Here is a 115,343-nt window from a genome sequence, read left to right as displayed (position 1 = left end):
CCGATTCGGTTATCCCATGCTTTTGCAAGTAACATTTTTTCATTCTTCATCACTTGGAATTCAAAGTAAGGTACAACTTGATCTCCTGGTCGTACGCCCCACTCCATCGCTTCTTCTTGGCTAGAAGCACCGATATCGATGAACATGTCTTTAATTTCAACTGGCTTTTTACGAGCTTCTGGAGGTAAAATGTGCGGTGGTTTTGAACCAATTACACCTGTTACATCTCCTTTACGCGTTACAATCGTCACGCGTTGCGCAAGCATAACTTGTGACCACCAGCCACCAACCGTTTGGAAGCGAAGGAAACCTTTGTCATCGATTTGTGTAATCATAAATCCAACTTCATCTAAATGACCTGCAACCATAATTTTCGGGCCGTTTTCTTCCCCTACTTTTTTCGCAACTAAACTCCCTAAATTATCAGTAGAAAGTTCGTCCGCAAACGGCTCAATATATTTCTTCATTACTTCACGTGGTTCACGCTCATTACCAGCAATACCACGTGCATCTGTTAATTCTTTTAGCATTGTCAATGTCGCGTCTAATTTTGTCATTGCCAACACCCTCCTTTTTCTTCAGTCAATTCATTATACAATAATTAAATTGAAATATTCAAAAATTAAATTAGTATCCTTGTGTTTGACGCTGATGATTTACTTCATTTTTATCTAAATATGCTTTTTCAATCTCTTCTTGTTCAAATTCAAGTGCTTGTCCAAGTCGAAGATAGCTCGTAAATAATTCAATATAGTTTGTAATAGATGGTTGATCTGTAAAACGAATTACTTTCGCATATGTGTCTAAGAAAATTTCCACTTGTGTTTTATTCGTCTGTGCACATTTATAGAATAGGAAGTTTTTATCAATACCTAAATCAATTCCGATTGATAAAATAAAATGCAAACCATCTACGTATTCTTCTAATATTACTTCACGTTCTGATGCTGGTTTGTTGCTCCAATATTTAAAACAACGTGTTTCATTTGCAAGTTCTCCAATTTCTACAAGAAGAGCTAACATTTTTTCTTTTAACAATTTTTTCGGTTGTAAGTCATGTTCTTTTGCAATACGGTCATCTAATTCTTTTTGTAATTTAAATAGTTGTAGTAAGTCCATTCTATTGTCCTCCTCCAACATCGCATTTTACGCAACAATGTTGTTTCATCTCAAAGTTCATTATTATGTTTCAGTTCTTATGAATAAGTCAGCTATCTAACTCTTTATAAAATAGCTTGTCCTTAATTTACAAATACGTTTCAGTCATCGCTCTTAAATTGTTCATCTGATGAAAGTTCCATATCATCTTTCCATTATAGCAGTGTCGTTTCAGCTAGGAAAGATACTCTTCTTTCCAAACGAGCAGAATTGAAAAAAGCCAGGAGTATTCTCCTGACTTCATATGTATATTCTTCTATACTGCTATAACTTTTATATTGATTTTGTCATATTGATAACAACATAGCCGTTAATCTTTAGAATTTCTTTCACTTCTAACTTCTATTTGAATACAAATAAAAAAACCTTAGAAGAAAATTCTTCTAAGGTTTCAACTAATTAATTAGTTAATGTTGTTTTTTGCAACTGTTGCTAATTCAGCGAAAGCTTTTTCATCATGAACAGCTAAGTCAGCAAGCATCTTGCGGTTAACTTCGATGCCAGCATTTTTAAGACCGTGCATTAAGCGGCTGTAAGAAAGACCATTCATACGAGCTGCTGCGTTGATACGTGTAATCCATAATTTACGGAAGTCACGTTTCTTTTGACGGCGGTCACGGAATGCATACATTAGAGATTTCATAACCTGTTGGTTAGCAACCTTGAATAATGTATTTTTTGAACCGTAGTAACCTTTTGCTAATTTAATTACTTTTTTACGACGTTGACGAGTAACTGTACCACCTTTTACTCTTGGCATAATATTACCTCCTAATTGTTCTATATATCAGCCGAACTTATTTTAAGTTGTCAAGCATTTGACGAATGCGTTTGAAGTCACCAGCGCTTACTACACCAGCTTTACGTAGTTTACGTTTAGCTTTTGTAGATTTGTTAGCGAATAAATGGCTTGTGTAAGCGTGAGAACGTTTCAGTTTACCTGATCCAGTCTTTTTGAAACGCTTTGCAGCGCCGCGATGAGTTTTTTGTTTAGGCATAGGTATTTCCTCCTCTATCTATTACTTATCGTTTTTCGGTGCTAAAACTAAGAACATACTGCGTCCTTCCATTTTAGGCTTAGATTCAACTGTGCTAACTTCAGCACAAGCTTCTGAGAAGCGATCTAAAACACGTTGACCGATTTCTTTATGAGTAATGGCACGTCCTTTAAAGCGAATTGATGCTTTAACCTTGTCGCCTTTCTCTAAAAACTTGATAGCATTACGAAGTTTTGTGTTAAAGTCGTGTTCATCAATTGTTGGACTTAAACGAACTTCTTTCATGCTAATTACTTTTTGATTTTTGCGCTGCTCTTTTTCTTTCTTCTGTTGCTCAAAGCGGAATTTACCGTAGTCCATAATGCGGCATACTGGCGGTTTCGCATTTGGAGCAACTAATACTAAATCAAGATTAAGATTTGCAGCTAAGTCTAAAGCGTCATTACGAGACTTGATTCCAAGTTGATCGCCATTTGCGCCAACTAAACGTACTTCACGTGCACGAATTTGCTCGTTAATCATCATATCCTTGCTAATAGTAAGCCACCTCCAAGGTTTTCTCAGAACATATTTTGTAGTCATAGAACCCGAACAAAAAAAGTGCGGGCATACGACACCCACACTTGTAAAATCTTAAGTAAGAAATACATTTACCTGTTAACTGCGAATGCGTCCATCAGGTGAGAAGCGGGTGCTTCTACTTGTTCCACAAAACAATATTCTATTATCCTTGATGAGTTTATCATAGGACATGACGTCTGTCAAGAAGACGCGATGTGTTTTACTAACAACAAGAAATATTGTAACAAACAACTAACATACTTGCAATACTTTTTTATGATAAGTGTTACATGGTTATTTTTTCTAATTTCCCTCAAGTATATTACATAAAAAAGCCGCGGTATACCGCGGCTTTTTCTTATCGTTTTCCTTCTACTTTAATCATGTCAACAAAAGCATCTAATGCGATTGTTTCTGATTTTTGTTCACCATATTTACGTACGTTTACGCCGTTTTCAGTTACTTCATTGTCACCTACTACAAGCATGTACGGAATTTTTTGCATTTGTGCTTCACGGATTTTGTAACCGATCTTCTCTTCACGAGTGTCTAATTCAACACGGATACCAGCACGACGCAATTCGTCTTGTACTTTCTTCGCATAGTCTAAATGTACTTGCGGAGAAACTGGAATTACTTGTACTTGAACTGGAGCTAACCATGTTGGGAATGCACCTTTGTATTCTTCAATTAAGAAGGCTACAAAACGTTCCATAGTTGATACAACACCACGGTGAATTACAACTGGACGATGTTGTTTACCGTCTTCACCAACGTATGATAATTCAAAGCGTTCTGGAAGCAAGAAGTCTAATTGTACAGTTGAAAGTGTTTCGTCTTTTCCAAGAGCAGTACGAACTTGAACGTCAAGTTTTGGACCGTAGAATGCCGCTTCACCTTCAGCTTCATAGTAATCAAGACCCATTTCATCCATAGCTTCTTTTAACATACCTTGTGCTTTTTCCCACATCTCATCATCCGCATAATACTTTTTAGTATCTGCTGGGTCGCGGTAAGATAGACGGAATGAGTAGTTCTCTAAACCGAAATCTTTGTACACTTCTAGAGTTAAGTTTACAACACGTTTTAACTCTTCTTTAATTTGATCTGGACGAACGAAAATATGCGCATCGTTTAAAGTCATTCCGCGTACACGTTGTAATCCAGATAACGCACCTGACATTTCATAACGGTGCATTGTTCCAAGTTCCGCAATACGGATTGGTAATTCACGGTAGCTGTGAATATCATTTTTATAAACCATCATATGATGAGGACAGTTCATTGGACGAAGAACTAATTCTTCGTTATCCATTTCCATTGATGGGAACATGCCATCACGATAGTGGTTCCAGTGACCAGAAGTTTCATAAAGCTCTCTGCTTCCTAGTACTGGAGTATATACGTGATCATAGCCTAAGCTTGCTTCTTTATCAACGATATAACGCTCGATAATACGACGAATTGTTGCACCCTTTGGTAACCAAAGTGGTAAACCTTGTCCTACTTTTTGGCTATTAGTAAATAGTTTTAATTCTTTACCTAATTTACGGTGATCGCGCTCTTTCGCTTCTTCAAGCATACGTAAGTGCTCATCTAATTCCGCTTTTTTAACGAATGCAGTACCGTAAATACGTTGTAGCATTTTATTATTGCTATCGCCGCGCCAGTAAGCACCTGCAACGCTTAATAATTTAAACACTTTAATTTTCCCTGTAGATGGAAGGTGAACACCACGACAAAGGTCGAAGAATTCGCCTTGCTCATAGATTGAAATAACTGCATCTTCTGGAAGATCGTTAATTAAATCTAATTTTAACTCATCGCCGATTTCTTCAAAGCGACGAATTGCTTCTGCACGTGGTACTTCATGACGAACGATTTCCAAGTTCTCGTTCACGATTTTTTGCATTTCTTTTTCGATTTTCTTGAAGTCTTCAACTGTAATTGCTTCTTCCATATCAATATCGTAGTAGAAGCCATTTTCAATTACTGGACCAATGCCGAGCTCAACCTTAACATCTTTATATAAACGTTTTAACGCTTGTGCTAAAAGGTGGGCTGTTGAATGGCGTAAAATATATAGGCCATCTTCAGAATCTAATGTAATGATAGAAACTGCACCATCTTCTTCGATTGGTGTAACAAGATCGATCATCTCATCGTTTAATTTTCCAGCTACAGCTTTTTTCTTTAAGCCTGGGCTAATAGAAGCTGCGATTTCTTCAGTTGTTACGCCTTTTGGAAACTCCTTCACAGCTCCATCAGGGAAAGTAATTTTAACTACATCTGCCATCACTGGTCACTCCTCTTTTTCTCAAAATAAAAAACACTCATCCCGTAAAAAGGGACGAGTGTTGAATTCGTGGTTCCACCCTTGTTCCAATTAACATAATTGTTAATTGCTCAAGTTCAACATAACGGTGTTGTCCGTTAGCAATTACTAGAAAAACCGTTCACTGCTAAAGTTTAGAGGTGGTAAGTAATAATCCCGTACTAGGAAGCTCACACCCTAAGGCTTCCCTCTCTGAAAATCGTAGAAAACTACTCATGTCCTCATCATGACATTTCAATATATTTCATTTATGTAGGTAATTATATGCTCAAAAACTTAGAAAATCAAGGGCGTTACCTTTATTTTTTAAATTTTTCACATTGCGCTCAAAATCATGTAATCCATGTAATTGGACCCGTTCTTGGAACACATTTCGCAAAGTAATTATCATATTATGGTCTTGTTCTTTCGTATATAAATAAATCTTTTTGGGCGAAATAGAAAGAAGCGGCGCAATTACTTTCGTATCAATATATACATCATTTTGCTTTAATAATTCCTCATCTATATATTGGACCAACTTCTCCTGTTTTAAACGTCTACCTTTATCATCATAAAAGATAAAGCTTTCATCAAAAATAAGATGCATGCAAGACAAACGTGATTTACGGCTACTTACTTGTTGCCGAAGCGTCTCAATGAACATTTGGTATTCTTGCTCCATCTTATATTCATCAATTGCCACTTCCGCAAGTTTAGCCACCATTTCCCTATATGTACGAAGACGAAAACGGATATATGATGAAAACGAGAATGAGAGCGGATCACAAAGCCAATTATTTAAAGAAGACTTAATATATGACTCAAATGCGTTACGCGTTAAATCCTGAGCTACACCTTTTCTTCTTCCCTTTAAAATCTCATGTGCCATATGCAATATTTGATGACACTCTTCTTGTTCTTCATAAAAAAACTTTTCTTTTAAAATCGTATAAATCCACTCATTTTGTTTCACATTCACAATGAAATACACCATTACTGGCAATAAGATCTTTTCAATATAATTCGATTCACGTACTGGTATGTGAATCACCACTTTTTGTTCCTGTAAATACACACTCGTTTCCTTATATAATACTTCCGCTCTTTTCAGCAATTGTCTATATACGTGCATAGCATCATTTTTTTCTTCGAAGCAAATTTCAATCACTTTTGTCCCCCCTTTTATCCCCGCTCTAAAGGACTGTATCTATACGTTACAAATCCTATAAGAGTCCGTTCCGCGTGAAGTTCACTCTTAGTAGAATTACATTTCCTATCGTTAGAAAATCCACTCAATATGGCTTGCTAATTTTATATATATTAAGGGAGGGAGAAAAAAATGATACAAGCTACTATGAATTTTTATTGTATACTTTACTTATCAATAAAATGAGGTATCAGAATGTTTGAATATAAATTCGTAAAAGTCGAATTACATTGGGGGTTCACTCGCTCAAAACCAGCTGAAGACTACCAAGAAATTATTCAAGAACATGCTAGAAATGGCTGGAGGTTCGTACAGATTGTTGCCCCTACGATTGGCAGTTCTGGACAACCTGAATATTTCGACCTCATATTTGAAAAGAAAATATCACTATAATACAAAAGAGCAAGCTTCTCAGCTTGCTCTTTTACTTATGACGACGGTTTTTCCCACCAATCGGAATTGGTTTCGCTAAATATTTAATTCGTTCCATAATACGTGCTGCCTTCATTTCTTCAGCCTCGCCACGCTGCGTATACGTTAAATGGTGTTCCAGTTGTTTAAAATCAAAATTAGACGTAAAGAACGTCGGTAAGTTTTCTAACATACGGAATTGTAAGATTGCACCGAGTACATCGTCACGGACAAAGCTTGACATCGCTTCTGCCCCGATATCATCTAACATTAAAACTTGTACGCGTTTAACCGCATCAATCTTCTCACCAATCGAATTATCTTGAATTGAACTTTTAATTTCACGTAAAAATTCCGGGAAGTATACGAGCATCGAACTTATTTTCTTTCGAGCAAGCTCGTTCGCTATTGCTCCTAACAAATACGTTTTTCCTACACCAAATTTACCGTACAAATATAAACCTTGTGCTTTTTTACCTGGTTCATATGTACTTAAAAATTCATTCGCTGCACCAATCGCATCGATACGTGCATTTAAATCAGAAGGATCTAAGTTTTCCATAGTTGCCTGTAAAATATCCGTTGGCATATATACACTTTGAACAAGTTTTTCATATTTCTTTCTCTCGTCATGCGCTACTTTTCTAACGCAGCGATCGTATTGAATATCAATCATCTTCCCTTGAATAACAAGCTTTGGCTCGTACCCTTGTAGCATATTTTTACATGAGCCTAAATCCGGACAATCCACGCAACCTACACTTTGTCCAATATATTCATATAACTTCACAAGACTGCGCTCAATCATAGAAGTCGTTACTTCACCCTTATGTTCATCTATAAATTCTTTCACACGCGGATGCGCCATTACTTCTGCCTTTAATACTTCATATCTATTTTTAAAGTTTTCATTTTCCATTAATTTTGCAAATGAATTTTGAATATGCTCCATTTTCTCACCTCAAAGAGCGTTCATTCTCTTCTATTAATCACGCTTATATTTTTTTAACACTTCTTCTAGTCGTTTTCGTTCATCTTCTAGCATACTTGCATCTTTTTCTACACTTACATCTTTCTTCACTGTTTCTTTCTCTTGTTCTTTCGGCTCTTCTTCCTTAAGCCAATCTGGCACCATTTCTTTCCGCACCGTTTTCTTCGCCGTACGGCCTTTTTTCTTCGTCTCAGCCCACTCTTGATATTGACGGTTCTCTTCTTTCGCTAACGCCATCGCGTCCGCTACTGTACCGACCTTTTTACGTGCCCAATGCCCAGCAATCTTCTCGACATACGTTTTCGCAAGTTTCATATCTGAGCGTAGCATAACGTAATAAATAAGTACATTCACAACTCCTGGTGTCAATTTTTGATTAATCATGACATCTTCAACGATCTGCAAGTCCGCTTTCGTTGCCTCTGCACCACCAGAAATCTCTTTCAATAGTTGTTTTGGTGAGATTTCCTCTAGCTGCTTTATTAGCATCTCCTCTTGCGATGAAGGCTCTTTCTCTTTCATCGTACGTGCAGCATGAGGCTGTACTCTTTCACTTAATACCGGTAATGCTTGACCATTTTCAAATTGATACCAATCGCGCGCTCCTTTTCTAAGCCTTTCCATATCAATTGTTTGCATCTCTGTCACTGCACCAAGAACGATATTTTGCATCGATAACACATCTACACCATACACGTAAGCAAGTGTTATAACGCAGTCTCTCACTTGATCTGTAATCGCCTTTTTAGGAACAAGAGCGGACAATCCATCTACAAATAAAGAGAAATCAAAGAAATCATTCCAAACTTTCGGAGCGTCTCCCTTCTCGTTACTTGGCATAGTTGTCGTTTTTGGAATACGAAGGTCTTCTTGCGCATGCTCAAGCTGTCCTGGATTAAACGAACCAAACACATCATTGAAAGAACGCGTAACATTTTCATAAGAAGCAAAATCAAATTCTTCTTCTAAGAAATATTGCTTTACTTGATTATATTTTGTCCTGCTCAATCGATTGTATAAAAAGATACTTAAAACAATATCATCAAAAAACTGCTTCGGAGATAAAGGTGGTTGCAACTCATATATGAACATTCGAATATCTTTTTCTTTCTTAATATATACCTTCAAAAGCCCAATTGCCTCTAACTTTACTCGTTCCTCATATACTTCAGGAAGTTGCATTTGCATAGTCACCATAAGGGAATGATGCGTATTCTCTTTTCCAAATACACGATCTTGCTCAAGCTCTCCCCATAGTGTCATGTATAAGCTAAAAGCTCTACTACCTATTAACGGCTGATACAACATCGTTAACACTTTTCGGTCGTAATTGTGCAGTAGTCCTTTCGCACTTACTTTATAACGATCAATCGGCAATAGCTCCATCCATGACTGTTTTTCCATTCTTGCTTTTCCTTTCTCTCATCCAATCTATCCTCTACTTCATTCGTTCTATCTTCATTATATAAATTCTTAGTGAAAAAGAGCTATTAGCTTGCGCTTCTAGCTCTCTTATCCTATTACTTACGGTATGTAAAGAGAATAAAATACAACTTCTACTCTCTTTCTTTTTGCAGTATATCTTTTAATTCTTCAATAAATACATTTAAATCTTTAAATTGACGATATACAGAAGCAAAACGTACGTAAGCAACATCATCAATATCGCGAAGTTCTTCCATAACAATTTCACCAATCATATCACTTTTCACTTCTGATATACCTAAATTACGCAGTTCACGTTCCACGCTTTGTGTTACTTCTTCTAATTGTCTTAAAGATACTGGTCTTTTTTCACACGCTTTAATTAAACCGCGTAAAATCTTTTCTTTATTAAACTCTTCTCGTGTGCCTTCTTTTTTTACAACGATAAGAGGTGACTCTTCTACCCTTTCAAAGGTCGTAAAGCGACTTAAGCAGCTTTCACACTCTCTCCTTCTTCGAATAGAGCGCCCCTCGTCTACCGGACGCGAATCTAACACTCTTGTACCATTATGAGAACAGGATGGACAACGCAATTCATTCACTCCTTTACACTATACTCTTTATTTTTCTCTACTCACTTCACCTAAAATATATATACAATATTATATAACTCATTCTAACTCTCTTACCACTTTAAGTTCCAGCGCATAACTTTATCATCTCATCCTTAAAAATAAGATGGTATATAGGGCACTACCTCATTTGCAAGAGTCCAATTTATTCAACTAACGAGTACGTTATATTTTCTCTTTTTTATAAACTAAAAAAGAGGTGCATTATACACCTCTTTACATTTTAAATCAATTATGTTCTTTTTTAAAGAGCTTTTGTTTCTCTCTGCTTAATTTCGAAGCTACCAGTGCCTCGAGGAAGCTCGATGCTCTCACGCGTTTTCGCGTTTAAACCTTCTGCAATATATTCTGCAGCAACATTTGGATCAATACGATCCCCACAAGTATAAACATCAATACTCGCGTAACCGTGCTCCGGAAAGCTATGAATTGTTAAATGTGATTCCGAGATAATTACTACTCCACTTACACCTTGTGGTGCAAATTTATGGAAAGCAACCTCACGCACTTCAGCACCAGCTCTTAGTGCTGCATCCACAAATAATTGTTCAATATACGGCATGTCATTAAGCTTGTCGAAATCGCAATCCCAAAGTTCAGCGATCACGTGACGACCCATCGTATCCATAGTATCCATTCTACAGTTCCCCCTTGTAAATTTATTCTAACTGTTCGAATTGAAAACTAATTTGCAATTTGGCTTGCTCCACTACCACGGGGGAAAGTTAGTCCAGAGAGGTCCTAACCCTTTAAGTAGTGACTACGTACCTCAGCTCTTAAGTTTACGAGTGTTAGTATACTTTGTTTATTTTCATTTTGCAACAACAGTTTTTTCGATTTTCTGTCATATTTTCCTCTTTACTTTTCCCTAAAAAAAAGAAATGATTCACAAATACAGTAACCCCAACGTTTCGTGGTATGTCCACTTTCAAAAATATACTCCTATAATTTTTTTCCTTTTCAGAAAAAAATAAAAAAAAGAGGGCAAATATTCCACTTGCCCTCTCCCTTATTCACTTAAATATGTTGCACATTTTCTTGCTTCGCTAATTCGTCAACAACTAACGTTACAAGATCTACAACACGACGAGAGTAGCCCCACTCGTTATCATACCAAGCAAGCACTTTCACTTTACGATCACCCATTACCATTGTAGATAAACCATCAATGATAGCTGAGTGTGTATTTGTATTAAAGTCAATAGATACTAAAGGCTCTTCGCTGAATTCTACAATACCTTTTAACGCACCGTTTGCAACAGTTTTGAATGCATCGTTAATAGCTTCAACTGTCACATCGCGTTTTACATCTACTACTAAATCAACAAGAGACACGTTTGGTGTTGGTACACGAAGTGCCATACCATGAAGTTTTCCGTTTAAATGTGGAAGAACTTTTGCTAGCGCTTTCGCAGCACCTGTCGTTGTCGGAATGATTGATTGTCCGCAAGCACGTGCTCTTCTTAAATCTTTATGTGGGTTATCAATATTTTTTTGGTCATTTGTATAAGCGTGAACTGTCGTCATTAAACCGTTTTCAATTCCAAACTGCTCATCTAACACCTTCACAACAGGCGCTAAACAATTTGTTGTACAAGATGCATTTGAAATAACAGTATGTTTTGTAATATCTAATTGGTCTTCGTTCACACCAACTACAATTGTTACATCTTCATTTTTACCAGGCGCTGTTAAAATAACTTTTTTCGCTCCAGCTTCAACGTGAAGAATTGCTTTTTCTTTTGAATTAAATTTACCAGTTGCTTCAATTACAACTTCAACACCTAAATCTGTCCAAGGCAATTCCTTTGGATCGCGGTTGTTTAAAAGGCGAATCATTTTTCCATCAACTAATAAGTGATCTTCAAATGCTTCTACTGTTCCGTCAAACTTGCCATGAACTGTATCATATTTAATTAAGTGTGCTAACGTTTCAGATGGATAGCTTGCATTGATTGCTACAATTTCGAATGCGCTTTCTTTTATTGCTTGACGAAATACCATTCTCCCAATACGTCCAAATCCATTAATTGCCACACGAGTCATAATATGTTATCCCCCTTGAATGCGTTATACTATTTATCTCCAATCCCAATAATAGTATAACACAAAAAGGAGATATGTCACTAAGCATTTTCATTAATTTCACAATTTTTTAGTCAATAATGTTCCACTTCTTTAAAATTACCTGCAATTGTGTTTTCGTTTCCATAATTGTGCCATCATTATTTATCACTTCATCTGCATTTTTCACTTTTTCTTCTAACGACATTTGAGATTGAATACGAGCTGTTGCTTCTTCTTCTGAAAAGTTATTTCGTTTCATTAAACGCTCTAATTGCGTATGCGGCTTAACCGCTACAACTAAAACGCGGTCAACGAGACTTGTTAATTTGCTTTCAAATAAGAGAGGAATATCTAACACAACCGCTTGCATACCTTCTTTTATGTACATTTCCTTTTGCCTATTCATTTCCTCACGCACTGCAGGATGAACAATTTTATTTAACTGCAATCGTTTTTCTTCATTATAGAAAACGACACTTCCTAGTTTTGGACGATCTAGTTCTCCATCTTCTTGTAATACTTCCGTTCCAAATACTTCTATTATTTTGTTATATGCTGGTTTTCCTCGCTCTACAACTTCTCGTGCAATAATATCTGCATCAATAACTGGTATGCTCAGTTCACGAAACATTTGAGATACTGTACTTTTTCCGCTTGCAATGCCTCCTGTTAATCCAATTACTACTGTCATCATATAATCCTCCTCATAATAAAAGGCGCGAAACTAATGTTCCACGCCCATACTTACATTTTCCAAATTCCAATAATAATGAGTAATACTCCAGGCAGGAATGTAAATTTTTGTAACCACTTCATATTCGATAAAACCGTTCCAAGTTTCATTCCAATAAATAAAAACAAGGAACTCATAATTGCAACTAATATCGCCATCATAGCAGGTGCATACCCTAATAAAGACGCACCAATTCCAGCACCGAATGAATCTACAGAAAGAGCGATACCAAGAAGCAATGCTTCTCCTGCAGAAATGGTGCCTGATTTATCGAAATCTGCTACAGTCGGTTTCCGTAAAATTTGAATTACTAACCCAAGCGAGGCAATCTCTAATTTCCAGACCTTCTCCTCTTGCTTCGGTTCTTCTTTTTTCTCACTTCGAAAAAATTGATATAATACCCAAATCCCTATTCCAATAAGAACAAGCCCACCGATACGCGTTGCGATAACAGGTGAAAATACTTTCGCGATCATATGTCCAATTCCCATTGAAACAAGCATAACAGCCGCTGAACACATTCCGATAATTATAATTGATCTTAGTGGAATTCTTACGCTTCTTAAACCATATGTTAGCCCTACACTACAGCTATCTAAGCTTAATGTAAAAGCTAATAAAATAAGAGATAAATAAAGGTACATCGGTAAGCTCCTCCCTTATACATAGCTCTGCTGTATGTATATGACAAATGCCTATCCGATGTTATCTCTTTTCTATATTCTAGGCTGACAAATTGGGCAGTAATGCGTTCCTCGCCCGCCAACAACTGTTTTTTCTAATATCGTGCCACAAGTTACGCACGGCTCTCCTTTTTTCCCATATACATTTAGGAGTTCTTGGAACGAACCAATTTGCCCTTGTGAGTTGATATACGTCCGAATTGTACTTCCGCCACGCTTTACTGCTTCGCCTAGCGTTGTAACGGTAGCCTCATAAATTCGCTCAATTTCTTCTACTGTTAAAGACGAAGCTTCTCGTTCTGGATGAATTTGAGAACGGAATAAAACTTCATCTACATATATATTTCCAAGCCCTACTAAAAGACGCTGGTCCAGTAGCACAACTTTTATTTTACGATTTGTCTTTTGTAACCTTTCTTGTAAATACTGCGGTGTCATTTCAGCATCAAATGGCTCCGGACCTAAGTCAGCAAGAGGCATTTGGTTCATTTCTTCACCTTTCTTAAAGAGATGCATCGTACCAAACTTTCTCACATCTTTATAATGTAATTCCGTTCCATCTGTAAATAAGAAACGGACGTGCGTATGTTTATCAATCGGCTCATCCTCTTGATGTAATAAAAACTTACCTTCCATACGCAAATGTGAAACAATGACATAATTCGTTACATATAAAAGCAAAAACTTTCCTCTTCGCTTTATATTTTCAATCTTCTCGCCTTTTAGCATTTCTTTAAAGATTTCTGCATCATCCGGTCGTTTCACTATTTTTGGATAAGTAACAATAACATCTTCAATCGTTTTTCCTGTTACAAGATTTTCAAGTGTCCGTCTGACGTTTTCAACCTCTGGTAATTCAGGCATTTCATCACTTCCTTATTTTGCGTCGTACCAAGTTGGACCGTAAGAATAATCAACTTTCAGCGGAACTGCAAGTTCAATTGCATGCTCCATTACTTCTGGTACAAGCTGCTCTAATTTTTCAATTTCTTCTTTTGGTGCCTCAAATATTAATTCATCGTGTACTTGCAATAGAAGACGAGCTTGTAATCCTTCTTCTTCTAAACGATCTGCCATAATAATCATCGCTTTTTTTATAATATCTGCTGCAGTACCTTGAATTGGTGTATTCATAGCTGTACGCTCAGCAAAGCTACGCAAGTTAAAATTACGACTCGTAATTTCCGGAATGTAACGGCGACGATTTAATAAGGTAGCCACATATCCTTTTTGCTTCGCATCTTTTACGATGTCATCCATGTATTCTTGTACACCAGGGAAACTTTCTAAATACTTTTCAATAAATTCCGCTGCTGCTTTTCTTGTAATTCCTAAGTTTTGTGAAAGACCATAATCACTAATACCATACACAATTCCGAAGTTAACAGCTTTCGCTTGTCGTCTCATATTTGAAGTTACTTCATCTTTTTCAACGCCAAATACATCCATAGCTGTTTTCGTATGAATATCCATGTCATGTTGGAACGCTTCAACTAGCCCTTTATCATTTGCAATATGAGCTAATACACGTAGTTCGATTTGTGAATAATCAGCCGCATACATAATCCATCCTTCTTCTGATGGAACGAATGCCTGACGAATCTTTCTTCCTTCTTCTAATCGAATCGGGATATTTTGCAAGTTTGGATCCGTTGAACTTAATCGACCTGTTTGCGTTAATACTTGATTGAAGCGAGTATGAATTTTAGATGAATCTTCATGTACAACTTTTAATAAACCTTCAATATAAGTTGAATTGAGTTTCCCTAATTGACGGTAATGTAAAATGTTTGGAATAATTTCATGGTGATTCATAAGCTTGTCTAGTACATCAGCTGACGTAGAATAACCTGTTTTCGTCTTCTTAATAACCGGTAAGTTTAAATTCTCAAACAGAATCACACCAAGCTGCTTCGGTGAATTAATATTAAACTCTGTTCCCGCAAGCTTATAGATTTCCTGTTCCATTTCCTTTAATCTACCCGCAAGTTCTTCTCCCATATTACGAAGACGCTCTGTATCAACTTTTACACCCTTTACTTCCATATCAGCTAATACACGTGCAAGCGGCAATTCTAACTCTGTAAACAGTTCATATTGCTCATTCTTCTTTAACTCTTCAACGAATGTTTGCTTTACATCATATAATACATGCACTTTACGAGCCACATGCTCCGCGACTACCTTTAACTCTGGAACAGCACGTTTCGCACCTTTTCCGTAAACTTCTTCATCTGATTTCACAGCATGCGTTTCTTTCATTTTCGCTACAGTACGGAAATCTTTATCTGTATCAGCCGGGTCAAGTAAATAAGCAGCGATTAATAGATCAAAGTCAATCCCTTGCATATCTATCCCATTCCATTTCAGTGCAACGATTGCACGCTTCGCATCAAATGTATGCTTTCTCATCTCTCCATCTGCAAGCCACTCTTTAAAAGCATCTGACTTAAGAGCAATGTCTGTCTGAATAAAGTAACATCCATTTTCATTTTGAATACCGAAACCTTGAATGTCTGCTTTATGATAGTTATCTTCTTGTACTTCAACGATAAGCGCACTATCTTGCTGAAGCATTTCTTCTGTAACTTCTTCCACAATATCAAATGTAATATCATCTAATTCAGCTGGAGCTGTTTCTTCTGGCGTAACGCCTAATTTATTTAAAAGAGATGTAAATCCTAAACTCTCGAACATTGGAATGACATCACTTGCTTCATATCCTTTATACGCCATATCATCCACATGAACTGTAATCGGCGCATCTGTAATAATAGTTGCAAGATCCTTACTCATAAGAGCTTGTTCTTTATTTTCTTCCAGTTTTTCTTTTAATTTCTTCCCACTTACTTGATCTATATTTTCATACACCGCTTCAACCGTTCCAAACTGTGTTAACAATTTAATTGCCGTTTTTTCACCAACTCCTGGTACACCCGGTATATTATCTGACTGGTCTCCCATTAAACCTTTCATATCGATAATTTGCTTTGGTGATAAGCTGTATTTTTCAAATAAAGCTTCTTTCGTATATTCATCCACTTCTGTAATCCCTTTTCGCGGAATACATACAAGCGTGTTATCAGAAACAAGTTGAAGTAAATCTTTATCTCCTGAAATAACTTTTACACTTGCCCCTTGCTCACTCGCTTCTTTCGCTAACGTTCCCATGATGTCATCCGCTTCATAATTTTCTAATTCATAACGCGGTACATTGAACGCATCCAGCATCTCACGAATAAACGGGAACTGCTCTGATAATTCAGGTGGAGTCTTTTGACGTCCTCCTTTATACTCACTATACGTTTTATGACGGAACGTTGTTTTGCCTGCATCAAACGCCACTAACATATGAGTTGGCTTTTCTTCCTCTAATATTCTCATTAACATCATTGTAAAACCGTAAATTGCGTTCGTATGTATACCTTTGTCGTTATTTAAAAGCGGTAGTGCAAAGAAAGCACGATACGCGATATTATTACCATCTACTAATACGACCTTTTTTTCCAAAATTGAAACCTCCCCATACAAATTTGAAATGATTTTTTTCACAGAAAAAAACCGTTCCTTTCCTCTCTCTATATTAACATGACTAATAGAGAGAAGAAAAATAACGGCTATTTTCTTTCATATATAAAACAGACTTATATTGGCATAAAGGGAAGTGACGAGAACAGCTTAACTATTCTCGTCCAAAATTACTCCTTGGATGAAGGGGTTTTCATGTATTATATTAACAGAGCTTTATTAATATTTAATTAAGCCATTGTTAATATATTGTAAACATCCTTCATCCTATTTTTCAGTTGCTGATTTCGGTAAAACAACTGTAAACGTTGTCCCTTCTCCAACTTCACTATCTACTGTAATCGTACCTTGATGCGCCTCAACTAAATGCTTTACGATCGACAATCCAAGGCCGGTACCACCAGTATTTCTACTTCTTGCTTTATCCACCCGGTAGAAACGTTCAAAAATACGCGGAATTTCCTCTTTACTAATACCAATTCCAGTATCCGATACTTTTATATAAGCATTATATTTATCTTCCGCTAACTCTACTGAAACAACGCCTCCAGCCGGTGTATATACGATTGCGTTATTAATTAAATTAATAAAGATTTGTTTCAAACGACTTGGATCTCCAATAACAGAGGCACGTTTTAATACATTAACTTGTAAAGAGATTTCTTTTTCTCCTGCTTTATTATCAAGTACCATATGAATATCTTCAAGCAGCCCCTTCATATCAACGGTTCCCATATTTAATTTAAATCCTTGTTGTTCGATCTTCGACAAATCTAATAAATCTTCAATTAATCCTTGCATGCGCTCACTTTCTTTTAAAATAATGTGCAAGAAATGTTCGCAGAATTTTTTATTATCCATCGCTCCGTCTAAGAGTGTTTCTGAAAAACCTTTAATAGAAGTAATCGGTGTCTTTAATTCATGAGAAACATTCGCTAAAAAGTCTTTTCTCATTTGTTCTAATTTCTTTAACTCTGTTATGTCATGGAATACGAGAACAATCCCTTTCCATTCATGGTTTGTCCCGATAATCGGCGCTCCATATACTTCGAAATGCTTCCGTTCAATTCCAAGTGGCAATAACATTTGTTTACGCACTTTCACTTCTGTCATAAAGATTTCTTCTACAAGCTCAATAATTTCTGTATGATGAAACGATTCATAATATAAGCGATCTAAATATTCTTCATCTGTTACGTGGAAAGTTTCCTTATAAGAGCGGTTTACAAGGTTTATATATCCTCGGCTATCAATTAAAATCATTCCGCTTCCCATATTTTCAATTAACGTATGCAGACGATCTTGCTGCATTTCTTGTTCAAGTGTCATCTCTTGTAAATTTCGAGCTAAAATATTAATCGCTTTACTCAGCATCCCTGTTTCATCCGAATGACTTTCGTATGCACGTGCTTTATAATTGCCCTTTGCCAATTCAATTGCAACTTTCGTAACCGATTCAATTGGCCTAATATATTGCCCTGTAATTTTCATACCTAAAAATACAACTACGAGACAAGCAATGACAAATCCGATAATTAATAATCCCCACGTTTTTTGATGTACGTCTCTTAAAGGATCAATTATACTTTTCACCAAAATGTATCCTTGTTTTCCTTCTACATCTTGAACGAACACCGCATGATAAAATTCATTCTTTCGATCCGTTTCTTTCGTAATCACTTTACTTCGTTGTTTTGCCACTTCCGAAGAAAGTTCTTTAATCGTCTCTGGACTAAATGCCAATTCTTGTCCTTTTCTATATTGAACTTTCTTTTTTTCATCCAAAAATACGATAGAAGCTGGTATTTTTTCTTCTAACTTTTCAAATACGTATGGGTTTTTTAAGACATTATCAAAACCTTGCTCTTCTGCTAACGTCGCAACATACTCTGTCTCTTTTACCATTCTCTCTTTAGCATGATCTATATAGTAGTTTTCAAACACAGTTTCTAGTAATAAACCTAGTCCAACTAAAATAAATACAATAAGAGAAACAAATGTAAAAAGAAGCCTGGAACGAAATTTATTCATTCCCTTTTGGCTCCTCTAATTTATATCCTAAACCACGTATCGTTTTAATGTACGTCGGTTTTTTCGTATTTTGTTCAATTTTATCGCGCAAATGGCTAATATGAACATCAACAATTCGTGTATCACCAGCAAAATCGTAATTCCATACAGCACTTAGTAATTGATCACGTGTCAACACGCGACTTTTATTTTTCGCAAGATACACAAGTAGTTCAAATTCTTTTGGTGTTAATTCAAGCTTTCTTCCTTGGAAATAAGCCTCATAAAATTCCGGTAAAATTTTAAGTTCTGCAATTGTGATGCTATCTTCATCTGGCGCTTCTGCAACTTGTTCTTCTTGTTGTAATTTCGTACGACGCAAAATCGCCTTCACACGAGCAACAACTTCTCTTGGACTAAATGGCTTTGTCATATAATCATCCGCCCCAAGTTCAAGGCCTAGCACCTTATCAAACTCATCATCTTTTGCCGTTAACATTAAAATCGGCGTCATAACGCGCTGCAATCGTAATTCTTTACACACTTCCATACCATCCATTTTCGGAAGCATTAAATCTAATATAATTAAATCTGGGCGTTCTGTTGTCGCTTTTTGAAGCGCCATTTCTCCATCCATCGCTGTTATAACTTCAAACCCAGCTTGTTGTAAATTAAATTCGATTAAAGTTAAGATAAATTCCTCATCATCAACTACTAAAATACGATTGTTCATTCTTTTCCTCCAAGTTATAGACTTGAAACCTTCTTCATCCTAGTATTTTCCCCGTTATTCTCATCATACTAGAAAACAAGGTCCCTCTCAATATAATTGTCTATTCATGGAGATCGTTTGTGTAGAATTGAGAAAATAGAAGTAATTACAATTCACCTGCAACTACACAGGATTTTGCCAAACTTTATAGATTGCTCTCTCTTCTTTAAAGCTCACTTCCGTATGAACTATAAAATCTTAATTTTATGCTAGGAAAAACGAAAGAGCATACGCTATTTTATAATCTGGTGTTTCATATCTATCAAATACTCTCCCGTACATTCCATTCGCAACCCGGTCTGCTCACACTTCAGCTTCTCTTACCGTTTCAAAGATCACGTCTTCTCTTTTCCACCTTACCTAAAAAACCACTCCTTTAATTGACTTCAATTACCGATGATTATATTATTAATCTTAATATATAAATTAATAATATACGGAGGTCTATTATGCGACTAATACTATCCATTCTATCTTTAGCAGTCACATGTATCCTTGCTTTTAACGCTCCGAGCTGGGATACGATTAAAACGGGGTGCTCAGAATTTGCTGAAGGGTTCAAAGAAGGGTTCTTCAACTAAAAATAGCGCTAGCATCCTTATGAAAGGTATGCTAGCGCTATTCATATTTTCATCTTTTAAAAATTATCTAATGCTTTTTCCATAATAGAAACAGATTTAAAAGGTGGCGTTACTGTTAATGAACCTTTCACAACAGTTTCTCCTTTTTCATCATGAGCAGATACAAGCATATCAATTGTATGTTCCTCCTCAGAAACAGCCACAACTTCAAAGTGGATTTGTAACGTTTCATAATGGTGAACATGTTTCACGAATGTAAGGTCCTTTCTCGTAATATGACTTCCTGGACCCGGTAAATATTTCGTAACCGCCGTTGTAATCATTCCCGTTAGCATAATGCTTGGTACAATCGGCTTTTCATACGGAGTTTGGGATGCGTAATCATGCTGAATATATAATGGATTGGCATCATTCGTTAACCCTAAGTACAATAACAAATCTTTATCCTCAATTTTTTCAGTGATAGATAATTTCTCTCCTACTGTAATTTCATCCATTTTACGACCAATTTGAACTTTTTTCTTTAACATGTTACAACCCCCTCCGATTTTTTCACCTTATTATCCTACTAAAAGCGATACCTTATCCGAAATTTACTATGATGAGGGCAATGTATAGTATAAATCTACAGTTTCATTATAGGATATTACAAATGATAGCGTTTTCATATTATTTCAAAAAAACAATTCGGTAAATAGTAGAAAAAGATTCGGAATCCCGAATCTTTTTCACTACTATTCAATTATTAAACAAGAACTTTCATTACATTACGTACAGATTCTACAGAGCGATCTAACGCTTCTTTTTCATCTGCAAGAAGTTCTAATTCAATAATTTTTTCAATTCCGTTACCACCTAGAATTACTGGTACCCCTAAGTAAAGGTCACTATAACCATACTCACCTTCAAGGTACGCAATAGCTGGTAATATACGGCGTTGATCTTTTAAGATTGCTTCTGTCATTTCAACTAAAGAAGCTGCTGGTGCGTAATATGCACTACCGTTTCCTAATAAGCCTACAATCTCACCGCCACCTTTACGTGTACGTTCTACGATTGCTTCTAAACGCTCTTTTGGAATTAACGTTTCTAACGGAATACCGCCTGCATAAGAATAACGCACAAGAGGTACCATGTCGTCACCGTGTCCGCCAAGAACAAATCCTGTAATGTCTTTTACAGAAAGATTTAATTCTTGTGCGATGAATGTACGGAAACGAGCTGTATCTAATACACCCGATTGGCCGATTACACGCTCTTTCGGGAATCCTGCTTCTTTAAATACAGAATATGTCATTGCATCAACTGGATTTGTTAACACAACAATAATTGCATTTGGTGAATGTTTTGCAATGTCGCGCGTAATACTTTTCATAATTTTAGAGTTTGTTGCTACTAAGTCATCACGGCTCATACCAGGCTTACGTGCAATACCTGCTGTAATAACGACAACGTCAGAATCAGCAGTATCTGCGTAATCAGATGTTCCAATAATGTTAGCATCAAAACCTTGTACTGGGCTCGCTTCTAACATATCTAACGCTTTCCCTTTTGTTGGATTTTCCAGTTGTGGAATGTCCACTAATACAACATCTGCAAGTTCTTTTTGTGCTAATAAGAATGCCGTTGTTGCTCCTGTAAATCCTGCACCGATGACTGAAACCTTCTTGCGTTTGATTGTCATAATTTACCCCCCCGCTTTAATTATGCGTTTTTGATTATCGCTACATCCATGTTTTTAATAAGTTCATTAGCGAACTCAGAACATTTCACTTCTGTTGCACCTTCCATTAAGCGTGCGAAATCATAAGTTACTACTTTTGAAGCAATTGTTTTCTCAACAGAAGCAGTTACTAATTTCGCAGCTTCGTTCCATCCTAAGTGTTCTAATAATAATACACCTGAAAGAAGAACAGAAGATGGGTTTACTTTATCTAAACCTGCATATTTTGGAGCTGTACCGTGTGTAGCTTCAAAGATAGCATGTCCAGTCACATAGTTAATGTTTGCACCAGGTGCAATACCAATTCCACCTACTTGTGCAGCAAGTGCATCAGAGATATAGTCACCATTTAAGTTCATTGTTGCAACAACATCGAACTCACGTGGACGAGTTAAAATTTGTTGTAAGAAGATGTCTGCAATAGAATCTTTTACGATGATTTTTCCAGCCACTTCAGCATCTGCCATCGCTTTATTCGCTGCATCTTTACCATCTTTTTCAACGATACGATCGTATTCAGCCCAAGTAAATACTTTGTCGCCGAATTCTTGTTCCGCTACTTCGTAACCCCAGTTTTTGAAAGCACCTTCTGTAAATTTCATAATGTTTCCTTTATGAACTAATGTAACAGAAGAGCGTTTTTCGTTAATTGCATATTGAATTGCAGCACGAACAAGACGCTTTGTCCCTTCTTCTGAAATTGGCTTAATACCAATACCAGATGTTTCTGGGAAGCGGATTTTATTAACACCCATTGCTTCTTTTAAGAAAGCAAGAACTTTTTCTGCTTCTGGAGATCCTTGCGCATATTCAATTCCAGCATAAATGTCTTCTGTATTTTCACGGAAAATAACCATATCAGTATCTTCCGGACGTTTTACAGGTGAAGGAACACCTTCAAAATAACGAACTGGACGTAGACATACATATAAATCTAATTCTTGACGAAGTGCTACGTTTAGAGAACGAATACCACCGCCAACTGGAGTTGTAAGTGGACCTTTAATCGCGATTAAATATTCACGAATTAAGTTTAAAGTTTCTTCTGGTAACCACTCGCCTGTTTGGTTGAATGCTTTTTCCCCTGCAAGCACTTCTTTCCAAACGATTTTCTTCTCACCATCATAAGCTTTTTCAACTGCTGCTTCTAGTACGCGAGATGCAGCTGCCCAAATATCAGGACCAATTCCATCTCCCTCGATAAATGGAATAATCGGATTGTTTGGTACATTCATAACACCATTAGTTACAGTAATTTTTTCACCTGTCGTCAATGTGATAACCCCCATGTTTGAAATTTCATATGTATGAAACTGAGGGAATAACCCCTCAGTTCAAACCGTTAGTCAAATTAAAATATTCTAATCATTACATCTTTCCGAAAAAATCAGACTTTTGAAAGCGTATTTTCACTATCAAAATAGTGTTATTCGCTTATCGTTGTGCAATTGGAACATACACTTGATGCGTTGGTCCATTATAATCAGCACGCGGACGAATTAAACGGTTGTTTTCATATTGTTCTAGAATATGAGCTAACCAGCCTGACATACGGCTAATTGCAAAAATAGGTGTAAATAAGTCATGGTCAATTCCTAAACAATGGTATACAGAAGCTGAATAGAAATCAACATTTGGTGGAAGACCTTTTTCTTTTGTTACAATGTCTTCAATTTTGATAGACATATTATACCATTTCTCTTCTCCTAAAAGCACGCATAATCTCTTAGACATTTCACGTAAGTGTTTTGCACGTGGATCACCCTGCTCATACACACGGTGGCCAAAGCCCATGATTTTCACTTTATTTTGAAGAGCATTATGAATATATGACTCTACATTTTCTTCTTCACCAATCTCAGTTAACATCTTCATTACATTTTCATTTGCCCCACCGTGAAGAGGACCTTTTAATGCACCGATTGCTGCTGTAATACCAGAATATACATCTGAAAGTGTAGCTACGCAAACACGTGCAGTAAATGTAGAAGCGTTTAACTCATGATCTGCATGAAGTACAAGCGCCTTATCAAAAGCTTCAATTTCAACTTCATTTGGCTCGCGATCATTTAACATGTACAAGAAGTTTGCAGCTAATGATAAATCCTTTCTTGGCTCAACAATATCTAAACCTTTACGGATTCTCGCGTAAGCAGCAACTAAAGTTCCCACTTGCGCCTGTAATTTAACCGCTTTCAAATAATTGGACTTTTCGTCCATAATTTCAGCGCTCTCATCGTATAATGATAGCATGGAAATTGCAGTTCGTAAAACAGACATCGGATGTGCAATTTTTAAATCTACTTGTTTCAAATATGTTAAAATCTCACCTGGAACTTTATAGTATTCTGATACAATTTCATTAAATTCCGCTAGTTCTTTTTCATTAGGAAGCTTGCGGTGCCATAATAAGTACACTACTTCTTCAAACGTAGCATTCTCAGCTAAATCATCAATATTATACCCAACATAAGTTAATGTATCATCAATAATAGAGCTCACAGATGATGTTGTTGCTACTACCCCTTCTAAACCTCGAATAACAGTCATGACATTCTCTCCTTTTCCTGAAAATTCTCCCAACCTTGCTCCTTATATCTATTTGCTCCCCTTATGAATTATGAACGCCCGTTCACTCTTTAGGCAAGCAAAATGCACGATCATGCAAATTTGTTGCGATGTTCCCCTCTTATTGTCCATTGTTTACATGGAAAGCATGAGCGTGAATGTCTCCCCGAATCCTCACGCTCAAAACAACAAGTTAGTGAGGAAAATACATTCCGAAGAGTTTTATGATAAAAACAACATAAAACAATATCATTATAAAATTGTTTTATGTTGTTTTTATTTTATCTGGTGTAAAGTCTCTGCTGTTATGTAACTTTTCAAAGTTTCTAATCCTATTATAAACAATTATCTGACTTTTGTGAACAGAAAGAATTCAAAAATTTTATATTACTATAAAATTCCTTATTTGAACATTTGTATAATACTCATAACCGCATAGGCAATTCCAGCCCCAATTAACGGACCAACAGCAACCCCATTAAATAGTGCAACCGCTATAATTGTCCCAAAAACAAGCGCAGTTGTAATGTGAGGATCCGTTGTCAACAATTGTACGCCGCCTTTCGCTAACAAAGCGACCGCTACACCTGAAGCTAAAGCAATCCACGCATAATAAGATTTTGCCGCTTCTCCAAGTTGTTTAAAACCTATTTCCCCCGTCGCAATCGGTACGAGCACCGCTATTGTAATGACCGTTACACCTAGGTTAATTCCTTTCGTTTGTAAATAAGGAAAGACCTTATCTCCTAAAAACGTAAACTTCAATAAAAATAACACACCAATAGCCACAGTAAGCGATTGGTTTTTCGCAATAAGTCCTATAATAAGTAGTATGAATAAAAATAACGTTGACTGACTAATCATGTTTGCACTTCCTTTCTGAAAATAATGAACTCATTTCCAAACAAAAATACCTTTAAACCTATCGTTATACATGATATATCGATGCCTATTCAACATGAATCACTTCATTTTTTATGTATTTTAAAATGATAAATTGAGACTTTCACCATAAAAATTTAAGCGTGTATACATTTTAAAAAACAGGCGTCTCTTCTTTCCTTTCTAATTAGAAACAGGTAAAATAAAAAGAAGAGAAAATGAAGTTTTTACCATATAGTAGAAGCATCAACACCAAGCTTTCACAGTCACTCACATACTGAAAAAGCAGGAAAAATCCATCATTCCACTATAACATAAAGTGAAACTTTAATCAGTGGGGCACACTCGTTATAAGTTGAACGAATTAGGATAATCCAAATTGGAATGGGAGGTATACATCTTTGAACCGAAACTTACTATATATGATATTGCGACTCATATTTGTCATTGTAGCAACGGTAGCTGGGTTTTATGTATTACTATACATGTCAGGGCTTATCTATCCTTTTATTATCGCTTTTGCATTTGCTTATTTGATTAATCCTGTCGTCAATTTCCTTAATCAAAAACTACAATTTCCTCGCGCACTAGCAGTACTCGTTAGCTTAATTCTCGTATTTGGAGCTATCGTTGGACTTGTTACATATCTTGTGACTGAAGCAATATCTGCCACAACATACTTACTACAACTTGTTACAGTAAAGTTTCCAGATATCGTTACATTCGCTCAGCAATTTGCACTTAATCATATTATGCCTCTCTACGATGATTTAATCTCTAAATTTAATCATCTTGGAGAACCACAGCGCTATACAATTACACAAAACATTCAAAACTTAGGAACAGAAGCGACAACACAAATGAAAGAACTTTTAACCGCCATTATAAGCGGGTTAACGAATTTCATTAGTGCACTGCCAACAACTTTAACTGTCCTTGTATTCATTTTATTAGCCACTTTCTTCATTAGTTACGATTGGCACCGTCTTGCTCAGAAAGCAAGAAAATTGCTACCGAATCGTGTACATGGCTATGGAAAAACTATTTTTGTCGACTTAAGAAAAGCTTTGTTTGGTTTTGTGAAAGCACAACTTACACTCGTATCTATGACAACTGTCATTGTACTAATCGGGCTTTTAATATTACGCGTACCATACGCCATTACTATCGCGATTATTACAGGGGTTGTAGATTTACTACCATATTTAGGAACAGGCGCAGTCTTTGTTCCATGGGTTATATACGTATTTTTCACTGGCGATACCGCATTCGCCATTGGTCTTCTCATTTTATACATCGTCGTGATTGTCCAAAGACAAATTATGGAGCCGAAAGTACTTTCATCTAACATCGGTCTCGATCCATTAGCAACACTCGTCGCTCTATTTGTCGGCTTTAAACTTTTTGGCTTTTTAGGATTAATCATCGGCCCAGTCACCTTAGTACTACTTAATACATTACACAAAGCTAATGTCTTCCATGACTTGTGGAAATATATTAAAGGTTCACCTTCAAAATAATAGTTTCTAATTCATACACAACAAAAAACTTACCTGTAATCAGTGGGAAATTCCCACTGATTATTCCTTGTACTTATTTTTCATACTTATTACATAAAACAAGAGAATTGCACTCAAAAAAGATAATTCTCTTGTTTTTTTGCATGAAAAACGCATATTCCGTGGTGTTTTTACATATTTATTCTATTTATTTTATAATTATCATTTACATTTATTACTTTTTATGTAAATGAATAAATATACAAAATAGCATAAAATAAGACTTCAATTAACAATCTCCGCCTTTTTATATGAATTTTTTACACCAATCGTTCCTCTATATAAGAAAGCAAAACTTTAATTTAGCAGTGTTTCCCTCCATCTTATTCACCTAAATTAATAGCACTAAAAAATCACAAGTTTAATCGAAGTACACACAAGAGTTCAAACAAAAATTATATAGCAAATATAATAAGCGAACGTTTTGTTCATCCCCACTCATCATTCGCCCCACATCAGACACTTACGAGCAGCCCAGCTTTGAGATAGAAATTCCACCCCACAAATAGCGCGGTAAAACAAAGCTTCAATCAGCAAGCTCCTCTCCTTTTACAAGACAAAAAAATAGCACTTAGATTTCTACAATCTAAGTGCTATTTCTGAATAATAATAGTAGAATTCTTTCTAAATTTCCATTCCATCCACTTCATAACAAGCGGCTTCAATAAAGCTCTCGTAATAGGGATCACGCAGATAAACCCTAGCATATCTGTCACATACCCAGGAAGCACTAAGAGAATACCTCCTACAAATACAAAAATACCATCTAGTACCGCCTCACCTGGCATTTCCCCTCTATTCAACTTAGATTGAATCTCTCCAAGCACTTTAAACCCTTGTCTTTTCGCCAAATACACACCTACAACACCTGTAAATACAATCATAGCGAACGTAGACCATAAACCTATTACATGACTTGATCCAATTAAGACCGTAATCTCAATCGCCGGTATTAAAATAAACAAGAATAGTAACCACTTCATAGTTCTACACCTCTCTCACATCTCACTTTTAACGCCCTCACAATGCCTATATACATCATATGAAATATAGATACCCTTTCATATTAAAACCCATAACAAACAGCTTTTAAAAGCAATTCTAGGCGCTTCAAGCTAATTTTATCTCGTTTTTGTGTAAAAAAAAAGAGAAGGACTCCGATCCTTCTCTCCGTATTACTTATAGCACTTCCGCATGTCCATTATAAACAATTCCGCGTGCTGCATCAACTGTTACTTCTTGGCCATTTTTTAAAGTTGCTGTTACGCCGTTTACACCAACGATAACAGGAATACCGATTGATACACCTACAACAGCTGCATGGCTTGTTAAGCCACCTTCTTCTACAACTAAAGCTGCAGCTTTTTCGATTGCAGGAATCATATCTTTATCAGTGCTTGTTGTAACAAGGATATCACCTTCATTTACGTTCGCTACAGCTTCAGCAGCTGTTTTTGCTACAACTACTTTACCTTTTGCAGCTTTACGACCGATTCCTTGTCCTTTAGCAATTTCTTCACCAACAACGTGGATTTTCATTAAGTTTGTTGTACCAGTTTCAGCAACTGGAACACCAGCAGTAATCACTACAGTATCTCCAAGTCCGATTAGACCTGCATCCATACCTGTTTGAATTGCTGTATCTAACATTTCGTCAGTTGAAGCTGCGCGCTTCTCAGCCATAAATGCTTGTACACCCCAAACAAGTGCAAGACGACGTCCTACTTGCTCGTCAGATGTTACAGCTACGATTGGAGATTTTGGACGGTATTTAGAGATCATTTTCGCAGTATATCCACTTTCTGTTGGAGCTACGATTGCAGCTACATCAAGAGCAAGTGCTGTATGTGCAACAGATTGGCTAATTGCATCTGTAATTGTTGGAGTGAACTCTTTAATACGTTTTTTGAACATATCTTCATATTGTAATGATTTTTCAACACGTACCGCAATGTTAGCCATCATTGTTACTGCTTCTACTGGGTATTGTCCAGCAGCTGTTTCACCTGAAAGCATGATTGCATCTGTACCATCGAAGATTGCGTTAGCTACGTCACTTGCTTCCGCACGAGTTGGACGTGGGTTACGTTGCATAGAATCTAACATTTGTGTTGCAGTAATAACTGGTTTACCTAACACGTTACATTTTTTAATTAGACGTTTTTGTACTAACGGTACTTCTTCTGGTGGAATTTCTACACCCATGTCACCACGAGCTACCATTAAACCGTCAGAAACTTCTAAGATTGAATCGATGTTGTCGATACCTTCTTGGTTTTCGATTTTTGGTACGATTTGGATGTATTGAGCGTTATGCTCTTCTAATAATTCACGGATTTCTAATACGTCAGACGCTTTACGTACGAATGAAGCTGCAATGAAATCAACTTTTTGCTCGATACCGAAGATGATATCTTTTACGTCTTTTTCAGTGATACCAGGAAGCTTAATGCTTACGTTTGGTACGTTAACACCTTTTTTATTTTTTACAGTTCCGCTGTTAAGAACTTTTGTACGGATGTTTCCATCAGCTTTTTCGATTACTTCTAGTTCGATAAGACCGTCATCGATTAGAATACGAGAACCTGGGTCTACATCGTCATAAAGACCAGCATAAGATACAGAGAACTTCTCTGCAGTACCTAATACTTGCTCAGTAGAAAGAACTACTTCTGCACCTGTTACAAGCTCAGCTTGTCCGTCTACGAAGTCGTGAGTACGGATTTCTGGACCTTTTGTATCAAGTAAGATACCAACTGTTTTACCAGTTTTCTTTGAAGCTTCACGAATGTTTTTAATACGAGCTCCGTGCTCTTCATGGCTACCATGAGAGAAGTTTAAACGAGCAACGTTCATACCTGCTTCGATTAATTGCTCTAATTTTTCAATACTTTCACTAGCAGGACCTATAGTACATACAATTTTAGTTTTACGCATATTGCACCTCCGAAAATTATGAAACCGTTCCCAAATATCTGACATTACGCCGATTAGATGGATAATTCTTTAGATAATTGATACATGTCTTTATCGATTGTATGCTTTTGAGCTAACGCTTCGATAATGTCATGATCAACAAGTTTGTTATCTTGAATACCTACACAACGTCCGCCTTTACCAGCAATTAATAATTCAACTGCTCTTGCGCCAAGACGACTTGCTAATACACGGTCTTGTGCACTTGGTGATCCACCACGTTGTACGTGACCTAATACAGTTACACGAGTATCAAAGTTTGTTGCTTCTTCAATGTGCTTACCGATGTCAATTGCACTTCCAACACCTTCAGCTACAACGATAATACTGTGTTTTTTACCACGTTCACTACCACGCTTCAGACGAGCGATAACATCATCCATGTCATACTCTTCTTCTGGAATTAAGATCGTTTCCGCACCATCAGCTAAACCAGCCCATAATGCGATATCACCAGCGTGACGTCCCATTACTTCGATAACATATGTACGTTCATGAGATGTAGCTGTGTCACGAATTTTATCAATTGCATCAATAACAGTGTTTAAAGCTGTATCGAAACCAATTGTGAAGTCTGTTCCAGGGATATCATTGTCGATTGTACCTGGTACACCAACACATGGGAATCCTTGTTCAGTTAATTTTTTAGCGCCTTGGTAAGAACCATCTCCACCAATAACAACAAGTCCTTCGATACCGTGTTTCTTTAATTGCTCGATACCTTTTAGTCGTACTTCTGGATCTTTAAACTCAGGACATCTTGCTGTATATAATTTTGTACCACCGCGGTGGATAATATCGCCAACAGAACCAAGTTCTAATTTTTCAATGTGACCAGAAATTAATCCAGCGTATCCATGGTAAATACCATATACTTCAATATCATGGAAAATCGCTTTACGAACAACTGCACGAATGGCAGCATTCATACCAGGTGAATCTCCACCACTTGTTAATACACCAATACGTTTCATTTGTACTCACCTCATAAAGATTATTTGCCTTATAATAAAATAACACGAAAAAATATAAAAATACAATGGAGAAGATGTGTCTTTTCATAATAAAAACGTGCATTCGCGAAGTGGAACGCACGCTTTTCTTATTTTATCCAAATGGAAGCGTTTGAAAACGAAACTTGCCCAATTTTCATATATTTTTCATAACGTTTTTCGATTAATTCATCTTTCGAAATTCCGTTTAATTGTTCAAAAGTTTTTCGAATCATTAAGTCTATATTTTCTGACTGTTTCAAAATATTACGGTGAGCTCCGCCTCTTGCTTCTGGAATAATTTCGTCAATTACACCTAATTCTTTCAAATCTGCTGCTGTAATTTTCATTGCCTCTGCAGCTTCCTTTGCTTTTCCTGCATCTTTCCAAAGAATTGCCGCTGCACCCTCTGGTGTAATAACAGAATAAGTGGAATTTTCTAGCATATGAATGTAATCTCCAACTCCAAGGCCTAGCGCACCACCACTACCACCTTCGCCGATAACGATACAAATAACAGGTACCGTTAAACCTGCCATTTCAAATAAATTGCGGGCGATAGCTTCACTTTGACCACGTTCTTCAGCAGCTTTACCAGGATAAGCTCCTTTCGTATCAATAAAACAAATAATAGGACGATTGAACTTTTCCGCCTGCTTCATTAAACGTAATGCTTTTCGATATCCTTCTGGATGAGGCATTCCAAAGTTACGGCGAATATTTTCTTTCGTATCTTTTCCGCGCTGATGCCCAATTACAGTTACAGGCATCCCTTTATATTTCGCAATGCCGCCGACAATCGCTGCATCATCGCCAAATAGACGATCTCCATGACATTCGAAAAAATCAGTAAATAAGTGCTCAATATAATCGAGCGTTGTCGGTCGTTCTGCATGACGAGCAATTTGAACACGGTCCCATACTTTCAGATTGCCGTATATATCTTCCTCTAAATTTTCTAGCTTTTCTTCCAAAATACGAATCTCCTCACTGAAGTCCATCTGGCTGTTTTTCGTATAGTCTTTCAGTTCACGAATCTTATTTCTTAGCTCAACAACTGGTTTTTCAAATTCTAGCTCTGCCATACAGCCATTTCCCCTCCTTGATGAACTTCTAAAATCTTGCGAAGTGATTCTCTCATATCATCACGATGCACCACCGCATCTAATTGACCATGATCTAGTAAGAATTCTGCCGTTTGGAAATCTTCTGGTAGTTTCTCACGCACCGTTTGTTCAATTACACGTCTACCAGCAAATCCGATAAGTGCACCTGGTTCTGCAAGATTATAATCACCAAGTGAAGCGAAACTCGCTGAAACCCCGCCCGTCGTTGGGTGAGTCATAACAGAAATAAATAATCCTCCTGCATTACTATGCTTTTTCAAAGCTACGCTTGTTTTTGCCATTTGCATTAAACTTAATATACCTTCTTGCATACGGGCACCACCCGAAGCAGTAAAGATAATAAATGGAACTTGTAAGTCGTACGCCTTTTCAACCGCACGGGCGATTTTTTCTCCTACTACAGAGCCCATGCTCCCCATTCGAAAACGAGAATCCATTACTGCAACAACAACAAGCATGTCATCAATTGTTCCTTCACCAGTTACAACCGCTTCGTTCAATTCAGTCTTCTTACGATCGCTCTCTAGTTTCTCTTCATAACCTGGAAACTCGAGTGGATTTAATGAAACCATTTCTTTGTCATACTCACGGAATGACCCTTCGTCCAATATACTATCAAGACGTTCCCATGCATTCATAGGATGATGATATCCACAATTCACACATACTTTTAAATTTTTTAGAAGTTCTTTCGTATACATGATTTTTTTACATTCCGGACATTTTGTCATAACGCCATCTGGTACATCTTTTCGTACTTGTTCTGAAGGTATTGCAGCGTACTTTTTCTTTTTCACGAATAAATCTCTTAGCACAATTTGACCCCCTTCGTTGAGAGCTAAGGTTAGCGTAAGAAGAAAATGGGGCTAACACCAAAGTTTGATGTTAGCCTTATCTTCTCAATCTGTCTAATAACCTCACTCTTTACGTTTAACTTTAACCGCTACGCGGTAGAATGTTTGTCATAACGTGTCATGGTCATTTCGACAAATTTTATACATTACGAGTGAAACTGTATATTCTCTACTAATTCATCGTAAATTTTTAGTGCATCATTTTCTTGTTTTTCTTCCAAAGTAGCATAAAGCTTTCTATACATATCGATAGAATCTCTTGAAACTTTACAAGAAAGAGTTGCTACGTAATCATTTACGATCATCCAAATGCGATATAGTAAATAATTATCGACTTGTTCAATAAGTGTTTTAAAGAACGTTTGATGAAGCGTTGGGACTGAGCTTTCATTTCCTTCAAGTACTTGGTGTAATCTACTTAGTACTTTAGAAAACGTTTCTTTCGGTAAATTACATACAATTCGAATCATATCTTTCTCAAGTAATCGTTTCGTTTGTAATAAATCACGAATTGTTTTCTCATCTTGCAATAAGAACGGAGCAATTAATTGTACAAGACCGTTATCATAAAAGTTTCGAATAAACGTCCCTTCACCACGTCTCGTTTCAATCAATCCTACCAGTTCTAAAGCACGCAATGCTTCTCTTACAGAGGAACGTCCTACGTTTAAGCGTGAACTTAACTCACGCTCAGACGGCAAACGATCCCCCGCCACCAAACCATCCTCTTCCATAATGGAACGGATTTTTTTTACAATTTCGAGATATACTTTTGTATTTGATGATGTCAATGGAAATTCCTCGCTTATTCTTTACCAATCAGCGCTAATTGTTTTGTTTTTTCAGCGATCTCATTTGGATCTACTTGACGGCGAGCTACTCCTGTCTCCATTGCTGCTTTTGCAACGTAAGCCGCTACTTGAGGCGCTACACGCGCGTCAAATGGTGCCGGAATGATATAGTCTGCATTTAACTCATCTTCTGCTACAAGCTCAGCAATAGCCTGTACAGCTGCCATCTTCATTTCTTCGTTAATTTGTGTCGCATGTACGTCAAGTGCACCGCGGAAAATACCAGGGAACGCCAGTACATTATTTACTTGGTTCGGGAAGTCAGAACGACCTGTTCCAACAACAGCTGCGCCCGCTGCTTTTGCCAATTCTGGCATAATTTCTGGAACTGGATTCGCCATTGCAAAAATAATCGCATCGTCATTCATTGTACGAACCATCTCTTCTGTTAATGCACCTTCTGCAGATACACCAAGGAATACGTCCGCACCTTGTACAACATCAGCTAAAGAACCTTCTATACGATTCTTATTTGTATATTTTGCAACTTCATCCTTCACCGGATTCATACCTGTAGGACGACCATCATAGATTGCGCCTTTACGGTCACACATAATAATGTCGCGTACACCATAGCGATATAAAAGTTTAATAATTGCAATACCTGCTGCACCTGCGCCATTTGCGACAACTTTAATGTCAGACATTTTCTTTCCAACTAATTTCAGTGCATTTACAAGACCTGCTACTGTTACAATAGCTGTTCCGTGTTGATCATCATGGAAGATAGGAATATTTGTTTCTTTTTTCAAACGCTCTTCAATAATGAAGCAGTTTGGTGCTGCGATATCTTCTAAGTTAACGCCGCCAAAAGTTGGCTCCATTAATTTTACAGTTTCAACAATTTTATCTACATCGTTTGTATTTAAGGCAATTGGGAATGCATCTACACCAGCAAAGCTCTTGAATAATACAGCTTTACCTTCCATTACTGGAAGAGATGCTTCAGGTCCAATGTTACCAAGACCAAGTACAGCTGTTCCATCTGTCACAACTGCTACCATATTTCCCTTCATCGTATATTCATATACCTTACTTTTATCGTCATAAATTTCTTTACAAGGTTCTGCAACCCCTGGAGAATATGCAAGACTTAAATCTTTTGCATTTTCTACTTTTACTTTTGATACAGTTTCTAATTTTCCTTGATGCACTTTATGCATGTGAAGTGCTTCTTCACGAAGTGTTGACAAACTATCCACTCTCCTCAAATTATTCTTGCTGATATCAATTTCTCCAAGTGGTCTGACCACGAACACTACTACTATAATAATCGAAGTGTAGGGAAATTGTCCATTATATTTTCACAACTACATTTTCTTCCCCGACAATTTCACGAAGTGCTCCTAAACATTCTTCACTTGGATGAATCGATAAACTCCGAGATAATTGTACCATTTTATGTTCCTTTTCATAATAAATTAGTACTTTCGCAAAACCTGAATAGTCGAACAATATTTTCGTAACCTGATTTAAAAGCTTTTTCTCATACTGAGACGGCAATTTCACGTAAACAGATGCGTCTTTCTTTTCTTCATAAACATCCATTTCCTCTAGCGGATATAGTCCATTTACAATCCATTGCAGCTTATGATTTCTTAGCTCAATCGTACCGTCAACTAAAACAATTGCTCCTTCTTGCAACTTATCCGAGAAATGTATATACGTTTCCGGGAAGAGGACCGCTTCCATTTCATCATTTTGATCACAGAATGTAATAAATGCCATCTTTTGAAACTTTTTCGTACGAATCACTCTCACACTTGTTATATACACAATAGCTCTTTGTACTTTTTTCTTGTGTCGCATCGCCTGAGCGAGAGATGGAATTTCTAATTCTTTTGCTAACTTCACATATTGCGCTGTCGGATAACTTGATAAATAAAAGCCAAGCGCTTCCTTCTCTTTATTTAGTTGTTCAATAAAAGATAACCCTTCTCCTTGTACATATTTTGATTTTGGAACAGCATCTCCTAAATCACGTGCGAGATTCGCGTACTCTAACGCCCCTTTAATACTTTTCCATAAATTCGTTCTCGAAACACCAAAATCGTCAAAACATCCCGACCAGACGAAAGCTTCTAAATTACGCTCCGTTACGAACTTTGACGGCATACGAAGACAAAATTCAAATAAATCTTCGAACATTTTTTTCTCTCGTTCTTCTAATAATGCCGTCACTGTAGCCATTCCAATATTTCGGATCGAAAGTAAACTGTAACGTATCGCATTCCCTTCTATTTGGAAGTTGTAGCCACTCCTCTGAAGAGACGGTGGCAAAACGTGAAAACCTTTCCGCTTCGTTTCTCGTATATACTGTACAATCTTATCTTCATTTCCAATTGCGCTTGATAATAATGCCGTCATAAATTCCAGCGTATAATTCGCTTTCAAATAGGCAAGCTGATATCCGATCATACTGTAAGCTACAGCGTGACTTCGGTTAAAACCGTAATTCGCAAATCTTACAATTAAATCATAAATTTTCTCTGCGGATGTCTCATCATAACCATTTCGCAAACATCCTTGGACGAAATGCTTACGTTCCTGATCTAAAATATCACGATTTTTTTTACTCACCGCACGGCGCAGTAAATCTGCTTCTCCGAGCGAAAAACCAGCTAACTTCGATGCAATTTGCATAATTTGTTCTTGGTATACAATGACGCCGTATGTTCTTTCTAAAATCGGCTTTAAATCCGGATGTAAATATTCAATTTTTCTTTTTCCATGTTTCGATTCAATAAAAGTCGGTATCTGTTCCATCGGTCCTGGTCTGTATAACGAGTTAACAGCTACGATATCTTCAAACTCATTCGGTTTTAACCCGCGAAGTACATTTCGCATACCACCCGACTCAAGCTGGAATACACCTGTTGTATCCCCTCTCCCTAATAATTGGAACGTCTTTTCATCTTGAAGAGGTAAGTTTCTTATATCGATTTCTTTCCCTGTTTTGTTCGCGATAAATTTTATAATATTTTCAAGTAACGTTAAATTACGTAATCCTAAAAAGTCCATCTTAAGCAAACCAAGTTCTTCTAGCGCATCGGCTGGATATTGCGTAACATAAACATCGTTATGTCCTTCTTGAATTGCTACACTTCCTGTTAGCGGTTCTTGACTCATAATAACACCAGCCGCATGAATAGACGTATGACGTGGTAAACCTTCTACACGTTTTGCGATTTCAAATACACGCTCATGCAGAAGATTCCCTTGTATAAACTCACGAAGTGATTGTGATTCTTCATATGCATCTTTTAACGTTATACCAAGCTTTGATGGAATAAGTTTTGAAAATATATCAATATCTCGCGGCGGAAGCCCCATTACGCGAGCAATGTCTCTAATTGCCGCTTTTGCTGCAAGCGTACCAAACGTTACAATTTGCGCAACACGGAGCTGACCGTATTTATCTTTCACATATCGAATCATCTCATCACGTCTTACGTCTGGAAAATCAATATCAATATCGGGAAGCGTCACACGTTCAGGATTTAAAAACCTTTCAAATAATAGATCGTATTCAATTGGATCAATATCTGTAATTTCTAATACGTATGAAACGAGTGAACCAGCTGCCGATCCACGACCTGGTCCTGTTAGAATATGATTTTCATGTGCATACTTCATAAAATCCCATACGATGAGGAAATAATCACTAAATCCCATACGAGAAATAACATTTAATTCATGATCCAAACGCTTTATATGCACTTCTTTCGGTTCACCATATCGTTTCCGCAAACCTTCTTCACAAACACGACGCAAGTATATATCACTCGTTTCATTAGACGGAACAGGAAACTTCGGAAGTTGATTTACATGGAACGGTATTTCTACTTGGCAACGCTCTGCAATTTTTATTGTATTTTGGATTGCTTCCGGCGCATGGGAAAATAGTGCTTCCATTTCATCCGATGACTTTAAATAATACTGATCTGTTTTCAGCCTCGGCCTATCTGGATCAGTCATTTTCGTTCCACTTTCAACAGATAGTAAACATTCGTGAACAAGCGCGTCACTTTGATTGATATAGCGCACATCGTTTGTTGCAACGACTGGAATATTAACCCTACTAATAAATTCAGGTAGTTTCTCTTGTAAAAGCAACTCATCTTGAATCGCATGATGCTGCAAACTCATATAAAAATGGCCAAACATATTTTGATACGTGCGAGCTACTTCTTCAGCCTGACTCTCATTGTCTTCTAGTAATAATTGCTCAATTTCGCCATCTTTACCTGGTGAAATTGCAATTAATCCTTTCGCATAATGCGCAAGCCACTTCTTAGGAATACCTTCTTTGGACTTTGTCATAATACTGCTAGAAATCTTTAATAAATTTTGGTAGCCTATTTCATTCTCAGCAAGTAATACAAGCGGATAAGACCTTTCTTCTTCTTCACTAAAAATAGAAGCGGTTAATCCAATAACAGGCTGTATACCATGTTTCTTACATGCTTTATAAAACGGAATAACGCCATACATAACATTTTCATCCGTAATAGCCAGCGATGAAAAACCGAGTTCTTTCGCCCTGACTACAAGCTCATCAATTTTACAAGCACTTTTTAATAAACTAAAAACGGTTTGACATTGTAAATGCACAAACTTCACTGTTGTACCCTCTCTTTACCTATTTGACTACTTTTATTATAGGTGATGAGGAAAGCGGAAATCAAAACATACTTCTTATACTTTGTCCATATATATGAAGAAGAAAGGGGAATGACGATGGATGTAAGAGAACATACTTTTTTCTCTCTGCTTATTATTAGTTATTTTATTGCCTTTGGGGTTATACTTGGCGGTTCATTAATTGGTGGATTTGGTGCGTTTCTTATCGGAAAACCAGCTCTAACTTACATTAATCAATTCGCCCAAAATTTAAGAATTTGGGCACTCGTTGCAGCAATCGGCGGAACATTCGATACCTTTTATAGCTTTGAAAGAAGTTTCTTTGGCGGAGATATGAAAGATATCGTAAAGCAAATTCTCCTTATTTTTTTCGCAACTGGTGGTATGCAAACAGGTCTCATTATTATTAAATGGCTAACGCAGGAACATGTATGAGAGTACCAAGTGCCAATACAGCAAAAAGATGGTACTTAGTATTAGCTGGGGCTGCTGTTGGAGGCGTGTTGAGCTGGTTTATTTTTTTGTACATATACGGTGTTTTTCAAGAAGAACAAGCTAGTAAAATAGCAGAACAAAGAGAAATTATAGAAAAACAAGAAGCAAAGCTCCACGTCCTTCTCGAAGATCAAGAAAAATTGAACACTGAAAATAAACGGCTCTTAACCATTCAAGAGATTAAAATAAAACTTATCAATCGAGAAAAATACGATTTAGACAATCTCACACTCGAAAATATGACTACATCTATCCATAATGACCTCCAACATCTTTTAACCAAAAACATTCAAAGTATCGCCAAAAATAAAGACCTACTTAAAAAGGTAATCGAAAATAAAACGTACAAACATTACGATCGGCTATACCGTTTTAAAGTCGATACAATATCTTTTGATACAGTGCTTGAAATTAGCATTACTATAGAGAAAGAAAAATAAAGAAGGAGGGCTTTAGCGCCGCTCCTTCTTTTCGTTCTAACATATAGTCTCTTATTTACAAATCTCACGTAAATCAGCAAAAAGACGATCCGCTTCTTCCCAAGAAGATGCCTTCGCACCAGAAGCCATCGGATGCCCCCCGCCGTTATATTGCATTGCTAATTTGTTTATAACTGGTCCTTTTGAACGAAGACGAACACGAATTACGTCGTCTTCCTCTAAAAATAGAACCCACGCCTTTAATCCATCAATATTGCCAAGCGCTCCAACAACACCAGATGCTTCAGAAGGAAGTACATCAAACTCTTCTAATACTTCTTTCGTTAATTTAATGTAAGCTGCTCCTTCTTCTACCATCGTAAAGTTTTGTAAAATATAACCGTTTAAACGAGCAATTTTTTCTTTTGTCTTATACATCTCATTGTATAAATCTGTGAATTTCACACCCATGTCAACAAGCTCACTTACGTAACGAAGTGTTTTTGCTGTCGTATTCGGGAATAAGAAACGACCTGTATCTCCAACAATTCCTGCTAAAATAAGGCGGGCTGCTTCTTTTGTTATTTTTAATCCTTTATCTTTTCCATAGTTATAAAACTCATAAATCATTTCACTTGTAGAACTCGCTGTCGTATCTACCCACGTAATATCTCCATATGGATCTTCATTTGGATGATGATCAATTTTAATTAACATCTTCCCTTTTGTATAGCGTTGATCGTCAACACGTTCTTGATTCGCAGTATCACAAACAATAACAAGCGCATTTTCGTATACACTATCTTCAATATCATCCATTACTCGTAAGTATGCTAGTGACGGCTCATTGTACCCAACCGTATAAATATTTTTCTCTGGAAACGATTCTTGTAGAATTGTACCAAGACCACCCTGTGAACCTAACGCATCTGGATCCGGACGCACGTGGCGATGAATAATAATTGTATCAAACTCTTTAATTGCTCCTAAAATTTGCTCATGCATATGTATAATCTCCTTTTTAATCAACTTCTTCACTTTATCCTCCATTATAACGGAAAGTATTTCATACATGCGAACAATTGCTTTATAATAAAAGTTAGAAAGTTTAGATATTTCTTTTTCTTTTCTATTATTTTTCACAAAGCGATGGGAGTGTTCATTATGCCAGTATTAGTCTTCTGTATTATCGTCTCATTTATGTTGTATCTCTTTTACAAAACAAAATACTTTCGTACAAACCGCCCAATGGAGAAAGGTTGGCTCTCAGGAAAATCCGCAATGGCACTCGGTTCATTCGTTTTATTTTTCGGGATAAACCAATTCTTTTTAGAACTTTCAACCGCTCGTATTATCGTTGGTGTTTTATTCGTTCTATTTGGTAGTGCAAGTGTATTTAACGGGTTTCGCCAATACAAACATTTCTTGCCATTAGCAGTTAAAGAAGCTGAAGTCTATGAAGCAACGTAAAAAAGCATCAATATTGTGATGCTTTTTTACGTCCCTTAACTTTCAAAATCATATACGCAACAAACGCAGATGGTATATTAAATGGGTTCCCTTGTACGTGAAAATGTAATTGTTCTTCTCCAAAAGACATTTTTTCATATAGCTCTCGCTGAGATAATCCTGTCTTTTCCTTTTTTTCATGTAAACCTTGTAAATATAAATATTGAATCGGTATCATTACAAGAAAGTAAAATAGTGCGATACTACCAAAAAAGAGTACGGCTGACGACATAATGCATACCACCTCTCACGATTCCATTTTCTTACAATATAATCATAACACAATATACAACTGAATTGAATTATTATTCCGTCTTTTCTCACATTACTTTTCCACTCCATCCCATACATATTTCACTAAAACTCCCATCTAAAATCATGCCTTTCAAATTTAAAACAACAAAAAAAGATGGAACAAATCAAAACGATTTGTTCCATCTTTTTATTTATCGATTAACTGAACCATAAGTAATGCTTTTCCAACAACATTACCTTCATGATGCACCTCTACATCGACCTTACCAAATTTACGTCCAATTTCTAATACTTTCGGATGAACAGATACAACATTATCAATTTGAACCGGCTTTACGAAATAAATCGTTAAGTTTTCAACAATTAAATCACTTTTCTTTTGCGCACGAATGACACGATTTGTCGCTTCTGTCACAATTGTTGCAAATACACCGTACGATAACGTCCCGATTGAGTTCGTCATTTGCGGCGTCACCGAAAATTGATATAGATGCTCATTCTTCGCTTCTTTTGGTGTCATAAATTGATTCGTTACAATATCATCAATGGTTTCTCCAACTTGTGGCTGACGTTGAATCATTTGCAGTGCCTGAAGTACATCTTGACGGCTAATAATACCTTGCAGTTTGTTTCCTTCCTCAACGACAGGAAGTAATTCAATTCCTTCCCACACCATCATACGTGCCGCAGCTGCGACAGACATTTTACCGTTCACTGTAATTGGGTGTTTTGTCATTACTTTATCAATTGGTGTTTCTTTCGCTACTCCGATCATATCTTTTGAAGTTACGATTCCTAGTACTTTGTTACTTTCATCGACAATTGGATATCTTCCGTGCATTGTCTCTTCGTTATATGCATGCCATTGCTGTACTGTATCACTCGGCTTTAAATATAACGTTTCTTCAATTGGCGTTAAAATATCTTCAACGAGTACAATTTCTTTCTTAATAAGTTGGTCATAAATTGCACGATTAATTAACGTTGCGACCGTAAATGTATCGTAGCTACTTGAAATGATCGGCAGCTTTAATTCGTCTGCTAATTTCTTCACATGATCTTCCGTATCAAATCCGCCCGTAATTAATACAGCGGCTCCAGTTTCTAGCGCTAATTCATGTGCATTGGTACGGTTACCAATAATGAGTAAATTCCCAGCTTCTGTATAGCGCATCATCGCTTCTAATTTCATAGCTCCGATTACGAATTTATTTAATGTTTTATGTAGTCCTTCTCTGCCCCCAAGTACTTGACCGTCGACAATGTTAACGACTTCTGCATATGTCAGTTTTTCGATATTCTCTTTCTTCTTTTGTTCAATTCGAATTGTTCCGACACGTTCAATTGTACTAACATATCCTTTATTTTCTGCATCTTTAATTGCACGGTAAGCGGTCCCTTCACTTACACTCAAATCTTTCGCAATTTGTCTTACAGAAATTTTATGGCCTACTGGCAGGCTATTAATATGTTCTAAAATTTGGTTATGCTTGGTAGCCAAATGGTTTCACCATACTTTCTTTTCCCTAAATTCTTCATGTGTTGTACTTTCAGTATACTATATTTTCAAAACTGTTACACTCTCTCTTTGCATACCTGTACTATTTTTTTTATAACAAAATGACGCTTACATTCCACCAGTCATTCTATTACAACAATGTAATGCTATTGTCATCTCATTCGATAGTTCGCCCACTTAATTGCCTATACAATGAAGACAAGAAATAAAACAGAGGAGCGAACACATGATGAAAAAACTTTTAGAGGTTGTAGGTGCTGTATTTTTAGCTTTCGTAGATGGGAAAAAAGTTGCAATGGAATTGAATGAAACACCTGAACAACCACGTACCAAAAGAGAAGAATCACCAAAACAAATACAAGCATTAAAAGCTGTCCTACACACGTAAAAAACCCTTCACTTTTCTTTTCAAATGAAGGGTTTCTTTTCTATAGTGTAATACTTTCTCCAGCTTCTAATACTTTCCCTGTACAATTTTGTAGCTTTTCTACAAATTGATATGGATCTTGTTCAATAACTGGGAACGTATTGTAATGCATCGGTACAACAGTTTTCGCATTAATCCATTTTGCCGCTAGTACAGCATCTTCTGGCCCCATTGTGAAATTATCACCAATTGGTAAAAATGCTAGATCAACTTTATTTAATTCCCCAATTAACTTCATATCAGAGAATAGTGCAGTATCTCCTGCGTGGTATACAGTTTTCTCTTCTGCTGTAAATAAAATACCTGCTGGCATACCTGTATATGTAATCGTCTTATTTGCTTCATCAATATAACTAGAGCCGTGGAATGCTTGTGTAAACTTCACTTTTCCGAAGTCAAATTCATGTGAACCCCCAATATGCATCGGGTGTGTATTTACACCTTGCCAACTTAAAAATGTTGCTAGTTCAAATGGCGCTACAACAACTGCATTATTTTTCTTCGCAAGCTCTACTGTATCTCCAACATGATCACCGTGTCCATGCGATAAAAGAATTGCATCCACTTTTACATCTTCAGCTTTTAAATCTGTTTTCGGATTACCTGTTAAAAACGGGTCAATTAAAATAACTTTTTCATTCGCCTCAATTTTCACAACTGAATGTCCATGATAAGATACTTTCATTATTACATTCCTCCCCTATTCACATTCTCACTTTTTATTCTACATGATTTTTCAATTCCCTGTCTTTTCTAACATCTATTTACTTGTCATAACGCTTTCTTCCGAGTTAAAGTTATATTTGTAATTAAATATCTCGGGGGTGCCAATCGATGAATGCTAGATTAGAAAATTTAATGCAATGGCTAAAAGAAAAAAACGTAGAAGCTGCGTTCTTAACTTCTACACCAAACGTCTTCTACATGACAAACTTCCACTGTGAACCACACGAAAGATTACTTGGTATGTTTGTATTCCAAGAAAAAGAACCTATTTTAATTTGCCCTAAAATGGAAGAAGGTCAAGCACGTAACGCTGGCTGGGCACATGAAATTATCGGATTTACTGATACTGACAGACCATGGGATATGATTGCAAAAGCAATTAAAGACCGCGGCATCAATGCAAATGCAGTTGCAATTGAAAAAGAACATTTAAACGTAGAGCGCTACGAAGAATTAACGAAATTATTCCCAAATGCAGCTTTCAAATCAGCTGAGGAGAAAGTTCGCGAACTTCGTTTAATTAAAGATGAAAAAGAACTTTCTATTTTACGCGAAGCAGCTAAAATGGCGGACTATGCTGTTGAAGTTGGTGTAAATGCAATTAAAGAAGATCGTAGTGAACTAGAAGTATTAGCAATTATTGAACACGAATTAAAAACAAAAGGCATACATAAAATGTCATTTGATACGATGGTATTAGCAGGTGCGAACTCAGCTCTTCCACACGGTATTCCTGGCGCAAACAAAATGAAACGCGGTGATTTCGTACTATTTGATTTAGGCGTAATCATTGACGGTTATTGCTCTGATATTACACGTACAGTGGCATTCGGCGAGATTTCTGAAGAACAAACTCGTATTTACAACACTGTACTTGCTGGACAACTACAAGCAGTTGAAGCATGTAAACCAGGTGTTACACTTGGCGCAATCGACAACGCTGCTCGTTCTGTTATCGCAGATGCAGGTTACGGAGACTTCTTCCCACACCGACTTGGTCATGGACTTGGAATTAGCGTACACGAATATCCAGATGTAAAAGCTGGTAACGAGTCTCCATTAAAAGAAGGTATGGTCTTCACAATCGAACCTGGTATTTACGTACCAAACGTAGGTGGCGTTCGTATTGAAGATGATATTCACATCACAAAAGACGGATCAGAAATTTTAACGAAATTCCCGAAAGAGTTACAATTTGTAAAATAATAGAAAAAGGCAGCGGGAGTGCTGCCTTTTTCTATTTCCCTACTATTTCAAATTTCTCTACAATCATTTTTGCTGGATAACTTTCAAGTATTTGAGAAAACCATACTTTTATTTTATCCCCTGTTTTTAACTGTTTATATGCGTCTTTGTCCTTAAAGCTCAAGACTATATGTGCTGGATGCTCTTTATTCATTTGTTGTTCTATATAATGTTGCAACTCTACTTTTGTTTCAACCGTTTTATCATCGGCAAAAAACATCGTGTCATTTCTTAATATGATATACCCTTCTTTAGGTACTTCTTTTACCGTTACTTGCTCTACTTGTTTTGTATCACACGCTGATAATACGACTAGAAATACACTTAAAAACATAACAATTTTCATATGCCTATTCATTTTTAACTCCTTACTCTAGGCTATTTCAAATTTAACACCATCTTCTCCTCATACTTATCATCCCATTTAATCACAACTTCTATAGGTTCATCTTTAGAGATAGGCGCGCAACTTACACAAGAAGACTTCATTTCAACCTTTGCTCCTCTATGAACTTCTGACGTTTGTGTCATTGTACTAAAGGCTCCATTAATAGCAATCTCTAAGTTTTTAAATTCTGTCTTTCCATCCCCGCCCTTATATTGAAACGTAAACATTCCATCTTCACCGTCATCCTTAATATGCCCTTTATATTGTCCAGTCCAACTTTTGCTCTCGCTAGAAAAAGTAAAATACCAAATCGAGCAGCTTCCTAAAAAGAAAATACTAATGAAAAAGAATAAAGCCCTCTTCATCATGCCCCTCCATTCAAATGCACTTATTTATTGTCTATTTCTTCCTTCTATTATACTATTAAAATACAGAATTTTCTAAAATAGGGGGTTTATATGTTACAACAACAGTTAGAAGAAATTCGTAATAATAATTACATACTGGATAACACACTTAACATTGATTCTTTAAGTTCCAATATGCTTGAGCAAATTGGCGATACTGATAGCTATTTAAGGGACAAACTCATCTATTCTACTTTTTTTCATCTCATCAAGAAGGAATATCTTTCACACACACAATTACAGAAACTATTATTAGAAAGCATCGGTGAAAAATATTTATTGTATAAGATTCATTCAGATGATGAAGATGCGGTATTTACCCGAGCATTTACAACATTATTAATTGCCCTCATTATTGATGCTGATACAAATCATAATTTCTTATCACAGACTGATATTTCAAACGTAAAAGATCAACTAATTCTATATATGAACAACGAACATGATTTCCGTGGATATGTCCAAGACCACGGCTGGGCACATAGTATCGCTCATGCTTCTGATACATTTGAGGCGCTTGTGAATAGTCCTAAACTGGAAACTTTATATTACGAAGAAATATTACAAACTTTATTAAACAAAGTTTGTGTTCATTCCATCTATTACAAATATGAAGAAGATGAACGTATCGTTTATCCGATTGTCGCAATGCTACAAAATGGCTTAAAGGAAGAAGCACTCATATTAGCCCTTCGTGATTTAGTAGCTCAATTACCCGTTCAAAAACAAACATTACATATTGAATCATACGAGTTTCTATACGGAAATATAAAATCTTTCTTACGCAGCTTATTTTTCAGACTGCGCAAGCTTTCTATATGTGAAGAAACAGAATGCGAAATTGAAAAATTGCTACAAGAACTTCCAAAATATTATTAAAAAAGAAGGCCACTCAAAAAGTGCCTTCTTCTATTTCACTAATATTTAATTGAAATTTCACGATCCAAACTGAGAAAAGGTGGACAAGAAGCGCAAACGCCATACATGCTCCGCTTAAAAAAGTTAGTATAGGATGCGAATACACGTGCCCCAATCCATAGGATACCGCCACGAAAAACATTGTTATGTAAATATAAATTGCTCCATGTATTTGCCTCATATAAACCTCCTTTTCCCATATTATAACATAAATTTTCTGATTATTCACATTAATTACTTGTAATCAATATTTCTCAACTGTTACACCTCTTACAGCAGCCTTAATATACGGTGACCCTTGTAAACTTTGTAAATCCTCTGTTTTTCCTGTTACGACTACACCGTATATTGGTAGGTCTTTGGGTTTGGTGTTTTTTATTTCTTTATAGTTTGTCCTAAAAGATTCTTAATATCCCTTTTATGTTCACTTAAAGATATCCAAATACAGCTTTTCTACATTTTTATCATAATAAAAAGCACATCTATTTTGATGCGCCCTTCACATATATTTTATTAACATATAAATCACTTTTTTGAAACAAAAACTCTCACTCATCTCTCTCCATACTATCGTTATGACTTAGTTTCCATAATAATTGAACGAGGATAAAACCCCAGCTTTTCATAAAACGATACAGCTTCATTTCCGTACACTACTGTTAATTCAATTTCATCTATCTTCTTCGCTTTAAACCATTCCACTGCACTATTCATTAATTTCAAACCAAATCCGTTTCTTCGGTATTTTTCATCAACGAATAAAACTTCAATCTTTCCGTTTACACTTTTGCTATACGCTATACAACATCCTAATATATTATCTGTTTCCGCCTCAACTAATAATTCAATTCTATACTCTCCATACTTTGAATTTTGTTTATAAATTTCAATACGTTCCTCAAATGTCATTCTTGGATAGTCACCAGAAAAATGCCTTGATGTATTATTATGATATTCATGCAATTTATTTAAAGGTTCTCTTATTACTTCTATTTCATCGAGAGTGATATATTTATTACTAATTCTCATCCTACAGCATCTCCAATAATATATATTCCAACCAAAAAGATGACCCTTTTACGGTTATAAAATACCAATCTATTATTTCATCGCGTCCTTCACAACATCTTGAATCATAACGACTTCTGTTTTCATATCAACAGAGGGTGCTTCTTCATCAATACACTCATACCAAAATTCCAAGTGCTTTTTATCAATTTCATAATGAGAATTTTCGACAAGAGCCCCACCTTCTCCTTGCACAGAATACCAATATAAGTACTCTTCTCCATCTCTTATTTCCCGGAAAATTGTCTCAACGTACATCTTTTCGTCGTTTAATGTCAAAAGTACTTCTTTCATATTGTCATTCAGAAGCTGCATCCATTCATTTACTCGATGACTCTTACCAGGCTTAACTTTAAATCTCGTTAATTCTACATTCATTTTTCTTCCCCCGTTTTCTTACGTACAAACAAACTGTATTCTATTGGATGATAAAAACTTAATTTACTAGCTAATTTTCGCGAAGGAATATTGTCTACATAACAATCCCAGCTCGGTATAATATCATTTTGCATGCAATGTTCAATGAACCGTGTTGCAACAGCTTGAGCTAATCCTTTCCCTTGATGCGCTTCATGTGTTGCAATATCTATTTCAGCATAACCATTCCCGCTAAATATCGAGACACATTCAGCTACAATTATCCCATCTTGTTCTATACAAAATCCAAAACCACTATTCAAAAACGTTTCTTTTGATCCCCAATATTCTTTGTAGTACTCCTCTTTAAATTCACTGCTTCGCTCTATATCTCTTCTATCAATACGCTTCACTTCATATGTATTTTTGTTAAAATCTCGTTTTCTCTCCTCAAAGGTTACTCTTTGAAATTTCATTCGCGGGATGTTTCGAAGTACATGACTAAAACGTTCTTCTATCATCATTTCCCACTCGTTACTCGAAGAGAACAATGTAAATCTCTTCTCTGTTTTTTCAATAGCCTTTTTTATAAAAGAAAATAAATCTTCGTTATAATTTTGATCATCAGTATCACCAAATAAATAATAAATACCGTTAGCTGTACGAATTAGTCCTGCTGTTAATTTCTCGTTTGCAAAAATCTCACCATCTATCACTTGATCACATACCGCATAAGCAAACGTCGTCGTTTTTGTATGACTTTCTAAAATCGGAAGGATTTTTCTATACTCGGCTACGGATAATTTTTTCATAATTGCTCCACTTTAATCGTATCCGCCTCTATATGTTCAAAACAAAGATTTACAGTTCTCTTTAATGCTCTCGTTCTATGAATCTTACATGCTGGAATTAAGATTGAATCATTTGGCTTTAAAACCGCTGTTTCTCCATCTTCAAAATCAATAAGTAATTCTCCCTCTAACACAATAAATAATTCATCCGAATTAGAATGATAGTGCCAATCATATTCACCAGTAAATACAGCGATTCGTAAGCAATGACTGTTTATATTTGAAACGACGAAGTTTTTATGTTGATCTTTAATATCCTTTGTTAATTCTATTAAGTTCACAGTCTCCATCTTTCGTCCCATCCTTTCATTAGTCGTTCTTCTAAAAAACTAACTTAATCTCCACCACCTCCGCAATCTCCTCCACCATCACTTGAGCTACTACAGTCATTGCTACTGTAGTCACCGAATCCACTTGATGAGCTTGAAGCGTATGAAGATTTTTTGCTTCTTTTTCTATCTTTTTTACTTTCATGACTAGGCCATACTGTAGCAAAGAGTATAACGAATAAGGCTAATTCTATTACAACAAGTATAAATTCTAGAATGCTCTCAATAATATTGGGAGTTATCCCAAAACTGTAAAACACTCCAAATGAATACATACACAAAATTACATACAGAGCCATACAAATATACCGAAATGTTTTCTCTATCGTAATGACTACTTTTTGTGAAAAAGGTATGTTCTGTTCCTTTTTGTTCTTTATATACCTTTGTCTCTTTGCCTGTTTTTTCTTCCTCTTTTTGCTCCCCATCGAATCCCCTCTTTTTATTATATAATTCTAAATTATCATAATAAAAATCGATTTACACCAATAAATAACAATTATTCACATGTTATTTCTCCATATAAAAAAGACCCTCCTCACGAAAAGGAAGGTCTCAAATGTATTTCTATTATGATAAAGCAGGAGCTTTTTCAAGAAGCTCTTTTGCATCAGCGTATTGTAAGCCGTGAGCTTCCGCAACTGCTTCGAATGTTACATAACCATCTAATGTGTTAATACCTTTTAATAATGCAGTGTTGCCTAAGCAAGCTTCTTTGTAGCCCTTGTTAGCAATTTGTACTGCATATGGTACTGTTACGTTTGTTAATGCAAGAGTTGACGTACGTGGAACTGCACCTGGCATATTAGCAACTGCATAATGAACAACGCCATGTTTTTCGTAAGTTGGGTTGTCATGAGTTGTAATACGATCAGTTGTTTCGAAAATACCACCTTGGTCAATCGCGATATCTACAACGACAGAACCTGGTTCCATTGATTGAATCATTTCTTCAGTTACAAGTTTTGGCGCTTTTGCACCCGGAATTAATACTGCTCCAATAACAAGGTCAGATTCTTTAACAGCTTCTGCAATGTTGTATGGATTAGACATTAATGTTTTTACTTGGTTACCGAAAATATCATCTAATTGACGAAGACGTTCTGCACTTAAATCAATGATTGTTACATCTGCACCTAAACCTACTGCAATCTTAGCTGCGTTTGTACCAGCTTGACCACCGCCAATGATTGTTACTTTGCCGCGTTTTACCCCTGGAACGCCTGCAAGTAAAATACCTTTACCGCCTTTGTTTTTCTCAAGGAATTGTGCACCGATTTGTGCAGACATACGACCAGCCACTTCACTCATAGGTGCAAGTAATGGTAAAGAACGATTGTCTAATTGTACTGTTTCGTATGCGATTGATGCAACTTTGTTATCGATTAATGCTTTCGTTAATTCTGGTTCTGGAGCTAAGTGTAAGTATGTGAATAAGATTAAGCCTTCACGGAAATAGCCGTATTCACTTGCTACTGGCTCTTTTACCTTCATAACCATATCTTGATTCCATGCTTCTTCAGCAGTTTCTACAAGTTTCGCACCAGCTTGTACGTATTCTTCATCTGTAAAGCCAGATCCTAAACCTGCTCCTTTTTGAACAAAAACTTCGTGACCATTTTGTACTAAATGTACTGCTCCCGCTGGCGTCATTGCCACACGGTTTTCATTGTTTTTAATTTCTGTTGGAATACCGATACGCATGATTAGTTCCCCCTTGAGTTATGAAATGACCCCTGAATCATTTTTTAAAGCGCTTTCTACGCTCTTATATTTTAACATAATATCTCAATATTTGACAAAAAAATAACACGAGTTTTCCGATAGATTTAATTTTATATTAAAGGACAGTATTATCCGCACCTCTCAGCACAATGGATAAACTGTCCAATTATTCGAAACTTCATCTTATTTTATTCTATCGATGTCTATGAATAACATCCACTGCACCAGTCACTTCAATAATTGTACCGGTAATCATATCGGAATCGTCCTCACATAAAAACGAAATGGTTCTTGCAATATCTTCACCTGTTCCAGATCTACCAATCGGTGTGTTATGCTCTTTCAGCTGACGTGCTTCTTGAATAGTTGCCTCTTTCATATCGCCAATAATATCACCAGGGCATACCATGTTCGCAGTGATACCATACTCCGCTTCTTCATAAGCAACTGTTTTCGTTAATGAAACAAGTCCTACTTTCGCTGCGGCAAAAGCTGAACGATAAATCCATCCCGGTGCACTATCCGCCCCTTGAAATCCGTAATTAATAATACGGCCAAAGTTCTGTTTTCTCATGACCGGAACGACAAGTTTTAATAAATGAAATACCGCTGTTAAATTTCCCTGAATCATTTCATTCCATTCATCTTCTTCATAATCAACTAACTTTTTTCGTTCAAATACATATGGACCAGCATTATTAATTAAAAAGTCAATTTTGCCAAAACGGCTCATCGCTTCTTCTACTATTTTATGTAAATCTTCCTTTTTCGTGACATCCGCTTGCACGAATTGTAGACGCTCTTCCACATCTTTATATGTTTCTTTCATCGTTTCCATAGCCGTGATATCGCTATGGTACGTTACTGTTACTGAATAGCCTTTAGCCAATAACTTTTCTGTTACTTGCTTTCCTAAACCTTTCGTACCGGCTGTAATGAGCGCATGTCTCACAAAACTGCCCCCTTTTAAATTGCTATACTTCATATGTAACAAGTTCTCGCTCCAATTACAACTAAAATGAATTGAAACAGAGTTTTCAAAATTCTGTAACGTTTCTGGCAAGCACGTTACCAAAATTTGTTTTATAATTAAGTTGTAAACAGTTATAAAACAGATTGGGAGGAATTTACTATGAATAATACATATACAAATATTTTAATCGCGGTGGATGGTTCTAAAGAAGCAGAAAAAGCCTTTAAAAAAGCAATTCAAGTCGCAAAGCGCAACAATGCAACATTAACAATTGCTCATATCGTTGATGTAAAAGCATACTCAGCAGTAGAAGCTTATAGCCGTGCAATTGCGGAACGTGCAAATCTATTTGCAGAAGACCTATTAGAAGACTACAAAAAAACTGCGCTTGAAGCTGGTCTTGAAAAAATTGAAACTGTATTAGAATTCGGTAATCCTAAATCAAAAATTTCAAAAGAAATCGCTCCAAACCATAAAGTAGATTTAATTATGTGTGGTGCGACTGGTTTAAATGCTGTTGAGCGTTTCCTAATTGGTAGCGTCTCTGAACATATTATTCGCTATGCGAAATGCGATGTCCTTGTTGTTCGTGGTGATGAAGAGCAAGGTGAGCTTTAATTTATAGATAAAACACCAAGTCCACATAGGCTTGGTGTTTTTCATTTTATAAACTTCACTATAAACAAAAGACATGCTACGACAACAACGGTAATTGCCAACACATAAGGCGGAAGAAACTTCAAAGACCATAATGCCATCATAATCGTCGCAACCGTTAAGTACGTTCGCCTTGCACCTTCTGTCATTTTTTTACGAAATAAGAAAACATACAAATAACCAATTGGCGGCGTAATAAAGCAAAGAACGTATATGATTTTTGATTTTAAATACCACTTTTGTTCTCCAAGTTTCTTTATATCCCCTTCTATTCTCTTATGCTCTTGTTCTTTCTCTTCTTCTACAAGCGGATTTTCCTCTTCTCCTCGCTTTTCTTTCATATAAGGAAGAAAGTGCATAAAAAAATAGTATGCGAATACGAATGCTCCAAATCCAATATTTACTCTTTCTAATGGAATATGTTCACTAAAAAAAGCAGCAGTAAGCACTAAAGACAAACAGTATGTCATCATCCAAAAGGAACGTTTTCTCTTTTTCCGTTCCATTTCTTTTTTGCCTTCTATATCTTTTCTTTTCGAAAGCCATATAGAAATAAAGCAATCTACTACAAATAGAGCAAAAATAAATATCGCAACGTGTACTGTTTCTAAATCCTCAAATGAAAAGATATTTGGGAATGCAACATGTAATACAATGAATGTGTACAAAATTAGCCCTATAAAATAAATACGTCTCATTTTCCATCCCTTTCTTATTTCCTAACATTACGTTAACATACATTTTTTAGAAATAGACGGACAAAATATATATGTGTAAAAAAGGAGGATGCTATATGGATGATTCTGAACGCATTATTTTAGATGTGAACGGCAAAGAAATTGAAATGCTAGATACGATTCGCACTCATTTTAAAGAGAAGCACGGCGTTGAACTAAGTAATGGTGCATTACTTCGTGATTTGATGGATATTGAGTATATTCGAATTACGGAAGATCGACATAAGTATGATTAAAAGAAAACGACTGCAGGCGAATGCCATCAGTCGTTTTCTTTCTTTATTTAAGCTCTTGATGTTTCCCGCCCATACCACCAGACTCATTGCTATCTTGGTGTACAGTTAGTTTATTTGTTTTCGCATCTTTTAAAACTCTATATGTATATGATTCATTTGGTTCATCTTTAAACTGTACATTCATACCATACGAATCCATTTTGCTATAAAAGGCCGGTTTTATATATAAAATATCACTTTCTTTATATCCTTTATCTTGTAAATGCCACATCGTTGCGATAACCGCTTCTTCTCGCTTTTCTTTTTCACCAACATACATATATTTGTCCAAAAGAAACACTTTAGCATTTGCAATTAAGCTAATTAACAGTACAATGATCAACACTATTTTTTTCATAGACTTCCCCTAAATTGTTATTTTTTACTACATTTTAACTTAAATGCTAGTAAAAAATAAAGTACGCCAGACTTTACTAGACTGGCGTACTTCCCAACTCAATTCTTAATAACTTCTTTCGTTAACCCCTTCGCCTTCTCCAAAGCGTTTTTGATTTGTTCAAACCCAGTCCCGCCAGCACTGTTACGACGCTTTACAGCTGCATATGGTGACAGCACTTCATACAAATCTTCTTCAAATAAGGAGCTCATTTCTTTATATGTTTCAAGAGAGACATCTAATAAATAAATTCCTTTTTGTGTGCAATATAGCACTAACTTTCCAACAATTTCATGAGCTTGACGGAATGGTAGTCCTTTGTTCGCTAAATAGTCAGCAATTTCTGTTGCGTTGGAGAAATCTTGCGTCACAGCTTGCCCCATTTTTTCTTTGTTTACAGTCATCGTTTCAAGCATGCCCGCCATAATATGAAGGCATCCTTCTACTGTTTTAACTGTATCAAACATTCCTTCCTTATCTTCTTGTAAGTCTTTATTGTAAGCGAGCGGTAATCCTTTCATTACTGTGAGTAAACTGAATAAATTACCGTATACTCTGCCTGTTTTACCACGGATTAGTTCCGCCATATCCGGGTTTTTCTTTTGCGGCATAATGCTGCTTCCCGTTGCATATTGATCGCTCATTTCAATAAATTGAAACTCTTGGCTACTCCATAAAATAAGTTCTTCGCAAAAGCGTGATAAGTGCATCATAAGCATAGAGGAGTTACTTAGGAACTCCAGTATGAAATCACGATCGCTTACTGCATCTAAACTATTTTCATAGATTCCATTAAATCCAAGAAGCTCCGCACTATACTCTCGGTCAATGGGGAATGTCGTTCCAGCTAACGCTCCTGCTCCTAATGGCGAAATGTTAATACGTTTTAACGAATCTTCATAACGATTCACATCACGCTCTAACATCCAAAAGTAAGCGAGAATATGATGAGCAAATGAAATCGGCTGAGCACGTTGCAAATGCGTATAGCCAGGCATAATGGTTTCAATATTATTTTCTGCTTGATGAACAAGAACAGTTTGCAATTGCTTTGTAGCTTTTATAATATGTTCTACCTTTTCTTTTAAATACAAATGCATATCTGTCGCTACTTGATCATTACGACTTCGGCCAGTGTGAAGTTTTCCTCCTACTTCGCCAACTTGTTCAATTAACATTTTTTCGATGTTTAAATGAATATCTTCTGCTTCTACTGAAAATTGTAGCTTATTCTCTTTTGCTTCTTTCAATAAATATTGAAGACCTATCTTTATTTTCTCTGCTTCTTCTTGCGTAACGATGCCTTGCTTTGCTAGCATCGTTACGTGTGCCATACTCCCATTTATATCTTGATTTACTAATTGTTGATCGAAGGAGATGGATGCTCCGAACTCTTCAACCCATGCTTCCGATTCTTCTGTAAAACGTCCGCCCCAAAGTTTGCTCACGCTTCCACCTTCTTTTGATTCACTTGGCTGTATACTTTCGTCGGTAAACCGAATAATGAAATGAATCCAACTGCTGCATCATGATTAAATTCATCTTGAGCAGTATATGTTGCTAATTTTTCATCGTATAAAGAGTATTCAGATTTACGTCCTTCTACAATCGCATGACCTTTAAATAATTTCACACGCACTGTACCTGTTACATTCTTTTGCGTTTCTTGTAAAAATGCATGAAGCGCTTGTTTTAAAGGTGAGAACCATAAACCATTATAAATAAGTTCTGTTATTTTCTGTTCAATCACTGGTTTAAAATGTGCTACTTCTTTTACGTGTGTTAAATCTTCCAACTCTTTATGCGCAGTGATTAACGTCATTGCTGCTGGGCATTCGTATACTTCACGAGATTTAATACCGACAAGACGATTTTCTACGTGATCAATACGTCCAACGCCGTGTTTTCCAGCAAGCGCATTTAACGTTTTAATTAATTCTGCAAGTGAATATGCAGTGCCATTTAAAGTAGTCGGTACGCCTGCTTCAAATCCGATTTCTACAAACTCTGGTTTATTCGGTGTATCTTCTAATGCCAATGTCATCTCATATGCATCTTCTGGCGGCGCTGCCCATGGATCTTCTAAAATTCCACATTCGTTGCTGCGTCCCCATAAGTTTTGATCGATTGAAAACGGGCTATCTAAATTAATCGGAATTGGTACATCGTTTTCTTTTGCATAGGCAATTTCTTCTTCACGTGACCACTTCCATTCACGTACAGGTGCAATCACTTCTAAGTAAGGATTTAATGCTTGAATAGAAACTTCAAAACGAACTTGATCATTTCCTTTCCCTGTACATCCGTGTGCAACTGCAGTTGCGCCTTCTTGTTCTGCGATTTCTACTAATTTCTTCGCAATAAGCGGACGAGATAATGCAGAGACAAGAGGGTATTTCCCTTCGTATAATGTGTGTGCTTGCATCGCCATCAATGCATATTCGTTTGCAAATTCTTCTTGAACATCAATCATATATGATTTAATTGCACCTACTGAAAGTGCCTTTTCTTTTACAAATGCTAAGTCTTTACCTTCCCCTAAGTCTAAACAAAGCGCGATAATATCATAATTCTTCTCTTGTAACCATTTAATTGCAACGGAAGTATCAAGACCTCCGGAATATGCTAATACAACTTTTTTCTTCTCCATTTTGCATCCCCCTAAAGAATAAATATTCATTTTCTTTTATAATAATTCACACTTTACCACCTTTCACAAAATGTATCAAGAGTCATTTTCAAATTTTTTCAAACAATTTCGTCGAACTTCTTTCTGTTTTTATGTACAATATAAGCAGGAAAACGGGGGTGAACTTATGGAAAAGTATTTCTTATACGATGAACATCTAGGAATTGAAATTCCACATTTACAAGAAGACTGGGAAGAAATCCCCGAAAAAATGCAACATGCTATTTTACTAAAATGGGAACAAGTTCGCGGGAAAATTCCTGATCGTATAAAAGAACTTGAGCACTATATTAATACAAAACAACATTATTTAAATAACGAAGAAGACTTCGAAGTTTCTTGTAAACTAAATTCAGAAATTGCCGATCTTGCTTCCATCATTAATGACCTTTGGCTTTGGTATCGACTCACTCAAAATGTATCTGAGGGGAAAGCACACCAATGAAAAAAGCATGCCCCTCAATAACTTTGGGTCATGCTTTTTTTGTCATAACATGATTTACAATATATTTCTTGTGCTGTTTTCGCCAAACATACATCGAATGGACCAACTAATATACTTCTTTCTTTCGGCAACTTTACAAAAGCAACAAGCTCTTCTTCATATTGAATTTTTTTCTGACATGAAATGCATATTAATTCTTTTCTTTTGAACATGTCTTTTAGCATACCTTCACTCTCCCCTTCATCTATCTATATTAATATACTCTCATAATAGTTAAGACTTGTAAAAAAATGACACATTCTGAATCGAATGATTCATATACTATGTACAAAAGGAGGTTTAAAACTTATGCGTGCTTTCGTTATTATCACTTTAACTTTTTTAAGTGTAATTAGTTGGGATGCGTTTTTTAAAGATAAAAGTGATGAAAAGAACACAACGGAATAAAACCCTTTTTTCTTACTTATTGGACAAACCGTTATAAACTGTCCAATCCTCCGAAATAACTTAGGCTTTTCTACAAAAATATTTAAACATAACATTTTTTGTAGATTCCCTCCGTTTATTGTCGGTTTCCATCCGCATACATTTTTTAAAAGTATGATATAATAGTATAAATCTTGAAGGAAGGGATTTTGATATCATGATCGCTCGAAGGAGCATGTGGCATCGTATTGACGAATCATACACGTAGCGTATTTTTCAGCTCAGATACTTTAGTCTAGCGAAAAAAATACGAGAGTGGGGAAATTATGATTGCCCGAAGGATAATTTGGCAAAAAAAAGACTCTTCTTACACATAGCGTTTTGTTTAGGACTTAATTGTTACTAACTAAACAAAACAAAGAAGAGCAGGATTGCTAAATGACGAATCCTACTCCACGTTTTGTTTAGTCGTTTTAAGACTTAAACTAAAACGAAGGTAGGGAGAATTGATGGACGAGAGGATTATTCGTTATTTCTTCAGCGACATATAGCGTAGTTAGTTTTTTCGTAAACTAACTGAAAGCTACATGTGAGCTCGTAGTTAGTTTACAACACAAAAAGGACTACTAACTACGGAAAGAAGGAATAACGATGAGGAACATCCAAAGTCGGCAAATTATTAAAGAAATTTTTATGGTTTTAATCGGTTCATTTATTTTAGCAGCAGCGCTATATCACATTCACTTCCAAAACCACTTAACAGAAGGTGGATTTGTAGGAATTGCACTATTCATTCAAAACTTTTATGATATTTCACCATCTATTTCAACTGTATTAATGGATATCCCAATTATTTTACTGTGCGCTTCATTTTTAGGTAGAAAAATGGTTGGTTATTCATTCCTAGGTTCAATTTCATTCGGAGTATTTTATTCCTTTATGGAAAATTATTCTCCATTTACGGTAGATTTATCAAATAACTTATTTATAGCTGCAGTAGTTGGCGGTGCGTTAGCTGGTATTGGACTCGGTTTTATATTACGATTTGGCGGTGCAACCGGTGGAGACGATATTTTAACAATTGTATTAAGTAAACGAACTCGTTTTACAATTGGGCAAATTTTCTTCGTCTTTGACGCGATTGTTCTTGCGCTTTCATTATATTATTTAAATTGGACAGAAATTGCTTTTACTATTCTTTCGATTGCCGTACAGGCAAAAACATTGGATTTAATTTATTATCCAAAAACAGAAAAAACAGCAGAAAAGCAGCCAGTATCTGTTCCAATGTCCAAAAAACATGCAACAAATTAAAAAAGCGAAAGGCTTCGGCCTCTCGCTTTTTTTATGCTCTTTTTTCTTTCTCGACTATATGGCGCACTTGATAAAATCTATTTGCAAATTCAGTAACGTTTCTTGTTAAACGATAATTCACTGTAGATCCAATTGCCATTCCAATTACCGGTATACCTTGGAATAATTTACGACGAAGAGCATAAATCGAAAATGTCTTCAAAATTTGTTTTAACACAACCTCAGTAGAAGCTGTTTGTAGCACTGCTTCGTCTCCTTCGTAAAAGAACGAATCTTCTTGCTCCAGCTCTTGCAATAAATTGTACCATGCATATTGCTGAAGTCTTCCTGGTAGTAATGACGCATGAAACACCTTTAACGCAAGCATCATTTCATACGGCTTGTTCACATCATGTCCAAATGATGTTGCAATAAGTTGGACTGCCTTCACATTTAACGCGATCATAACCGGAAAATCCGCCGTTAATAATAATAAACCTCCAGCACCTGTTGCCCCACCTTGTACAAATGAATATAGACGATGACGTGCTGTTTGCTGCTCTGCTATGTATGTTAATTGATCAATAGATAATGCTTTCAAATCTTCAAGCTGTTCAATCGATTCATCAAATAACCTTGATGTTCCTAAAATCCGATTACGTGCATCTAACTGTGCTTGTGAACTTTGAATAAATGCATGCAAATGAAAGAGCCATCCATCTGCTTTCGTGAAGAATTCTTTTCGCTTTTTCTCAGGTAATCTCGCAACTGTAGCATGTAACCATTTATCAAACACTTTTTGAAAATCGGTCGCTTCTTGCTCAACTAATTGCGCTTCCCATTCTTTTATATTGTCTAAAATGGCTTGTTCTCGCTTCGATCGCATCGTAACAACCACCTCGTTCGATTTTTTTCTATTGTAACATATTTCTGCTTATTCTTTGCAAATATGCTTGTCTATCTTTATTCACATACCATTTTTGAATGGCATAAAATATTAACAAAAAGGATGAGATAAATCACATGAATCTATCCGATATAAAAAAAGAATATAATGCGGTATTCAGCTTAGGACAAAACTGCTGGCCGGCTTGGGCATTATATCAATTAGAATTATCACCATTTTTTGGCGTTATTGATTTTATGCTAAGTCCCTCATTAGAAAAAGTGAATGTATTATTACAAAATCGATTTGACCGCTTTTTAAATTTCGAAAATTTATCCTTCATCTCATTTTGGGATGATGATGCAAAATTAAGATTAAGGGACAACCTTTATGAAATTGACTCCTGTCATGACTTTAAAACAGATGTAAACACACCTACTTCTTGGCCTTCTTATACAGAAATTAAGTTAAACTATGAACATCGTATTAATCGTTTTCTAGCTACAATTGAAACGGCAGAATCCATATTATTTATTCGAACTGGAGGAACATATGAAGAAGCATGTTCCCTAGAACAAATTTTATCTCAAATCGTTACACATACATTCTCTGTCCTGTTACTAATTCCTGCCGATATACCAACTATCACCCAAGAAGATTGGGGATTACAACGTATTTGCGTTATGAAATGTCCTATTATGGATGTATACCAATACAATGAAGCATTTTGGAAAGACTTATTTGATGGAATTACAGTTAGACCGCACACTTAAATACACGATACTTTTATCACACCATACATTATAATCGTCCTTATACAAAACAAATAAGGAGTGATTCTATATGTATCCACGTGCAAAAGCTTTCGGTCTTGCTGTACATCAAGATCGCCTTCTCGTACAAGAATATTATACAGAAGGCGAAATATATTATCGTCCTCTTGGCGGTTCAATTGAGCTTGGTGAAAAATCAGCACATACTGTTATTCGGGAGTTTAAAGAAGAGCTTCATACGGAGATAGAAATCACCAATTATTTAGGGTGTTTAGAAAATGTCTTTCATCTCGATGGAGACATTGGTCATGAAATCATTCAACTATATTCTTTGCGTTTATTAGACACGTCACTATATGAAATGAAAATATTAAATATACAAGATGAAGAAACAGTAGCGTATGCGAAATGGATTCCTATTACGGCATTCATTCAGAAAGAAAAAATATTATATCCAGATGGAGTTTTAAAATACATCCAAAAGAAAAAAGACGAAATCCTATAGGATCTCGTCTTTCTTTTCATATATTAACCAATATCTCCAAGACGTAGTACGTCACGAGCAATCATAACTTCTTCGTCAGTTGGAATTACGATAATTTTTACTGGAGAGTGTGGGAAGTTGATGAATGCTTCTTCACCGAATACGTTATTACGTTTTGCATCGAAGTATACGCCCATGTACTCAAGGCCTTCTAATACACGCTCACGAATAATCGCACTGTTTTCACCTACACCAGCTGTGAAGATGATTGCGTCTACACCTTTCATACGAGCAGTGTAAGAACCGATGTATTTGTGGATACGGCTTACGAATACATCAAGTGCTACTTTCGCACGGTGGTCGCCTTCTTCTTCTTTCGCAATGATGTCACGTAGGTCACTAGAGTAACCAGTAAGACCTAACATACCACTCTTCTTGTTTAATACGTTAACTACTTCTTCTACTGTTTGGCCTGTTTTTTCCATGATGTATGGAATTAACGCAGGGTCAAGGTTACCAGAACGTGTACCCATTGTTACACCAGCAAGTGGTGTGAAGCCCATAGAAGTATCGATAGATTTACCGCCTTCTACTGCTGCGATACTTGCACCGTTACCTAAGTGACAAGAAAGTAAGCTTAAGCTTTCAATTGGACGACCTAATAATTCAGCCGCACGCTCAGTTACATATTTATGAGAAGTTCCGTGGAAACCGTATTTACGGATGCCGAATTTTTCATAGTACTCATATGGTAAGCTGTATAGGAATGCAGATTCCGGCATTGTTTGGTGGAATGCTGTATCGAATACCGCTACTGCTGGTACGTTTGGTAATACTTCTTGGAATGCTTTAATACCAACAACGTTTGCTGGGTTATGAAGTGGTGCTAAATCGCTTAATTCTTCGATATCAGCTAATACTTCATCAGTAATTAAAACAGAGTCAGCAAATTTTTCGCCGCCGTGAACAACACGGTGACCGATACCGCCAATCTCATCTAGAGATTTAACGATTCCGTTTTCAGTTAACTTTTTAAGAAGCATATTAACTGCTACTGCGTGATCTGGAATGTTTGTAATTTCTTTTTGTTTTTCGCCATCTACAGTAATAGTGAAGATACTATCTTCTAAACCGATACGTTCTACTAAACCTTTTGTTAATACTGTTTCACTTGGCATTTCAAATAATTGGAATTTTAAGGAAGAGCTTCCTGCGTTAATCGCGATGATTTTTGACATCTAGTCTTTCGCCCCTTTTTCTCTTGGTAGTTGTGTGGATGTTTCCACAAACCGCTCGATTTTATCTGATCAAATTCACCAAATATGAAAACGTTTCATCATTAGCAAATTTTATACTCACGATTTTAATTTAAACATCGTCCGACATATATTTCAAGTGAAAAAATTGTAACACCAAGAAAAAATATATATTACAGATTTCAAAAAAATTCAGTTAAATCTTGTATATATTTAAAAATATGACATATTATATAAAACTGTACTACATGAATCACTAATGCTGTTACATATACCCAGCTTTATTTATGTGTTGCAAACCAAGTATTTAATTGATCCATAATGTCTTCCATCGCCTTCATGTTAGAGAATTTAGGCAACTCCACTAATAATGCCTGTTTTGGCATTGTTACATTAGCGCCTTTCTTTTGGAGAACAAATATACTTTTTGCATTTTTCTCGTTTTTAAACATGGAAACAGGAAGCTGTAATAACCCTTGAATAAAGCATGTTTCTTTAATAAATGCATGTAATTTCGGTGCCTGGTCACTTTCAAAAATGAAGTTTGGTACTAAGAAGAATAAGTAACCGCCCTCTTTCGTATGTTTCACACTTTGTTCAATAAATAAGTGATGGGCATACGACATTCCTTCATCTGCTTTTAATTTATATTCACTTGCACCGATTTCGTTTGGATAATAACCAACCGGTAAGTCTGAAACGACTGCATCAACTGGATCGATATAAAGTGGTGCTAGTCCATCTTGATGGAAGAATTCGATTGCATGCTTTTGTAAATTTGCATTTACTAAAGCAAGTTTAATTAGCACTTCATCCACTTCTACACCAAACCCACTCATTGTTAGTCCTTCTTTGGCGCTATTAAACACTGTAGTCATTAAATTACCTGTTCCAATTGCAGGATCTAAAACTGTGATCTCGTTTTGACCTTGCATAAATTTATGGAATAAGTAACTCATGAACATTCCAACTGCATCAGGCGTCATTTCATGATTCGCTTGTACGCCTTCTTTCATTCCTTTTAAGATGGCTAACTGAAATGCTTTACGAATTTCTTCACCTTTATATGTTTCTTCATTAAACGTACTATATTCACGATTCAGCCTTTCAATTGCTGATTCGGATAATTCCTCTTGTAAAATCGCTCCCTCAAACAAGTTATCACCTGTTTCTACAAGCGCCTCTAAATATGTTACATCTAATTCTTTACGTAAAACTACCGCAGAAGAATCAAAAATAGAAAATAATGTTTCTACTGTCTGACTCACGTACATTCCTCCTTCTCTCTTTTACACATAACTTATATCATACCACAAAGTGATTTTTTCCAAAAAGAAAAAGCGACCTCCTATCAAGAGCTCCCCTTTAGTTATATATGATATAACGTTTTTTCTCATATATCGATGCTGTTACAGAGCAATATATGAGAAAAAACGACCTCTTTATAAGAGGTCATTTTCATCACATTACTTCGCAGATTTAGCTGCTTCTAATGCTGCTTCATAGTTTGGATGGCTTGTACCTTCGCTTACGTATTCTGCGTAAACTACTTTGTCATTGCTATCTACTACGAATACTGCACGAGCAAGTAAACGAAGCTCTTTCATTACTAAGCCATAAGCTTCACCGAATGAAAGGTCGCGGTGGTCAGAAAGTGTAACAACATTTTCTAAACCGTTTGCTGCACACCAGCGTTTTTGAGCGAATGGTAAATCAGCGCTAATTGTTAATACTTTCGCGTTTTCAATACCTGCTGCATCTTGGTTAAAACGACGTGTTTGTGCATCACACACACCTGTGTCGATTGAAGGTACAACACTAATTAATTTCACTTCGCCTTTGTATGTTTCTAAACTTACTGGAGATAAGTCGTTTGCTAATACTTGGAAGTTTGGCGCTTGATCGCCAACTTTAACTTCTGTTCCAACTAAAGTCATTGGATTACCTTTAAAAGTTACGTTTGCCACTTGAAAATCCTCCCTTATTTAAACAAAATATGTACAATGTAAATGATAGTTTGTCCCTATCGATAATGCAAATAAAATCGCTTTATTTACAAAAAAATTAAAGAAGCTAACCTATTGATTAGCTTCTTTATTCGTTAAATTTGAAATTCAGGATCATCTTCTTTTCGTTTATCCATCATTTCTTTCACTTTATCAACAGCTTGTGGCGCTAATTCAATTATTTTATCGATGACGTGTGTTTGTTTATCTAAGTGCAATACTTTCACACCATCTCCATTTATAACAAGAAAGGCAACAGGATTAATAGAAACTCCTCCACCACTTCCCCCGCCAAATGGATGACGGCCTGAATGTTCTACTTTACCAAATTCACTTCCACCAGCAGCAAATCCGAAACTTACTTTCGAAACTGTAAGAATTACGCTTCCATCTGCCGCTTTAATTGGGTCACCAACAATTGTATTTACATCAGTCATTTGTTTTAAATGCTGCATTGCTGTTGTCATTAAACCTTGAATTGGATGGTCCATTCTATATCCCCCCTATGCTTGAACAGATTTTTCTGTCATACCAGATCTTTGTCTTCTCATAAATACGAGTAATTTGACGCCAGTTTTTATAGCGCGGAATATACGAAAAGATGCTGTTAACTCGCATCTTGATGCAAATCCTTTCCCTTGAAAAACTGGGGTAATTTCAAATTCTGGTACGTCGACAATATGCATATATTGTCCGACAACTCCAGCAGCCATACCTTTTGTCCCCCATGCATATCCAGTGACAATGCCAGTACTAGCTGCGTCGCCTGCTCCAATTTGTGTATGCCATTTCCAACCATTGATTTTCACTCGTTTGAGAAAATCTTTAACAATAGTATGAACTTCTTGAAGCTTTTTTATCAGTTCACCAATGCTGTCAAGTTGCGCCATAATTTTATTATCGAGTCCGCCGTCCTCTTCAGCTTTTTCGATTTTCTGTCCTGTCTTTTTCTGCTGTTTTTCAATTCTTTCCAACACATCAAATGTATATCGAATCATCCATATTTTCACTTGAAGCAAACATTGCTTTTCCATTTCTGAATATAAAAATGTCACCTTAAGCTTTATTTTCGACAATAGTATAAACAAAATAAAAAGAAGAAGAATTATTATTCCAATTACGAGCCACTTCATACGTATCATCCTTTCACTCCGTACCCATTATCGACAAGTTTATTCATCGTTAAACAGAGTTTTATAAGATTGAATATAAAAATTTTTCTAAAAATAAAAAGGTATTTTGACAATTTATATCGAAATATATTATTTGAACATATCATCAGGGAACGGACTCTAATGATATGTAGCACGAAAAACAGAAAATTTAACTGCAGTGGAGGGATACATAATGGCAGATCGTCGCAATTTATTTTTCTTTTATGGTGATGACAAAGCAACGCTCGTTGAAAAAATGAAACCAATCTATCGTATTTTAGAAGAGAATGGATTTACCATATTAGATCATCCAAAAAATGCAAACGCTATCGTCAGTGTTGGAGATGATGCAACCTTCTTACAAGCCGTTCGTAAAACTGGTTTTAGAGAAGATTGCTTATACGCAGGGATTTCTACGAAAGATGAAACTTCGTTCTACTGCGATTTCCATATTGATCACGTTGATACAGCCCTTCAAGAAATTACAAAAAATGAAATTGAAGTGCGAAAATATCCAACAATTCAGGTAGATGTAGATGGCAGTACATCTTTCCATTGTTTAAATGAGTTCTCATTACGTTCTAGCATTATTAAAACATTCGTTGTAGATGTTCACGTTGATGATTTATATTTCGAAACATTTAGAGGTGACGGTTTAGTAGTTTCTACCCCAACAGGAAGTACTGCTTACAATAAATCATTGCATGGTGCAGTTGTTGACCCGCTTATCCCATGTTTCCAAGTAAGCGAACTAGCATCTTTAAACAACAACACTTACCGTACGCTCGGTTCACCTTTCATTTTAAATCACGAACGTACATTAACTTTAAAACTAAGACCAGACGGTAACGATTATCCTGTTATCGGCATGGATAACGAAGCGCTTAGCATTAAACAAGTGGAAAAAGCTGTTGTACGCTTAAGCGATAAACAAATTAAAACAGTTAAATTAAAAAACAATTCTTTCTGGGAAAAAGTACAGAGAACGTTTTTATAAGATTAAAATAACCGCAGAATTATGAAATTCCATAATTCTGCGGTTATTTATTTCCCCCGATTGACGCGAACAATACTCTCTTACTATCCGGCCGTTATTCTTGTCAGTTTTTGTCGGTAATTCGATATATTCCGAAAACCGCTCATATATTTTTACGCATCTTTTCTATAGACAACTTGGCCATCTATTACGGTCATTTCTGCTTGTACTTCTTTTATTTCTTCTGCCTCAATTTCAAAAATATTGCGGTCTAATATTGTAAAGTCTGCTTCATATCCTTTTATAATTTGCCCTCGCTTCGCTTCTTTTCCAATTGCATAGGCACTTCCTGTTGTAAATAAAGAAACAGCCTCATATACCGTTAATCTTTCCTCAGGCATATAGCATATACCGTCAATAAAACTTCTACGTGTAACAGCGCTATATATGCCTAGAAACGGATTTACTTGTTCAATGGGAGCATCTGAGCCACCGTTGCAGTGTAATCCTGCTTCCAGTAACGTCTTCCAAGCGTACGCATAACGAAGACGGTGCTCGCCTAGTTTTTCAATGACTGACGGAAAATCTGATGAAAGAAAGACTGGCTGTATATCGATAATGGCTTGCAAGTTTTTCATTCTTTCTATCAACTCTTCACGAGCAAGCTGACAATGAATAATGCGGTCACGTAACCCTTCTGCTGGTGGATATAATTCGAGTGCATCAATGACATATTCAAGCGATAAGTCACCGATAGTATGAATCGCAACTGGCATATGTAAATCTCGTGCTTTCTTTACTAATTCCGCGAGTTCTTCACGTGAGAAAATCGCAACTCCATTTGTTTCCTTCGCATCTTCATACGGTTCACTTAATAATGCTGTTCTTCCGCCAAAAGAACCGTCAGAGAAAATTTTCATTGCTCCAAATTCAATACAATGTTCATTTTCATATTCTTTTCGTTCATGTGCTACTTCATGGTGAACGAGCAAATGGGCTTTAAATGGCATTTCTTTTATAACGTGAGAAAACGCATTATATGTTTTTCTAAAACCACCATAATAATTTAAATCTTCCGTATGCCCGCCAACAAGTCCGTATTTCCAGCAATCTTTAATCGCTGTTTGCAGAGCTCTTTGTAAATAAGCTTCATCAATTTCTGGCTGAACATGTTTAATTAATTCTTGCCCTTGTTCATATAAAAGCCCTGTTAACTTATTTGATGAATCCCTACCAATTTTCCCGCCTTTTGGATCTTCTGTCGCTGCTGTTATATTCGCTTCTTGCAGTATGTATGCATTCACCCATGTAACGTGACGACAAACTCTCTTTAGTAAAATGGGATGTTCTTTCGAAATTTCATCTAAATCACGCGCGTGAACATCTTTTGTATCTGTAAAGTTATTTTCATTCCATCCTTCTCCAATAATCCAAGAGCCCTTTGGAGCTTCTTCCACTCGCTTCTGAACAAGAGTAAGCACTTCGCCATAAGATGTGCAATTTGATAAATCTAAACGAAGCAATCTCTCCCCATGCCCAATAAGGTGCATGTGGCTATCAACGAGACCTGGAATCATCGTTTTGCCTTTTAAATCGTGCAATGTAACCGCGGCATATTGGTTTTCTAACTCTTCTTTACTTCCAACATCAACGATCGTACCGTTTTCAATGTAAACAGCGTCCACTTTTTCATTTTCTTCTCTCACTGTGTAAATGGTGCCGCCATACCAAATTTCTCCCATATATCCCATCTCCTTTATTTTTTATTGTATAAAAAAAAGCACCATTTCAAAACATGGTGCTTTTCTAAAAATTACTTTTGTTCAGTAGTAGATGTTGTAACTTGCCATTCAATATTAAATTTATCTTTTACTTGTCCGTATGCTGGGCTCCAGAATGTTTCTTGAAGTGGCATGATAACTTCTCCACCTTCTTGTAACTTATCGAATACTTCTTTTGCTTTTTCTGCATTACTAATTTGAATTGCGATTGTTACTTGAGATCCGATTGCATGCCCTTGACCTGGGAATGTATCAGAAATCATAAGATCCGTATTACCAACTTTTAAAGTAGCGTGTAAAACGCGCTCTTTCGCTTCAGCTGGAATCGGGTATTCTGGATTTTCAGGCATGTCACCAAAAGTTTGCATGACTTCTACTTTTGCATCTAAAGCCTCTTTATAAAACTGTACAGCTTCTTGCCCACTACCATCTAAAACTAAGTACGGATTAATACCTAAAATCATACGGACACCTCTTTTTTAAATTTATAAAATAGAACTTGTGTTCGTTTTTATTTTATCATTGATTTACATTTCATTCAACTATTTACTTCACTGTTTTCAAAATTATTTTGACGGAATCTCCATCTCTTGTTTTCTAAGTTCAATACGGCGAATTTTCCCAGAAATCGTTTTTGGTAGTTCATCTACAAATTCAATTTTGCGAGGGTATTTATATGGTGCAGTGAGTTCTTTGACGTGTTGTTGGAGTGTTGGAATTAGTGTTTCTTCGTTCTTTTCTATATTCTCTCTTAATACGATAAATGCCTTCACGACACTTCCACGAATTTCATCAGGACTTGCGACAACTGCACATTCTCTTACGTAAGGATGTTTTACAAGTGCATCCTCTACTTCAAACGGCCCGATTGTATAACCAGAGCTAATAATGATATCATCGCCGCGCCCTTCAAACCAGAAGTAGCCGTCTTCATCTTTCTTCGCTTTATCACCTGTAATATAATAATCACCGCGGAATTGCATCGCTGTACGCTCATCGTCTTTGTAATATTGTTTAAAGAGGGCCGGCGTTTCAATGTGAACTGCAATATCACCAACTTCGCCTACTTTAACTGGAGTACCTTCCTCATTTACGATATCGACGTGGTTACCTGGCGTTGGTTTCCCCATTGATCCTGGTCTAATATCCATCCCTTTCATTACACCAACAAGTAATGTATTTTCCGTTTGCCCATAGCCGTCTCTTACTGTAATATGAAAGTGCTTTTGGAATGTTTCAATGACTTCTCTATTTAACGGTTCTCCTGCGGATACAGCGCTATGTAATGCCTCTAAATTGTACTGACTTAAATCTTCTACCTTTGCCATTAATCTATACTCAGTCGGTGTACAACAAAGCACATTCACCTTATTATCGTCTAATAAATTCAGGTACGTTTTCGGTTCAAACTTACCGTGATATACAAACCCTGTTGCCCCTGATCCTAAAGTTGCTAAAAACGGGCTCCAAATCCACTTTTGCCAGCCTGGACTAGCTGTTGCCCATACAATATCATTCTCTTCAATTCCGAGCCAATTTGGAGCGCTCGTACGTAAATGAGCGTATGCCCACGCATGTGTATGAACGACACCTTTTGGATTTCCTGTCGTTCCTGACGTGTAAGATAAAAAGACCATATCTTCTTTATCTGTCTTCGCCATTTCTAACATGTCACTCTCTGTTTCTAACGCTGTTTTTAAATTAACCCATCCATCTACTGACTGCTCGCTCAGGGCAAATTTTCGAAGAGATTCCATCGCTTCTATATCATCAAACTGCCTAATATACGGCTCATAGCTTACTATCGCTTTTACTTCTCCATGTCCAATTCGATATTCTATATCTTTTTTACGTAACATTTCCGAGCTTGGAATTACGACAAATCCTGCTTTAATAGCAGCAATATACGTCATGTACGCTTCAATTAAACGCGGCATCATAATGAGAAGCTTGTCCCCTTTTTGCAAACCACTTTTTATAAAAGCGTTTCCAATTTTATTCGCACCTTGCATTAATTCAGCGTATGTAACTTCCCTTCGATTCCCTTTATCATCTTGCCAAATTAAAGCTAACTTCCCTTTATCACCTGTATATTTCTCTATTTCAGAAACTAAATTATAAGACGGTGGCGCCAACAATTCTTCTCGCTTCATAAAATATCCTCCCTTTTCTTTATGCCTCCTTTATATAATAAAGAATTTTCTGTTAATTTTGAACCCTCTTCTTTTGACAAATTTTTCAGTTCTGTCGAATTAGTAAACGAAATTACATCGACTTACCGACAAATAGCGACACAACACAAAAAAAGAAAGAGCGGGAGAACCCGCTCTTTCTAAGCCATCATATGGGATTATTTTTGGAAACCGCCTAATTGTTGCTCAGCTAGTGAAACTAGACGTTTAGTGATTTCACCACCAACAGAACCGTTAGCGCGAGCTGTTGCATCAGCTCCAAGTTGAACACCAAACTCTTGAGCGATTTCGTATTTCATTTGGTCTAATGCTGATTCAGCACCAGGAACCGCTAATTTATTTGTGCTACGTGACATGTTATATCACCTCCTTGTGAGTATAGAGTGTGATAAATAACATGACTTCATACACGATTTAGATATGGTAATTTATGGTTTTAGAAAAGTTCTTCGAATTTTTCTTCTTCCGCCACTACTTCTACCGTTTGTAATACCATTGTTTCTTTGTTCGCTACAGCTTCATCGATTAATGGTGTGAAATCGTATTTCGCTTCAAAACGATTTGCTTTTTCACGTTTCGGCTTCGTCGCTGGGCTTGCTGGTGTGAATACAGTACAGCAATCTTCATATGGACGAATTGAAATATCATACGTGCCGATTTCTTCAGCGATTTTAATAATCTCTAATTTATCCATCGTAATAAGCGGACGAATAACTGGGTAGTTTGTTACTTCGTTAATCGTATGCATACTATCTAACGTTTGGCTTGCTACTTGTCCAAGACTTTCACCAGTCGTAATTGCAAGTGCGTTACGCTCCTCAGCAATACGTTCTGTAATACGCATCATCATACGGCGCATAACCGTCATTGAATAGCTAGATGGGATTTCTTTATTAATCGTTTTTTGCACTTCTGTAAACGGAACAAGGTGAAGCGTTACTCGTTTACAATACTTCGTTAACTCTTGCGCTAAATCGATTACTTTTTGTTTTGCACGCTCACTTGTGAAAGGTGGACTATGGAAGTGAACTGCTTCCACAGATACGCCGCGTTTCATCGTTAAGTAAGCTGCTACTGGGCTATCAATACCACCAGAAAGAAGTACCATTACTTTTCCGCCAACGCCAACTGGTAAACCGCCAGCTCCCATACGCTCATCGCACATGATATAGCTATAGCCACTGCGGATCTCTACGCGTACATTTACATCTGGATTATGAACATCTACTGTAATATCTTCTGTGTTTTCTAGAATATGTCCGCCAATCTCAGGTAATAATTCCATCGTTCTCATTGGGAAATGCTTATAAGAACGGTGTACAGTAATTTTAAATGTTTTCACATCACCTTTTACTTGTAAGAAAGCTGCTAATGCACCTTTTTTAATGTCTTCTAATTCTGATGGTACTTTCATCGCTAAGTTAAACTTATGAATACCAAATACATCCTTCAATCTTTCAGAGACTGCTTCATGATCTTCACCATTTAACTGGATGTACATACGATCGTGTGTTGCATCGATTTTAATATTTGGGAATTTTTTCAGTTTGAACTTCACGTTATCTTTTAATGTGCTTACAAACTTAGAACGGTTCTTACCTTTTGTCGTCATTTCTCCGTAACGCACTAAAATATATTCATATTTCAACATAATTTCTTTACCTCATCACTTCATATAATTTTGGCATCGTCTCTTTTACAATACCTTCAAATCGTTTTACTTCTTCCATTGTGTTTTCTGGTGCCAAACTAATACGAATAGCGCTTGCAGCTGCTGCATGCGGTACTCCCATTGACACTAACACTCTGCTCACTTCATTTGCTTTTGAAGAACAAGCAGATTTCGTTGACACATATACACCGTGTTCTTCTAAAGCATGAACGACTACTTCTGGTTTTAAACCAACAAATGATACATTTAAAATGTGCGGTGCTGCATATGCAAGCGACGTGTTAATCGTTACATCTTCCATTTCTTTAAAGAAACGAACAAGCTCTGCTTGTAAACTTTGCAAATGAGCTACCTTTTCTTTCACTTGTTCCATTGTCATGCGAAGTGCTTTCACCATCGCTACAATGCCAGGTAAATTCTCTGTACCAGAGCGATACTTAAGCTCTTGTTGACCACCTGATAAAATCGGATCTAATCTTACACCATCGCGTACATATAGAAGACCCGTTCCTTTTACACTGTGGAATTTATGTCCAGATATTGAGCAAAGATCAATATGAGACGCATATAAATCAAGCGGTACTTTCCCTATCCCTTGTACATGATCTACATGGAATCTTATTTTCGGATGATTCGATAATAACGTTCCAATTTCAGCAACGGGCTGAATTGCTCCAGTTTCGTTGTTCACATGAATAATTGACACAAGAATCGTATCTTCACGAAGTGCTCGTTTCACATCTTCTACCGACACAACACCATGCTCGTTAACCGGTAAATATGTTACATCAAACCCGAGTTCTTCTAATTGCTTATATGCCTCAAACACAGACGCGTGTTCAATATTTGTTGTAATGATATGTTTGCCGCGCGAACGATTCCTCATCGCTATCCCTTTAATCGCAAGGTTATTCCCTTCTGTTCCACCTGATGTGAAAATAATTTCAGAAGGTTTAACACGAAGAAGCTGCGCTGCAATCGTTCTTGATTGTGTTAATAGACGCTCTGCCTCTCCTCCAAGCGAATGAATAGAAGAAGGATTACCAAAATATTTCCCAGCAACCGTCACGTACGATTGAAGAGCTTCTGGATATGGCTTCGTCGTCGCACTATTATCAAAATAGATCATCGTTCTTCCCCTTTCAGCGCTATCACATCGTATAATCATATCATAAATACGTGTCATTACGCTAAGACTACGCAAAGGTTCCGTTTTATCTCGATTGGTGAAGGCTAATAATTGTCGAGGATGCCCTCCTATTACAGTTTCACTTTATCCCGCATGAACGGGCAATAAGACTCTCACCTCAAAATCCAGTTAGAGCAAAGAAGTTAGGTAGGAGTCGGGCTGTCCGTAAATGCCCGATTGGTGAAGGCTAGTAATCAATGGGGATGAATCCTCCTACTGATTACAGTTTCACTTTATTTTGAAACGAATAACCTTGCTGTATTCCGCTATTCATTATAGCAACATCGTCTGCAAAATTACACAAAAAAACAAACCCTTTTATGAAAGGGTTTGTTCATTGTCTACATATTCAGCTATTTTTTGAACAACGCCAGGTTCAAGTTGCTCTAATACTGAAGCCGCTTGTTCTAAAGCTGCATCATATTGATATTCACGGAATAATTTCTCAGCATAATTTAAACTTTCTGCTAGGTTTTCATCATGACTACGGTAACGGTTACCGTACTGAATTAATTTTTCCACTAAATATGCTTGTCCAATTAACTCTTCTGTCATTTCAGCCACACCGTTCACAGTTGTGTATGCTTCTTCTAAACTGCTATTTACAGCGTTCATATTTAACGGCTTCACTTCTAATTGTTCATATACAGCTTGCATTGCCATTTGCCCTCTTTTTAAATCTTCCATAATACTCTCTGGAAGACCTGGCAAATTCGACTTTTGCATAAAGCGTTTCGTTTCGAAAATAGTATTTCGCATTTCTTGTAACTTCTCACGTGCTTCAAATTCTTCTTTGCGCATCGCTTGCAGCATTTCTTTATATTCTGCATGAAGTACTTTTAACGTTTCACATTGCTCATAAACCTCTTCTAGTTCCTCACGAATAATAGAGAAGGCAATATCTTGTTCTGCAACGCGTAATTGTAGCATTTCAAAACGTTTCGTTAAAATGTGCATTTGCTTTTCAATTACTTTTTGAGACTCAATGTCTTTATCTTGTAACTGATAGCTTTGTTTCACAAGTTGTGTTTCTGTTTTCGTTTCAATCGTTTCGATACGCATTTCTTCTAAGTCATCGTAAACAGAAAGTGTTTTTTGCTCCACATAATGTCTCGCATGTACTTCTTGTTCCAATTGATCGTAGAAGCCATCTAAACGTGTTTTTAAATTTTCTACTTTTTCAGCCGCTTCTGTTATATGAAGCTCCTGTATATCCATTAAACATGTTTGTAGTTGTTTCGTCATATCGCGAACTTCTTTAGGGACTTCCAAATAATCTAATACATAACCTTGTCTTACCATATCATTATGTCCGTGTAATAAATCTTCCAGCTGAACTGGTAACGTCGCTTGACACTCTACCAATAAATCTGGAATTTGGTGAATAATGATTTCTAAATCTGCTAAACCTTCTTCCAAACTAATAACAATTTCTCTCGCTTTTAAATAGTCGCCATTGTTTGTTGCTTCTTCAAAGGTTTTAAATTTCTCAGATTCAGCGTCTAGCATCTCTTCGATTTTCTGCTCTGCTGCTCCATACATATGTCTATGAGCAAGAACACTCTTTTTCATACTACGATATGTATCACGTAACCCTTCAATTTCCGAGCTATTTTTCTCATGGCTTTCTAACAATTGCTGTAATTCATTTAAAATGTCAGTAATACGATTATCAGCGTCATCTAAACCACTTATGGATTCGTTCATCGCATGCTTTGCTTTTCGGAAGGAGAATTGCGAGGCGAATTTTCGCGCTTGCGCTAAATCTTTGTCAGCTTTCGGAAGGGTTGTTGATACAATTTCATCCCATTCTTCACGCCATTTACCAAACAGTTCTTCTGTTTGACCCGTCATGTTTAAATCTTTTACCCGTTTTAGTTCATCTGCCACAGGTTTATCTTTTATCTCTTGTTTCCACTGCTCCAGTGCTTCAATATCTTTATATGAACGATTTCTTATCACAAGCTCTATCATGAGCAGCACTAGAATAGAGCTTACTACAATGATAACGATCGTCAGGATAGAATCCATGCAAAAAAGCCTCCTAGTTATATCTCTTTTTTTGTCCGTTCCGTTTATGAAATGGAAGGCATTATGTATAAAAAGGGAATTCCCCTATATTTAACAACTAACAATGTACTAATCATACCATGTAATGGTTTGTTTTTGACCTAGTTTTTTTTAAAATTTCATGTTTCTTTCAATGTGATTGTAATCTTTCTCAATATTCCGCCTACCTCACTACCTATCCTCAAATGATTGTAATAACAAACAATCTTTCGTATGGGATACGAAATAAATTTTCCGCATGAGTGGTGGTTCAACAGAAATTACATGTACATTTCCTTGCCTTACAGACTGCTCCACTGCCCTTTCTGGAAGTAACGTGATACCAAGGCCAGCTTTTACCATTGCAAGCATCGGTTCTGCGTAAGATGTTTCCACAGCTATAGTTGGTTTTACACCTATTTCATGAAACATGTTCATAATCATTTTCCTTACATCACATATTTCTGGATATACAATTAATTTTTCATTGTGTAGCTCTTCTATTTGAATGACTATCTTCTCTTTGTACGGATGATTATTTGAAACGGCACAAACAATTTTCTCTTGTTGCACTTCTTTTATATACGTAGCACCTTCTACTACTGAATCGATGAACATCGCGTCAATCTCCCGCGCTTTAAATAAATCTCTTAATACTTCCGTATGCCCGATTTGCCATTCCACTTCGAACTCATCACCTAATATATCTTTACATTCTGATATGTAATGCTCCGCTAAACTCGGTAGTATACCAATTGAAAACTTCCGGTTCTCTTGATACCCCCTCATTTCTGTTTTCACTTCATTTATTTGCTCCAAAATCGGTAACATTCTTTTTATAAATAACTCTCCTGCCTCCGTTAACTCTACTCCTTGCGCAGAACGCTTAAGTAACGTAACCTCTAAATCCGCTTCTAACTTTTGAATTTGTTTACTAAGCGCTGGTTGCGATATATGTAAAATCTTACTTGCCTTTGATAAACTTCGCGTATGCTTCACTTCAATAAACGATCGTACTGCCTCCAAATCCATCGTACACACCTCTAACAAAAAGTTATAACCGTTATAAGAAATCGATATTTCCTCCTATAAACAATTACTCTTTATACTTATTTCATCAACTTACTATAACGAAATGTAAAGGGGAAAGATACTCTTGAACAAAAAACAAATGCTACTCGGATCCTTTCTATGCTTACTCGCTGTCACTGCCTGGGGATTTATGTTTCCTGTAATGGCAAATGCTCTGCAATTTATCGATCCATTCTTCTTCACAACGATTCGCTATGGATCAGCAGCTATTATTTTTCTTATTTTGCTATTAATTACTGAAGGAAAGACTTCACTCCGCTTAGAAAAAAGAACACTTTCTCTATTCTTTTACGGGACAGTCGGTTTCGCGGGGTATGGTTTTCTCGTTTTCTACGGACAGCAACTTGCCGGACCTTCCGGAGCAATCCATGCAGCTATGATTCAATCCCTTATGCCACTGATTGCCTTATCACTGCAATGGATAACCCAAAATCGCCGCCCACAAAACTATACATTCCTTTGTATGTTCGTTGCATTACTTGGCGTTATGCTTGTCATTTCAAAAGGAAATATTGAATTACTATTTGGAGCTGCAAGCCACTTATCAACAAATATATTGATGCTATGCGGCGTTACTTGCTGGGTCATTTATACAAACGGGGGTGCTCGTTTTCAATCTTGGTCACCACTTAGGTACACGACATTAACTTGTTTATTTGGCTCCATTTCACTCATCGTTATTGTTACTTTCTTAACGTACACAAATATAGTTACTATGCCGTCACTGCGTACAGTTGTGAGCGTTCGTTTTGAGCTCTTTTATATGTCGATTATCGCAGGCGTTATCGCTGTATTTTGCTGGAATATGGGAAATCGCTATATTTCATCTATTAACGGCATATTATTTATGAATTTAGTTCCTATCCTTGCACTGATCGGTTCTATCTTTCGAGGTTATACAGTCGATAAAATTGAAATCGCTGGAGCTGCATTAACAATTATAGCGCTATTATGTAACAATTTATGGCAAAGAAAAGTAAACATAAAAATCCCCACCTCAGTTCGTTAGGTGGGGATTCTTCACATATGAACAGCTCTTGGCCATTCATGGTACATATTCGCCTTACATAATGCTTGTTCCATCCATTGCTCAATCTCTTTCGTGTACATTTCTATGAAAAATGTCTCAGACGGGAAAGAATGCAGTACTTCTGATATATATTGTGGATATAAAAACGGCATATTTATCATACCTTTTAATTGCGTCATAAACATTGTAAATGATACTTTCTGAAATTCTTTTTTCATTTGTCCTTGTCTAATCATTTGTTCTATATAATATCTTTCTTTAGAAAAATAAACGGTCATCACTTCACGAATTAATGTCGTATCAAGCGAAAGCTCTCGGTAGAAGAAACGTGTTAGTTCTCTATTTTCAAATTGATATCGTAAAATCCCGCGCACCATTTGCACCATCACATCTTTAGCCGACAAATACTCTCTCTGTTCAAACGACATTTCAATCACATGAATATATCCTTCTAAAAAATCAGTAATAAGCTGTTCTAATAAACCTTGCTTCCCAGCAAAATAATATGAAATATTCGCTACATTCACATCCGCTCGCTTTGCAATGTCTCGCACCGATGTTCCATCATACCCTTTCGTATTAAACAACGATATTGCCGCATCAATTACTTTTTGTTTCGTCTGCTTCATGCGCTCACTTCCCCTCACTGAACAGCTATAGTTTAAATTTCTTGACTTTTAAGACAAATTCCTTTAATTTTCTATCGACAAAGTCATGTGAAATACATCGTATTTTGCTAATATTTTACACATCTCGATAAAAAAGGAGCTGTTTCCATGTTTACTAAAGAAAGTTATGCAGGATCTCGCGTGCAGCAATATGAGACAGTAATTAAACAACTGGATGCGTTATTAACTGGCGAATCAAACGTAGTCGCAAACTTATCAAATGCGTCCGCATTATTAAACCAATTTTTAGATCGCGTTAATTGGGTTGGCTTTTACGTAACAGAAGGAAATCAGCTTGTCCTTGGACCGTTCCAAGGAATGCCTGCTTGCGTACGCATTCCATTTGGACGAGGCGTTTGCGGCGTAGCAGCTGAAACGAAAACAACACAGCTTGTAGCAGACGTTCACCAATTCCCAGGTCACATCGCTTGCGATAGTGCTTCTAATTCAGAAATCGTTGTACCGATTGTGAAAGAAGGAGCTGTCATTGGTGTACTTGACATTGATAGTCCTGAAAAAAATCGTTTTGATGAAGTAGATCAGCGCTATTTAGAAAAGTTTGTGGAAACACTCCTAAAACATATGTAAAAAGAAAAGAGCGAGTTATCGATTTAGTACGCCCTGTACAAAACCGATAGCTCACTCTTTTTTCATTGATTTACAGTAGATATTTTCTTTAATGCCTGCTCTAAATCAGAAACGATATCCTCCCACGATTCTAAACCGACTGATAAGCGTATTAAATTATCGAAAATGCCCATTTCTTTTCTTAGTTCAGCTGGAATCGCAGCGTGCGTCATCGTTGCTGGATGCTGAATTAACGTTTCTGTATCCCCTAAACTCACCGCAATTGTAATAAAGTGAAGATCATTAATAAACGCTTGCGTCTCTTCTTTTCCGCCTTTTACTGAAAAAGAAATAACACCGCCCCCGCGTTTCATTTGACGAGATGCTAACTCCCCTTCTGGATACCAAACACCTTCTACCGCATCATGTTTTCTTAGGAACGATACAATTTTTTCTGCATTATCACAATGACGATCCATTCTTACTGCTAACGTCTTTAACCCGCGTAATAATAACCACGCATCAAACGGTGCCATAATACCGCCGATATCCTTTCGCATCGGGCGAATCTTTTCAGCTAATGCTTTCGTTTTACAAATTGTTACGCCTGCTACAACGTCACCGTGACCACCAATATATTTTGTCGCACTATGCACAACAGCGTCACAGCCAAGCTCAAGCGGTCTTTGTAAATAAGGTGAACAAAATGTATTATCAACAATAACAAGTAAGCCTTTTCGCTTTGCAACCCGAATCACTTGTTTTAAATCAATTAATTTCATTGTCGGATTAATCGGTGTTTCAACGAAAATAAGCTTTGTATTTGGGCGAATTTTATTTTCAATATCAACCTCTGTCTCCATATCACAAAACGAATGCGTAATCATAAATTTTTCTTCTAACACTTCTAAAAAACCGTACGTGCATCCGTATAATCCATTTGAACAAATAATATGATCTCCAGCCTTTAAAAAACCGATTAAAGTCGCTGAAATAGCTGCCATACCAGATCCGAAGGCAAGTGCCTCTTCTCCTCCTTCTAACACCGCCATACGTTCTTCAAATAATTTCACAGTTGGATTTCCAAGCCGTGAGTAAATATAAGATGGATCCACTCCCGCAAAACTCGCCTCTCCTTGCTGCGCAGTCTCAAATGTAAATGTAGAAGTTTGAAATAAAGGTGGTGTTAAACTTCCTTTATGTTCCTCAGGTGTATAACCGTGATGAATTAACGCTGTCTCCATATGCTTCTTTTTCATAAAAACATCCCCCTTATGTTTTTATTGCCGCATATTCATCTATAAAAATTTGATGAACGTTTTACTTCATTTTATGTAAGCGTTTTATTTGTGTTTCTATCTCTTCTTCTATATTGTTTTAAATTCCTCCTTATATTAATTTCCAAAATTTATATGCATAAAACAAAAACGTACTCGCTTGACGAAACTCTGGGTAAAAGATATAATAGCGTTTGTGTAAAATAAAAAGGCAGCCTTGTAATGTGAGTTTATCGTTTGTATTTTGTTCCTCTACGGAGGTGTATCTCGTAACTCCCTGCTGCTGGAGCGAAGGTACATGAAAACAAAATGCCCGTAAATATCGATTACGTCTGTTTTTATTTTACGTAAATAAAAACATTTTTAAAGGAGGAGTCAACTATGGCTCGTTATACAGGTCCAGCTTGGAAACTGTCTCGTCGTCTTGGAATCTCTCTAAGCGGCACAGGAAAAGAATTAGAAAAACGCCCTTACGCACCAGGTCCTCACGGTCCTAACCAACGTAAGAAACTTTCAGAATACGGTTTACAATTACAAGAGAAACAAAAACTTCGTCACATGTACGGCATGACTGAGCGTCAATTCCGTCGCACATTTGACCAAGCAGGTAAAATGCCTGGTAAGCACGGCGAAAACTTCATGATCCTTCTTGAAGCTCGTCTTGACAACTTAGTTTACCGTATGGGCTTAGCTCGCACTCGTCGTGCAGCTCGCCAATTAGTAAACCACGGTCACATCATGGTTGATGGCGCTCGCGTAGATATCCCATCTTACCGTGTAAAACCTGGTCAAACTATCAGCGTTCGCGAAAAATCTAACAGCCTTGTTGTTGTTAAAGAAGCGATCGAAGTTAACAACTTCGTACCAGAATACTTAACTTTCGATGCTGACAAATTAGAAGCTACTTACACTCGTCACGCTGAGCGTGCTGAGTTACCAGCTGAAATCAACGAAGCATTAATCGTAGAGTTCTACTCTCGTTAATCTCGGTACTCTGAAAAGAGTATTATTAAAAGCCTTAGGAACCTTGTTTATCAAGGGGCCTGGGCTTTTTTTATTGAATATAGCCGATTATATGTATAGAAACAGACTAATGTAATAAAATAAAAAAGAACTGCAAGTCTATAGTTAATAAAACTTAACCCTCTCTCTAGAATTTCATTTGTTTTTTATCCACATTAATAAAAACCTCTCCCTTCTTCTAACACTAAAAAAAACACTACATTCTACCCCACAACTCATTTTTCTTTGCTGTACTCTCCTTTTGTTAACATGATTTTTACAACGTATTTATTTGTACATAATCTATACCTTCCCTTTTTCTATTTACATTCAACTTAAAAACCTCTTCATCACCCGAGCATCTGAATAAGATTAAAAAAACTTAATGAACAATTATCTCTTTAACTGCCGAATTATTAGAATATTCCATTTACAATCCCTTCCTTAAATTGGTATTATTTTCTTGTAAGAGGAGGGAAAGTTCATGTCTTTAAATATGTATCTCGGTGAAGTACAAGCTCAAACAGAAAGTATGAACTCTTTCTGTACCAATACTATTCAAGGTATGGAACAAATTATTCATTCTATTGACGCTTTTGCATTGGATACTGTTCTACAAGGACAAACATATAGCAGTGCAAAAGCATATTTCTTATAAACCTTTCGTCCGTTAGCACAAGGAATCATTTACTTATGTGAAGAATTAATCCGTCAGAATAATGCATTTCCAAATCAATTTCAATCACAAGTCGCTTCCACAGATGTAATCGAACAAGAGATATTAGAACAAATTCGAGAAATTGACCGAATGATAGCAAGTACGGAAGCGCTCAACCAAACTATGCCGATCCCAGGTATGGACGCTATGGTAAATCTTTTTACTGTCATGAGGCAAAAAATACAAGAAAAATTAGAACATCTATATAAATTTAATTATACTTCTAGTAATAATTATGATACTGCACTCCAACTAGCCGCTAGCATTGCGACAGGTTTGGCGGAAGTTCAAAGTGGAAAAGGTTTTAGTCCCGCCAGTGGTACATTTAGTACACAAGGGTTGAATATGGAATGGATAACCTCTATTCAAAAAATTGCAGAGGAAAGAGTTCAAGAAGCCGAAATAAAAAAAGAAATTGAAGAAAAAATGGCTTTGCAGGAACAAGAAGCTAATAGACCATGGTACGAAAAAACAGCTATTGGCGCTTGGGAATTCTTCCAAGGAATTTGTAATTCAGCCGCTGAAAATTTTACAGGCGCAGAATTACCAATGGGCAATGAATTAGAAAACAAAACAACCTTTCAAGCCGGAAATCTTGTGGGTAATTTTGTATCAGGGGTAGGATCTATTTTTGAAATTTTGGGCGGTATAGCTATTGTAACAGGATCAAATGTTGGAACCGTATTGTTAGAAGGAGTAACTTTCGGGGCAGCATCACCAATTGTTATCCCAGCTGATTTAGCTCTTACAACCGCTGGAGCAGGTGTTGCTACACATGGTACATTTGTATGGTATAATACCGTTCAAAATAGTATCGATACTTTGCAAAGGTTCCAGTCTTCTTCTGGGGGTTCCTCTAAAAATCTTTTAAAAGATGGTAAGTTTGTCGAATCTGATTTAGAATTAAAATATGCGGAATATTGCGTTAGAAAAGCAAAAGACGGTAAAATACCTAAAGATAGATTGAACTGGAAAGAAGCGAGTGATTATTGGACAAAAGATTCACCTATGGCAAGAGGAAATAAGTTTAATAAAACTGCTCAAGACAACGAGTGGTACCCACATGATGAGCTTCATTTAAGTAATGGTAAAAGATTAGATTCATATGACCCACGTAAAGGAGAAATCGTTTCTAGAAAAGCAACAGATTTCGAAGATATTGATATTAAAACTTTTGAAAAATATTTGAAAGAAATGAAAGATAAATATGCTGTTGGAACTAAAATTCGTTCAAATAAATATGAGAGAATAGATGGAAAGTTACTAGAAGGAAGACATATTTTAGAGATTCCAACATCTAATAAAAAATTCAAAAAAATAGATGAATATATCAAGCTAGCAAAAGAAAAATATGATATTGATATTAGATTTAGGGAGGAATAATTGATGGCGTATGATTTAGAACCCGAAATTAAAGAGGTACTTGAGAAAATTGATTTTATTCAGAGATATAAAGCATTATCAAAACAATTTCCAGATAGAGAAAACACATTTGAAAACTATGAAAACGAAAAAGTAATTGCAGTATTTGAGTCTCTTGGCTATAAAGCTCGTTTTATGAAAAAAGAAAACTTTTTTATTGTTGGTGAGGTCAAGAATAAAAACATCTATACTTTTAGATTTAATATTAGTTTAAAACATGGCCTTGTTGAGTTTATTTGGTCTGCACGACATAATGGTGCAATAAGAGCTGGAGATCCATGGGCTATGTTTGTAGCAATATTATCAAATGATACAGAAAAAATACTTCGTCCATGCTTCCACAGTTACGATGAACTCAAAGAAATCATGAAAATCGCCTTTGAAATGTACGAAGATTTCAAGCGAGAATTAATTCCTATTTATTCATAATTTCACCTTAAAAATACATGAAGTAATGACTAAAAAACAAGGACAGACTTAAGGTTTTAGGAGAATTAATTATGAATTTAAAATTAAAACCTGAAATAGAAACAGCACTTAAAAAAATTGACTTTGTTAATAGATACACAGAACTTTCTTCTTTTTCGAGAGAAAATTATGATGCCGAAGAAATCATTCCTAATCCCAATATTGAAGAAATTCAACAAATACTTGAAAAGCTAGGTTATAAATCAGTTTATGATAAAAAAGAAAAGTTTTTAAAAGTTGGAGAACTAGGTGATAAAAAAGAAAATTTATTTTATTTTCATATTGGTATTAAAGTAAACGTTCTGGATTTTACTTGGGTAGTTTATCATAATGATGAACTAAGATTAGGTAGTCCATGGAGTCTATATTCAAGACTTTTAATTTCTCCAGATACTAGAATTAAGCCCGTACTATTTAGCGATTATGACAGCTTAGAAAAAATTTTAAAAATTGCTTTAGGTATGTATGAAGATTTTAAACAAGAATTAATTCCTATCTATTCATAATTTTATATATAAGAAAGGCAATCTTATCTTATATATAAAAAAAGAAAATCCGACTCACAAGAGCCGGATTTTCTTTATGTATCTAGATTTGAGATGTTGTGCCTTGGAAACATGAATAAAGGGAGATGGTTTTATGCTAAGAAAATATTATTCAAAAAACAATCATTTACAACCATTTTTTGAGGAAGTTAATAAATATGTAGATGGCATTCACACCCTAAACAATGGAATTAACTTAGAAGATATAACAAGCCTTCAAAATGAACTTAACATTCAAATTCCTGATATATATAAAGATTTTGTCCAAGTGTGTAATGGTGGAGAATTATTTATACCTGGAACAGTCCTGTCAGAAATTCATACAGCTGCTCAGGGCCCAAAACAGCGTGGTGGCTCTTATCTAAATGATTCGTTTAAAAAAGAACGAAGACCGACAAAGATGCCAGACACGTATTTAATCATCGCAGATTTAAACTATGGTGACTCGATATGTATAGACTTAGAATCAAGCAATGGATACGATGCAACGGTAATACAATGGGATAGGGAGACTCACAGCGTTTCTAGATCATGGAATGGTTTGGTGGAATGGTTAATGGATACCTTAGACGAAGGATCATTACTAGTAGATTATGATGGTAATGAAAAAGATTTAGACTTTTAACATGAATAGTAAAAGTGGAGCCACAAGAATTACTTCCTATCTATTCATAATTTCATATTCAAGAAAGACAATGTTATTTTAAATATAAAAAAAGAAAATCCGACTCACAAGAGCCGGATTTCTTCATTTAACTAAAATTTATACCGTTCTATTCGATTTCGAACGTTTAATTGCGCAGGATAGACTAACAACACCTCATTGGAAAAACTCGCTCTAAAGTGGACAAAAAGAGATAATGAGTATTTGATAAAAGGCGAAATACCAAAAGACTCTTTCAAAATTCATGAATAAGAAGGTGCAAATATGAAATTATACTTTAAAGATACTGAAATAGGTGAAATTAGAGACATTTTTGCAGAAACACCATGGATGTCTGGAACAATACATTTAAATGATAATAGTAAACCCTATCAAGAATATTTTCGTGAAATGGTAGACGAAGACAGTACTTTTGGCTTTGAAAGTATTGACCCTGAATTTCTAGACGATGAAAATTGGTCCGTTTTCGATGAAAACGAAGGGAAATATTTAGGAATCGGCATTCCAGCAATCCACATTGAAGATACCACGATTGCATGGCGATGGAGATAAAAATCACACAAAGAAAAACACCTGATTAATATTTAAACTAACGTTTACGCTAGCTTGCTCCTTTGTTTCGAATCAAATATCATGAAAAAGGAATATTTGATTTTACTGTTGAAAATATTATACTTCAAAATGAACTGTATCAAGCAAATTGTACATTTGTAAAGACTTCAATTTCACGTACGAAAAAAGAAACAAATTCAGGGGAAATTTTGAGACGTATTTGAAAGAAATGAAAGGTAAATATGCTATTAGGATTAGATTTAGGGAGGAATAATTGATGGCATATGATTTAGAACTTGAAATAAAAGAGGTACTTGAGAAAATTAACTTTGTAGAAAGATATAAAGCTTTATCAGAAAAATTTTCTAATAGTGAAAATACATTTGAAAACTATGAAAATAAAAAAGCTATTGAAGTATTCGAGTCTCTTGGCTATAAAGCTCGTTACAATAAAAAAGAAGACTTTTTTATTGTAGGAGAAGTAAAAAACAAAGATAGCTACGCCTTTAGATTCAACATCAGCTTAAAATATGGTGTTGCTGAATTGATTTGGGAAGCATGCCATAATGGTGAAGTTAGAGCTGGAGACCCTTGGGACATATTTATAAGATTGTTATCAAATGACATGGGAAAAGTACCCGTGTTATATTTCCACAGTTACGATGAACTCAAAGAAATCATGAAAATTGCCTTTGAAATGTACGAAGATTTCAAGCGAGAATTAATTCCTATTTATTCATAATTCAAAAAGCTACCGAAGACGCCAAAACAGTTACTTCGAGTAGCTCTTATTTATATATATTAAAGTTATTTATTTTCCTCTTTTTGAACATATACATAAGCATCTTTCTGCTCTTTATGTATATCAACCTTCGAATTCTCTGCAAGTTGACCCGCGTTTAGCAAAGAAAAAATAATCAATGCTTCTAGTGACATTTCGTTTTACCACTCCTTTCTAATTGTTATACGTTTATCATACCGCTTACATGTGATTTCCGTATGAACTCGAAAAGGAGATTAAAACAAAAAAGCTTTGAGGAATTTCCTCAAAGCTTTTTATTTATTAGTAACGAATTAAGAAATATTTCTTCTTACCGCGGCGAATGATTGTGAATTTACCTTCGATGCGGTCGTTTTCTGTTACAACGTAGTCTAATGCTTGTGTACGCTCACCGTTTACATAGATTGCGCCGTTCGTTACATCTTCACGTGCTTGACGTTTTGATGGAGAGATTTTGCTTTCTACAAGTAAGTCGATTAATACTGTATCTTCTGCAGTACGTTCTACAGATGGTACGTCTTTGAATCCTTGCTCGATTTCGCTTGCAGTTAGTTCTGCTACAGAACCGCTGAATAATGCAGCTGAAATTTTAATCGCTTGTTCTAATGCTTCTTCGCCGTGAACAAGTTTTGTCATTTCTGCACCTAATGCTTTTTGTGCTGCACGTTTTTCTGGCGCTTCAGCTACTTGCTTTTCAAGCTCAAGAATTTCTTCATGAGATAAGAATGTGAAGTATTTTAAGTATTTAACAACATCACGGTCATCTGTGTTAATCCAGAATTGGTAGAATTCATAAGGAGTTGTTTTCTCTGGGTCTAACCAAATTGCGCCGCCTTCTGTTTTACCAAACTTCGTACCGTCAGATTTAGTAACTAGTGGAATTGTTAAACCGAATGCTTTCGCATCTTCTTCTGATTTACGGATTAATTCAAGACCAGCTGTAATGTTACCCCATTGGTCACTACCACCGATTTGCAGACGGCAATTATGTTGTTGGTATAAGTTTAAGAAGTCGTATGATTGTAAAATCATGTAACTGAACTCAGTGAATGAAATACCAGTTTCTAAACGAGATGCTACTGTATCTTTTGCTAACATATAGTTTAAACCGAAGTTTTTACCGATATCGCGTAAGAATGAAATGACATCTAAGCTACCAAGCCAGTCGTAGTTGTTAGCCATCGTTGCTGGGTTGTCCACGTTTTCAAACTCTAAGAAGTTTGAAAGTTGGTTTTTAATGCTTTCTGTGTAGTAAGCAACTGTATCTTTCGTATTTAATGTACGCTCTGCTTTTTTACCACTTGGATCACCGATCATACCAGTACCACCGCCAACAAGTGCGATTGGTTGGTGACCAGCTAATTGGAAACGACGTAACATTAATACTGGTAACATATGACCAATGTGTAAGCTATCTGCTGTCGGGTCGAAACCACAGTATAATTTAACGCTTTCTTTTTCTAATAATTGCTCAAGGCCCTCAGCATCTGTTTGCTGATTAATTAGACCGCGAAATTCAAGATCTTGTAAAATACCCATATCCTACATACTCTCCTTTAAGTTCATTACTGGCGTGAAAGTTGAAAACATAAAAAAATCGCCCCTTCAAATAAGGGACGATTTTGATTATCGCGTTACCACCCTAGTTGCAGACCAAAAAAGCCTACCACCTTATTTACATAACGGCTTAGCACCGTCTTTTCCCTTTTGAATACAATTCAATCGAAAAAAGATGCTCTAGGGGCGTAATTCGCGATCATCTATGTGCTGATTTTCACCGGCCATCAGCTCTCTAAAACAGGGAAATGATCACTACTTCTCCCTTTCCACGCTCAATTATTCATATACTTTTCTTTATACCATCATTTATATAGGCGTGTCAAATAGAGGTGGAATTTCACTTCTCTCCAATCCTTTACAACGTCGCAAAGAGTAATTTATTAGATATAAAAAAGCCTCCCTCATCTATTCTTTCATAAATGTATACAGACGAGGAAGGCACTTCGTTCAAATATTATTTTAGTTTTTTTATAATCTTTGCAGGATTCCCGCCAACTACTACATTATTAGGCACATCTTTCGTTACGACAGCACCAGATGCGATCACCGCATTGTCTCCAATTGTTACACCTGGATTAATAATTGCTCTTCCGCCAATCCATACGTTATCGCCAATTTTAACTGGTTTTCCGTATTCTGATCCGCTTATACGCTCTACTGGATCAAGCGGGTGCGTTGCTGTATAAATGTGAACACCTGGAGCTAACATACAGTTCACTCCGATTGTTACCGGGCATACGTCTAAAATCGTACAGTCAAAGTTCGCGTAAAAATTTTCGCCAACGTGAATGTTATAGCCGTAATCACATCTAAAAGAAGATTCAAGATGAATATTATCTCCTGTCGTTCCGAATAATTCTTTTACGATTTCGCTACGCTCTTTCAATTGCTCTTCTGGCGTATCATTTAATTTTCTCGTTAATATACGTGCTTGCTCTCTTTCTTGTACTAAAACTGGATCAGCCGGTATGTACATTTCTCCTAGTATCATCTTTTCCTTTTCTGTTTTCATCATACTATCCCCTTTAACTTATATATATGAGTTCATGATATCATAAAAAAGAAAGGCCTGAACATTTTTCGTTCAGACCTTTCTCTCTTAATCTTCCATCGTTGATAAGTCACCTGTTGGTAAGTTTAACTCCCACGCTTTTAATACGCGGCGCATAATTTTACCACTTCTCGTTTTCGGTAATTTATCTCTAAATTCAATTTGTCGTGGCGCTGCATGAGCTGCTAGGCCTTTCTTTACAAATTGACGAATTTCTTCTTTTAATTCATCAGATGGTTCGTATCCTGCTCGAAGTGCGATAAATGCTTTAATAATTTCGCCGCGCACCGGATCAGGAATACCAATTACACCAGCTTCTGCAACAGCAGCATGCTCGATTAATTTACTTTCTACTTCAAACGGACCAACGCGCTCACCTGACGTCATAATTACATCGTCAATACGTCCTTGGAACCAGAAGTATCCATCTTCATCCATATAAGCAGAGTCACCTGATACGTACCAATCTCCCGGCATGAAATAAGATTCATATTTTTGCTGGTTATTCCAGATCCCGCGCATCATAGATGGCCAACCTTTCGCAATTGCTAAGTTACCCATTGTGTAAGGAGGCACTTCATTTCCTTCATTATCAACAATCGCTGCTTTCACACCTGGAATTGGTTTCCCCATTGAACCTGGACGGATTTCCATACAAGGGTAGTTACAAATTACTTGTCCACCTGTTTCTGTCATCCACCACGTATCATGAATACGAAGTCCAAATGCATTCATACCCCAGCGAATTACTTCTGGATTTAACGGCTCACCAACGCTTAATACGTGACGAACTTGTGATAAGTCATATTTTTTAATTGCGTCTTGTCCAGCTCCCATTAACATACGGAATGCTGTTGGGGCGCTGTACCAAACCGTCACACCGTAATCTTGCAGTGCTTCATACCAAGCTTCTGGACTAAAGCGTCCACCTAAAATAACATTTGACGCTCCAACTAACCACGGTGCGAAAATACCGTAAGCTGTTCCAGTTACCCAGCCCGGGTCAGCAGTACACCAATATACATCGTCTTCTTTTAAATCTAATACCCACTTCGCCGTTTGATAGTGCTGAATCATTGCGTTTTGCGCATGAAGCACACCTTTTGGCTTACCAGTAGAACCAGACGTGTAATGTAGAATCAAACCGTCTTCACGGCCTAACCATTCAATATGTAATTCTTTTGAAGCTTGTTCAAATAACGGATTGAACGCTACCGTTTTACCGCCTTCTTCTACATTATCTCCAACAAGGAAAACTGTTTTTAAAGCCGGTAAATCATTTAATGGTACGCGCTCTAACAATTCAGGCGTTGTAATTAACACCTTTGCTTCGCTATCTTCTAAGCGATCGCGAACTGCGCCTTCCATAAATGCTTCAAATAGCGGTCCAACAATTGCTCCTAATTTCACTGCACCTAAAAGTGCGAAATATAACTCTGGAGAACGTGGCATAAAAATAAAAACGCGATCGCCTTTTTCTACATCGCCATAATTCTTAAGGACGTTTCCTGCTTTATTAGAAAAATCCTTCATTTCCTTAAATGTATATTTCTCTTTTCGCGATCCATCTTGATAATAAAGAGCTACTTTATTCTTTCGATCGGATTTCGCATGCTTATCAATTGCCTCATACGCCATATTTACTCGGCCTGTTTCATTCCAAGTAAAGTTTTTATTAACCTCTTCCCAGTTAAAATTCGCGTATGCCTCATCATAATTCGGCAAATTATTTTCTCCTTTAATGACAGGAAGCGTTTCTACTTTCATACTTTACATCCCCCTCCTATGTATTCTATTATCTATTATAATGACATTATTTAAAATTTTCAGTATATTTGTTGATTTTTAGACAAATTTTTAATGACAAATTTCGATTCACATCGCATATATTATAAAGTACGATATTAATAGATTCACAAACCCTCAAGGTGGTGAGCAATACATTGATTCATAAAAAAATATATAATGCTAGAAACTTAAAAACAGCGAAAGGCACTTTAATTATTGAAGGTCCTGTCTCTACACATAACTTAGAAATGTATGAGTTTCATCCAGACTTAATTGCGTTTCGTCCTGCCGAGCAACAATATAAAGCAATTGTCGAAATTTCTAAATTACCAGAAGCTCGTCTCATTATTGCTAGACATGACCAAACAATTGTTGGATATGTTACATACTTGTATCCTGATCCACTTGAACGATGGTCAGAAGGAAAAATGGAAAACTTAATTGAGCTTGGGGCAATTGAAGTAGTCCCAGCCTTCCGCGGGAGTTCTGTCGGAAAGAACTTACTAGAGGTTTCTATGATGGACGATTATATGGAAGATTACATTATATTGACGACTGAATATTATTGGCACTGGGATTTGAAACAAACAGGATTGAATGTGTGGGAATACCGAAAAGTAATGGAGAAGATGATGAATGCTGGCGGGTTACAATGGATGGCTACAGACGATCCTGAAATTTGTTCACATCCTGCCAACTGTTTAATGGTCCGCATCGGTAAACGCGTTGATACGGATTCTATTCAAGCTTTTGATCGTCTACGTTTTCACAATCGTTTTATGTATTAATAAAGGGGGCAACTGGAATGATTGTAGAAGAAATTATGAATCAAAATGTAGTTACATTACATCCAAACGATACAATCGAAACAGCAATCCGAACGATACGCACGAAAGGCATTCGGCACATTCCAATTGTCGATCAAAATAATCACGTCGTAGGCATTATTTCTGATCGGGATGTAAGAGATGCAAGTCCGTCTATTCTAGATGAACAAGTTTCACTCGATATGCTACAGCAACCGCTCGAACTTATTATGAAACATCCTGTTATGACTTGCCATCCTCTCGATTTCGTTGAGGAAATTGCTACTTTATTTTTTGAAAATAAAATTGGCTGTCTTCCTGTTACAAAGGCCGGAAAGTTAGTTGGAATCATTTCTGAATCTACAGTACTGCACACGTTAGTAAAATTAACAGGAGCACATCAACCAAGTTCGCAAATTGAAATTCAAGTAAAAAACGAACCTGGTATTCTTGGAAAAGTCGTTGCTATTTTTAGTGATTTACAAATAAATATCGTGAGCGTTCTCGTCTACCCAGCAAAAGACGAGAATGATAAAGTACTCGTTTTCCGCATTCAAACGATGAATCCTCTAAAAGTGATTGATGCACTTGAAGCAGAAGGCTACCGCGTATTATGGCCAAACATCATGGGGATGCAAGCATGAGTAGCGCGTTTATTTATTCGGATGACTTTCGGGGCTATTCATTTAGCCCTGATCATCCTTTTAACCAACTGCGCGTCACACTTACGTATGATTTATTACAAAAGGGCGGTTTCATCTCTCCCTCTCAAATCATCTCACCAAGGACGGCTACAGATGAAGAGATCGCCTACGTTCATACAGAGGAGTACATAAATGCGGTAAAACGTGCTGGAGAAGGAAAGTTAGAAAAATCAATTGCGATGACATATGGACTCGGAACAGAAGATACACCGATGTTCCCAAATATGCACGAAGCAAGCGCATTGCTCGTTGGTGGTACGTTAACAGCTGTCGATGCTGTTCTTTCCGGAAAAGTAAAACACGCACTTAATTTGGGCGGCGGCTTACATCACGGCTTTCGCGGCAAAGCATCTGGCTTTTGTATTTATAACGACAGTTCTATCGCAATGAAATATATTCAAAAGAAATACGGTTTACGCGTCTTATATATTGATACAGATGCTCATCACGGCGATGGCGTACAATGGTCGTTTTATGATGACCCTAACGTATGCACAATTTCATTACATGAAACTGGTCGCTATTTATTTCCTGGAACTGGCGCTGTAAATGAACGCGGACAAGGTAATGGCTATAGTTATTCTTTTAACGTTCCACTCGATGCTTTTACAGAAGATGAATCGTTCTTAGAATCATACCGAACTGTTGTAAAAGAAGTTGCAGCGTACTTTAAACCGGATATTATTTTAACGCAAAATGGTGCTGACGCACATTATTATGACCCACTTACACATCTTTGTGCGACAATGAATATTTACCGTGAAATACCGAAGCTCGCTCGTGAAATTGCTAATGAATATTGCGACGGTCGCTGGATCGCTGTCGGTGGCGGTGGCTATGATCACTGGCGCGTCGTTCCAAGAGCTTGGGCACTCATTTGGCTCGAAATGAACAACATCCAAAACATCTCAGGTTATCTCCCTCCAGAATGGATTGAAGCTTGGAAAGGACAAGCAGAAACAGAACTTCCCCTCACATGGGAAGATCCAGACAACATGTATAAACCTATCCCCCGTAAACCAGAAATTGAAGAAAAAAACGCATTAACTGTAGCAAAATCCCTTGAAATTATTCGGAATAATATGACAAAATCTTTGTACTAAACGAAAAGGAGGCTCGTTTTTGAATAGCCTCCTTTTATTTATTGTCGGTTTCTGTCGGTAAGTCAATATATTTTAATAATCGCTGATATATTTCAAGTTGCGCCGATATATTTGGAAAATCGCTGATATATTTCGAGATGCGCCGATATATTCTAATAATCGCTGATATATTTTTATGTACTAATGGATTTTATGAGGAAAGGTCGTGATATTATGTGGATACAACAAATGATCCACACGAAACGTGGTACATTTGAACTCTTTACAAAAGGAGATGGCGAATCGCTTTGTATTACACATCACTATTCACAATTTAATGAAACTGGTGATTACTTTGCGGATGTTTTTACTGCTACGCATCGTGTATTTCTCATTAATTTACGAGACGCTGGTAATTCGTTAAAAGCCAATTCAGAAAAAGAATTAAGCATGATTGAAACGATTCACGATTTAGAAGCTATACGAGAAGCTTTACAACTTCCAACATGGCATTTCGCTGGCCATTCAACAGGTGGTATGCTTGGACTTTTATATGCAATTACATATCCACATTCCTTACAATCATTAGTCGTAGCAGGAGCTGCAGCAAGTAACTATACCGAAACACCATTTTGCATTTATCACCCAGCACATCCACAGTTTCATTATATGCAAAAACTCATCGAAAACTTAAAAAGCCCTCACCTTACAAGTGAAGAACGAAAACAACTATCTACTGAGAGAACAAAATTATCATTGTTTAAACCAGAAAACTACAACTCTTATTTTTGTAAACCAATCAACAAAACACTGTCCATTAGCCGGATGAATGCTTTCGCCAATGAATATCCTTCATTTGATTTAAGAGAGTATTTACCTTCCATCCAAACAAAGACACTTATTATATGCGGAAGATATGATGTGCAGTGTCCGATTCAATATTCTATCGAGATACATGATGGGATACGTAATTCTATCTTCATTCCATTCGAAAACAGCAACCATTATCCTTTTTTAGAAGAAGCTGCTCAGTTTACTTCTACTACTCAAACATTTTATAAATTGTTAGTACCATTATTATTAAGAAAACCTAAACACTGACAAAAAGCTCACAGCCTCTATAAGACTATGAGCTTTTTTCAAAAGAAATATTTCACACTAAAAACAACTAAAAAAACAAAAGAAATAACCACTAAACCCACATCAAGTAATACCGACTTTTTATCTCTATCTTTTAAACTTACCTTAGAGCTAGAAATGCTTTTAATTACCCAAAAGATCGCAAAAAAGAACCAACCGAAATGATCATTCGTAGAATCTTCATCATAAAACATTTGTATTGCACCAATAATCAATAAGATAAGTACGATATTAGTTCCAATCTTTAAAGTCTTATTTGATTTATTATCTTTTAATATATCCCCCAACATATAGCTCGCTCCCTATGCTCTCCTCTGTTTTGTTTCTCTTTACATTTTAACAAAAATTACCTATTTCTTCCTTTTCATTCGAATAACATACAAAAAACCTGCCAATTACTCGGCAGGTATATTACACGTTAAAACGATAACCAGCTCCCCATACAGTTTCAATATATTGCGGGTGAGCAGGATCTCTTTCAATTTTTTCACGTAGCTTTCTAATGTGGACGACAACAGTGGCTAAATCACCAGCGGAATCTAATCCCCAAATGCGTTCAAATAACTGTTCTTTATTTAATACTTGGTTTGGATGTGTGACAAAGAATGTTAATAAATCAAATTCCTTCGTTGTAAATGCCACTTCTTCATTGTTTATAAAAACTTTTCTCGCTCGTTGATCGATAGAAATTCCGTGAATATATAACGTATCACGTTGCTTACTTACATTTCCTAATAATCTTTCATAACGGGCAATATGCGCTTTTACTCTTGCGACTAATTCACTCGGACTAAACGGTTTCGTTATATAATCATCCGCTCCTAATCCGAGTCCGCGAATTTTATCTATATCTTCTTTTTTTGCTGAAACAAGTAGAATCGGAATATCTTTTACAGCACGTATTTGTTTACAAATTTCGAATCCGTTCATTTTCGGAAGCATAATATCTAAAATAATTAAATCATAGTCTTCTTGCAAGGCTGTTTGTAAACCTATTTCTCCTGAATGCTCTACATCAACTTGGAAATCATTAATTTCTAAATAATCTCGCTGTAATTCTGCAATACTTACTTCATCTTCTATTAGTAAAATTCTTTTCAATTTACTCACCACATTCCTCTACTTTTTCCAATGAGAAGAAAATGCTTGTGCCTTTACCAAGCTCGCTTTCCGCCCAAATTTTCCCGCCATGTTCTTCAACAATTTGCTTCGCTATTGCTAAACCAAGTCCACTTCCACCTGTGCTAGAATTCCGCGATTGTTCTGCACGATAAAAACGTTCAAAGATATAAGGTAGCGTATCAGATTCTATACCTGATCCATTGTCCATCACTTTCACAATAACTTTATTATTATTACTCGATACTGTTACAGTAATTTTCTTCTCTTCTTTATCCATGTATTTCACACTATTATGAATTAAATTTGATATAACTCTATTTATCTTTTCGCAATCAGCCGTTACATATAGTGGTGATGCATGTAATTGCAAGTTAACTTCTATACCTTCTTTACTTAAATCCATTTGCATCTCTTCGATTAACTCTTGCATAAACATATTTAATTCAACCGTTTCAAACTGAAAGGGAACTCGATTCAAATCGAGCTTCGAAAACAAAAAGAGTTCATCAATGAGTGTGTCCATATGTTTTGCCTTCGTATGGATAGTTGTTAAATACTTATCCATTTTTTCTGGCGTATTTGCTACTCCGTCCTTTATTCCTTCTACATATCCGATAATTGATGTAATCGGTGTTTTTAAATCATGAGAGATGTTTGAAATAAGCTCTTTTCGATTTTCTTCATACTGTGTTTGCATCTCTATCGATTCTTTTAATCTCTTCCTCATTTCCTCAAATCCTTGATTTAATTGCCCTATTTCATCGTGTGATGTAACTGGTATTTGAAAATCTAAATTTCCTTCTTTAATTTTCTCCGTTGCGCCTTTCAATACAAAAATTGGTTTTATTACACTTCTTGAAACGAGGTAACTTAATAATCCAATGAGTAAAATGGCTAGTAGTAAGAGAGATACAAATAAGATTGGAAATAATTTTTGTGTAAGATCTACAAATGAACTTTGCTTTTTTAATACAAATATACTTCCCTCTTCTTCCTGAGGAAAATAAAAATCAAACTTTACATATCGATAAAATGTATCGCCTAGTTCCGTTGTACCACGACTATTAATATTTGCTGATTCAAATTTCGGAAGGGCTTCTTTTAAAGATACACTTTCAAATACGTTTGAAGCATATGAAAGTGTTTCTCCTTTTCTTACTACTATTTTCACACCCTCTTTTTCTATTGCTGAGACAAACGACTCATCTAACAATTGAGATTGATGCTGTTTAGCTGCTGACTTCAACTCAAGATAGGCATTCTCTTCTTCTGGTGTAAGCGGCTTTTGAATATAAGAACTTTTATAGAAATTTTTCACTGCTTCCAAGTCACCTGTTATCGAAAAAACGATTAAAAATCCCGCGACTAATATAAGCGTAATGGAAACGAGGATAACAGCAATATAAGAAAATAAAAACCTTGTTTTAATAGACATATCTTAAATCCTCACTTTACCCCGCATTAACGGGCAGTAAGATCCCGACCTCAAAATTCAGAGAAAGCAAAGAAGTTAAGTGGGGGATCAACTGCCCATAAAAGCCCGATTGGTTCAACTAATAATCAGTGGGGGATGAACAAAACCCCCACTGATTAAAGTTTCACTTTATCAAACCTTATTATTTATAAGCATAAAAATATATGTTCAATTACTCAAGCGATTTTATAGTAATTTTAGCGTCAGTTTATAAAAATTTAATGTTCCTATTTTACAGTTGAAATTAGGAGGTTGAAATTCCATGTTCAAAAAAACATTCAGTATGATATGTTGCGTAATTTTTTTACAAGGATGCTCGCAAGAACAAGAAGTAAAAAAGGAGATGGCAAACATGGAGACTGCACTACTAGCAGCTACTGAAAAAAATGAAACGAATACTGTTATATCTTTACTAAAACAAGGCGCAAATATAAATGCGACGGATAGTCAAGGACGCACTCCGCTTATGATTGCTACATACAAAAATGATGTAAAAACCGCAAAGGCGCTTATCAAAGCCGGTGCTGACGTAAATATTCAAGATGACATGAAAAATAATCCCTTTCTATACGCCGGTGCGGAAGGTTACTTAGACATTTTAAAACTAACAATTGATGCTGGTGCAGATCCTACGATTACAAATCGTTACGGCGGAACAGCTCTTATCCCAGCTTCAGAACATGGCTATATTGACGTCATAAAAGAACTCCTCACTCGAACAAATATTGATGTAAATCATGTAAATAACCTGGGATGGACAGCTTTAATGGAAGCCATCGTACTAAGTAACGGAAACGAAACACAGCAACAAGTCATTCGCCTTCTTATTGAGCACGGTGCAGATGTAAATATTCCAGACAATGATGGTGTTACCCCGCTAGAGCATGCTCGCGCTCATCACTTTGAGGAGATAGAGAAGATTTTGTTAGAAGGCCGTAAGTAAAAAGCTAATTTTTGCCTTCCTCCCCCACCCTATGCTACATTTAAGCCGTTACATTAATATTAATAGGGTGGGAATAAACATGAACAAACCTAAAATTGGGATGATTGGACTTGGAAGTATTGCGCAAAAGGCCTATCTTCCAACACTTACAAAAGAAACTGATTGGAATTTTGTAGGGGCGTTTACACCTAACGCAGAGAAAAGAAAACAAGTTTGCCAGCAATACCGAATTCAAGACTTTCATTCTATTGAAATGTTAGCTTCGGAATGCGATGCAATCTTCGTTCATAGTTCAACTGCATCGCATTATGAAATCGTTTCTGAACTTCTAAAAAAAGGGATCGACGTTTATGTTGATAAACCGCTCGCAGCTACAGTGGAACAAGCTGAGCAACTAGTCGAGTTAAGCGAGAAGTATAACCGAAAATTAATGGTCGGATTTAATCGCAGATTCGTTCCTATGTATGTCGCTGCCAAAGAACAGGCTAATGATATTTCATGGATTCGAATTGAAAAGCATCGTACAAATAAAGTCGGGCCATATACGTACGACTTCACTATGTTAGATGATTATTTACACATTGTAGATACCGCTCGCTGGTTAGCTAATGATGACCTTAACGCCGTTCACAATATGATGCAAATCAATGAAAAGAATGAACTTCTTTACGGACATCATACATATACAACTCCAAGTGGACTGTTACTTTCTACTGCAATGCATCGCCATGCCGGTACAAATTTAGAACAAATTGAACTTGTAACGCCAGGGAAAATCATTCGCGTAAAAAATATGAATACATTTGAAATTGAACAGGAAAACTCAGTTTCACAAAGTGGTTCCCCATCATGGGATACGACGTTAAAACAACGTGGTTTTGAAGATGCTGTTCATCATTTTATTAAGTGTGTACAAGGCGATACAAAGCCTGTTGTAGATGGATTAGAAGGATTAAAAACGCAGCAAATGCTACAATCTTTACTAGATGATGTAAACAAAAATTAAAACGGATACATTTTTCAGAATTTACTTTCATTCCCATTCCCTCTTTATTTCTCTCGTAAATTTCTATAGAATATGTTGATAGGAATTATAAATTTCATAATGAATCGTGGAAAGGATGGGATTAACACATGTGGAACGAGTTTAAAAAATTCGCTTTCAAAGGGAATGTCGTTGATTTAGCTGTCGGGGTTGTAATCGGTGCTGCATTCGGTAAAATCGTTAGTTCTTTAGTAAAAGATATCATCACACCATTACTTGGTATGGTATTAGGTGGCGTTGACTTTACAAGTTTACACTTTGGATACGGTAAATCTGCTGTTATGTATGGTAACTTCATCCAAACAATTTTTGACTTCTTAATTATCGCAGCTTCTATCTTTATGTTTGTTAAAGTTTTCAACAAACTAACATCTAAAAAAGAAGAAGAAAAAGAGGAAGAAATTCCAGAACCAACAAAAGAAGAAGAACTTCTTGGCGAAATTCGCGACTTACTAAAACAGCAAAACTCTTCTAAAGATAGAGCATAATTGAACGGATAAAAAGGCATGTCCCCTCAGGACATGCCTTTTCTATATGCTATAACGTTTCCGAATTCATATGAATAAATAAAATAATACCAGCAACCATAAGTACCATAATGCTACCTGCAAATAGTGTAATACCAATAAACATTAAACTTGTGCTCATATCTACTGATACACTTTCAATAAAAATAGAAATTACATACGTGATAAGGGCAATTCCTGCAAGAATACTTCCTGGAACAAATCGCTTTAAACCATTTTGTTTTAACGTCATATATGCAAAAATAGCAGTCATACAAAGCGTAATTATCCAAAGAACGATCATCTCTTTTCCCCCCTCACAAGCCTTTTCTTTCTATTATACATGACATTGCCCTATAATAGTTAAATTTGCACTTATGTGACATATAACAAGGAATAGCCCCATCTATAGCGAAGGCATTATAACATACACTTATACAATAAGGAGGCTTTCATTTGGAATATACTACTACATATAAATTAGAGCTATCCGAACGATTCGATTATGTTACGATTGACTTAGACAAACAGTTTTTTTACATCGAAGTTGTAAATTTACAAAGTAATATAACTGTACTAAAAATATCAATTAACTTGCAAAAAGACGAAACGATGGTAGAGGGAAATATAATTCATTATGATACTTTTCACGTAGATGCATTATTACAAGGATTGAAATATGTTGCTCGAACATGTATTGATCACAATTTAAAAAACCAAAAGGAACTGTTTGCATTTTTAGAAGAAAATTAGCTCCAACAAAAAAATGGTTATTTTTTCTTTTTATTGATATAATTGTTATATAGAAATATTCTTTATAAGGGAGTGTTCATAATGATTTGGATTTCACTAATCGTATTAGCTTATTTCATCATTCTCGTCCCAATACAGTACAACTACATTAAAATGCTCAAAGAAAAACAGAAAAAAATGAGTGTCTCACAAAACGAACTATATGACAACATGTCTTATGAAGAATCCCAAGTACATTACCATTATCAAAGTAACGTATTTACAATACCTGCTTCGCTTGTCGCAAGTATTATTTATAAAGTGAACCATGCAGCATAATATGTACGCTGTAAAATTATTGTTTGAGTCTGTTCATTCTAGTGAGCCTGATTCTACGAAAATTGATGAGTATTATGAAGAGAATCACGATACACTTTTTGAAGAAAGTATTATTCTTGTTAAAGCAAACAGTTTGGAAGAAGCTCATGCACTAGGCGAACAAATCGCTATACAGTCTGAGCATACGTACGATAATAAGTACGGCCAGCAAATAACATGGACGTTTCGAAAACTATTGCATGTGTTTGAATTAGACGATACCCCATTTGAAACTGGAAAAGAATTGTATGCAAGATTTTTACACGTTAAGAAAGACGAAATGGTAAATGCAGTCGTACAAAAATACTATCCTGAATACGAATAAAAGCTCACAGCAATCGCTGTGAGCTTTTTTATACTTACTTCGTTGAATCTCTAAATTGGATACGGTGAGGTAAGATAACAGTGTGATCTTCCACTTTTTCTTTGTTCATATACTTTGTTAATAGACGCATTGCTACTGCACCGATATCATACATCGGTTGAACAACTGTTGAAAGCTGCGGACGAACCATTAATGCAAGGCGTGTATTATCGAAACCAAGTACTTCTACGTCAGTTGGTACGTTTAATCCAGCGTCTTGTGCTGCATGGATTACACCTAGTGCCATTTCGTCAGAAGATACGAAGATTGCTGTTGGCTTTTCATCATTGCTCCAAAGCTTTTCGAATGCTTCGATACCTGAGTCATATGTGTAATCTCCATCGATTACAAGATTTTCATCATATGAAATACCTGCTTCTTCTAAAGCTTTTTTATAACCTTGTAACTTCTTCGCGCTTCCCGCTTTATCAATGAAAGGACCAGAGACGAAACCGATACGTTTATGTCCTTGCTCGATAAAGTGCTTCATTGCATCATAAGCTGCTTGTGTATAATCAATATTTACTGATGGCGTTTCATTTTGCTCATCAAATGATGCTGCTAATACAATTGGTACTGGAGATTTTTTAAATTCTTCAATGTGAATGTCTGTAATATCTTCACCCATGAAAACAATTCCGTCCACTTGTTTTCCAAGCATCGTATTTAATAAATGGAACTCTTTCTCTTTGTTTTGGTCAGAGTTACTTAAAATGATGTTATATTTGTACATTGTTGCGATATCTTCAATTCCACGAGCTAGTTCTGCATAAAACGTATTTGAGATATCAGGAATAATAACACCTACTGTAGTTGTCTTCTTACTTGCTAGTCCACGTGCTACCGCATTTGGGCGGTATCCTAAACGATCAATTGCTTCTAATACTTTCTTTCTTGTTGTAGGCTTTACATTTGGGTTACCGTTCACAACGCGTGATACGGTAGCCATTGAAACGTTCGCTTCACGCGCTACATCATATATTGTTACGTTCATCTCATCGCACACTCCTTCTATTTTTGTTATCTATTTTTATGTATCGGTTACTTGAATGAAAAAAAGACATCAACTCTATTTGCAGATGCCACCAATCGTCCCGAGTTCTTCCTTTTACTAATGATACGATAAAAACGCAGGCTCATACAATATTTTCCCGCAAAAGTTTCGAAAAAATTCGCTTCTTTTCTCGTATTTTCGTATTTTTTATGAAAAAAGGGCATTTTTTGTAAAAAAATAGATGTTTCCTTAGTAGAAATCTTATTTTAAGCAGTACGATAGTAAATGAAATTTATATCGGCGATTTTTCGAATATATCGACTGTAACTCGAAATATATCAGCGATTTTCCAAATATATCGACCGCAACTCTAATTATATCAGCGATTTTTTAAATATATCAACTTACCAACAAAAATCGACAATGACAGTCGCTATACAATAGGAGAAAGCTGTTCCAAAATGCCTTTTTGGAACAGCTCATTAAAAGTTTTTATAATTTACTTCCAAATGATTTTAATTCATTCATAAAATCATTGAACTGCGGTATATTCATTTGTTGCGCTGCATCAGATAAAGCTACAGCTGGATCTGGATGTACTTCAGCCATAATTGCGTCTGCACCAATTGCCATCGCTGCTTTTGCAGTTGGTAAGAGAAGGTCACGTCGCCCTGTAGAATGCGTTACATCGACAACGACAGGTAAATGTGTTTCTTTCTTTAAAATCGGCACAGCGGAAATATCAAGCGTATTACGCGTCGCTCTTTCATACGTGCGAATACCTCGTTCACATAAAATAATGTTCCCATTTCCCTTTGCCATAATATATTCTGCCGCATTAATGAATTCTTCAATCGTTGCTGATAGACCACGTTTTAATAATACTGGTTTATTCACAGCACCAGCTGCCCTTAGCAAATCAAAGTTTTGCATATTGCGAGCGCCAATTTGAATAACATCAACGTAATCTAATGACATCTCAATATCATTCGGATTTAAAATTTCACTAATAACAGCCAAATCATATTCATCTGCTACCTGGCGCAAAATTTGTAATCCCTCTAATCCAAGACCTTGAAAATCATACGGTGAAGTACGTGGTTTAAACGCACCACCACGCATTAATTTCAGACCTTGCCCTTTCATTGCTTCAGCAACTTGACGTACTTGTTCATAACTTTCCACTGCACACGGTCCCATAATAAAATGCTGATTTCCATCACCAATTTTTTCACCATTAATTTCAACAATCGTATCTTCTGTTTTTTTCTTACGAGAAACAAGTAATGCTTTACGATGATCGTCTTCTTGTAATTCTAAACCAGCTTGAAAAATTTGTTTGAAAATATGTTGTAAAGTCGAAGTTTCAAATGGACCATTATTATTCTCTGCAATTAAATCCAGCATATTTCTTTCACGTACAGGATCAAAACGTTTCACACCTTGTACTTCTTTTAAATTACCAACTTCTTGTACGAGACGACCTCTTTCGTTTAGTAACTCTAATATTTGTAAATTAAGTTGATCAATTTCAGAACGTAAACGACCTAATTGTTGTGATGCCATAAGAAAGCCACCTCTTTCAAATTCCTATATGTTACTTTTTTAAGATAATTTATTATAGCTGATACATATACGATTGTCACACGATATACAGCAAGGAATTACTATCAAAAAACATTATATATTTTCATTTAAAATAAAAAAAAGACAGTTTACATACTGTCTTTTTTTACAAGAAGGAAACAAACGGTTTATCACTGTTTTTCTCTTTTATAATAACGGCCTCAATTTTACTCTCGGACTTGATCTGTAATTGTACTTTCGCATCTTTAGGCAATTTGTCTAACATGCCTTGAGCAGCCAATTGGGTAAGAGCCATTAATTCTGTTTTACCGTTATATTTAATAACAATATTCATATTTAATGTATCCATTTGATCTTTCTTATAAGAAACTTTAGCGTTGACTGGAATAAAATCTCCATTAGAAAAACCTTTTATTTCCTTAGCAAAGTTATTTATTTTTGTATTATCTTCTCCATGTGCTTGTGTAAATTCATCAGAAGGATATGAATACGACTTTTCATCGATCGTACTCCAATTTCCAAGGTTCGTATCATTCTTTTGAACAGTAGCACTAGCAATATACGTACCATTTTTTAAAGAACTTGTACTTTCTTGCTTAAAGATAGCAAACGTAATTGGAGATTTGTTATATTTATCATTTTTGTTAATAGCTTCAATAAGTTGTTTAGCAACTTCAGTCCCTTTAGACATAGCCTCTTCATTCGATACACTTGAAGACATAGCTAAGCCAATCATAACACCAGATAAACTTAATTCATTTGAATTCTGTTTTCCGAAATAATCTTGTTCTATAATATTTGTCAAAACTGGCGCTTCTACTTTCGCAACTAGTTCATCAATTAGTTTCTCTGGAATATACTGGTTTAATTGCAGTACGTGACTCTCTGTATCAAATTGCTGCGTTGCAATATTTATTAAACCATTTTCATACTCTGCTAAATCTAATTTAGAATTTGTTTTTATATTAGCTGTATTAATAACCTTTTGTTCTTTTAAAGGAATAACAGTTCTATAATAATCTTTAGAAACAGCAGTTCTCGGAATCATACTTTTTTCTTTTGTATCTTTTTGTATAACTTCATCCTTCTTACTAATCGTATTACTATTGTTACTACAAGCTCCCAGTAATAAACTTACGACTGCGAAGGATAATGCCATTTTCTTCATTACTTAAAACCTACTTTCAACAATCTAGTTATTTAGTTTGAACTATTAATAGTGTACCACTAAATATATTTCAACAAAAACAAAAAAAAAGAAGCAAGCACCTTTAGCTTGCTTCTTTTTACTTTATATTCTCTTCTAAAGCATCTTTTTTAATATTCCAATGAGATGTATTCCATACTACCATCCCATCTTTTATGTATAACACTTGTGGTGATTCATGTCTAATACTGTATTGTTCTGCAACACGATTTGACACATCTCTCGCATCTTGTACGTATAAGTAATACGCTGGTACTTCTCTTTCTTCGCTGCAATACGCTTGAAATTCTGTGTATGCACCGTGACTAATTGGGCATGTCGTACTGTGTTTAAAAAGAACATACGGCTCGTTCTTTTCTACTAAGACTTCAAGCTCTTCAATTGTTTCAAGTTTTGTCATATTCATCACGATTCACCTCTCATACGAAATCTAGAGCGTTTCTCTTTCTTTTCAGCTTTTTTCTCAATTCTTTCTAATTTACGCTCTTCTTTTTCAACCTTCTTCTCTTGTCTCGACGCACGGTAATGATTGTATACTTCAATCGCCGCACTGCTCCACTGTACAACTTGCGCTACTTTATCAGCGTTATTTTCAATTTCGTCCGTTACAGAGTCTGATACATTACGAAGCTTCGTATTTAAAGATTGGATTGTCGTTCCAATCCCATCTACACCCGCTACCACTTTATTTAATGACTGTGACTTCTGTTGAATATCATCAGCTAACGCATTCGTTTTATGTAATAATTGCTCTGTCTCTACGCTAATTCCTTGCATTTGTTTTTCTAAACCTTCTAACGTGCTTGCAACGTTTTCTAACGTCTTCTGAACCGATAACAACGTTCTGCATACATACACTACTAATACTGCGAAAGCAACCGCGATAATAGCCGCACTTACATATAAAAGAACTTGCATTTCATCACTTCCTTTATCTTTTTCATACTTTCCCCTATTATACAATCATTTTCCGTTTCATTCTAATCCCTATCTCATCATTAGAATTTTCATACTTATTCGTTAACTGTAACATAAATCATTCAACAAATTCCACTAAGTAGGTTACAATAGGAGAGGATACATAATTAGTAGGGAGGCTTTACATATGAAAGATCCACGTATTGAAAAGTTAGCATACAATTTAATTAACTACTCTATCCGCTTACAAAAAGGTGAAAAAGTATTAATTGAAAACTTTGGCTTACAAAAAGAACTTGTAACTGCACTTGTAAAAGAAGCATATGCAGCTGGTGGTTTCCCATTCGTCTCTTTAAAAGATCATCAAGTAGATCGCTCTTTATTAATGGGTGCTACTGAAGAACATTTCGAACAAATCGCTGCATATGAAGCAAGCGTAATGAAAGACATGGACGCTTATATCGGCCTTCGCTCTGGCGATAATATTAATGAACAAGCTGACGTTCCAAGTGAGCGTATGAAAGTTCATGGCCAAACAGTTGGTAAAAAAGTTCATAGAGACATTCGCGTTCCAAAAACACGCTGGGTTGTTCTTCGCTACCCAAATGCTTCTATGGCACAGCTTGCTAAAATGAGTACAGAAGCTTTCGAAGACTTCTACTTTGAAGTATGTAACTTAGACTACGGTAAAATGGATAAGGCGATGGACAGCCTTGTTACATTAATGAATAAAACAGATAAAGTTCGTTTAACTGGTCCTGGAACTGACTTAACATTCTCTATTAAAGACATTCCAGCAATTAAATGCTCCGGTCATTTAAACATTCCAGACGGTGAAGTATACTCTGCACCAGTTCGTGATTCTGTTAACGGTACAGTTTCTTACAACACACCATCTCCTTACAACGGTTATACATTTGAAAATGTACAACTTAAGTTCGAGAACGGCCAAATCGTTGAAGCAACTGCAAACGATTCAGAACGCATTAACAAAATCTTCGATACAGACGAAGGCGCACGCTACGTTGGTGAGTTCGCAATCGGCGTAAACCCATACATCTTACATCCAATGGGAGACATCCTATTCGATGAAAAAATCGATGGCAGCTTCCACTTCACTCCTGGACAAGCTTACGACGATGCATGGAACGGTAACAACTCGAACATCCATTGGGACTTAGTATGTATCCAACGCCCTGAATACGGCGGCGGCGAAATTTACTTCGACGACGTACTAATCCGTAAAGACGGGCGCTTCGTTGTACCTGAATTAGAAGCTTTAAACCCAGAGAACTTAAAATAATGAAAAACGCTCGGAATTATATCCGAGCGTTTTTTTATTATCCTCACTCTATATCGAGCTACTGTTCTTACTTTTTGTTTGCTGAAAATGAAAATAATATAAAAGTGCCACTGCGATAGTACCTATTAATATTGGTACATATAAAGGCAGGTTCCATTTCATATTTATCCTAGTGCAGATAGCAAACACCAGCATAATTTCCAAGCAAAAAAAAGGTTTTATATATTTCATTTCTTCCCTACCATTTCTATTTTCACATGTGGATTTTCTTTCTCTATAAGCGCCAAGAATTCATCCATATTTTGCGGCATCGCAACCATATGTACTTTATATGCATTCGTCGTAATTTCAAGAGACTTTCCGACCTGACGTATAATTCTCACATCTTTTAATACAATATCATCATTTAAAATACCGTACTTTAATACGCCATTTTCTACTTTATGTTTTTTAATAAATACTTCCCAAACGAGTGGTACATTTACAATGAAGCATAAACCCATCCCAATCAACGCTGACATCCAATGCGCTTTATTAGTGAAAAGCATGACAATTGGATATATAAACATAAAAACTAACGTAAGGCAAACGAAAATGACTACTGACTTACTTCTTTGAATTGGAAAGTTCATACCTACACCCCCCTAATCCAAATTATACCACTATTTCCATTTTAATTCATAGAAAAAGGCCATTTCTAAATGACCTTTTACACAATGTACCTATAAAATTTCTTATCTACCTGTAGCACCGGAAAGTTTTTCGGCAACTCGTCTATACTCACACTTTGAAAATCATTCTTTTCATAAAAACGATGTGCCGCTAAAAATTTTACTGTTGTTCCTAAGTAAATATCTTTCAATTTTTTATCCTCAGCCCATGAAATTGCTGTTTGAAGCAACATATGTGATGCACCCCATTCTTTTCCGCGAAACTCTTTTTGTACGAACATTTTTCTTAGCGCTACTTGATGATTCTCAATATCTAATAAAGCTACTGTTCCAACTACTTTACCATCATAAATTGCTACCCAAAAGTTTCCGTGATCCTTTTGATAGAATGTTTCTATTTCAAGTAAATCAGGTTGCTCTTCTTTCGTAATTGAAACATTATACTCTTTTTGCTGAATATGAACGATAAGATCTACTACTTCCTCTTGAAACGTACTTTCATATGGAACAATACGAATCTTCTCGTTCATCGAATCTCTTTCCATTCTGAAGCTAGTAAACTATATACAGCGATATCATGAAAATGATCATATAGCCATTCTTCATCTCGTAAAATACCATCTAACTTAAATCCTAAACGTTCTGGAATTGCGCGGCTTTTCGCATTTCCAACACCGCACCGAATTTCAATTTTATTCAGCTTTAAATTTTCAAATGCATAGTGAAGTACAGCCTTTACGCTACGCGTCATAATACCTTTCCCGCCAGCATCTTCTGCAAGATAATACCCAAGACTCGTCGCTTTCTTCCCCCAGCTCACTGGATGAATGCCTACCATCCCAACGAGCTTTCCTTTGTAACGTATACCACTTTCAAAACCGTCTCCCTCTGCAAACTTCTTTAACCACATCGGAAAAATTTCATCATAAGCATCAGCAGATTTTGTCCCATCTACCCAAGGGAGCCATTTCCGTAAATGATTACGGTTTTGATCTAATAATTGATATAATTCCTCTTTATGATGTTTTTCTAGTAATTGTAGTTCGATTTCGTCATCTACTCGGAGTGTGAACATGTTTTTTAGTCCCCTTTTTAGTTTTCTTATTATTCTAACATTTTTAGATGTAAAAAGTTAAATATTAACACTTTCTTTTGATTTTCTTTGTATAAAACCAGAAGAATACGATACTCCCGTAATAACTAATATCATTCCTACAGATTGTGCAGATGTTATATTGACTCCTTCAATAAAAGAAATAAGTATTGTAACAACAGGCACTAGATTAAAAAATAAAGATGTCCTTGCTGCACCAATTTGAGCAATTCCATTATTCCACCATAAGTAACCAAGCACACTCATTCCAATTGCCATAAAGAGAATTGCTCCCCATGCCAACAAAGGAATTTCTAAAACTGGTACTATACTTTTTTGTGTAGAAGATATGATAATAAAGGCAAGTGCACCAATAGTCATCGTATATGTCGTCGTTTGTATTGGATTACCAGTTTTAATAAACCGTCTGCCTAGCACGCCGTATAACGCCCAGCAAATATTCCCTAATAAAATATAAAAATCCCCTTTTGAAAATGATAAATGTTGTAGTATTGTAAACGAACCTTGTGTAAGTACAAAAACAACGCCAATTAGTGCAAGTAACATTCCAATAGCTTGGCGCTTCACAATTTTCTCTCGTAAAATGACACTTGCTAACAGCGTCGTAACGAGAGGATTTGTCGCCATAATAAGTGCACCATTAACAGCTTCTGTATATTTCATTCCTAAAAAGAAAAAGAAGTTAAAGCCGAATACACCAACAATACCTAGGAAAAGATAATAGGTCCTATTCTGCATCCATACTTCCAGATCAAAATCTTTTCGTATTTTTAACAAACATAACATCACAAATGCAGCAATCCCAAAACGCCATGCTGCTATATGAATTGCTTCGAAATACTGCACCGCATATTTCGAAGCATTAAATGTCCCACCAGTAAATATCGCAAAACCTAATAACTGCGTATATACTTTATTTTTCATTGCCGGCCTCCAAGTCCTTTTCTTCTAGAAAACCGTAATAAATTTCTAACTTCTCCTCCGTTAGCTGAACAACTTTTTGCAATTGTTCCTGCTGTTCTTTTAATCGCTCCAAGTGCGTTGTTAAAATGGAAATTCTCTTTTTTACTTTCGCTGGTACTTCCTCTTTCTTCTGCCTAATTTCCTCTATAATGCACCCATCACTTGCAAACTCAGCCATCTCTTCTAATGACATCCCAGTTTGTTTTAATGAATATAAAAATTTTAATAAACGTACATCGCCTTCTGTATATTGACGAATACCACTATATCGCGTTGGTGGTGGTAATAAACCTAATTTCTCATAGTAGCGCAAAGTGTGAATGCCCATCCCTGTTAATTCTGCTACTTCACCGATTTTATACATGTTCTCTCCCCCTTGTTTTTACATTTTCATCTTACAACCTAGAGTTAGCTCTAGGTCAATACATAAATAAAAGTTGAACACAACAAAAAAGACGCACAGCCAAGCTATGCGTCTTTTCTATTATTTCTCTGCAACTTGAACTTCTTTTACGTAAGCCGCTTCGAATTTTTGGATGTCACCTGCGCCCATGAAAATTAGAACGCCGTTTTTATGTTTCTTTAATACATCCGTTGTTGTATCTGTAATTAATTCTGCACCGTCAATACGCTTTTGCAGATCTTCGATTGTTAATTCACCTTTGTTTTCACGTGCTGATCCGAAAATATCACATAAGTATACTTGGTCAGCTTTGCTTAGGCTTTCTGCGAACTCATCTAAGAACTTTTCTGTACGTGAGAATGTATGCGGCTGGAATACAGCGACAATTTCACGCTCTGGATGTTTTTGACGAGCTGCTTCAATCGTTGCATTAATTTCTGTCGGATGGTGCGCGTAGTCATCGATGATTACTTGCTCTCCCATCGGCTTTTCATTAAAGCGACGTTTTACGCCTTCAAAAGTTGTTAATTGATGTTTTACTGCTTCTACATCAACATTTTCATAATGGCAAAGCGCGATTACTGCTAACGCATTTAATACGCTGTGATTGCCGTATCCTGTAATTTTGAACGTATCATAGTACGTGTTACGAACGAATACATCAAATATCGTACCATCTGTTCTCTTTTGAATGTTGCGTGCTTGGAAATCATTATCTTCTCCAAATCCATAGAAAATAACAGGTACTTTCGCTTGAATTTTTTGAAGTTCTTCATCATCTCCACATGCAATAATGCCTTTTTTCACTTGCAATGCCATCTCTTGGAATGCACTGAATACATCATTGATGTCTGCAAAATAATCTGGATGATCAAAATCAATATTCGTCATAATTGCATAGTCTGGATTATAAGACAAGAAATGACGACGATACTCACAAGCTTCAAATACAAAATACTTACTATTTTCTACCCCATGCCCTGTTCCATCTCCAATAAGGTAAGATGTTGGGTGTGCACCTTGCATTACATGGGCTAACAAACCTGTTGTTGATGTTTTTCCGTGTGCACCAGTTACAGCAACACTTGTGTATTGGCTCATCAGGTCACCTAAGAAATGATGGTAACGATGGACTGGGATGTTTAATTCTTTTGCTGCTACGATTTCTTCATGCGTATCAGGAAATGCATTTCCTGCAATAATCACTTGTCCTTCTTCTACATTATTCTTATCAAAAGGAAGGATCGAGATACTACGCTTTTCCAACGCTGTTTGTGTAAAGAAACGCTTTTCATAATCAGACCCTTGAACAGTATGCTTCATATCATGAAGAATTTGCGCTAATGAACTCATTCCTGTTCCTTTAATTCCTACAAAATGGTAAACTGTCATCTTAAAGAACCTCCAACATTTCGAACTAATACAACGGCCTATCTATAAGACAGTATATGAATCTTTTCTTATTTTGGTAATCATCATACATTTTTGATGTAGTGAAGTTATTCTTTCCCTTCACTTATCAGGATAAACTCGTACGTACTTCTTTATATGTCCATAATAAGTCCATTATAGCAAAAAAGAAGCCGCTATACTATGATAACAGAAAAACTGATAGGGTCAATCACCTATCAGTTTTTCTCTCTTTTACATCTCTTCTCTTTTTTCTAATTGAACACGCTCTAAACGTGGGTTTGGACGATATTTACGACCAGCTTTTGCTTCTGGTTTCCCATTTAGTTCTACATTATCACCAGTAAAGCCAATATTCATTTTTAATAAGCTACTTCCTACCCCGTATATGTCAACAGGTACGTTTTGAGCTTCAAATTCACGAATACGCTTCTCATCAAATCCACCAGTTACAACGATGTCTACATGCTGGAATCCTTCTTCATCAAGTGCTTTACGAAGTGCGAATACAAGCGATGGGTTTACACCACGTGGATCGAATGTTCCAAGTACTTCTGGGTGGCGAATAAAGTATTGATCAATCATCGTGCGGGACGTATCTACACGTACACCTTTTAATGTTGATCCAAATTCACGCGCTACGCGAAGTGCATCTGTAATAACATCATTATTGTAATCAATTAGTACAACTAATTCATCTTCTGGGAATTTCTTATGATATGCTTTTGCCGCTTCCACAACATCACCATTAAACATTTGAATTAATGCGTGAGGCATCGTCCCCATACCACTTTTGCCCCACCATTCATTCATCGCATGCGTCGCTTGTGCGCTCATACCTCCGATGTATGCTGCATAACCGTCACCAGCTTGTTGTGTATAATGATCATCACGGTCTCCCATGAAAATAACTGGTTTTTCTTTATCTACGCTACGCGCAGCTTGGACAACGTTATATACGTTTGTCGCAACCGATGTACGACGAGCTAAAATCCCATCAATGACACCTTCTAAAAATCCGAAATTTTCATAAGGACCATGAATTGTTAACACTGTTTCAAATGGACTAATTTTATCGCCATCTTTTAAAGAGTTAATTTCAAGTTCCTCAGGATTTTTAGCGAATGTTTGTAGCAATGCAATTACTTCATCCGTTCCGCAAAGAACTGCATTTTCCTTTTGGAAAAATTGCATCGTTACAACACTTTTCGGGCGAAATTCTTCGATGATTTCTCTAGTTTTTAAAAAGTAAACGGCAGAGAACCAACCTTCTCCAACACGTTCGTCAAATTTAAATGTTTTATTTGTTAGTCTATTTATTTCACCTTTTAATTTTAATTCAATTTCTTTCATGTCGCTTTACTCCCTACTTTACTATCCAACATTTTCTCTTAGTATACAGCAAAACCGTTTACTATACATTTGTTTCCTGCATAGCGGCAAATTCATCCTCAGAAATAAGGACATCTCTCGGTTTCGTTCCTCTACCTTCAGAAATAATTCCTTGCGATTCCATCTCTTCAATGAGACGTGCCGCGCGATTATAACCGATGCGGAATTTTCGCTGTACAGAAGATGTGGACGCTCCCCCTTGTTCTACAACAAATTGACATGCATCAAGGAACAATTCGTCTTCCGACTCAGCTTGTTCTGTTTTCGCTAATAAATCCTCTTGCTTAAATAAGTAATTCGGCTTCATTTGCTTTTTCACATGATCAACTGTTTTTTCAATCTCATCATCCGATACGTATACACCTTGTACACGAACTGGTTTAGATGTACCGTTCCCTAAGAATAACATATCACCACGGCCAAGTAATTTCTCCGCGCCCCCAATATCAATAATCGTACGCGAATCAACTTGAGATGATACAGTAAACGCAATACGCGTTGGAATGTTTGACTTAATTAAACCTGTAATAACATCTACAGATGGACGCTGCGTCGCTACTAATAAATGAATACCACAAGCACGTGCTTTTTGCGCAATACGACAAATCGCTTCCTCAACATCACCAGGTGCTACCATCATTAAATCGGCTAACTCGTCAATGACAATAACGATATAAGGTAATGTCTCTCCTGGAATTTCTCGCTCACTTACAATCGTATTGTAGCGAGTTAAATCACGAGCACCTGCGTGTGCAAACAATTCATAACGGCGTTCCATTTCCTCAACTGCCCATTTTAATGCAGCTGTCGCTGCTTTTACATCCGTAATAACAGGTGCTACAAGATGCGGAACAGAATTGTATGGTGCAAGCTCAACCATCTTCGGATCAATTAACATTAACTTCACTTCATGTGGTTTCGCTTTATATAAAATACTCGTTAAAATCGCGTTAATACACACACTTTTACCTGAACCCGTTGCACCCGCAATAAGTCCGTGCGGCATTTTTCGAATATCCGTTACAATTGGGTCCCCTGAAATATCAAGTCCAAGCGCAACAGTAAGCGGTGATTCACTCTTTGTGAATACAGGACTTCTTAAAATTTCGCGAAGAAATACTGGCTTGCTTTCTTTATTTGGAACTTCAATTCCAATTGCACTCTTCCCTGGAATCGGCGCTTCAATACGAATATCTTTCGCAGCTAAACTTAACTTAATATCATCACTTAAGTTTGTAATTTTATTTACTTTCACACCTGGGTCTGGCTGTACTTCAAAACGAGTTACCGCTGGCCCTTGCGATACATTAATAACATGTGCGCCAACGTGAAAATTATTAAACGTTGTATCTAATAATTCTTTCTGCTCCTCTAACCATTCTGTATTATCTAACGCTGATTGCTTTGGAATCGACAACAGCGCTAATGGTGGAACAGTATATGTCGGTGGTGTATGCAATACATTTCGCATATCGTTCTCTCTTTGATTTACAACATATGCTTTCTCTTGTACTTCCGTACTTGAAATTGGCTTTTGTACTTGCTCTACCACTACTTGCTGCATTGGTTGCTCTTCCACTTGTGGTTCTGCTACTACTTGCTGCACTGGGCGTTCTTCCACTTGTGGTTCTGCTACTACTTGCTGCACTGGGCGTTCTTCCACTTGTGGTTCTACTACCACCTGCTGCACTGGGCGCTCTTCCACTTGTGGTTCTACTACCACCTGCTGCACTGGACGTTCTTCCACTTGTGGTTCTACTACCACCTGCTGCATTGGGTTTTCTTCCACTTGTGGTTCTGCTACTACTTGCTGCACTGGGCGTTCTTCCACTTGTGGTTCTGCTACTACTTGCTGCACTGGGCGTTCTTCCACTTGTGGTTCTGCTACCTCTTGTTGTACTGGCTTATTCTCTACTCGTACATTAGCAGAAGGCTGCATTGCATTTGCTCTAGCTGCATGTCTTTCCATTAATCGTGTTCTATCTTGTTTCAACATAACAACATTAAATGGTACATGGCGCTTTTTCTCACGTTTTGGTTCTTCTTTTTGTACAACTGGTTGCTCTTCTGCGATTGGTGTTTCTTCTACAACTCGTTGCTCTTCTACGACTGGTGTTTCTTCTACAACTCGTTGCTCTTCTACGACTGGCGCTTCTTCTACAACTCGTTGCTCTTCTGCGACCTGTGCTTCTTCTACAACTCGTCTATTTTCCTCTGTTTCTGCAATTAAAACATTCGCAAAGCTTTGAACATCTTTCTTCGTTTGTTCATCAGCCTCAGCAACATGTATGAATTCACTCTTTTGTTCAATTGCTTCATCTTCTTGCTGAATTTCCTCAAGTGCTACAAATGTCTCTACTACAGGCGCTTTTGTTTCTGCAATCACTTCTGTTTCTTCTGCTTCCGCAATTACTTCCACTTCTTCTGACTCTTCTGTTTCTGTAATTACTTCCACTTCTTCTAGCTCTTTCGCTTCCGCAATTACTTCCACTTCTTCTGTTTCCATAACTACTTCTTCTGGCTCTTTCGTTTCTGCAATTACTTCCACTTCTTCTGACCCTTCTGCTTCCACTTCTTCAGGTGCCTCTGTTTCCATAACTACTTCTTCAAGCTCTTCCGTTTCTGCAATTACTTCTACTTTTGACACTTCTTCTGGTATTTCCACAATGATTGTTTCTTCAAGTTTTTCTTCTGCTTTAACA

The 115,343-nt window shown here is 36.4% G+C and carries 123 protein-coding genes, 2 pseudogenes and 3 other annotated features (2 of these 128 running past the window's edge); of the genes and pseudogenes, 36 read left to right on the top strand and 89 right to left on the bottom strand.

Annotation, left to right across the window (positions count from 1 at the left end):
* From ACTFO4_RS01620 to ytxC, 7 genes are all read right to left on the bottom strand, one after another.
* Positions 1–557, bottom strand: the 5' portion of a protein-coding gene (locus ACTFO4_RS01620) for a M42 family metallopeptidase (protein ID WP_000163555.1). Its footprint begins 529 nt before the window's first position; 557 of the gene's 1,086 nt are visible here — the first part of the coding sequence; it begins with the start codon at positions 555–557; its stop codon lies off the left edge, out of view.
* Positions 558–627: 70 nt separating this feature from the next.
* Positions 628–1,119 carry a dUTP diphosphatase gene (locus ACTFO4_RS01615; RefSeq protein WP_000365050.1) on the bottom strand — a complete coding sequence of 164 codons (492 nt, stop codon included), beginning with the start codon at positions 1,117–1,119 and terminating at the stop codon, positions 628–630.
* A gap of 442 nt (positions 1,120–1,561) precedes the next feature.
* Positions 1,562–1,918, bottom strand: a complete 357-nt coding sequence (rplT, locus tag ACTFO4_RS01610; protein WP_001138362.1) for a 50S ribosomal protein L20 — start codon at positions 1,916–1,918, stop codon at positions 1,562–1,564.
* Positions 1,919–1,955: 37 nt separating this feature from the next.
* A complete protein-coding gene (gene rpmI, locus ACTFO4_RS01605) occupies positions 1,956–2,156 on the bottom strand; it encodes a 50S ribosomal protein L35 (protein WP_001125945.1) in 201 nt (66 codons plus the stop codon).
* A 21-nt stretch (positions 2,157–2,177) separates the two neighbouring features.
* Complete coding sequence (gene infC, locus ACTFO4_RS01600) at positions 2,178–2,681, bottom strand: translation initiation factor IF-3 (RefSeq protein WP_000973215.1); 504 nt, start codon at positions 2,679–2,681, stop codon at positions 2,178–2,180.
* 63 nt (positions 2,682–2,744) lie between these two features.
* Positions 2,745–2,865, bottom strand: a sequence feature (ribosomal protein L20 leader region).
* Positions 2,866–3,075: 210 nt separating this feature from the next.
* Positions 3,076–5,013, bottom strand: a complete 1,938-nt coding sequence (thrS, locus tag ACTFO4_RS01595; protein WP_000786083.1) for a threonine--tRNA ligase — start codon at positions 5,011–5,013, stop codon at positions 3,076–3,078.
* A gap of 47 nt (positions 5,014–5,060) precedes the next feature.
* Positions 5,061–5,289, bottom strand: a binding site (T-box leader).
* 31 nt (positions 5,290–5,320) lie between these two features.
* Positions 5,321–6,202 (bottom strand): putative sporulation protein YtxC, encoded by an 882-nt coding sequence (gene ytxC, locus ACTFO4_RS01590; RefSeq protein ID WP_000569628.1) that lies wholly within the window; start codon positions 6,200–6,202, stop codon positions 5,321–5,323.
* Between the two features lie 234 nt (positions 6,203–6,436).
* Here ytxC and ACTFO4_RS01585 point away from each other — a divergent pair, with 234 nt between their 5' ends.
* Positions 6,437–6,634: a DUF4177 domain-containing protein gene (locus ACTFO4_RS01585; protein ID WP_000464458.1), complete on the top strand. Its 198-nt coding sequence runs from the start codon at positions 6,437–6,439 to the stop codon at positions 6,632–6,634.
* Between the two features lie 31 nt (positions 6,635–6,665).
* Here ACTFO4_RS01585 and dnaI read toward each other — a convergent pair whose 3' ends face one another.
* The 11 genes from dnaI to phoP form a co-directional block, all read right to left on the bottom strand.
* The gene (dnaI, locus tag ACTFO4_RS01580) at positions 6,666–7,604 is read right to left on the bottom strand and encodes a primosomal protein DnaI (protein WP_000400104.1); all 939 of its coding nucleotides are present in this window, start codon (positions 7,602–7,604) and stop codon (positions 6,666–6,668) included.
* Positions 7,605–7,637: 33 nt separating this feature from the next.
* Positions 7,638–9,047 carry a replication initiation and membrane attachment family protein gene (locus tag ACTFO4_RS01575; protein ID WP_440013232.1) on the bottom strand — a complete coding sequence of 470 codons (1,410 nt, stop codon included), beginning with the start codon at positions 9,045–9,047 and terminating at the stop codon, positions 7,638–7,640.
* 152 nt (positions 9,048–9,199) lie between these two features.
* Positions 9,200–9,661: a transcriptional regulator NrdR gene (nrdR, locus tag ACTFO4_RS01570; RefSeq protein WP_001203687.1), complete on the bottom strand. Its 462-nt coding sequence runs from the start codon at positions 9,659–9,661 to the stop codon at positions 9,200–9,202.
* 283 nt (positions 9,662–9,944) lie between these two features.
* Positions 9,945–10,328, bottom strand: coding sequence for an adenosylmethionine decarboxylase (gene speD, locus ACTFO4_RS01565; protein ID WP_002003660.1), 384 nt, complete (start codon positions 10,326–10,328; stop codon positions 9,945–9,947).
* Positions 10,329–10,717: 389 nt separating this feature from the next.
* Complete coding sequence (locus ACTFO4_RS01560) at positions 10,718–11,746, bottom strand: glyceraldehyde-3-phosphate dehydrogenase (protein WP_000198972.1); 1,029 nt, start codon at positions 11,744–11,746, stop codon at positions 10,718–10,720.
* A 109-nt stretch (positions 11,747–11,855) separates the two neighbouring features.
* On the bottom strand, positions 11,856–12,458 hold the full coding sequence (gene coaE, locus ACTFO4_RS01555) for a dephospho-CoA kinase (RefSeq protein ID WP_000219307.1): 603 nt from the start codon (positions 12,456–12,458) through the stop codon (positions 11,856–11,858).
* Between the two features lie 53 nt (positions 12,459–12,511).
* Positions 12,512–13,144 (bottom strand): sporulation membrane protein YtaF, encoded by a 633-nt coding sequence (gene ytaF, locus ACTFO4_RS01550; protein WP_000281743.1) that lies wholly within the window; start codon positions 13,142–13,144, stop codon positions 12,512–12,514.
* 72 nt (positions 13,145–13,216) lie between these two features.
* Complete coding sequence (mutM, locus tag ACTFO4_RS01545; RefSeq protein ID WP_001114478.1) at positions 13,217–14,047, bottom strand: DNA-formamidopyrimidine glycosylase; 831 nt, start codon at positions 14,045–14,047, stop codon at positions 13,217–13,219.
* 12 nt (positions 14,048–14,059) lie between these two features.
* Positions 14,060–16,693 (bottom strand): DNA polymerase I, encoded by a 2,634-nt coding sequence (gene polA / locus ACTFO4_RS01540; protein WP_440013234.1) that lies wholly within the window; start codon positions 16,691–16,693, stop codon positions 14,060–14,062.
* A gap of 285 nt (positions 16,694–16,978) precedes the next feature.
* Positions 16,979–18,742, bottom strand: coding sequence for a sensory box histidine kinase PhoR (gene phoR, locus ACTFO4_RS01535; RefSeq protein WP_001032106.1), 1,764 nt, complete (start codon positions 18,740–18,742; stop codon positions 16,979–16,981).
* Positions 18,735–19,454, bottom strand: a complete 720-nt coding sequence (phoP, locus tag ACTFO4_RS01530; RefSeq protein WP_001065220.1) for a two-component system response regulator PhoP — start codon at positions 19,452–19,454, stop codon at positions 18,735–18,737. Before phoP ends, phoR begins: the two co-directional genes overlap by 8 nt.
* Before the next feature lie 488 nt (positions 19,455–19,942).
* On the opposite strand from phoP, the gene ACTFO4_RS01525 reads away from it, so the two are divergent.
* Entirely contained in the window at positions 19,943–20,074 is a 132-nt protein-coding gene (locus ACTFO4_RS01525) for a hypothetical protein (protein WP_001237022.1), read from the top strand.
* A gap of 56 nt (positions 20,075–20,130) precedes the next feature.
* On the opposite strand, the gene ACTFO4_RS01520 is transcribed toward ACTFO4_RS01525, so the two are convergent.
* From ACTFO4_RS01520 to ACTFO4_RS01500, 5 genes are all read right to left on the bottom strand, one after another.
* Positions 20,131–20,604 carry a MaoC family dehydratase gene (locus tag ACTFO4_RS01520; RefSeq protein WP_000914180.1) on the bottom strand — a complete coding sequence of 158 codons (474 nt, stop codon included), beginning with the start codon at positions 20,602–20,604 and terminating at the stop codon, positions 20,131–20,133.
* Between the two features lie 215 nt (positions 20,605–20,819).
* Positions 20,820–21,758: a malate dehydrogenase gene (gene mdh / locus ACTFO4_RS01515; RefSeq protein WP_000153230.1), complete on the bottom strand. Its 939-nt coding sequence runs from the start codon at positions 21,756–21,758 to the stop codon at positions 20,820–20,822.
* Between the two features lie 20 nt (positions 21,759–21,778).
* Complete coding sequence (gene icd / locus ACTFO4_RS01510) at positions 21,779–23,071, bottom strand: NADP-dependent isocitrate dehydrogenase (RefSeq protein WP_000206898.1); 1,293 nt, start codon at positions 23,069–23,071, stop codon at positions 21,779–21,781.
* Positions 23,072–23,231: 160 nt separating this feature from the next.
* The gene (gene citZ, locus ACTFO4_RS01505; protein WP_000503652.1) at positions 23,232–24,380 is read right to left on the bottom strand and encodes a citrate synthase; all 1,149 of its coding nucleotides are present in this window, start codon (positions 24,378–24,380) and stop codon (positions 23,232–23,234) included.
* 387 nt (positions 24,381–24,767) lie between these two features.
* Positions 24,768–25,229, bottom strand: coding sequence for a DUF441 domain-containing protein (locus ACTFO4_RS01500; RefSeq protein ID WP_000625507.1), 462 nt, complete (start codon positions 25,227–25,229; stop codon positions 24,768–24,770).
* Between the two features lie 419 nt (positions 25,230–25,648).
* Here ACTFO4_RS01500 and ytvI point away from each other — a divergent pair, with 419 nt between their 5' ends.
* A complete protein-coding gene (ytvI, locus tag ACTFO4_RS01495; RefSeq protein ID WP_001081388.1) occupies positions 25,649–26,767 on the top strand; it encodes a sporulation integral membrane protein YtvI in 1,119 nt (372 codons plus the stop codon).
* Positions 26,768–27,399: 632 nt separating this feature from the next.
* On the opposite strand, the gene ACTFO4_RS01490 is transcribed toward ytvI, so the two are convergent.
* The 8 genes from ACTFO4_RS01490 to dnaE form a co-directional block, all read right to left on the bottom strand.
* Positions 27,400–27,789 carry an FxsA family protein gene (locus tag ACTFO4_RS01490; RefSeq protein WP_000871628.1) on the bottom strand — a complete coding sequence of 130 codons (390 nt, stop codon included), beginning with the start codon at positions 27,787–27,789 and terminating at the stop codon, positions 27,400–27,402.
* Between the two features lie 196 nt (positions 27,790–27,985).
* On the bottom strand, positions 27,986–29,743 hold the full coding sequence (gene pyk, locus ACTFO4_RS01485) for a pyruvate kinase (RefSeq protein WP_001232673.1): 1,758 nt from the start codon (positions 29,741–29,743) through the stop codon (positions 27,986–27,988).
* 53 nt (positions 29,744–29,796) lie between these two features.
* Entirely contained in the window at positions 29,797–30,756 is a 960-nt protein-coding gene (pfkA, locus tag ACTFO4_RS01480) for a 6-phosphofructokinase (protein WP_000821157.1), read from the bottom strand.
* Positions 30,757–30,884: 128 nt separating this feature from the next.
* Positions 30,885–31,859 (bottom strand): acetyl-CoA carboxylase carboxyl transferase subunit alpha, encoded by a 975-nt coding sequence (gene accA, locus ACTFO4_RS01475; RefSeq protein WP_000818804.1) that lies wholly within the window; start codon positions 31,857–31,859, stop codon positions 30,885–30,887.
* The gene (gene accD / locus ACTFO4_RS01470) at positions 31,847–32,716 is read right to left on the bottom strand and encodes an acetyl-CoA carboxylase, carboxyltransferase subunit beta (protein WP_000942856.1); all 870 of its coding nucleotides are present in this window, start codon (positions 32,714–32,716) and stop codon (positions 31,847–31,849) included. The genes accA and accD overlap by 13 nt, the downstream gene beginning before the upstream one ends.
* Before the next feature lie 185 nt (positions 32,717–32,901).
* Entirely contained in the window at positions 32,902–33,546 is a 645-nt protein-coding gene (locus tag ACTFO4_RS01465; RefSeq protein WP_000204448.1) for a FadR/GntR family transcriptional regulator, read from the bottom strand.
* Between the two features lie 14 nt (positions 33,547–33,560).
* A complete protein-coding gene (locus ACTFO4_RS01460; RefSeq protein WP_440013345.1) occupies positions 33,561–34,769 on the bottom strand; it encodes an NAD(P)-dependent malic enzyme in 1,209 nt (402 codons plus the stop codon).
* Between the two features lie 133 nt (positions 34,770–34,902).
* A complete protein-coding gene (gene dnaE / locus ACTFO4_RS01455; protein WP_440013237.1) occupies positions 34,903–38,229 on the bottom strand; it encodes a DNA polymerase III subunit alpha in 3,327 nt (1,108 codons plus the stop codon).
* A gap of 42 nt (positions 38,230–38,271) precedes the next feature.
* On the opposite strand from dnaE, the gene ACTFO4_RS01450 reads away from it, so the two are divergent.
* Positions 38,272–38,685: a YtrH family sporulation protein gene (locus ACTFO4_RS01450; RefSeq protein WP_002005839.1), complete on the top strand. Its 414-nt coding sequence runs from the start codon at positions 38,272–38,274 to the stop codon at positions 38,683–38,685.
* A complete protein-coding gene (gene ytrI, locus ACTFO4_RS01445; protein ID WP_001265736.1) occupies positions 38,682–39,185 on the top strand; it encodes a sporulation membrane protein YtrI in 504 nt (167 codons plus the stop codon). Before ACTFO4_RS01450 ends, ytrI begins: the two co-directional genes overlap by 4 nt.
* Before the next feature lie 51 nt (positions 39,186–39,236).
* Here the strand turns inward: ytrI and ACTFO4_RS01440 are convergent, their stop codons facing one another.
* The gene (locus ACTFO4_RS01440; protein WP_000545136.1) at positions 39,237–40,169 is read right to left on the bottom strand and encodes a DHH family phosphoesterase; all 933 of its coding nucleotides are present in this window, start codon (positions 40,167–40,169) and stop codon (positions 39,237–39,239) included.
* Between the two features lie 159 nt (positions 40,170–40,328).
* On the opposite strand from ACTFO4_RS01440, the gene ACTFO4_RS01435 reads away from it, so the two are divergent.
* Positions 40,329–40,634, top strand: coding sequence for a YtpI family protein (locus tag ACTFO4_RS01435; protein ID WP_001144776.1), 306 nt, complete (start codon positions 40,329–40,331; stop codon positions 40,632–40,634).
* 7 nt (positions 40,635–40,641) lie between these two features.
* On the opposite strand, the gene ACTFO4_RS01430 is transcribed toward ACTFO4_RS01435, so the two are convergent.
* Both ACTFO4_RS01430 and ACTFO4_RS01425 read right to left on the bottom strand, forming a co-directional pair.
* Entirely contained in the window at positions 40,642–40,905 is a 264-nt protein-coding gene (locus ACTFO4_RS01430) for a DUF3949 domain-containing protein (protein WP_000093045.1), read from the bottom strand.
* Positions 40,906–41,115: 210 nt separating this feature from the next.
* Positions 41,116–42,429 (bottom strand): CBS domain-containing protein, encoded by a 1,314-nt coding sequence (locus ACTFO4_RS01425; RefSeq protein WP_000201572.1) that lies wholly within the window; start codon positions 42,427–42,429, stop codon positions 41,116–41,118.
* 244 nt (positions 42,430–42,673) lie between these two features.
* On the opposite strand from ACTFO4_RS01425, the gene ACTFO4_RS01420 reads away from it, so the two are divergent.
* Positions 42,674–42,835 (top strand): hypothetical protein, encoded by a 162-nt coding sequence (locus tag ACTFO4_RS01420; protein WP_000976303.1) that lies wholly within the window; start codon positions 42,674–42,676, stop codon positions 42,833–42,835.
* A 40-nt stretch (positions 42,836–42,875) separates the two neighbouring features.
* Here the strand turns inward: ACTFO4_RS01420 and ACTFO4_RS01415 are convergent, their stop codons facing one another.
* Entirely contained in the window at positions 42,876–43,559 is a 684-nt protein-coding gene (locus tag ACTFO4_RS01415) for a metal-dependent hydrolase (RefSeq protein WP_000868918.1), read from the bottom strand.
* Positions 43,560–43,708: 149 nt separating this feature from the next.
* On the opposite strand from ACTFO4_RS01415, the gene pepQ reads away from it, so the two are divergent.
* Positions 43,709–44,806, top strand: coding sequence for a Xaa-Pro dipeptidase (pepQ, locus tag ACTFO4_RS01410; protein WP_440013239.1), 1,098 nt, complete (start codon positions 43,709–43,711; stop codon positions 44,804–44,806).
* A 31-nt stretch (positions 44,807–44,837) separates the two neighbouring features.
* Here pepQ and ACTFO4_RS01405 read toward each other — a convergent pair whose 3' ends face one another.
* Together ACTFO4_RS01405 and ACTFO4_RS01400 are read right to left on the bottom strand one after the other, a co-directional pair.
* Positions 44,838–45,203: a DUF3221 domain-containing protein gene (locus tag ACTFO4_RS01405; RefSeq protein ID WP_001079377.1), complete on the bottom strand. Its 366-nt coding sequence runs from the start codon at positions 45,201–45,203 to the stop codon at positions 44,838–44,840.
* A 20-nt stretch (positions 45,204–45,223) separates the two neighbouring features.
* The gene (locus tag ACTFO4_RS01400) at positions 45,224–45,598 is read right to left on the bottom strand and encodes a hypothetical protein (RefSeq protein ID WP_017674354.1); all 375 of its coding nucleotides are present in this window, start codon (positions 45,596–45,598) and stop codon (positions 45,224–45,226) included.
* A 93-nt stretch (positions 45,599–45,691) separates the two neighbouring features.
* Here ACTFO4_RS01400 and ACTFO4_RS01395 point away from each other — a divergent pair, with 93 nt between their 5' ends.
* Entirely contained in the window at positions 45,692–46,519 is an 828-nt protein-coding gene (locus tag ACTFO4_RS01395) for a DUF2785 domain-containing protein (RefSeq protein ID WP_017674355.1), read from the top strand.
* Between the two features lie 13 nt (positions 46,520–46,532).
* Here ACTFO4_RS01395 and ACTFO4_RS01390 read toward each other — a convergent pair whose 3' ends face one another.
* From ACTFO4_RS01390 to ACTFO4_RS01350, 9 genes and pseudogenes are all read right to left on the bottom strand, one after another.
* Positions 46,533–46,739 (bottom strand): hypothetical protein, encoded by a 207-nt coding sequence (locus ACTFO4_RS01390; protein WP_001248908.1) that lies wholly within the window; start codon positions 46,737–46,739, stop codon positions 46,533–46,535.
* 63 nt (positions 46,740–46,802) lie between these two features.
* Positions 46,803–46,964 (bottom strand): annotated as a pseudogene (locus ACTFO4_RS01385) (anti sigma factor C-terminal domain-containing protein); the annotation flags it as partial.
* A 167-nt stretch (positions 46,965–47,131) separates the two neighbouring features.
* Positions 47,132–47,587, bottom strand: coding sequence for a GNAT family N-acetyltransferase (locus ACTFO4_RS01380; protein WP_061457754.1), 456 nt, complete (start codon positions 47,585–47,587; stop codon positions 47,132–47,134).
* Between the two features lie 72 nt (positions 47,588–47,659).
* A complete protein-coding gene (locus ACTFO4_RS01375; RefSeq protein ID WP_001100217.1) occupies positions 47,660–48,004 on the bottom strand; it encodes a DUF6176 family protein in 345 nt (114 codons plus the stop codon).
* Positions 48,001–48,795: a GNAT family N-acetyltransferase gene (locus ACTFO4_RS01370; RefSeq protein ID WP_017674358.1), complete on the bottom strand. Its 795-nt coding sequence runs from the start codon at positions 48,793–48,795 to the stop codon at positions 48,001–48,003. Before ACTFO4_RS01370 ends, ACTFO4_RS01375 begins: the two co-directional genes overlap by 4 nt.
* Positions 48,792–49,124 carry a cupin domain-containing protein gene (locus tag ACTFO4_RS01365; protein ID WP_000450925.1) on the bottom strand — a complete coding sequence of 111 codons (333 nt, stop codon included), beginning with the start codon at positions 49,122–49,124 and terminating at the stop codon, positions 48,792–48,794. Before ACTFO4_RS01365 ends, ACTFO4_RS01370 begins: the two co-directional genes overlap by 4 nt.
* Before the next feature lie 44 nt (positions 49,125–49,168).
* Positions 49,169–49,591 carry a hypothetical protein gene (locus tag ACTFO4_RS01360; RefSeq protein WP_000534945.1) on the bottom strand — a complete coding sequence of 141 codons (423 nt, stop codon included), beginning with the start codon at positions 49,589–49,591 and terminating at the stop codon, positions 49,169–49,171.
* Positions 49,592–49,733: 142 nt separating this feature from the next.
* Positions 49,734–50,867, bottom strand: a complete 1,134-nt coding sequence (gene ald, locus ACTFO4_RS01355; protein ID WP_001219403.1) for an alanine dehydrogenase — start codon at positions 50,865–50,867, stop codon at positions 49,734–49,736.
* A 214-nt stretch (positions 50,868–51,081) separates the two neighbouring features.
* Positions 51,082–51,873 carry an SDR family oxidoreductase gene (locus ACTFO4_RS01350; RefSeq protein ID WP_002024902.1) on the bottom strand — a complete coding sequence of 264 codons (792 nt, stop codon included), beginning with the start codon at positions 51,871–51,873 and terminating at the stop codon, positions 51,082–51,084.
* 147 nt (positions 51,874–52,020) lie between these two features.
* Here ACTFO4_RS01350 and ACTFO4_RS01345 point away from each other — a divergent pair, with 147 nt between their 5' ends.
* The gene (locus tag ACTFO4_RS01345) at positions 52,021–52,479 is read left to right on the top strand and encodes a universal stress protein (RefSeq protein WP_001066673.1); all 459 of its coding nucleotides are present in this window, start codon (positions 52,021–52,023) and stop codon (positions 52,477–52,479) included.
* A gap of 41 nt (positions 52,480–52,520) precedes the next feature.
* Here the strand turns inward: ACTFO4_RS01345 and ACTFO4_RS01340 are convergent, their stop codons facing one another.
* On the bottom strand, positions 52,521–53,216 hold the full coding sequence (locus ACTFO4_RS01340; protein ID WP_078421209.1) for a hypothetical protein: 696 nt from the start codon (positions 53,214–53,216) through the stop codon (positions 52,521–52,523).
* A 95-nt stretch (positions 53,217–53,311) separates the two neighbouring features.
* On the opposite strand from ACTFO4_RS01340, the gene ACTFO4_RS01335 reads away from it, so the two are divergent.
* Positions 53,312–53,491 (top strand): hypothetical protein, encoded by a 180-nt coding sequence (locus tag ACTFO4_RS01335; protein ID WP_000342760.1) that lies wholly within the window; start codon positions 53,312–53,314, stop codon positions 53,489–53,491.
* 43 nt (positions 53,492–53,534) lie between these two features.
* Here the strand turns inward: ACTFO4_RS01335 and ACTFO4_RS01330 are convergent, their stop codons facing one another.
* The 3 genes from ACTFO4_RS01330 to ACTFO4_RS01320 all read right to left on the bottom strand — a co-directional run bounded on the left by ACTFO4_RS01330 (position 53,535) and on the right by ACTFO4_RS01320 (position 56,577).
* The gene (locus tag ACTFO4_RS01330) at positions 53,535–53,888 is read right to left on the bottom strand and encodes a DUF3139 domain-containing protein (protein ID WP_000725032.1); all 354 of its coding nucleotides are present in this window, start codon (positions 53,886–53,888) and stop codon (positions 53,535–53,537) included.
* A gap of 98 nt (positions 53,889–53,986) precedes the next feature.
* Complete coding sequence (gene argH / locus ACTFO4_RS01325) at positions 53,987–55,375, bottom strand: argininosuccinate lyase (protein ID WP_440013245.1); 1,389 nt, start codon at positions 55,373–55,375, stop codon at positions 53,987–53,989.
* A complete protein-coding gene (locus ACTFO4_RS01320) occupies positions 55,372–56,577 on the bottom strand; it encodes an argininosuccinate synthase (RefSeq protein ID WP_000412315.1) in 1,206 nt (401 codons plus the stop codon). The genes argH and ACTFO4_RS01320 overlap by 4 nt, the downstream gene beginning before the upstream one ends.
* 166 nt (positions 56,578–56,743) lie before the next feature.
* On the opposite strand from ACTFO4_RS01320, the gene ACTFO4_RS01315 reads away from it, so the two are divergent.
* Positions 56,744–57,061, top strand: a complete 318-nt coding sequence (locus ACTFO4_RS01315) for a hypothetical protein (RefSeq protein ID WP_000417218.1) — start codon at positions 56,744–56,746, stop codon at positions 57,059–57,061.
* A 14-nt stretch (positions 57,062–57,075) separates the two neighbouring features.
* On the opposite strand, the gene ACTFO4_RS01310 is transcribed toward ACTFO4_RS01315, so the two are convergent.
* On the bottom strand, positions 57,076–57,285 hold the full coding sequence (locus ACTFO4_RS01310) for a hypothetical protein (protein WP_000910274.1): 210 nt from the start codon (positions 57,283–57,285) through the stop codon (positions 57,076–57,078).
* Between the two features lie 853 nt (positions 57,286–58,138).
* Here ACTFO4_RS01310 and ACTFO4_RS01305 point away from each other — a divergent pair.
* Positions 58,139–58,801, top strand: a complete 663-nt coding sequence (locus ACTFO4_RS01305) for a YitT family protein (protein ID WP_001244515.1) — start codon at positions 58,139–58,141, stop codon at positions 58,799–58,801.
* Between the two features lie 31 nt (positions 58,802–58,832).
* Here the strand turns inward: ACTFO4_RS01305 and ACTFO4_RS01300 are convergent, their stop codons facing one another.
* Positions 58,833–59,666: an EcsC family protein gene (locus tag ACTFO4_RS01300; RefSeq protein ID WP_017674361.1), complete on the bottom strand. Its 834-nt coding sequence runs from the start codon at positions 59,664–59,666 to the stop codon at positions 58,833–58,835.
* A 137-nt stretch (positions 59,667–59,803) separates the two neighbouring features.
* Between ACTFO4_RS01300 and ACTFO4_RS01295 the strand changes: the two genes are divergently transcribed.
* Complete coding sequence (locus ACTFO4_RS01295) at positions 59,804–60,439, top strand: DUF1796 family putative cysteine peptidase (protein WP_001053729.1); 636 nt, start codon at positions 59,804–59,806, stop codon at positions 60,437–60,439.
* Positions 60,440–60,509: 70 nt separating this feature from the next.
* Positions 60,510–60,944 carry an NUDIX hydrolase gene (locus tag ACTFO4_RS01290; protein ID WP_000283500.1) on the top strand — a complete coding sequence of 145 codons (435 nt, stop codon included), beginning with the start codon at positions 60,510–60,512 and terminating at the stop codon, positions 60,942–60,944.
* A 23-nt stretch (positions 60,945–60,967) separates the two neighbouring features.
* On the opposite strand, the gene ackA is transcribed toward ACTFO4_RS01290, so the two are convergent.
* From ackA to ACTFO4_RS01265, 5 genes are all read right to left on the bottom strand, one after another.
* A complete protein-coding gene (gene ackA, locus ACTFO4_RS01285) occupies positions 60,968–62,161 on the bottom strand; it encodes an acetate kinase (RefSeq protein ID WP_000034574.1) in 1,194 nt (397 codons plus the stop codon).
* 299 nt (positions 62,162–62,460) lie between these two features.
* The gene (locus ACTFO4_RS01280; protein ID WP_000084367.1) at positions 62,461–63,447 is read right to left on the bottom strand and encodes a class I SAM-dependent methyltransferase; all 987 of its coding nucleotides are present in this window, start codon (positions 63,445–63,447) and stop codon (positions 62,461–62,463) included.
* A gap of 198 nt (positions 63,448–63,645) precedes the next feature.
* Positions 63,646–64,146 (bottom strand): thiol peroxidase, encoded by a 501-nt coding sequence (gene tpx / locus ACTFO4_RS01275; RefSeq protein WP_000024525.1) that lies wholly within the window; start codon positions 64,144–64,146, stop codon positions 63,646–63,648.
* A 134-nt stretch (positions 64,147–64,280) separates the two neighbouring features.
* A complete protein-coding gene (gene ytfJ, locus ACTFO4_RS01270; protein WP_000350003.1) occupies positions 64,281–64,676 on the bottom strand; it encodes a GerW family sporulation protein in 396 nt (131 codons plus the stop codon).
* Positions 64,677–64,688: 12 nt separating this feature from the next.
* Positions 64,689–65,327 carry a DUF2953 domain-containing protein gene (locus ACTFO4_RS01265; RefSeq protein ID WP_002164419.1) on the bottom strand — a complete coding sequence of 213 codons (639 nt, stop codon included), beginning with the start codon at positions 65,325–65,327 and terminating at the stop codon, positions 64,689–64,691.
* Between the two features lie 205 nt (positions 65,328–65,532).
* Here ACTFO4_RS01265 and ACTFO4_RS01260 point away from each other — a divergent pair, with 205 nt between their 5' ends.
* Complete coding sequence (locus ACTFO4_RS01260) at positions 65,533–66,336, top strand: NAD kinase (RefSeq protein ID WP_098782230.1); 804 nt, start codon at positions 65,533–65,535, stop codon at positions 66,334–66,336.
* A gap of 152 nt (positions 66,337–66,488) precedes the next feature.
* Here the strand turns inward: ACTFO4_RS01260 and ACTFO4_RS01255 are convergent, their stop codons facing one another.
* From ACTFO4_RS01255 to ACTFO4_RS01220, 8 genes are all read right to left on the bottom strand, one after another.
* Positions 66,489–68,057 carry an amidohydrolase gene (locus tag ACTFO4_RS01255; protein ID WP_440013248.1) on the bottom strand — a complete coding sequence of 523 codons (1,569 nt, stop codon included), beginning with the start codon at positions 68,055–68,057 and terminating at the stop codon, positions 66,489–66,491.
* Between the two features lie 71 nt (positions 68,058–68,128).
* Complete coding sequence (locus ACTFO4_RS01250) at positions 68,129–68,560, bottom strand: VOC family protein (protein ID WP_000600350.1); 432 nt, start codon at positions 68,558–68,560, stop codon at positions 68,129–68,131.
* 102 nt (positions 68,561–68,662) lie between these two features.
* Positions 68,663–70,249 (bottom strand): acyl-CoA synthetase MbcS, encoded by a 1,587-nt coding sequence (gene mbcS / locus ACTFO4_RS01245; RefSeq protein WP_017674364.1) that lies wholly within the window; start codon positions 70,247–70,249, stop codon positions 68,663–68,665.
* A 197-nt stretch (positions 70,250–70,446) separates the two neighbouring features.
* Positions 70,447–70,644, bottom strand: a complete 198-nt coding sequence (locus ACTFO4_RS01240; protein ID WP_000091639.1) for an alpha/beta-type small acid-soluble spore protein — start codon at positions 70,642–70,644, stop codon at positions 70,447–70,449.
* An 80-nt stretch (positions 70,645–70,724) separates the two neighbouring features.
* Positions 70,725–71,939 carry a tRNA uracil 4-sulfurtransferase ThiI gene (gene thiI / locus ACTFO4_RS01235; RefSeq protein WP_000922341.1) on the bottom strand — a complete coding sequence of 405 codons (1,215 nt, stop codon included), beginning with the start codon at positions 71,937–71,939 and terminating at the stop codon, positions 70,725–70,727.
* A 7-nt stretch (positions 71,940–71,946) separates the two neighbouring features.
* Positions 71,947–73,089, bottom strand: a complete 1,143-nt coding sequence (locus ACTFO4_RS01230) for a cysteine desulfurase family protein (protein ID WP_061457760.1) — start codon at positions 73,087–73,089, stop codon at positions 71,947–71,949.
* Positions 73,090–73,467: 378 nt separating this feature from the next.
* Positions 73,468–75,180, bottom strand: a complete 1,713-nt coding sequence (ezrA, locus tag ACTFO4_RS01225; RefSeq protein WP_000377303.1) for a septation ring formation regulator EzrA — start codon at positions 75,178–75,180, stop codon at positions 73,468–73,470.
* Between the two features lie 210 nt (positions 75,181–75,390).
* The gene (locus ACTFO4_RS01220) at positions 75,391–76,230 is read right to left on the bottom strand and encodes a LysR family transcriptional regulator (RefSeq protein WP_000362528.1); all 840 of its coding nucleotides are present in this window, start codon (positions 76,228–76,230) and stop codon (positions 75,391–75,393) included.
* A gap of 124 nt (positions 76,231–76,354) precedes the next feature.
* Between ACTFO4_RS01220 and ACTFO4_RS01215 the strand changes: the two genes are divergently transcribed.
* Complete coding sequence (locus ACTFO4_RS01215) at positions 76,355–77,299, top strand: DMT family transporter (RefSeq protein ID WP_001036054.1); 945 nt, start codon at positions 76,355–76,357, stop codon at positions 77,297–77,299.
* A gap of 11 nt (positions 77,300–77,310) precedes the next feature.
* On the opposite strand, the gene refZ is transcribed toward ACTFO4_RS01215, so the two are convergent.
* Positions 77,311–77,949, bottom strand: a complete 639-nt coding sequence (refZ, locus tag ACTFO4_RS01210) for a forespore capture DNA-binding protein RefZ (protein ID WP_000814918.1) — start codon at positions 77,947–77,949, stop codon at positions 77,311–77,313.
* 147 nt (positions 77,950–78,096) lie between these two features.
* On the opposite strand from refZ, the gene ACTFO4_RS01205 reads away from it, so the two are divergent.
* Positions 78,097–78,576, top strand: coding sequence for a GAF domain-containing protein (locus tag ACTFO4_RS01205; RefSeq protein WP_000494340.1), 480 nt, complete (start codon positions 78,097–78,099; stop codon positions 78,574–78,576).
* A gap of 62 nt (positions 78,577–78,638) precedes the next feature.
* Here ACTFO4_RS01205 and megL read toward each other — a convergent pair whose 3' ends face one another.
* Positions 78,639–79,814 carry a methionine gamma-lyase gene (megL, locus tag ACTFO4_RS01200; protein WP_000726572.1) on the bottom strand — a complete coding sequence of 392 codons (1,176 nt, stop codon included), beginning with the start codon at positions 79,812–79,814 and terminating at the stop codon, positions 78,639–78,641.
* Positions 79,815–80,213: 399 nt separating this feature from the next.
* Here megL and rpsD point away from each other — a divergent pair, with 399 nt between their 5' ends.
* The 7 genes and pseudogenes from rpsD to ACTFO4_RS01165 all read left to right on the top strand — a co-directional run bounded on the left by rpsD (position 80,214) and on the right by ACTFO4_RS01165 (position 85,945).
* Complete coding sequence (gene rpsD, locus ACTFO4_RS01195) at positions 80,214–80,816, top strand: 30S ribosomal protein S4 (RefSeq protein ID WP_000135315.1); 603 nt, start codon at positions 80,214–80,216, stop codon at positions 80,814–80,816.
* A 502-nt stretch (positions 80,817–81,318) separates the two neighbouring features.
* A pseudogene (locus ACTFO4_RS01190) lies at positions 81,319–82,935 on the top strand (T7SS effector LXG polymorphic toxin).
* Between the two features lie 3 nt (positions 82,936–82,938).
* Positions 82,939–83,403, top strand: a complete 465-nt coding sequence (locus tag ACTFO4_RS01185) for a hypothetical protein (protein ID WP_000312819.1) — start codon at positions 82,939–82,941, stop codon at positions 83,401–83,403.
* A gap of 71 nt (positions 83,404–83,474) precedes the next feature.
* Entirely contained in the window at positions 83,475–83,948 is a 474-nt protein-coding gene (locus tag ACTFO4_RS01180; protein ID WP_001049760.1) for a hypothetical protein, read from the top strand.
* 133 nt (positions 83,949–84,081) lie between these two features.
* Entirely contained in the window at positions 84,082–84,612 is a 531-nt protein-coding gene (locus ACTFO4_RS01175) for an SMI1/KNR4 family protein (RefSeq protein WP_000944939.1), read from the top strand.
* A 303-nt stretch (positions 84,613–84,915) separates the two neighbouring features.
* On the top strand, positions 84,916–85,203 hold the full coding sequence (locus tag ACTFO4_RS01170) for a hypothetical protein (RefSeq protein ID WP_416809600.1): 288 nt from the start codon (positions 84,916–84,918) through the stop codon (positions 85,201–85,203).
* Between the two features lie 277 nt (positions 85,204–85,480).
* Positions 85,481–85,945, top strand: coding sequence for a hypothetical protein (locus tag ACTFO4_RS01165; protein WP_440013253.1), 465 nt, complete (start codon positions 85,481–85,483; stop codon positions 85,943–85,945).
* A 65-nt stretch (positions 85,946–86,010) separates the two neighbouring features.
* Here the strand turns inward: ACTFO4_RS01165 and ACTFO4_RS01160 are convergent, their stop codons facing one another.
* From ACTFO4_RS01160 to acsA, 4 genes are all read right to left on the bottom strand, one after another.
* Complete coding sequence (locus ACTFO4_RS01160) at positions 86,011–86,139, bottom strand: hypothetical protein (RefSeq protein WP_000050940.1); 129 nt, start codon at positions 86,137–86,139, stop codon at positions 86,011–86,013.
* 127 nt (positions 86,140–86,266) lie between these two features.
* Positions 86,267–87,523 (bottom strand): tyrosine--tRNA ligase, encoded by a 1,257-nt coding sequence (gene tyrS / locus ACTFO4_RS01155; RefSeq protein ID WP_000512086.1) that lies wholly within the window; start codon positions 87,521–87,523, stop codon positions 86,267–86,269.
* 70 nt (positions 87,524–87,593) lie between these two features.
* Positions 87,594–87,822: a binding site (T-box leader), on the bottom strand.
* Positions 87,823–87,998: 176 nt separating this feature from the next.
* Positions 87,999–88,559 carry a maltose acetyltransferase domain-containing protein gene (locus tag ACTFO4_RS01150; RefSeq protein WP_069461629.1) on the bottom strand — a complete coding sequence of 187 codons (561 nt, stop codon included), beginning with the start codon at positions 88,557–88,559 and terminating at the stop codon, positions 87,999–88,001.
* A gap of 84 nt (positions 88,560–88,643) precedes the next feature.
* Positions 88,644–90,362, bottom strand: coding sequence for an acetate--CoA ligase (gene acsA / locus ACTFO4_RS01145; protein WP_088338882.1), 1,719 nt, complete (start codon positions 90,360–90,362; stop codon positions 88,644–88,646).
* 176 nt (positions 90,363–90,538) lie between these two features.
* Here acsA and acuA point away from each other — a divergent pair, with 176 nt between their 5' ends.
* From acuA to ACTFO4_RS01125, 4 genes are all read left to right on the top strand, one after another.
* A complete protein-coding gene (gene acuA / locus ACTFO4_RS01140; protein ID WP_000581388.1) occupies positions 90,539–91,171 on the top strand; it encodes an acetoin utilization protein acetyltransferase AcuA in 633 nt (210 codons plus the stop codon).
* A 17-nt stretch (positions 91,172–91,188) separates the two neighbouring features.
* Positions 91,189–91,833 (top strand): acetoin utilization AcuB family protein, encoded by a 645-nt coding sequence (locus ACTFO4_RS01135; RefSeq protein WP_000634583.1) that lies wholly within the window; start codon positions 91,189–91,191, stop codon positions 91,831–91,833.
* Positions 91,830–92,996 carry an acetoin utilization protein AcuC gene (gene acuC, locus ACTFO4_RS01130; RefSeq protein WP_017674370.1) on the top strand — a complete coding sequence of 389 codons (1,167 nt, stop codon included), beginning with the start codon at positions 91,830–91,832 and terminating at the stop codon, positions 92,994–92,996. The genes ACTFO4_RS01135 and acuC overlap by 4 nt, the downstream gene beginning before the upstream one ends.
* A gap of 192 nt (positions 92,997–93,188) precedes the next feature.
* Complete coding sequence (locus ACTFO4_RS01125; RefSeq protein ID WP_440013256.1) at positions 93,189–94,076, top strand: alpha/beta fold hydrolase; 888 nt, start codon at positions 93,189–93,191, stop codon at positions 94,074–94,076.
* Between the two features lie 38 nt (positions 94,077–94,114).
* On the opposite strand, the gene ACTFO4_RS01120 is transcribed toward ACTFO4_RS01125, so the two are convergent.
* From ACTFO4_RS01120 to ACTFO4_RS01110, 3 genes are all read right to left on the bottom strand, one after another.
* Complete coding sequence (locus ACTFO4_RS01120; protein ID WP_000900161.1) at positions 94,115–94,405, bottom strand: hypothetical protein; 291 nt, start codon at positions 94,403–94,405, stop codon at positions 94,115–94,117.
* Positions 94,406–94,526: 121 nt separating this feature from the next.
* Positions 94,527–95,216 (bottom strand): response regulator transcription factor, encoded by a 690-nt coding sequence (locus tag ACTFO4_RS01115; protein ID WP_001986686.1) that lies wholly within the window; start codon positions 95,214–95,216, stop codon positions 94,527–94,529.
* A 1-nt stretch (position 95,217) separates the two neighbouring features.
* Positions 95,218–96,672, bottom strand: a complete 1,455-nt coding sequence (locus tag ACTFO4_RS01110; protein ID WP_000023870.1) for a sensor histidine kinase — start codon at positions 96,670–96,672, stop codon at positions 95,218–95,220.
* Between the two features lie 301 nt (positions 96,673–96,973).
* Between ACTFO4_RS01110 and ACTFO4_RS01105 the strand changes: the two genes are divergently transcribed.
* The 3 genes from ACTFO4_RS01105 to mscL all read left to right on the top strand — a co-directional run bounded on the left by ACTFO4_RS01105 (position 96,974) and on the right by mscL (position 99,187).
* A complete protein-coding gene (locus ACTFO4_RS01105; protein WP_000474105.1) occupies positions 96,974–97,654 on the top strand; it encodes an ankyrin repeat domain-containing protein in 681 nt (226 codons plus the stop codon).
* A gap of 79 nt (positions 97,655–97,733) precedes the next feature.
* Complete coding sequence (locus tag ACTFO4_RS01100) at positions 97,734–98,660, top strand: Gfo/Idh/MocA family protein (protein ID WP_001039694.1); 927 nt, start codon at positions 97,734–97,736, stop codon at positions 98,658–98,660.
* A 128-nt stretch (positions 98,661–98,788) separates the two neighbouring features.
* Positions 98,789–99,187 (top strand): large conductance mechanosensitive channel protein MscL, encoded by a 399-nt coding sequence (gene mscL / locus ACTFO4_RS01095; protein WP_000267011.1) that lies wholly within the window; start codon positions 98,789–98,791, stop codon positions 99,185–99,187.
* A 49-nt stretch (positions 99,188–99,236) separates the two neighbouring features.
* Here the strand turns inward: mscL and ACTFO4_RS01090 are convergent, their stop codons facing one another.
* The gene (locus tag ACTFO4_RS01090; RefSeq protein WP_000636589.1) at positions 99,237–99,509 is read right to left on the bottom strand and encodes a DUF3917 domain-containing protein; all 273 of its coding nucleotides are present in this window, start codon (positions 99,507–99,509) and stop codon (positions 99,237–99,239) included.
* A 152-nt stretch (positions 99,510–99,661) separates the two neighbouring features.
* On the opposite strand from ACTFO4_RS01090, the gene dhp61 reads away from it, so the two are divergent.
* The 3 genes from dhp61 (at position 99,662) to ACTFO4_RS01075 (ending at position 100,640) form a co-directional block, all read left to right on the top strand.
* Complete coding sequence (gene dhp61, locus ACTFO4_RS01085) at positions 99,662–99,958, top strand: protein Dhp61 (RefSeq protein WP_000456864.1); 297 nt, start codon at positions 99,662–99,664, stop codon at positions 99,956–99,958.
* An 81-nt stretch (positions 99,959–100,039) separates the two neighbouring features.
* Positions 100,040–100,276, top strand: coding sequence for a DUF3949 domain-containing protein (locus tag ACTFO4_RS01080; RefSeq protein ID WP_000637903.1), 237 nt, complete (start codon positions 100,040–100,042; stop codon positions 100,274–100,276).
* A 1-nt stretch (position 100,277) separates the two neighbouring features.
* Entirely contained in the window at positions 100,278–100,640 is a 363-nt protein-coding gene (locus tag ACTFO4_RS01075; protein ID WP_002164415.1) for a DUF4288 domain-containing protein, read from the top strand.
* Between the two features lie 34 nt (positions 100,641–100,674).
* On the opposite strand, the gene ccpA is transcribed toward ACTFO4_RS01075, so the two are convergent.
* The 5 genes from ccpA to ACTFO4_RS01050 form a co-directional block, all read right to left on the bottom strand.
* Positions 100,675–101,673: a catabolite control protein A gene (gene ccpA, locus ACTFO4_RS01070; RefSeq protein WP_001103297.1), complete on the bottom strand. Its 999-nt coding sequence runs from the start codon at positions 101,671–101,673 to the stop codon at positions 100,675–100,677.
* Positions 101,674–102,165: 492 nt separating this feature from the next.
* Positions 102,166–103,239 carry a bifunctional 3-deoxy-7-phosphoheptulonate synthase/chorismate mutase gene (locus ACTFO4_RS01065; protein WP_000168209.1) on the bottom strand — a complete coding sequence of 358 codons (1,074 nt, stop codon included), beginning with the start codon at positions 103,237–103,239 and terminating at the stop codon, positions 102,166–102,168.
* A gap of 166 nt (positions 103,240–103,405) precedes the next feature.
* The gene (locus tag ACTFO4_RS01060; protein ID WP_000738025.1) at positions 103,406–104,428 is read right to left on the bottom strand and encodes a CamS family sex pheromone protein; all 1,023 of its coding nucleotides are present in this window, start codon (positions 104,426–104,428) and stop codon (positions 103,406–103,408) included.
* A gap of 118 nt (positions 104,429–104,546) precedes the next feature.
* Positions 104,547–104,873, bottom strand: a complete 327-nt coding sequence (gene ytxJ / locus ACTFO4_RS01055; RefSeq protein ID WP_001057469.1) for a bacillithiol system redox-active protein YtxJ — start codon at positions 104,871–104,873, stop codon at positions 104,547–104,549.
* Positions 104,873–105,385, bottom strand: a complete 513-nt coding sequence (locus tag ACTFO4_RS01050) for a DUF948 domain-containing protein (protein ID WP_001197720.1) — start codon at positions 105,383–105,385, stop codon at positions 104,873–104,875. Before ACTFO4_RS01050 ends, ytxJ begins: the two co-directional genes overlap by 1 nt.
* A gap of 187 nt (positions 105,386–105,572) precedes the next feature.
* Between ACTFO4_RS01050 and ACTFO4_RS01045 the strand changes: the two genes are divergently transcribed.
* Positions 105,573–106,688 (top strand): aminopeptidase, encoded by a 1,116-nt coding sequence (locus ACTFO4_RS01045; RefSeq protein ID WP_000654729.1) that lies wholly within the window; start codon positions 105,573–105,575, stop codon positions 106,686–106,688.
* A 48-nt stretch (positions 106,689–106,736) separates the two neighbouring features.
* Here the strand turns inward: ACTFO4_RS01045 and ACTFO4_RS01040 are convergent, their stop codons facing one another.
* The 9 genes from ACTFO4_RS01040 to ACTFO4_RS01000 form a co-directional block, all read right to left on the bottom strand.
* Entirely contained in the window at positions 106,737–106,919 is a 183-nt protein-coding gene (locus ACTFO4_RS01040) for a hypothetical protein (protein WP_088344510.1), read from the bottom strand.
* Positions 106,916–107,320: a PH domain-containing protein gene (locus tag ACTFO4_RS01035; RefSeq protein WP_001010643.1), complete on the bottom strand. Its 405-nt coding sequence runs from the start codon at positions 107,318–107,320 to the stop codon at positions 106,916–106,918. The genes ACTFO4_RS01040 and ACTFO4_RS01035 overlap by 4 nt, the downstream gene beginning before the upstream one ends.
* Before the next feature lie 77 nt (positions 107,321–107,397).
* A complete protein-coding gene (locus ACTFO4_RS01030; protein WP_061457774.1) occupies positions 107,398–107,889 on the bottom strand; it encodes a GNAT family N-acetyltransferase in 492 nt (163 codons plus the stop codon).
* The gene (locus tag ACTFO4_RS01025; RefSeq protein ID WP_000494681.1) at positions 107,886–108,434 is read right to left on the bottom strand and encodes a GNAT family N-acetyltransferase; all 549 of its coding nucleotides are present in this window, start codon (positions 108,432–108,434) and stop codon (positions 107,886–107,888) included. The genes ACTFO4_RS01030 and ACTFO4_RS01025 overlap by 4 nt, the downstream gene beginning before the upstream one ends.
* Positions 108,435–108,491: 57 nt before the next feature.
* A complete protein-coding gene (locus ACTFO4_RS01020; protein ID WP_078421197.1) occupies positions 108,492–109,397 on the bottom strand; it encodes a DMT family transporter in 906 nt (301 codons plus the stop codon).
* The gene (locus ACTFO4_RS01015) at positions 109,387–109,800 is read right to left on the bottom strand and encodes a MerR family transcriptional regulator (RefSeq protein WP_000276605.1); all 414 of its coding nucleotides are present in this window, start codon (positions 109,798–109,800) and stop codon (positions 109,387–109,389) included. The genes ACTFO4_RS01020 and ACTFO4_RS01015 overlap by 11 nt, the downstream gene beginning before the upstream one ends.
* 120 nt (positions 109,801–109,920) lie before the next feature.
* Entirely contained in the window at positions 109,921–111,231 is a 1,311-nt protein-coding gene (gene murC, locus ACTFO4_RS01010) for a UDP-N-acetylmuramate--L-alanine ligase (RefSeq protein ID WP_000219468.1), read from the bottom strand.
* A 252-nt stretch (positions 111,232–111,483) separates the two neighbouring features.
* Positions 111,484–112,602, bottom strand: a complete 1,119-nt coding sequence (locus tag ACTFO4_RS01005; RefSeq protein WP_000658370.1) for a nicotinate phosphoribosyltransferase — start codon at positions 112,600–112,602, stop codon at positions 111,484–111,486.
* A gap of 61 nt (positions 112,603–112,663) precedes the next feature.
* On the bottom strand, positions 112,664–115,343 hold the 3' portion of the coding sequence (locus tag ACTFO4_RS01000) for a DNA translocase FtsK (RefSeq protein WP_440013263.1). The gene runs 1,016 nt beyond the window's last position; the window shows 2,680 of its 3,696 coding nt (coding positions 1,017–3,696); its start codon lies off the right edge, out of view; the stop codon is at positions 112,664–112,666.

It is taken from the genome of Bacillus cereus group sp. MYBKT14-1 (assembly GCF_051915185.1).
GTDB lineage: Bacteria > Bacillota > Bacilli > Bacillales > Bacillaceae_G > Bacillus_A > Bacillus_A cereus.
This window is presented reverse-complemented; position numbering and strand designations above follow the sequence as displayed.

Coding starts and splice junctions, on each gene's coding strand:
- ACTFO4_RS01615 (WP_000365050.1), bottom strand. CDS start 1,119: ATGGACTTACTACAACTATTTAAATTACAAAAAGAATTAGATGACCGT.
- rplT (WP_001138362.1), bottom strand. CDS start 1,918: ATGCCAAGAGTAAAAGGTGGTACAGTTACTCGTCAACGTCGTAAAAAA.
- rpmI (WP_001125945.1), bottom strand. CDS start 2,156: ATGCCTAAACAAAAAACTCATCGCGGCGCTGCAAAGCGTTTCAAAAAG.
- infC (WP_000973215.1), bottom strand. CDS start 2,681: ATGATGATTAACGAGCAAATTCGTGCACGTGAAGTACGTTTAGTTGGC.
- thrS (WP_000786083.1), bottom strand. CDS start 5,013: ATGGCAGATGTAGTTAAAATTACTTTCCCTGATGGAGCTGTGAAGGAG.
- ACTFO4_RS01585 (WP_000464458.1), top strand. CDS start 6,437: ATGTTTGAATATAAATTCGTAAAAGTCGAATTACATTGGGGGTTCACT.
- dnaI (WP_000400104.1), bottom strand. CDS start 7,604: ATGGAGCATATTCAAAATTCATTTGCAAAATTAATGGAAAATGAAAAC.
- ACTFO4_RS01575 (WP_440013232.1), bottom strand. CDS start 9,047: ATGGAAAAACAGTCATGGATGGAGCTATTGCCGATTGATCGTTATAAA.
- speD (WP_002003660.1), bottom strand. CDS start 10,328: ATGGATACGATGGGTCGTCACGTGATCGCTGAACTTTGGGATTGCGAT.
- ACTFO4_RS01560 (WP_000198972.1), bottom strand. CDS start 11,746: ATGACTCGTGTGGCAATTAATGGATTTGGACGTATTGGGAGAATGGTA.
- coaE (WP_000219307.1), bottom strand. CDS start 12,458: ATGACAGTAGTAATTGGATTAACAGGAGGCATTGCAAGCGGAAAAAGT.
- ytaF (WP_000281743.1), bottom strand. CDS start 13,144: ATGTACCTTTATTTATCTCTTATTTTATTAGCTTTTACATTAAGCTTA.
- mutM (WP_001114478.1), bottom strand. CDS start 14,047: ATGCCTGAATTACCAGAGGTTGAAAACGTCAGACGGACACTTGAAAAT.
- phoR (WP_001032106.1), bottom strand. CDS start 18,742: ATGAATAAATTTCGTTCCAGGCTTCTTTTTACATTTGTTTCTCTTATT.
- phoP (WP_001065220.1), bottom strand. CDS start 19,454: ATGAACAATCGTATTTTAGTAGTTGATGATGAGGAATTTATCTTAACT.
- ACTFO4_RS01525 (WP_001237022.1), top strand. CDS start 19,943: ATGCGACTAATACTATCCATTCTATCTTTAGCAGTCACATGTATCCTT.
- ACTFO4_RS01520 (WP_000914180.1), bottom strand. CDS start 20,604: ATGTTAAAGAAAAAAGTTCAAATTGGTCGTAAAATGGATGAAATTACA.
- mdh (WP_000153230.1), bottom strand. CDS start 21,758: ATGACAATCAAACGCAAGAAGGTTTCAGTCATCGGTGCAGGATTTACA.
- ACTFO4_RS01500 (WP_000625507.1), bottom strand. CDS start 25,229: ATGATTAGTCAGTCAACGTTATTTTTATTCATACTACTTATTATAGGA.
- ACTFO4_RS01490 (WP_000871628.1), bottom strand. CDS start 27,789: ATGAAGTGGTTACTATTCTTGTTTATTTTAATACCGGCGATTGAGATT.
- pyk (WP_001232673.1), bottom strand. CDS start 29,743: ATGCGTAAAACTAAAATTGTATGTACTATAGGTCCTGCTAGTGAAAGT.
- pfkA (WP_000821157.1), bottom strand. CDS start 30,756: ATGAAACGTATTGGTGTATTAACAAGTGGTGGAGATTCACCTGGTATG.
- accA (WP_000818804.1), bottom strand. CDS start 31,859: ATGGCAGAGCTAGAATTTGAAAAACCAGTTGTTGAGCTAAGAAATAAG.
- ACTFO4_RS01460 (WP_440013345.1), bottom strand. CDS start 34,769: ATGCATAAAGTGCATCAAGGAAAATTAGAAACTGTATCAAAAGTAAAA.
- ytrI (WP_001265736.1), top strand. CDS start 38,682: ATGAGAGTACCAAGTGCCAATACAGCAAAAAGATGGTACTTAGTATTA.
- ACTFO4_RS01440 (WP_000545136.1), bottom strand. CDS start 40,169: ATGCATGAGCAAATTTTAGGAGCAATTAAAGAGTTTGATACAATTATT.
- ACTFO4_RS01435 (WP_001144776.1), top strand. CDS start 40,329: ATGCCAGTATTAGTCTTCTGTATTATCGTCTCATTTATGTTGTATCTC.
- ACTFO4_RS01430 (WP_000093045.1), bottom strand. CDS start 40,905: ATGTCGTCAGCCGTACTCTTTTTTGGTAGTATCGCACTATTTTACTTT.
- ACTFO4_RS01420 (WP_000976303.1), top strand. CDS start 42,674: ATGATGAAAAAACTTTTAGAGGTTGTAGGTGCTGTATTTTTAGCTTTC.
- ACTFO4_RS01415 (WP_000868918.1), bottom strand. CDS start 43,559: ATGAAAGTATCTTATCATGGACATTCAGTTGTGAAAATTGAGGCGAAT.
- pepQ (WP_440013239.1), top strand. CDS start 43,709: ATGAATGCTAGATTAGAAAATTTAATGCAATGGCTAAAAGAAAAAAAC.
- ACTFO4_RS01405 (WP_001079377.1), bottom strand. CDS start 45,203: ATGAATAGGCATATGAAAATTGTTATGTTTTTAAGTGTATTTCTAGTC.
- ACTFO4_RS01400 (WP_017674354.1), bottom strand. CDS start 45,598: ATGAAGAGGGCTTTATTCTTTTTCATTAGTATTTTCTTTTTAGGAAGC.
- ACTFO4_RS01395 (WP_017674355.1), top strand. CDS start 45,692: ATGTTACAACAACAGTTAGAAGAAATTCGTAATAATAATTACATACTG.
- ACTFO4_RS01390 (WP_001248908.1), bottom strand. CDS start 46,739: ATGAGGCAAATACATGGAGCAATTTATATTTACATAACAATGTTTTTC.
- ACTFO4_RS01380 (WP_061457754.1), bottom strand. CDS start 47,587: ATGAGAATTAGTAATAAATATATCACTCTCGATGAAATAGAAGTAATA.
- ACTFO4_RS01375 (WP_001100217.1), bottom strand. CDS start 48,004: ATGAATGTAGAATTAACGAGATTTAAAGTTAAGCCTGGTAAGAGTCAT.
- ACTFO4_RS01370 (WP_017674358.1), bottom strand. CDS start 48,795: ATGAAAAAATTATCCGTAGCCGAGTATAGAAAAATCCTTCCGATTTTA.
- ACTFO4_RS01365 (WP_000450925.1), bottom strand. CDS start 49,124: ATGGAGACTGTGAACTTAATAGAATTAACAAAGGATATTAAAGATCAA.
- ACTFO4_RS01360 (WP_000534945.1), bottom strand. CDS start 49,591: ATGGGGAGCAAAAAGAGGAAGAAAAAACAGGCAAAGAGACAAAGGTAT.
- ald (WP_001219403.1), bottom strand. CDS start 50,867: ATGCGTATCGGTATTCCAACAGAAATTAAAAACAATGAAAACCGTGTG.
- ACTFO4_RS01350 (WP_002024902.1), bottom strand. CDS start 51,873: ATGAAGTATAGCAATTTAAAAGGGGGCAGTTTTGTGAGACATGCGCTC.
- ACTFO4_RS01345 (WP_001066673.1), top strand. CDS start 52,021: ATGAATAATACATATACAAATATTTTAATCGCGGTGGATGGTTCTAAA.
- ACTFO4_RS01340 (WP_078421209.1), bottom strand. CDS start 53,216: ATGAGACGTATTTATTTTATAGGGCTAATTTTGTACACATTCATTGTA.
- ACTFO4_RS01335 (WP_000342760.1), top strand. CDS start 53,312: ATGGATGATTCTGAACGCATTATTTTAGATGTGAACGGCAAAGAAATT.
- ACTFO4_RS01330 (WP_000725032.1), bottom strand. CDS start 53,888: ATGAAAAAAATAGTGTTGATCATTGTACTGTTAATTAGCTTAATTGCA.
- ACTFO4_RS01320 (WP_000412315.1), bottom strand. CDS start 56,577: ATGGAGAAGAAAAAAGTTGTATTAGCATATTCCGGAGGTCTTGATACT.
- ACTFO4_RS01315 (WP_000417218.1), top strand. CDS start 56,744: ATGGAAAAGTATTTCTTATACGATGAACATCTAGGAATTGAAATTCCA.
- ACTFO4_RS01310 (WP_000910274.1), bottom strand. CDS start 57,285: ATGCTAAAAGACATGTTCAAAAGAAAAGAATTAATATGCATTTCATGT.
- ACTFO4_RS01305 (WP_001244515.1), top strand. CDS start 58,139: ATGAGGAACATCCAAAGTCGGCAAATTATTAAAGAAATTTTTATGGTT.
- ACTFO4_RS01300 (WP_017674361.1), bottom strand. CDS start 59,666: ATGCGATCGAAGCGAGAACAAGCCATTTTAGACAATATAAAAGAATGG.
- ACTFO4_RS01295 (WP_001053729.1), top strand. CDS start 59,804: ATGAATCTATCCGATATAAAAAAAGAATATAATGCGGTATTCAGCTTA.
- ACTFO4_RS01290 (WP_000283500.1), top strand. CDS start 60,510: ATGTATCCACGTGCAAAAGCTTTCGGTCTTGCTGTACATCAAGATCGC.
- ackA (WP_000034574.1), bottom strand. CDS start 62,161: ATGTCAAAAATCATCGCGATTAACGCAGGAAGCTCTTCCTTAAAATTC.
- ytfJ (WP_000350003.1), bottom strand. CDS start 64,676: ATGGACCATCCAATTCAAGGTTTAATGACAACAGCAATGCAGCATTTA.
- ACTFO4_RS01265 (WP_002164419.1), bottom strand. CDS start 65,327: ATGATACGTATGAAGTGGCTCGTAATTGGAATAATAATTCTTCTTCTT.
- ACTFO4_RS01260 (WP_098782230.1), top strand. CDS start 65,533: ATGGCAGATCGTCGCAATTTATTTTTCTTTTATGGTGATGACAAAGCA.
- ACTFO4_RS01255 (WP_440013248.1), bottom strand. CDS start 68,057: ATGGGAGAAATTTGGTATGGCGGCACCATTTACACAGTGAGAGAAGAA.
- ACTFO4_RS01250 (WP_000600350.1), bottom strand. CDS start 68,560: ATGATTTTAGGTATTAATCCGTACTTAGTTTTAGATGGTAGTGGGCAA.
- mbcS (WP_017674364.1), bottom strand. CDS start 70,249: ATGAAGCGAGAAGAATTGTTGGCGCCACCGTCTTATAATTTAGTTTCT.
- ACTFO4_RS01240 (WP_000091639.1), bottom strand. CDS start 70,644: ATGTCACGTAGCACAAATAAATTAGCGGTTCCTGGTGCTGAATCAGCA.
- thiI (WP_000922341.1), bottom strand. CDS start 71,939: ATGTTGAAATATGAATATATTTTAGTGCGTTACGGAGAAATGACGACA.
- ACTFO4_RS01230 (WP_061457760.1), bottom strand. CDS start 73,089: ATGATCTATTTTGATAATAGTGCGACGACGAAGCCATATCCAGAAGCT.
- ezrA (WP_000377303.1), bottom strand. CDS start 75,180: ATGGATTCTATCCTGACGATCGTTATCATTGTAGTAAGCTCTATTCTA.
- ACTFO4_RS01220 (WP_000362528.1), bottom strand. CDS start 76,230: ATGGATTTGGAGGCAGTACGATCGTTTATTGAAGTGAAGCATACGCGA.
- refZ (WP_000814918.1), bottom strand. CDS start 77,949: ATGAAGCAGACGAAACAAAAAGTAATTGATGCGGCAATATCGTTGTTT.
- ACTFO4_RS01205 (WP_000494340.1), top strand. CDS start 78,097: ATGTTTACTAAAGAAAGTTATGCAGGATCTCGCGTGCAGCAATATGAG.
- megL (WP_000726572.1), bottom strand. CDS start 79,814: ATGAAAAAGAAGCATATGGAGACAGCGTTAATTCATCACGGTTATACA.
- rpsD (WP_000135315.1), top strand. CDS start 80,214: ATGGCTCGTTATACAGGTCCAGCTTGGAAACTGTCTCGTCGTCTTGGA.
- ACTFO4_RS01185 (WP_000312819.1), top strand. CDS start 82,939: ATGGCGTATGATTTAGAACCCGAAATTAAAGAGGTACTTGAGAAAATT.
- ACTFO4_RS01180 (WP_001049760.1), top strand. CDS start 83,475: ATGAATTTAAAATTAAAACCTGAAATAGAAACAGCACTTAAAAAAATT.
- ACTFO4_RS01175 (WP_000944939.1), top strand. CDS start 84,082: ATGCTAAGAAAATATTATTCAAAAAACAATCATTTACAACCATTTTTT.
- ACTFO4_RS01170 (WP_416809600.1), top strand. CDS start 84,916: ATGAAATTATACTTTAAAGATACTGAAATAGGTGAAATTAGAGACATT.
- ACTFO4_RS01165 (WP_440013253.1), top strand. CDS start 85,481: ATGGCATATGATTTAGAACTTGAAATAAAAGAGGTACTTGAGAAAATT.
- ACTFO4_RS01160 (WP_000050940.1), bottom strand. CDS start 86,139: ATGTCACTAGAAGCATTGATTATTTTTTCTTTGCTAAACGCGGGTCAA.
- tyrS (WP_000512086.1), bottom strand. CDS start 87,523: ATGGGTATTTTACAAGATCTTGAATTTCGCGGTCTAATTAATCAGCAA.
- ACTFO4_RS01150 (WP_069461629.1), bottom strand. CDS start 88,559: ATGATGAAAACAGAAAAGGAAAAGATGATACTAGGAGAAATGTACATA.
- acsA (WP_088338882.1), bottom strand. CDS start 90,362: ATGAAAGTAGAAACGCTTCCTGTCATTAAAGGAGAAAATAATTTGCCG.
- ACTFO4_RS01135 (WP_000634583.1), top strand. CDS start 91,189: ATGATTGTAGAAGAAATTATGAATCAAAATGTAGTTACATTACATCCA.
- acuC (WP_017674370.1), top strand. CDS start 91,830: ATGAGTAGCGCGTTTATTTATTCGGATGACTTTCGGGGCTATTCATTT.
- ACTFO4_RS01125 (WP_440013256.1), top strand. CDS start 93,189: ATGAGGAAAGGTCGTGATATTATGTGGATACAACAAATGATCCACACG.
- ACTFO4_RS01120 (WP_000900161.1), bottom strand. CDS start 94,405: ATGTTGGGGGATATATTAAAAGATAATAAATCAAATAAGACTTTAAAG.
- ACTFO4_RS01110 (WP_000023870.1), bottom strand. CDS start 96,672: ATGTCTATTAAAACAAGGTTTTTATTTTCTTATATTGCTGTTATCCTC.
- ACTFO4_RS01105 (WP_000474105.1), top strand. CDS start 96,974: ATGTTCAAAAAAACATTCAGTATGATATGTTGCGTAATTTTTTTACAA.
- ACTFO4_RS01100 (WP_001039694.1), top strand. CDS start 97,734: ATGAACAAACCTAAAATTGGGATGATTGGACTTGGAAGTATTGCGCAA.
- mscL (WP_000267011.1), top strand. CDS start 98,789: ATGTGGAACGAGTTTAAAAAATTCGCTTTCAAAGGGAATGTCGTTGAT.
- ACTFO4_RS01090 (WP_000636589.1), bottom strand. CDS start 99,509: ATGATCGTTCTTTGGATAATTACGCTTTGTATGACTGCTATTTTTGCA.
- ACTFO4_RS01080 (WP_000637903.1), top strand. CDS start 100,040: ATGATTTGGATTTCACTAATCGTATTAGCTTATTTCATCATTCTCGTC.
- ACTFO4_RS01075 (WP_002164415.1), top strand. CDS start 100,278: ATGTACGCTGTAAAATTATTGTTTGAGTCTGTTCATTCTAGTGAGCCT.
- ccpA (WP_001103297.1), bottom strand. CDS start 101,673: ATGAACGTAACAATATATGATGTAGCGCGTGAAGCGAACGTTTCAATG.
- ACTFO4_RS01065 (WP_000168209.1), bottom strand. CDS start 103,239: ATGGCATCACAACAATTAGGTCGTTTACGTTCTGAAATTGATCAACTT.
- ACTFO4_RS01060 (WP_000738025.1), bottom strand. CDS start 104,428: ATGAAGAAAATGGCATTATCCTTCGCAGTCGTAAGTTTATTACTGGGA.
- ytxJ (WP_001057469.1), bottom strand. CDS start 104,873: ATGAATATGACAAAACTTGAAACAATTGAAGAGCTTGAAGTCTTAGTA.
- ACTFO4_RS01050 (WP_001197720.1), bottom strand. CDS start 105,385: ATGCAAGTTCTTTTATATGTAAGTGCGGCTATTATCGCGGTTGCTTTC.
- ACTFO4_RS01045 (WP_000654729.1), top strand. CDS start 105,573: ATGAAAGATCCACGTATTGAAAAGTTAGCATACAATTTAATTAACTAC.
- ACTFO4_RS01040 (WP_088344510.1), bottom strand. CDS start 106,919: ATGAAATATATAAAACCTTTTTTTTGCTTGGAAATTATGCTGGTGTTT.
- ACTFO4_RS01035 (WP_001010643.1), bottom strand. CDS start 107,320: ATGAACTTTCCAATTCAAAGAAGTAAGTCAGTAGTCATTTTCGTTTGC.
- ACTFO4_RS01030 (WP_061457774.1), bottom strand. CDS start 107,889: ATGAACGAGAAGATTCGTATTGTTCCATATGAAAGTACGTTTCAAGAG.
- ACTFO4_RS01025 (WP_000494681.1), bottom strand. CDS start 108,434: ATGTTCACACTCCGAGTAGATGACGAAATCGAACTACAATTACTAGAA.
- ACTFO4_RS01020 (WP_078421197.1), bottom strand. CDS start 109,397: ATGAAAAATAAAGTATATACGCAGTTATTAGGTTTTGCGATATTTACT.
- ACTFO4_RS01015 (WP_000276605.1), bottom strand. CDS start 109,800: ATGTATAAAATCGGTGAAGTAGCAGAATTAACAGGGATGGGCATTCAC.
- murC (WP_000219468.1), bottom strand. CDS start 111,231: ATGACAGTTTACCATTTTGTAGGAATTAAAGGAACAGGAATGAGTTCA.
- ACTFO4_RS01005 (WP_000658370.1), bottom strand. CDS start 112,602: ATGAAAGAAATTGAATTAAAATTAAAAGGTGAAATAAATAGACTAACA.